This is a genomic window from Alteromonas sp. ABH4_456, assembly GCF_056160645.1.
This window is the reverse complement of the sequence record NZ_JBSWXO010000003.1, coordinates 115344-230686: the sequence shown is the minus strand read 5'-3', so window position 1 is coordinate 230686 and position 115343 is coordinate 115344. Positions and strand designations below refer to the sequence as shown.

Below are 115343 nucleotides of genomic sequence, written 5' to 3'. Positions count from 1 at the left end.
GATATTGAGTGCCCGGAACGTCCGCCTTGGAATCCGGTTTTTGTGCGTATTTACACCGATGAAGGTATTACCGGTGTTGGTGAAGCAGGCCTGGCTTACGACTGGGGACATTCTGCTGCTGCGCACATGATCAAAGAAATCGCAGAAGCTATGCTGATTGGCTGGAACCCTTTCAACACTGAAGGTCTGTGGTCGAAAATGCTCCGTGAGAGCTTCTGGGGCTTAGGTGGCGGTCCTGTCATTTACGCCGCCATGAGTGCGGTAGATACAGCCCTTTGGGATATCAAAGGTAAAGCACTTGGCTTGCCGGTTTATCAGCTGCTTGGCGGTAAGACTAACGGCAAGCTGCGTTCTTACGCCAGTCAGCTACAGTTCGACTGGGACACCACTATTACCAAACTGATCCAGCCTGAAGAATATGGCCGTGCCGCAGAAAAGGCGATGGCTGAAGGTTACACCGCGGTGAAAGTTGATCCAATCGTTTATGACATTAACGGCGATACCCATTATGACCGCACGAAAATCATTTCCAGAGGTGAAATGAAACTGTTCCGTGCACGTCTGCAGGCAATCCGTGATGCCATGGGTGACGAAAGCGATATTATTTTTGAATGCCACAGCTTACCGGGTGCGACTACGGCTATTCAACTGGGCGAACTGGTAGAAGAATTTGGCTGTATGTATTACGAAGAGCCGGTTAACTACCTGAACTCAAAACTGCATGACAAAGTTGCCCGCAACGTGAAAGCGCCGATTGCCGGCGGTGAACGTTTATATAACCGCTGGGGCATCCGTCCGTATCTGGAAGATCAGTCTCTGGACGTTTTACAGCCTGATATTGGTCTGTGCGGCGGCTTTACCGAAGCGAAAAAAGTGTGTGACTACGCAGACATTTACGATGTTCGCATTCAGGCTCACGTCTGCGGTGGTCCGGTGGCAACGGCAGCCAGCCTGCATCTGGAAACCGCCATTCCTAACTTCCTGATCCACGAGCATCACACCTACGCGACAAAATCCTGGAACCGTGAATTATGTATTCAGGATCCTCAACCGGTTAACGGATTTATCGAAGCGCCGGACACACCGGGAATTGGTATCGAGCTGAATGATGAAGTGGTTTACCGCTCACCCAACATGTCAGTGACTGAACTGAAATAAGTCTCAACGACGCATTTAAAATCTACGGAGCCGTTCATCCGTTGAACGGCTTTTTTCTGTCCGCAGGAAAACGACGGCTTACATAGCTGAAACCACTAACTATCACGTTCAGTAACCGCTCCTTTTTCCAGTCTCTCACGTATCATACGCCAGTTGCCGCAATCCTTGCGACGCCGTTTCCGTTTTCTGGAGCACTTATGGCGCATTTTACTGTCATCGGCCTTGGCCGGTTTGGCATTACCACCAGTTTAGAGCTGATCCATCTGGGTCACACTGTTACCGGTATCGACAGCGATGAAAAGCTGGCTGAACAATATTCTACCGAACTGACCCAAACCCTTATCTGTGACGCAACCGACGAAAGAGCCATGGCAGAACTGAGTCTTCACGACAGTGATGCCGTGCTTGTCGCCATCGGTGAAGATATGCAGGCCAGCTTGCTGTGTGTGCTGAACCTGAAAAATGAAGGTGTGCAGAATATCTGGGTGAAGGCTAACAGCAAGGCGCATCACACCATTCTTTCAAAACTGGATGTGAGCCGCATCATTCACCCTGAAGAAGAGATGGGCGTTCGCGTGGCTCAGGCATTGAATTACCCTATGGTCAGTGACTATCTGAGTTTGGGCCACGGCCATTACATTGTAGAAGTGGTGGTACCGCAGACTAAGTCCCCCATGACCCTGGATACAGTCATTAACGGCTACAAAGATGATATTCACTGCCTGATGGTTAAACGTAAGCATCAGATACACTGTACGCCTGACATGGCGTTTCAACTGAAACCAGAAGATCAGCTGGTGCTGAGTGGTCCCAGGGAAGTGCTGGTAAAAATTGCGCCGAGACTTAAACATTGAAACGCTGGTTACCGGCGAACCGCCCGCTGGAACGAAAGCCGAAAGGCGCGCGAAAAATTCAGGCGGCTCCGCCTCTTATCCTGTCGTTTAGCTTTCTGAGCTTTATCGTTCTTGGCACCCTGCTGCTTAAATTGCCCTTTGCCACCACAGCACCAATCACCTGGACGCAAAGCCTGTTCACCGCCACCTCAGCGGTGACAGTAACGGGGCTCGCCGTTGTGGATACCGGAACCGGCTTCACCCTTTTCGGACAAACCGTTATTGCCGGCCTCATTCAATTTGGCGGTCTCGGTTTAATGACCTTTGCGGTTGTAACACTGGTTGCGGTAGGCAGTAAGATAAGTTTTCTGCAACAAAGCGCGGTGAAAGAAGCGTTTAATGAAACCGACACGTCGTCACTGGTCAGTACCGCCAAAGCCGTTATTCTTTTTGCACTGGTAACAGAAGCCGCAGGCATGCTGATCCTGACCTGCTACTGGCAGGCGGAATCAGGCTGGTCAACGGCCGCATACGAAGCCTTCTTCTATACCATATCCGCGTTCAATAACGCCGGCTTTGCATTGCAGCCGGACAGCCTGTCCCGGTATGTCAGCGATCCTGTGGTTAATATTACGATTACCGCGTTGTTCATCACTGGCGGACTGGGCTTTTCTGTATGGATAGATCTGGTTAAAAAACGAAGCTGGCAAACACTGACGCCTTACAGTAAAACCATGATAGCCGGTACGGTCATCATCAACGTAGTCGCGTTATTGCTTATTTATGTCATTGAATACGATAACCCGGACACACTGGGCAAGCTGGACGCGGCGGGTAAATGGTGGGCCTCCTGGTTTCAGGCAGTCACACCAAGAACCGCGGGTTTTAACACCCTGGACATCGCTGCGTTGGAAGACGGCTCTGTCACCCTTATGTTGCTGCTGATGTTTATCGGCGGCGGGTCAATGAGTACCGCCAGCGGTATCAAAGTCGTAACCTTCGTGGTACTTCTGACTGCCACTTACAATTTTCTGCGCCGCGACCACGCGCCAACGCTTTTTCAGCGTACCATCCGGACAGAAACCGTGTCTAAGGCCCTGGCTCTCACGGTGATTTCAGGCGGGGTGACCTGGGTGGCGATTTTTCTGCTGACCATCACAGAGGATGCCCCTTTTCTGGATATCGTCTTTGAAGCCGTATCCGCGATGGGCACGGTGGGCCTGTCGAGAGGACTGACAGGAAGCTTATCCGCTGCCGGTGAAGGCATTATTATTGTGCTGATGTTCCTTGGCCGGCTGGGGCCGCTTACCCTCGCCTATTTGCTGGCAAGTCCGAGACAACGTCATGTTCGCTACCCTGACAGCCGAATTTCTATCGGATAAAAGTCTCAGACCTTATCTTTAAGCTTGCCGGTGTGGATTACCTGAATAGCCGGCAGGCTAACCAAAATACCAGTACAGACTATTTTCACTCAGCCATTTTTCTGCACACACGGCGGGTACTGCCTGCGTTATTGTGCGCCAGAAAGCACCGTAATCACTGTGCCAGGTACACAAGGGAAAGTTACTGCCTGTCATTACCCGGCTTTCGCCAAAATACTGATGCACGGTGTTCACCACCGGCGCAATATCATCAGCACGCCATTGACGGTTATGCATTTCCCAACCGGACAGTTTTACGGCAATATTATCAGCCCTGCTTAAGGCTTTCAGGTTGTCCTGCCACACCTTAATGTTTTTATCTGCCAACGGAAATCCGGCATGATTCAGAATGAACGGCATAGCAGGAAAATTCGCAGCCACGGCAGACAGCGCCTGAACACCGGCAGTGTCATACAAGGATAACTGGGCATCAAAACTCAATCCCGCCTCTGCCAGCAATGCCAGGCTCGCTTTGGCTTCAGAATCGTTCAGAACAGACGCGGCTTCGTCGTCCAGAATATGCCTGACACCGGTAATACAAGGGCGTTTGAGCAATTCTGAAATCACATGCTGATTATTACCTGCCAGCAAGTCAAAACCGGCAACTGCGCGAAAAGGCATATGGCAATGCTGCGCCAGGTAATCAGCCTCACGCCAGGGCTTTGCATTGTCGAATCCGGCTTCAATATGCACAAACCCGCTAAGCTGCTCCGGGGCTGACACAACTAAATCAGACTCAGAGAAATTTTTCGCAATAACCGGTTTATCCGGCCAGAATGGCGGGTTGTCAGGAGACAACCAGCGGTATTCACCGGCCTGTAAATCAAATAAGTGCAGATGGGCGTCGATGATTTTCATGGTTACTGTGTAGTATAGCCGCCGTCAATACTTTGCAGACTGCCGGTGATAAAAGCCGCATCATCACTGGCAAGGAAGAATGTTAGCGCAGCCACTTCTTCCGGTTGCCCCAGCCGTCCGAGGGGTTGTGCAGCAGCCTCTTCTGCGTGCACTTCTGCTTTATCCGCACCGCTGGCGGCCACATATTTATCGATGGCGTTATGGTACAAAGGCGTTTCGATTGTGCCCGGGCAAACCGCGTTTGCACGAATATTATAAGGCGCGTAATCCAGCGCGGTGGTTTTAGCCATGGATGCCAGCGCCGCTTTACTCAGGTTATAAGCAAAAGAATTACGCTTACCGATGATCGCCTGGTCTGACGCCATGATGATGATTGCGCCTTTGTTCGCCTGTTTCATTACCGGCAACACCGCGCGTACTGCATGATAGGCTCCTTTCACGTTTAAAGAGAACACCTTATCGAAGTCTTCCGGCGTAGTGTCTTCGATGGTGGCAGAGAAATGCATACCCGCATTGCTTACCAGGCAATCGATACGTCCGAAACGCGCTGCAATGTCACTGATACAGTCGCTGACCGCTGCAGCACTGGTGACATCACACTGCATCCATTGCGCGTGCTCAGGAGGGTTATCGAAATCACGAATATCTAAATTGATAACCTGATATCCCCCGGACGCAAACTTTTCGCAGACGGCCAGACCGATACCTAAACTGCCGCCGGTGACCACGCAAACAGGTGATGATTGTTGCATTACTTTTCCTATTTCAGCTTTCGCCTTCACAATGGCTAACAGGATGCCTGCAGTTGAAGGAAAAGTAAAAATGAACCGTGCCGGCAGCGTTCAGTTTCATAACTGACAATCTCAGGCGGTCAGGGCTTCTCCGTCGCCAGGCTGACATCAGCAGACGCCATCACCTGCATCAATTCCTGCCAGACTTTTCCTGCCCCGTGCACCGCAAGATGAGAGCGGTCTGAGTGAACCGGTTCCCCGTCATCAATGATGGTACAGGTTTCGCCTTCACAAAGGGCGGCATCAGGATCCACGTACCACACATTACTGTGCGCTTCAGCAAATTGCTTCAGGCGGCTATTAACGGAGTAGTCCTGCTTCGGCTGAGTACTGCTGCATACAGGAAAAAAGCCGGCAGCGGGAAGAGACTGCCTGGCCAGACATTCGTAAGCATTTACCCACGCCTTTTGTGGCACACCAACCAGAAAATACTTTCTGTCACCCAACCTTGAGATAAAGGTTTCCATTTCAGCGATGACTTTGTCGTTATATTCTTCTTCGGTAAGCTCCAGCTTATTACTGGCGTCTTTTTTCATAATTTTTTCCTGATAGCTGTCCCATGACTGGGCCAGAACCAGCGGCTTGTCGTTACCTTCTATCCGTTGTTTCACTTCCTCAAACTGATCTGAGCAAGCTTCAAGTTCACCGCCTTCTTCATATTTGGCCAGTGTGGGAAAGAAGGGACAGCCATGATAAAACCGTCCGAGCACCGGGATCCCGCTGTCACTCAGCGTACGGCCATATTGAAGAGAATAGCTGTCACCGATGAGAATAAACTTGTAGTCATTGTCCTTCGCATGAAAATAAATCCATTCATCGGCACTGTAGCCCGCCCCGCCATAATAGGTTTCATGGTAAGACAGAGCATCGTGACGGAATTTCTCCGGCACGCGTTCCGGCGCTCCCTGTTGCTGGTAAACCCATAAACTTCCCGCAAGGGTCAGGATGAACATCAACCAGTAACGCCGGGGCCGGTGGTGCTGCTCTATCAGCCGGTAGGATAACCAGCCTGCCAGAGTAGTCAGGGCAACAAAAAGCCAGAAAGACAGTTCAAGGTGGTAAATATTGTTCGCCACCACAATGATCCAGTGCCAGAGATAGATGGAGTAAGACCACAATCCCAGTTTCTGACTGACGACATTGGTGGTGATGACGCTCTTTTCGTCCCGCGCCTGAATAACCATAAACGTGCCGGCAACCGGAAAGAATGCGAGATAGCCGGGCCAGAGGTTATCTTCGCTGATAACAAAATAGGTTATTGCGATGAGCGCCAGTCCCGCCAGTGCAAGGTAACCCCGTGTTTTGTCTGAAACATTTAACGGATAGAAGAATGCCACTCCGCCGGCCAGCATTTCCCAGGCCCGTGCAGAAATTAAAAAATAGCTTGCTGAAGGATAAGCAAAAGACAGCCACACGTTAGCTAAGAAGGCCAGCAGGGTGAGAGCCAGCACAACATGCCGGAGAGATTTACTGCCGCACAGCTTACGCAACCCGATGAGTATCAGTGGATAAAGGAGATAAAACTGCCACTCCACAGACAGTGACCAGGTGTGCAGCAACCATTTTTGCGTCGATGCCGCATCAAAATAACCGGCCTCCTGCCAGTACACAATATTTGAAACAAAAGTCAGGCTGGACGCAATATGCTTACTCAGCGCTGCATAATCAACCGGCGTGACAGCAAACCAGCCGCACACCAGTAATATAAGACAAGCCGCTGTCAGAGCAGGAACGATACGTTTAGCTCTGGCGCAATAGAACCGCCAGGTACCGAAGGTGTTTTTATCCAGCCCCCTGCTGATAATGGAAGTCATCAGGAAACCGGATATCACAAAGAACACATCGACGCCGGCGAAACCGCCGGGCAGGTATTCCGGTTGATAATGAAAAAGCACCACGGCAATCACTGCCAGCGCGCGGAGTCCGTTTATATCTTTACGAAATTGCAATTCATTCCCTGTAAATCACATACCTGAACTCAGAGCGTCTGACCAGGCACTTTTTGTCATCACATAACTACGCTTAAAGGGATAATCAGGATTACCCCGCAACCGGTCTGCTTAATTCACGCTGGTACGGCTACCGCTGCCCTTTCTCAGCTCATAGACTATGCTTTCATTCAGATGACAAACACTAAATTTAAAACCTGCAGGCTATCTTGTCCGGTGAGTTTGTGCATATAATGTTAAAATTCAAACAAGCGTTTAACTTTGGAGTGAATCATGCCGCAATATCAGGCGCCACTGGCGGATTTTCAATTTCTGTTGCGGGACTGGCTGAACGTCAGTGACCATTATCAATCGACCGGACTGGAAGATTTCGATTTTGAGCTTGCCAGCGAAGTGCTCACTCAGGGAGCCAGATTTGCAGAAGACGTGGTGGCACCGCTAAACCGCAGCGGTGACGAAGCCGGCTGTACGTTTGCAAATGGTGCAGTAACCACGCCGCAAGGGTTTGCTGCGGCCTATGAAGAGTATGTTGCCAATGGCTGGAACGCCATGCTTGGTCCGGTGGACTACGAAGGTCAGGGATTACCCTACACCATGGCGGTGCCGGTGCATGAAATGCTGAACTCAGCCAACCTGAGCTGGCGCCTGACGACTATGCTGACAGAAAGCGCCGTTCTGGCTGTCAGCCGCCATGCAAGTGAGGATTTAAAAGCCACTTATCTGGCAAAGCTGGTGTCCGGAGAGTGGACCGGAACCATGAACCTGACAGAGCCACAGGCCGGTACCGATCTGGCTTTGCTGAACACTAAAGCTGAGCCGCAGGACGACGGCAGTTATCGCATTACCGGCAGCAAAATATTCATCACCGGCGGCGACCACGACTGGACGTCGAATATTATCCATATGGTGCTGGCACGTTTACCTGATGCGCCGAAAGGTGTGAAGGGGATCAGCCTGTTTCTGGTGCCGAAGTTTATGCCGGACAGTCAGGGAGAACCGGGTGAAGCTAACTCGCTGTCTGTGGGCAGTATTGAACACAAGATGGGGATCAAAGCCAGCCCCACCTGTGTAATGAATTTCGATGGTGCGACAGGCTGGCTGGTTGGCGGTGAAAACCAGGGCCTGGCCTGTATGTTTACCATGATGAATGATGCCCGTTTTCAGGTAGGTCTGCAGGGGCTTGGTGCTGCAGAAGCCTCTTTCCAGGGCGCGCTTACATATGCCAGAGAGAGACTGCAAAGCCGCGCGCCACAGGGCGTACAGCAACCGGACGCGAAAGCCGATCCTATTGTATTTCAGCCTGATGTGGCCCGTATGCTGCTCACCCAGAAAACGTTAACAGAAGGCTGCCGCGCTTTATCACTGTTGTATGCAAAGTATATGGATGCGGAGCACTACGGGACAGAGGACGAGAAACTGCACGCCGGTCAGGTTCTGCAATTTCTGACCCCGGTCTGCAAAGCATTCTTCACTGATATGGGGCTGGAAACCACCAGCCTGGGGATCCAGATATTCGGCGGACACGGCTACATCCGGGAATGGGGCATGGAGCAACTGATGCGGGATGTGCGTATAGCCCAGTTATATGAAGGTACCAATGGCATACAGGCGCTGGATTTAATTGGCCGAAAACTGACCCGCGATGGCGGCAACATGCTGAAAGCGACTTGCGATGTGTTTGCCGGACTTGTTGACGCTATGACAGATTCAGACGCCAGACAGAATGCGCAGACTCTCCTGAGCAGCTGGATGGATGCATCCACTGCCTGCCTGGACAAAGATCCGGTATTTGTAGCGGCTGCGGCCTGTGATTATCTGGCATACACAGCGTATTCATTAACTGGTCTTTGCTGGTACAGCATGGCAGATAAAGCCGCGCAGGGAGACAATCCCACCTTTGCCGCAGCGAAACAAAAGTGTGCAGATTTTTACGTTGCACGTATCTTGCCACGGCGGGACGCGCATTTGTCAGCCATGTTAAGCGGCGCTGAGAATGTACTTGCCGTCAGTGGCAGTGAGTTTGACTACCGCTGATTATCACTGGCAACGATAGCAACAGATAAAAAAGAAGGGCGCCTGCAATGCAAGGCGCCCTTCTCATTTATATCAAATCAGCAGTATTTATCTGCTGCGTAACAGCGCCCCAAGATTGCGGCGGGAACCGTTGTTCTGCGCGTCTTCCGTCGCACAGCGGCTGCGTGTACATAACGAACGCATTACTGCGATGTCACGGGTATTCACTTTGCCGTCATTATTTAAATCGAAAGCCATGTCGATAGCCTGACGGGCGATGATAGCAAACATGAAACTGCGGATATCATTGTTATCCACGTCTTCGTCGCCGTCCCAGTCACCTGTCACTGCCTGCACATCTGCGTCCAGCTGATAGGTACCGATAACCGGATCATGGTCAGACGCACGGAAGGGCAGCTCGTTCAGGAATGAAGCCGGCTTATATTCTTCGTTATAATCGAAGAACTCCGGTTCATCACTGTTGATGTGCCATTCAGTAACATCCACCAGCATATCGCGGGCAGCGGCGTTGTTGAACATGTAATCCAGCGTACCCACAAGGCCGTCATAGGTATAGCTGTAAGACGCACTGCCTTTCAATTCAGACACGGTGTCGGTAAAACCGGCTTCTGCCAGTACCTGCACAGGATCTTCCTGAGCATAAGCGTTGTAGTCTCCCAGCAGGATCATCGGCGTGTCCTGATAAGTGCTTTGCAACCATTGTGCAATGGCCATGGCGGCACGGGTACGCTTACGGTTACAGAAACCCTGTTCGGTATTACCGTCTTCCTGACAGCTGCTGCTTGAACCTTTCGATTTCAGATGGTTAACATCAACCACAAAGGTTTTACCGCTTTCAGTGTGTGTAAACAGTTGTGACAGCGACGGTCGGTTACCGTAGTCTGCAAACAACACGCCTTCCTCATCAGAAGGACTGTTCGCTTCCATCAGAATCTGCGGTGCACCTGAAGGTGTAACCACGGCAGGACGATACAGAATACCTGATGTAATCGCATCGGTGCCTAACTGTTCAACACCGGCATCTACATAGGCGTAAGTGCCTTCACCGAATTCCGCATTCAGCGCATCAACCAGATGAGCCACTGTACTGTCAGCACCGAAACCGTCATTTTCCAGTTCCAGCAGACCCAGTACGTCAGCATCAATGGCTACCAGCGCGTTGACAATTTTCGCCAGCTGGCGCTGATATTCTGCATAGGAATCTGCACCGCGCTCTGTTGGGAAACCACCTTCATTACCGTCACCGTTGAACAGGTTCAGTACGTTGAAGCTGGCAATTTTCAGGTTACCTTCAGATACCACTGGCGCATCTTCACGGTAGTTATCAGCCAGTAAAGACGGCACCTCAACCGGACGGATTCGGTATGCAGAATAGCCATAGTCCATCACGCCGGTTACACCGGTGATCAGGTCGCCGGAACGGATAGTGTTGTAAGGTGTGAAACCACCTGCAGGCAGCATCCACTCTGACGCATAACCGTCTGCATTGTCGTCAATGATCAGCTTGTTCAGCCCGTTGGCTGTCGCCAGGTCTGCCGCTTCCTGAGAACCCGGTGCATACAGTTGTGTAGGGTTGAACAGACGCTCTGTAGACACCCAGATTTCACCGAAGTCAGAATACGGATAGATATTGCTGATCACCCAGTTTTCGTTACTGGTTACCAGCATACCTTCATATTTTTCAAATCCGGAAGCATCTGTCACAGGCAGAGTAATCGCCACTGCAGATACAGAGCCGGAACCACAGGACAGGGCTTCTGAAGAGGCAGTGATCATTGTGCGGCCGTAGTCTTCACCAACCGTACCCGCTAAACGGACAATCTCACCTTCAGTGACAGAGCCGGCCAGAGAAGAGCTGGCAATGAACACACCTTCAGAGGTTGTCTCGTCGCCGTCACTGTCGCTGCTTTCTTCCTGAATCCAGAAACCGTCCAGAGCCGGTGTCACATGGGTCACAATGGCTTCAACAATCACGCTCTGACCTGAAAGTGGTGAGCTGTCACCGCTTCCCTGTACAGCACTGATGTATGTCGCTTCGTCACCGCAAATACCTAATGATGCGTTGCCGCCATCATCATTGCCGGTGCCGTAGAAACCGAGGTAATCGAAGGTATCCTGAGCGTACGCATCCCATTCAACACTGGGGTCGAACGCATCATAGGCATCACTGTCGCCTTCCGTAACAGAAGACTTGCGCACCAGCGTGCGGTTTTGTGTACGCACGTCACCACCAGACCAGTATGAACCGGGGTCTTCTCCGATAACACCAATACTGTCAATGATCACGCCATTGTTACGCAGCACAACAGCATCATCACCGTTGAACTGAACGCTGCCGCTGGTCATGTCTGCCACATTCAGGATTGGATCTTCCGAAGAAGTATGCGCCAGCACAAATACATCACCCGCAGCCAGTGTGCCGGTTAAAGTGAATGTCTGACCGGCAGAGGCCGACCCGTTAAAGTAAATCTGCACATCGTATGTACTCAGGTCGATGTCAGACAATGTCAGGTTAGCAATCTCAACCGCTTTATTATTAGAACCGCCTTCAATGTATTCAGAAAAGAAAAGCTCTGTGGCCGGAGCTACGTAAGAACCCAGCGGGAAAGGCATTGCCGCAGTGGCATTGCTGGTTTCACCGTCAAACACATTGGTACCGGCAACCTGCCAGTCTGCAATGTTAAACGTTGAAGAAGCACTGCCGCCGGTACGGTAAGCCCAGCTGTCCAGATAATCCCAGTCTGTGCCCGTGCCGTCAGTATCACGGTCACCGTAGTAATCTACCAGCGCGCCGTCACAAAAGACTTCAATGGCATCGTCACCGTTGATAGACATAGCACCACTGGTGTAATCCGGTGCAAAACCGAAGAAGTCTGCGAACCCTGTGGCCTCGCTGGCAACATAAATGAATTGGCCGGCCACAGCAGATACCGCAGGGAAAGTGAATTCCTGACCGTCAGAACCGCCACCATTATTCGCGCCGCCGACACCACACACACTGAGATCATCAATGTTCTGCGTTACCAGTAATTCGATACCTTTAGGTGTACCGCCGGATAACGGGCCGTCAAATACACCGGTAAGCATCAGTGCACCGCTGCCGGAAGGTTGTGGTTCCGGATCGGGCTCCGGTTCAGGATCGGGCGCGGTTACATCACCACAGCTGTCTGCATCGTAAAATAAGTCGATCCATTCAGGATGGTCGACAAACGGATTACGGTTGCCCTGATATTCATAGATGGCACTGTGGCGACGGGTTTCGTCTGCATCTACAGGATCAGCATTGCTCCAGGCAATCAGCGTACACAGTTTGCCCAGCGCCGCTTCACCATTTGAGGTGATACGGTCAACCAGTACCAGGTCAGGCGTAACATCGCTGCCGGCGCCTTCATAGCGCATATCCATGTACATCATCATCCGCGCGATGTCGCCTTTTACCTCATCCCGTGGCTCGAAAGAGTCACTGTCGATACGGTTGGCCGGCGCTTCAGAAAGGGCGTTGTCGGAATTATCGAAATCCAGGTTGCTGCGGCTGCTGTTTACAGTAATGTCAGACGGACGCAGGTGCTGAATATCGGTATAAGCTTCATTTGACGAGCTGCTGAAACCATGACTCTTTGGCCAGCTGTGCTCACGGTTCCAGTAGTCAGGCTGGCTGGAATACTCGCCGGAGCCGTTTTCTGACTTAGGAATCGATTTGCCGGAATAAATCAGAATGATGTTATCCGGATTTGCAGGATCTTCATCGGTTTCCGTTAATGCCGTCCAGACTTCAGAATAAGTCAGCACCCGTTGACCGGAAATGGTTTCACTGAGTACCTGACGGATAACAGAGGTGTCGGAACTGGCATCGATTTCAGCCTGAACCGCCGCGTAGTATGAAGCAGCATCAAATTCGCCGGCATCTGCAACTTTGTCCAGATCAGGACAGTTTGTGCAAACACCGCTTAAGTCTTCGTCACCGCCGCCGGTGCCACTGCCATCATCGCCGCCGTCATCACCACTGCCGGTGTAAGCGTGGCTGCCCAGGCCTGTGAAATCATCCTGAGCCAGACCTTCCCATTCCGACGTATCATAGGCATCAAACGGGTCAGTATCGCCACCGGCAACACTGCTTAAACGTATGAGTGTGTCGTTCGCTGTGGTCACACTGCCGCTACCCCAGGAAGAACCGGGGTCAACGCCAACCTGGCCAATACTGTCCAGTACGTTACCGCTGCTGTCAGTCAGAACAATGGCGTCATCACCATTAAACATGGACTGTGAAGTCAGCACGTCAGCCAATGCCTTCAAAGTGTCTCCGGCACTTGAACTGGCAATAACTTGTGTACTTTGCGCTGCGATTGAACCTGAAAGTTCAATGTTTGCGCCCGCTGCAGTTTTTCCGTTGAAATAAATGGACAGTGTATAACCAGTCAGTGATACCGCGCTGTCTGTCGGGTTATAGATTTCTATCGCTTTATTAGAGCTACTCCCTTCAACATACTGAGAAATAAGCAGTTCATCGCCAATGGCAGATGCTGATATCCCCAATACGAGAGGAAGCAGGATTGGTGCTTTCATTATTAGTGCTCCTGCTTGTAATTAGAAACTATCCCAAAGTGCAGTTGCAGAGTATAAAGAAATTACTACAAAGAAATGACAATTTTTTGGCCAGCAGCGGTACTTTTTTGACCACATGGTCTGTACTGCCTGACAGCAAAGGGATGCAGGAATATCAGAGAAAATTGATGTACAAGGAAGGGGTTGTGCCCTGAGAATTCAGGGCAATGAAGAAAGTTGCGGGATAACAGGTTAGTTTTGTACCAGCGCGCTGGCCATCTCTTCGTTAAACCATTCTTTTATCATGGCTTTTTCGTAACCCAGGTGCGTATTTTGGGTGAAGGTACGGGGGTTATCTAAAAATCCCATATCCTTTAAATCAACATCTGCACTCTTAACGACTTTGCCCGCTTCGTTAGTGAGGGTGTAGCTGAATTTAATACGCGGAATGTCCACCCGTTTCACAATGCGAACATCGGTGCCGGTGGCGTTGCCAAAGACAAAACTGCTTGGCCACACCTGGCCGGCAAGATCCAGATTTGTCACCGTGATCGCAAGCTTGTCTTTTTCAGGCAGCTTCTCTGCCAGTTTGGCGAAGTATTCGTCCAGCGCTTTAAATGTGCGTTCGCGGAATTTCACCCGGCTTTCATTAGCAGGACGCACATCAGTGTACTTCTCCGGCTTTTCCCAGGTAATTTCTGTGGTGGCAGACCATGCCTGTACAGACAGCAATAAACTGCCGGCGGTCAGAGAAACCAGTGCAGTTCTAATCAATGTGTTCATGCTTTGCATCTCCCCGATAATTTCGGCCGCGTTGCCCGCGGGCGGCGAAAACATTCTCCGGTTATCCGGTGCCTGCTTTGAGTGGATTTACCGCGCCTCTCATGCGAAATCCCGCACGGACACAATAAGCAGACACTTTGTTAGAGCAGTGATTAAGCAGATTGTTCCGCTAAATCACCATTATTAAAGCATGAAAAGATGAATGGAAGCTGAACCGCGTTCAGTAGTCCATCGCCAGCAGGCCGGTGGTCTCTATTGAGTGGCAAAACTGCGCCAGTTGCGCACCGTGGATATAAGGATTGATGTTGTCTGTACCGCAGAATTTCTTATGGAAGATTTGCACACTGTGGCGGCTCGCCATGATGCCGTCCACGTATTCCTGCTGGAAGGGACGAAGCTGGTCCCGTTGTGCTGCACTGATTGTGTGAAGCTCAGCGAGTTCATTTCTGTCCTGCCAGGTAGCTACATAGGCATACCACTGGCCGACCACATCCTGTGCATCTTTGAACATGTACTGGACGAAGGGTAACCGAAGTACAAAGACCAGTACTACAATCTCTGAAACTACCACAAAACTACGCCACATCTGCTTTACTTTTTCCTGTTGTTTTCTGACTACCCCGGCCTGTTCCCCGCCCGGTAATAAATCATTGGTGACAATTAGCCCTGTAGATAATTTAACCGCTTAACGTCAAGTGCAACAGATTTGTTTTCATACTTATTTATGAGGTTTTATAAGCCTGAGTAGTATGCACAGAAGGGGTTTATTTGATCTATATTAAGTGTGGCGGACATACACTTGTTATACTGCCCGCAGTACACTACACACCTGTGCCAGTTAAGGTTGCCTAATGAGCGAACAAATTCAGGTAAAACAAGTATCCACGGTAAAAGTACACCAGCCCGCCGGCGGCGTAAGTCATAAGCGTCAGTCTGCACGCAGTCAGATTTATGTGCGCGCGGTGAAGGGCCCCATCGAAACGTTCCGCCGTTTGTTCGGTTTTATCTTCCTGGGTTTGTTCGCCGTGATCCCCTGGATCCGCTATGACGGCCATCAGGCCATTCTTCTCGATATCATGGAGCAGCGGTTTACCATCTTCGGTCTGACTTTATGGCCTCAGGACCTTACCCTGCTCGCGTACATATTTATCGTCGGTGCTTTCGCCCTGTTTTTTGTTACCACATTTGCAGGCCGTGTGTGGTGTGGTTTTATGTGCCCGCAAACTACCTGGGTATACATGTATATCTGGTGCGAGGAGAAAATCGAAGGTCCCCGAAATAAGCGTATCAAGCTGGATGAAAGGGCCATGGACTTCGACAAGTTCTGGCGCAAAACACTCAAGCACAGCGCGTGGATTGCCATCGCCCTGCTGACCTCACTGACGTTTGTGGGATACTTCACGCCAATCGGACAGTTATTTATCGATTTTTTCACCTTCAATGCCGGCTTCTGGTCAGTATTTTCCATTCTGTTTTTTACCTTCTGCACCTATGGTAATGCCGGATGGATGCGTGAAATCATGTGCACCCACATGTGTCCGTATGCCCGTTTCCAGTCTGCCATGTTTGATAAAGACACCTTCACCGTGTCATACAATTACAACCGTGGTGAAAAACGCGGACCCCGCCCCCGCAAACTCAGTCATGAAGATCTGGCGACAAAACAGTTGGGAGACTGCATAGACTGCAACTTGTGTGTGCAGGTGTGTCCCACCGGTATCGATATCCGTAACGGTCTGCAATACGAATGCATTAACTGCGGCGCCTGCGTGGATGCCTGCAACGGCGTTATGGAGAAAATGAATTATCCGAAGGGACTCATCAGCTTTACCTCTGAGGAAAGGCTGACCGGCGGGACCACCCATATCGTCAGACCCAAACTGATAGGCTACCTGATTGTCCTGCTGCTGATGGTCGGGTTACTGATTGCCGACATTGCCACCCGCACGCCACTGGAAGTGGATTTAATCCGCGACCGTAATTCTCTTTATCGTGAAAACGGTAAAGGCAACGTGGAAAACGTCTATACCATTAAGATTCTGAATAAATCTCAGGACACCCACACCTATACCATTCAGGTTGAAGGCCTGCCCGATTACAACATTTTGGGTGACACAACCGTGACTGTGGGTGGCGGAGAAGTCTTCAGTATGCCAATATCTCTGGAAACCTCTCCGAAGAACCTCAGCGAGGCGGTAACGGAAATATCATTCCGTGTCCGTACTCAGGACGCTGAGGGCAATGTTGTGGAAGTCAATGAACCAACAAAATTCCTCTACCGGTGAAACTCCTCAGGGTGATTTCGCCTTTTCCGGGCTCAGCCCGGATACTGTTTTAGACGCGCTGGAAACCTGTGGCATTTATCCTGAGTCCGGTTTACTGGCGCTGAACAGTTACGAAAACCGCGTATATCAGTTTAAAGCCGAAGACGGTCAGCGCCTGGTGGTCAAATTTTACCGTCCCGGTCGCTGGACAGATGAACAGATCCTCGAAGAACATGCCTTTGCTCTGGAGCTGGCCGGTGCCGATATTCCTCTGGTAGCCCCGCTTGCCATCGATGGCAAAACTATGCAGCAGGCTTGCGGATTCCGCTTTGCGGTATTTCCGTCGGTAGGCGGCAGACAGTTTGAAGTCGACAACCTTGATCAGATTGAATGGATGGGCCGGTTCATTGGCCGTATTCACCGTGTGGCTCAGGCCAAACCTTTTGTTCACCGGCCAGAGCTGAATACTCAGAGCTTTCTGGATGCACCAAGAGATGTGCTTACCCGCAGCCGCTTGCTGCCGTCACATCTGGAAACCGCTTTTTTCGCTATTCTCGATCCACTGATCAAAGAAACCCGCCAGCGCTACCATAATTCAACCCTTATCCGCTTACATGGCGATTGTCACCCCGGCAATATTTTGTGGCGTGACGGCCCCATGTTTGTCGACCTGGACGACTGCCGCAGCGGGCCGGCCATTCAGGATTTGTGGATGATGCTTTGCGGTGACAGACAGCAGCAGATGTTGCAGCTTGATGTGCTGATTGAAGCCTATGAAGAATTCCATTCATTCGATAACAGCCAGCTTACCCTGATAGAACCTCTGCGGGCGATGCGTATGGTTCACTATATGGCATGGCTGTCACAGCGCTGGGAAGATCCCGCTTTCCCCCGTGCATTCCCCTGGTTTGCCGAAGACAAATACTGGGAAGAACAAATTCTGGCACTGAAGGAACAGCTGGCAGCCCTGCATGAACCGCCGTTAAAACTGGGTTACTAGCCCTGAGATGTGAGCGACTTGTCGCGTACGCTACCCGGACGGGAATTGCTGTGGTACTCTTTTTTTGTATTTTGGTTTTACGGATTGTTAAACAATGAAAAAAATAGGTTTATTTCTGCTGGCGGCACTGATGATCCCGTTGCAGGCCTGTGCAGATGACGTTAAATGGAAAGAAGGTACGCACTATAAAGTACTGGATGAACCGGCGACAGCCAAACCGGAAGTGTATGAATTCCATTCATTCTGGTGTGGTCACTGCTACCGCTTCGAGCCGGTTGTAGCTGAAATTAAGAAAGATCTGCCTGCCGGCACTAAGTTCACAAAAATTCACGTAAACTTTATGCCGGGCGCCTCAGAAGAAGCACAGAACGATGCTACCCGTGCCATGATGATTGGCCGTGCAATGAAAGAAGAAGACAAGCTGAACGGCGCAATCTTCAAATACATTCATGAGCAACGTGCACCGGTGACAAATCTGGCTGATCTGAAAAATCTGTTCGTAGTAAACGATGTTGATCCGGCTGAGTTCGATAAGCTGGCTGCCAGCTTCGGCGTAAACAACATGGTGAAAAAGAACATCAAGTTGCAGGATCAATACCGTGCCTATGTTCGTGGTACGCCATCTTTCATCGTGAATGGCCGTTATCAGGCAACGTTCACCCAGGGCATGACCATGGATGACGTGAAAGACCTGATCGTGTGGTTGTCTACACAGTAAGCTTTTTACAAATCACTTAAAACGCGCCGAACGGCGCGTTTTTTCTTTGCTACACAGGAACCCTTTTATGACAGATATTCAGGCTCAGGCCACTTTTATCCGTGAGCTCGATAATCTCAAAGCCGTGAAACGTCAGGTCCGCCTGCCCTGCGATGGTGACCGACAGGAGAACAGCGCCGAACACAGCTGGCACGTGGCGTTAATGGCATCGGTGCTGGCACCGTACGCAGAACAAAACGTGAATATTCACCGTGTCATACAGATGATTCTTATCCACGACCTGGTTGAAATCGATGCCGGCGATATGTTCGCTTTTGCTGGAGAGGCCGATCATGCTGAGCAGGAAGAAAAAGAATTTGCCGCCGCAGAGCGCATCTTCGGATTACTTCCCAAGGGCCAGGGGGAAACCTTGCTGGCGTTGTGGCACGAGTTTGAAGCTGCAGAAACACCCGACGCTAAATTTGCCAAAGCCATGGACAGAGTATTACCGGTGTTTCAGAACATGGCAGCAGAAGGCGGAAGCTGGGTGCGTCACGGGGTAGCGAAAGAGAAAATTCTTGCCCGCAACGCCCACTTACAACAAGCCGCCCCGGGCTTATGGCGCTATGTGAACGAACAGCTTGATGTGGCCGTTGAGAAGGGATGGCTGAAAAGCGGTGACAAGGCTTAGCCTGTTTGAGCTGAGGGATGTCTGCAAATCGCTCTCACACGATGAGACAAGCACTGTACTTTTCTCTTTACCTTTTTGTCTTCAGGTAAAAGCTCCAGTTTTATTTGGAACAACAAGAGGGTCGTTTTATGATGGAAGTATAGATACTCGTATGCTGTGCTGGATCCTTGTTAAATTTCTCTGCTGTCATTAAATGTTGTCTGCTGCTTCCACTGTGGTTATTGCTCTGGAGGCTGTCTGTATTTCTGGAGTATGCACCCCACGCGAGTCTCTGGTTTCCTCCTGCAGGACTTACCTTTGCAGCTTTCTTACTCATGGGAAGCAGATCTGCAACGCTTGCTGTATGGCTTGCCTGCATGCTCTCTACATTCTGGGAAAACAGCTTATTTAATACGGCCAGGGATACCGCTGAACTGTTAGCTTCCGGCAGTATCTTCGCTACCCTGCACACGTTCCTGTATGGTGGAGGCGCGTTACTGCTTAAGCGCCAGATGGCGCTTTCAGCGTCTTTTAACTTAGTCACTCTTGTGACCAGATTTTTGCTGATTGCCGCTGTCGGCAGTCTGATTCTGGCGGCAAGCGGGTTGGCTCTGATTTATTCTTACGATGGCGTTGACAGCCTGATTGCCTGGTGGATTGGGGATATGACGGGTGTTGTAGTTATGACCCCGATATTTGCCGGTATAGTCACCCGTTTATTTCCACGTTACTCATTCATGCCGGAAATTAATTTTTATGATCGCCCGAAAGCCCTTTCGACGTTTATCTGGAAACTGGTACTGACAGGTCTGCTATTAAGCATAATTTTAGTCACGGCAGAATGGCTTAACTCAGAGGAGATAGCATGCTTCATTTTCTTTCTCGCTATTCCTGTCACCTGGATTGTATTTACTGAGACGCCATTCAGAGCCAGTATCAGCCTGGCTGCAGTAAGTGTTTTAACTGCGGCAATAGTGGCGGTTATTGGTGTAGACACTCAGGCCTATATTTACCAGTTCGGCATCAATGTCATCGCCTGTAGTGCTTACTTTACTATGTGCGTCCCTGCACTGGCAGCGGACAACCGGGCACTGTTTGAAAAAGTACATATAGATTATCTGACGCAAGCCTTAAACCGTGAACACTTCACGGCTCTGGCTGAACAGCAGCTGAAATACGCAGCCCGTTACGACAAGCCGGTCAGCCTGATTGTTTTTGATGTGGACAAGTTCAAAGTGATTAACGACACCTACGGGCACTCTGTGGGTGACAATGTACTCAGAGAGATTGCTATTTGTGTGCGTCAAAAATTACGCAAAAGCGATGTGTTCGGGCGGTTTGGCGGAGACGAATTTGTTTTACTTTTACCCCAGACAAATGTACACAGGGCCAGACAGGTTGCCGCTACGTTAAGAGAAAACATCTCACAACTTTCGTTTGCTGGTTTTGAGTTTACTGCCACTTGTAGTTTCGGTGTCGCTGAAGCAACTACAGGTGCTCCATTTGAGCAGGCATTTGATGAGGCTGACAGAGCACTTTACGATGCAAAAAAAGCCGGCCGGAATCGCATCATATAAGGTTCCGCCGCACTCACCACTTTACGTAATTTTTCATTTTCGTTCAGACAAACCTACTCACTGCCTTTTCTGTCCAGCACCCGCTGCCAGTCGTCAGGGTTATTCACATTCATCAATTCGTTTGCAAATTGTGGCAGGGCTACCGCTTCGCAGCCGAAACAATTGAGTAATCTGCGCAGGGATAATGAGGACTGATCTTTAACGCATTGTTTGAGGTTATTCATGCCCTGCTGCGAGTAGCAGATCACCAGTGGCATGATAGCATCACTGGTATATACGCTGGTCTTACGCTGGCGGCTCTCCTGCAGAATTGCCTGCAGGCACGATACCGTACAAAGGGGCATGTCTACCGGCATAACCAGTAATCTGGCACCATCCTGAATACGGGCCTGGCCGAGCATGCTGAAAAGGGCCATAGCCGGCCCTTTATCTTCGTATAAATCGGTAAAATCGCAGTCTGTTTTGCCAAGGGTGTAAACCATCTCACAAACACCTGACAATGTTTGCCGGGTAGCATCCAGCAGCGTCAAACCATTCAGTGTCAGGCGGGATTTATCCCGCCCCATTCTGGATGACTTGCCGCCGCAGAGTACTAACCCTGCGGTTTCATGACTTAAAATTTCGCGCCGATCCAAACCCATACTTTGTCAGTGTCCACTTTAATATCACCGGCAGAATACGTACCGTATTTCAGACCCAGTGTGAAATGCTCAGCTACTTTTGTGACGTATTGTACATTGATTTCACTACCGAGATCACTGACCCCTTCAGTGGCTTCATTTGCATCAAACGCGTGGTAAGCTGCCAGCCATTTACCACCTGCCAGACCGCCACTGACGGTAAAGGCCAGGTCTTCCAAACCCTGTGCCGGTGTAGCAAGGAATTGATCCGTCCAGCCGTTAAACTTATGCAGGGTCGCCAGCGGTGTAGAGAAGCCGTACATGCCGTTGTCTGAACCCAGCACTTCATAAGTCACTTTAGCCGTGATGCCGGAAACCACTGCACCACCTTCTAACATGTAATAATCGGCATCATAGCTGGCCGCGGGGGTATCGCTGGTTTGCGTGGCATATTCAGCATTATAAATCCATTTCACGGAATCCGTTGCGGTGCTGCCGGCATAGCTGATGCCGTAGGTATCGAGTCCGTTATCAACACCGTTATCCACTTCCAGTAAGTACGCATACGCCGTGAACTTACCGATATCGCTGCTGTAAGACAGGTTCAGCAGGTGATCTTTACTGTCCAGGTCTGCCGCTTCAGCGAAAATACGGTTACGTTGGGTAACATACCCGTAAAATGCAGACATATTACCTGACGTGTACTTTGCGGTTACCCCGTCGAAGGTTTGCCAGTCCTGACGCCAGCCCACGTGGCCGACAAAGCGGTGACCGTCAAGTGCAATGATCTGACGACCGCCTTTAATGGTCAGGCCTTCATTTTTATATTGTACAAATCCCTGGTGCAACTCGGTGGTTTCAGGGTCTGCGATAACGGAATATTCACCCGCCTGGTAACCGGCCGGTGGCACTGAGTAATCGCCCTGCCCTAAAGCAATACGCACATCTTCCATTTCAGCAGTGAAAGAAAAGCCTTTATAGCTGCCGGATGTAATTCCCACCATCGTACGTAACGTCAGGGCATCGGCGTCAGCCAGCGCGTTATCCTGTTGCACACCTTCATACCGCAAATTAAACGCTGCCGTGGCAGTGGTTTCTTTCATTGCGTCATACCAGTCGGCTGCAATAGCCGGGGAAAAGACACCTGTGAGCGCAACAGCAAGCAGTGTGCGCGGGTACATTGCAGTTAGTTTCATCGTGTGTTCCTCTGATTTTGTGACAGAGATAGCCCGCCCGTGCCTTGCAGCTGAGCTATCCTATTGTTTTTATTAAATTGTGTGCTTTAGTCAGGCAGCATCAGACTTTTTTGCTGATGTAACCTTAGTGTTTTTTGAATCTTTTTGACGGCTGTTTACCGGCTCAACTTTTTTCTGTTTTTCGTACAGGAAGGTGAGTACTTCATGGCGGTAATGGTTGTATTCGGGGTTATCTGCCAGCACCAGACGATCCCGTGGTCTTGGCAAATTAATATCCAGAATTTCGCCAACCGTTGCAGCCGGACCGTTGGTCATCATGACGATGCGGTCAGACAACAAAACGGCTTCATCCACGTCATGGGTAATCATGATGACGGTATTGCCAAGGTCAGCATGAATGTCCATCAGTGAATCCTGCAAATGGGCACGGGTCAGTGCATCAAGGGCACCGAAGGGTTCGTCCATGAGCAGTACTTTGGGCTCCATAGCCAGTGCGCGGGCAATACCAACACGCTGTTTCATCCCGCCGGAAATTTCCGAAGGCAGCTTGTCGATCGCATGGGTCATATGCACCAGCTCAAGGTTGTGCATAACCCAGTCTTTGATTTCGGCTTTAGACTTACCACGCAGAGTTTGCTTAACAGCAAGCTCTACGTTTTTGTAAACGGTCAGCCAGGGCAGCAAAGAATGATTCTGGAATACTACCGCCCGCTCCGGACCGGGCTCTTTAACTTCTGCGTTGTCCAGAATGACACCGCCGGAAGTTGCCTGATGTAAACCGGCAACGATGTTCAGTACGGTGGACTTACCACACCCTGAGTGGCCGATTAATGATACGAATTCGCCTTTGCTGATTTTCAGGTTTACGTCCCGTAAAGCAGTGAACGGGCCTTTCGGGGTAGGAAAATCGATACCTACCTGCGTCAGTTCAAGATGTTTTGCAGTCATATCTGTTTCTCCTGATTAGCGTAATACGCTGTTTTTGTCCCAGCTCACCATGCGCTGAAACATCAGCATGATGCGGTCCAGTACGAAGCCGATGGCACCGATAGTCAGTACAGCAACCATAATACGGGCCAGTGATTCTGAGCTGCCGTTCTGGAACTCATCCCACACGAACTTACCCAGCCCCGGGTTTTGTGCCAGCATTTCTGCAGCAATCAATACCATCCAGCCAATACCCAGCGACAAGCGCAAACCGGTAAAGATCATCGGAATTGAGGCAGGTAAAACAATTTTAGTCAGGTGCGTAGGCGGCTTAAGACGCAGTACCCGGCTTACATTCACCAGGTCTTTGTCGATGTTAGATACACCCACAGCCGTATTGATCAGTGTTGGCCACAAACAGCACAGTGATACCGTGAATGCAGAAGTGACAAATGACTTGGAAAACATCGGGTCGTCTGACACATAAAGGGCACTGACTACCATCGTTACCAATGGCAGCCAGGCCAACGGAGACACGGGTTTGAAAAGCTGGATAAGTGGGTTAATCGCGGTATAAGCAGACTTGCTTAGTCCGCACATTATCCCTACCGGTACAGCGATGAGCGACGCAATAAAAAAGCCGACCATAACGGTGTACAAGCTTGTCCAGATTTGATTAAAGAAGGTTGGTGCGCCGGTAAAAGGACGAATTTTCGGTACATAGTCCGGGTCCTTTGCTGCCCGCGCTGCATTACGTTCTTCCTGACGCTCGTAGAATGCGTCAGCCTTTTCCCGTTGCGCATTGTGTTCGTCCATGAGAGTCAGCGCCTGTGTCCATACCTGTGCCGGACCAGGGAACTGGCCCAGTGACGTATCGATGGTTTTTGCTACCCCGTTCCAGACGGCGAGGAAAAGCAGTAAACCAATGACTGGCAACAACAATGCTTGCAGGTTTGATAATATGACCTTGCCCATATTGCCTTCTTTTAATCCAATGGATGTGACTAATGACGCTGACTTGCTCATGTTCGTCTCCCGTATGCGTAATTAAAGTACGGTGTCGCCTTTCAGGCCGATACCAAAGCTTTCCAGATAAGCATTGGGCTTAGTACCGTCGTACGTTACGCCGTCAATGAATTCTGATTGAGGTGGTTTAAAACCAGATTCTGAGTCGAAATCAGGGAAGTCTGCAGCTTTAGCTTTGCCTTCCGCGATTAGCGCTTTAGCAGCGACAGCGTAGATGTCAGGACGGTAAACTTTCTTCGCCATGTCCATATACCAGCTGTCAGGTTTCGCTTCAGAGATCTGACCCCAACGACGCATTTGTGTTAAATACCAGATTGCATCGCTGTAGTACGGGTAAGTAGCGTTGTAGCGGAAGAATACGTTGAAATCAGGTACCTCACGCTTATCGCCTTTTTCGTATTCAAATGTACCGGTCATGCTGTTTGCCAGTACCGCTTCGTCTGCACCGACATAAGAAGGTTTAGAGAGAATTTTTACCGCTTCAGGACGGTTAGCGTTGTTATTTTCATCCAGCCACATCGCAGCACGGATCATCGCTTTTACGACTCGAAGGTGCGTGTTCGGGTATTTTTCGGCCCATTCGTTGCTGACACCGAATACTTTTTCCGGGTTGTTTTTCCAGATTTCATAGTCGGTAATAACCGGTACACCAATGCCTTTAAACACAGCTTGCTGGTTCCACGGCTCACCTACGCAATAGCCGTAAATGGTGCCCGCTTCCATGGTAGCCGGCATTTGCGGCGGAGGTGTCACAGACAGCAGTGCCTGAGCATCAATCTGACCGGATGTGTCACCTTTGTGCGGTGCATAGAAGCCCGGGTGAATACCGCCGGCCGCCAGCCAGTAACGCAGCTCGTAGTTGTGGGTGGATACCGGGAATACCATGCCCATATTGAAAGGTTTGCCCGCTTCACGGTAACTGTCGACTACCGGCTTCAGATAATCCGCTTTAATCGGGTGAACAGGTTGACCGTTTTCCTGAGGGATGTGCTTTTCCATCTCCTTCCAGATGTCGTTGGAGACGGTGATACCGTTACCGTTTAAGTCCATGCTGAACGCAGTAATGATGTGCGCTTCAGTACCGAAACCGATGGTTGCCCCCAAAGGCTGTCCGGCCAGCATATGTGCACCGTCCAGCTGACCGTCAATGACACGGTCGAGCAGAACCTTCCAGTTTGCCTGCGCTTCCAGCGTGACATACAAACCTTCGTCTTCGAAGAAACCTTTCTCATAAGCAATAGCCAGAGGTGCCATATCAGTCAGTTTGATAAAGCCGAATTTAAGTTCTTCTTTCTCGGGCCAGTCAATTTCCTGTGCTGTAACAGCTGAGACGCTTGCGCCTGCCATTATCAACGACAGAGCCAGCGTAGATGCCAGCGCTTTTACTTTCTTTGTCAGACCAAATAACGGTTTTGACGCTTTCATGTGGGTTCCTCGTTGCCAAAAAAAAACCCACCACCTTAGCGAATGACCGCTAAGGTGGTGGGCTTCGTTGCCGCACTCCAAATCACTTTGAAGCATGAATAAGTTGTGAGCGCGTTACTATTAATGTTCTTTTAATAAGCAGTAACTTTCGCAAATTGGTATTGCATCAGGTATGCCAAAAATTAAAAGACATTAATATCAGTCACTTAGAAGAATCCAGCATTAGGAACAGTAAAGGCTGTTTCAAATTTGTGCACAAAAAGCGCGCATTGCGCTCAATTGGGATGCAAATAGAAACCCGCCGACGTGTATCATTAGGGTGCAAATAAACATTAAATTAACAAAAAAGGCAGTTAAACTGCCTGATTTGCGCCATAAAATGCAGAATATTGCCGGTAACGGCAAGATGAAGAATTTAGCCTTACAAAGACTGAGTGAAAGGTAAAGCTTGCTTGTCTCTGTTTTGCCAGAGAGTAACAGCCTGCTTCGCGGCTTCCTCTGATGATAAGGAATCTGTCAGCATCAGATAGCTCACAAGTGTCGCATGAACGGCCTGCTCACCATATTGATGCTGAATATCGCCGCGCCAGAAAGCCAGCATATCAGCAAAGTCCATATCCCTGTCTTTCATGGCCCACTTTTCCGTAAAAGCAGGTAACACCGCTGTTTCTGTTTCGCCTTTACGGATAATAAACAAATCCGTAGGCCTTTCACTATTCACTTCCGGATCGCCACCATCTCCCCGGAAACACAATGAATCCCACGCAGTGAAGGCTTCATTGACGTGCCGGTGTTTATGATCAAGATGCATATGATAAACACCCTGCACACAATACGGGGCTACCGTAGGATTCAGTAACCGCGCCAACGTATTCGCACAGGAACGCAGCGCAAAGACTTCGCGGAGCTTTATCAGAGTATTTAGCGGCGGCAGAACCACGCCTAAATCCAGATAGCTGGCATTGAAGCTGTCCAGTTGAGACTTCGCTTCGCTGATTGATGTCACAGCCTGCAAGCCCAGCGTTGGCAGCACGTGGCTGGCATATAAGCGACCGGAACCGGGTTCATGGGCACCGTGCAGAAAAACCCGTTTGCCTGTTTTTGCCAGCAAAGCTGCAGATAAAAGGTACCAGGGCAACTGGCGTCTTTTACCGGCATAACAACCAATGTCTACGTCAGGTTTGAGTGTGGCTAAATCTTGCGGGATAAGTTGATGGCATGCCTGAACAAAGCCAATGACTTCTTCGGGAGTTTCTTCACGGGTACGGAGCAACATTAAAAATGCGCCCCTTTGATCACCGGTCACTTCGCCGGCCAGCAGCATTCTCATCGCGGTGAATGCTTCTTCTCGGGTCAGACTACGGCTGCCTTTCTGACCCTTTCCTATTATTTTGATGTACTGACTAAATTCCTGCGACATGGGTTACCTGCTGAAGCAGTGCTGTGGAGACCTGTTGGCGAGACTTTACCACCTCTCCGAAGATCAACAAAGCAGGACCTTGCAGGTTCGCCGACGTTACCTGTTCAGCGATAGAAGAAACAGTGCCGGTGATCACTTGCTGGTTGGGAGTGCAAGCGTTTTCAATCACCGCCACCGGAAGGGTTTCACGAATACCGGCATCCACCAGCTCAGACGTGATTTTGCTCAACCGGGACAATCCCATGTACACCACAACAGTTTGACGCTGCATGGTATCTGCAAGCGTTGCCCAGTCGGGCATCTGGTTTTTATCTTTAAAACTGGCGGTGGTTAATGTTACCGACTGCGCGCAGTTGCGCTCTGTCAAAGGAATGCCGGTATAAGCCGAAGCCCCTGAAGCGGCAGTGATCCCGGGCACAATGGCAAACGGAATGTCAGCGGCTTCCAGCGCAGCGGTTTCTTCACAGGTACGGGCAAAAACTGCCGGATCCCCGCCTTTTAGCCGCACCACATTTAATCCTGACTGCGCCAGCTCAACCACCCGCTTGCAAATGTCATCCTGCACCATAGAGTGCTTGCCTGCCCGTTTGCCAACGAATTCTGTTTTCACATGACGGGGAATTTCTGCAATGACAGATTCATCCACCAGCCAGTCAAACAACACCACATCGGCCTGCTGCAGGCACTTCCATGCTTTGATGGTCAGCAACTCTGCATCGCCCGGGCCGGCGCCGACAATAAACACCCGTCCCTGTTTTTTCTCACCCGTCAGGTTTGCCGGCGTCACTGGTTGCATGACACGGTGACGTTGCTGACCGGTCATCAGCTTACGATAGAACATTTGCGGCAGTTTTGCGATGGCTGAATTAATCATGGAGAATCACCTCAGGTGTAACTGCTTTTGCAGTTTGAGTAGAAGAATAACTGTCGAGCATCTTTTGCAGTTCCGGTTTGCAGGAACCGCAGTTAGTACCGCATTTAAGTTCATTGCCCAGTCCGTCGACAGAGGAGCAACCTGCCTGTATGGCAGTTTCAATGGTTTTTTCACGAACGGAGAAACAACTACATACCAGTTTTCCGTTGAGGAACGCTTCATCAGGTGTACCGCGCAACAGATTAGCAAGCAACTCAGAAGAGATGTCGTCATGTTGCAGACAACTGTCCAGCCACTCATCAGATAACGCCCGGTAGCTCTGTTCCAGCCATAAACCGAAAACAAAACGATTCTCACTGGTTGCGATGACCGTCAGACCTTTTTCATGCTGACGGGTAACAAGCAACCAGTGCGCGGGAAGCACGCTTTTCAAATTGCTGAACAGACTCCCGGTGTCGTTGTTGCAGGCGATGCGGAAGGCCGTGCCGCCGTCGGTGGTGGTTTTAGCCCAGTAATCAAAAGCCGGAGACAGAGCCGCTGCCAAATCAGCGTCGCTGATAATCATTTGTCCGTGTAAATTAAAACTGACTGCAGCAACACTCACCGCGCCCTGTTTCAGTTCAGGCTGTCCGGATAAGGGGTCGTGGGCGCCATTAAATAACGCCCCAAGTGTCAGGTTAGAGCCCCAGGTAGCAGACCAGTGAATAGGCGCAAAACAATTGCCTTTACGCAGCTGTTTGTCTTCAATCACAGGTAAAATAACCGGCTCACCGGTATTGCAGGCGCTGTTCACAGCAACCAGTTCCTGTGCTGACAGTCCAAGCGTTTTTATGTCTTCAGGGTGCAAAGACAGTTGAGAATACGGTGCATGCTTGAGTAATTTCCCTGCTTTACCGGTACGGGTCATGGTATGCCACTGGTCACGACTGCGACCGGTATTAAGTACAAACGGAAATGCTGTTGTGGTTTGCTGTTCGGGCAACCGGGGGGAAATCGCGATAAAACGGGCTTTTTTATCTGCGGTAAAAAATGCGCCATCAGCAAACAAGCGCGTCGCGCCGGCTACTGTTTTTTCCGGCACCGGCCATTGCACAGGACGGAAGTTATCGTATTCCGCAATTGTTAAGCCGCTAAGACCGCCCAAATCCAAAGCGCGGTTGCCGTGATTCTCAAAAGCGGTCAGGCGGGCATGTTCATCGAAGATTTCAGCTGGGTGCTGGTAATCAAAATGTTCTGCAAACCCCATTTTTGCTGCCACAGCACATAAAGCCTGCCAGTCATGTCTGGAATCACCTGCCGGTTTCAGTAAACCGCGCTGGCGTGAAATACGTCTTTCTGAATTGGTTACTGTACCGTTTTTTTCTGACCAGCCGGATGCCGGCAGCGCAATATGAGCAAACTTCAGAGTATCGTTTTTGGTCACCATGTCTGATACCACAACCATATCGCATTTGCTCAGTGCCGCTTCGACTTCACAGCGGTTTGGCATGCTCACCACAGGGTTAGTGGCCATGATCCAGACAAACTTCACTTTGCCTTCATTAATCCGCTTAAACAGATCAACCGCTTTTAACCCCGGCTTTTCAGCCATACGGGGCGACTGCCAGAAACGTTGCACCCGATCACGGTGCTGCGCGTTATCAATATCCATGTGAGCAGCCAGCATATTCGCCAGTCCGCCAACTTCGCGGCCGCCCATGGCATTAGGTTGTCCGGTAATGGAGAACGGTCCGCTGCCTGTTTTGCCAATTTTGCCTGTCGCCAGATGGCAGTTGATAATGGCATTACCTTTATCTACACCACTGGTGGACTGATTGATACCCATAGAGAAAAAGGTAATGGCTCGTTGACGTTCGAGGAACAGCGTGAACAGTGCCAGTATATCGTGCTCCGGCACGTCACATTCTTCAGCCACACGGCTCAGCGAATATTCTGCCGCACTGGACAGTGCCGCCTCAAAACCACTGGTTGAAGCGGCAATAAAATCAGTATCCAGGCCACCGTTTTGTGCCAGAAAATGCAGCAGACCGTTAAACAGCACTGCATCAGTGCCTGGTTTTAACGGAATGTGTAAATCGGCCAGCGTGGATGTATCTGTTGCCCGCGGGTCAACCACAACCACTTTCATATCCGGATTTTGTCGTTTTGCCCGCTCCATACGCTGGAACAGCACCGGATGTGTCCAGGCAGCGTTGCTGCCTGTAAGGATGAGCAAATCCGTCTGCTCCAGGTCTTCGTAGTTGCACGGTACGATATCTTCCCCGAAAGCGCGTTTATACGCGGCAACCGCAGAAGACATACAAAGTCGTGAGTTGGTGTCGATGTTCGCGCTGCCAACATACCCCTTCATAAACTTATTGGCGACGTAGTAGTCTTCAGTGAGCAGTTGTCCTGAAACATACAGCGCCACAGCATCCGGGCCATGCTCATCAATCACATGTTGCATTTTTTCAGCAATGGCGCTGGTTGCAGTGTCCCAGGATACCGGCTTGCCGCCCATCTGAGGCTGAGTCAGGCGGCCATTAAGATCATTGGTTTCAAGCAGGTTGGTGCCTTTTACACATAATCTGCCGAAGTTGGCCGGATGTTCAGGCGTACCGGTAAGGGCTTTAAGCGTTGTTTTATTGCCTGCTGTTTCCAGCGTGATGTCCACACCACAACCAACGCCACAGTAAGGGCACGTTGTCTGCGCAAGCGTTGGTGTCCTGGCAACACTCTTAGGGGCAGACTGTACTGAAATTACTGTGGCGCGGGCGTGATTCATGGTAGTTACCTGTGCTTTTAATGTTGGTCAGCAGACCTTCTAAACCGGAGTCTTACAGTGCAACCTGTACGCGGCCGTCTTCAAGACGGACATCGTATACAGACAGGCTGACTGCTTCATTCTCGACACATTTCCCCGTCACCAGAGAGTAATGCTCTTTATACAAAGGAGAGGCAATCACAGCTTCACCTTTAACGGAACCGACAATGCCGCGGTACATCACATTGGCTTTACCTACAGGGTCCCAGTTTGAGACTGCATAAAGGTTGGTACCGCCGGCTGTGTTCAGGGCGAAGATCGCAACCTGTTGTTCGTCAATCAGGGCGCACACGCCACTGTTGGCAACCAGGTCACTTTGTTCACAGATGTCGTGCCAGCGCGGCATGATTTCTACAGATGCTTGCATGATATTGTCTCCTTAAACCAGCTCTACCGGAATACGCGATGTACCCGCAATTTTCTCTGCCTCTGTGGCAGGGCGGATCTGACCACGCTCGTCTACAAACTGAATGTTTGAATCGCTTTCTTTACTGTTCACAAACTGACGGAAACGCTTACGTGATTCAGGCGACTCCAGTGTGGTTTTCCATTCGCACTGATAAGCATCAACCACAGCCTGCATCTGATCTTCCAGCTCCTGACAAATACCCAGTGCATCATCAATCACGACAGATTTAAGATAATCGAGTCCGCCTTCCAGGTTTTCCATCCACACAGATGTACGCTGTAATCTGTCAGCAGTTTTTACATAGAACATCAGTACACGGTCGATATATTTCACCAGCGTTTCATCATCAATATCGGTGGCGAATAAATCTGCGTGACGGGGCTTCATACCGCCGTTACCGCACACATACAGGTTCCAGCCTTTTTCCGTTGCAATTACACCAATGTCTTTGCCCTGTGCTTCTGCACATTCACGGGTACAACCTGATACTGCAAACTTGATTTTGTGAGGTGCACGCAGGCCTTTGTAACGATTTTCCAGATCAATAGCCTGACCTACAGAGTCCTGTACACCGTACCGGCACCAGGTGCTGCCCACACAGGATTTAACCGTACGCAGTGCTTTGGCGTAGGCGTGACCGGTTTCAAAACCACCGTCGACCAGTTCCTGCCAGATATCAGGTAACTGCTCTACACGGGCACCGAATAAATCGATACGTTGTCCACCGGTAATTTTTGTATACAGACCATATTTCTTCGCCACTTCACCAATCAGGATAAGACCTTCCGGGGTGATTTCACCGCCGGGTACACGGGGTACAATGGAATAAGTCCCGTCTTTTTGCATGTTACCCAGGTAGGTATCGTTGGTGTCCTGCAGCGGCAAATTAGTTTGCGTAAGAATGTAGTCATTCCATACTGAAGCCAGAATAGAGCCCACTGCCGGCTTACATACGTCACAGCCCAAACCGGTACCGTGCTTTTCAAGCAGTGCATCGAAGCTTCGGATCCCTTCCACTTTTACCATGTGGTAAAGCTCCTGGCGGGTAAAGTTGAAGTGCTCACAAATAGCCTTCGACACTTCCACACCACGTTTCTCAAGCTCGCTGTCCACCACATTTTTAAGGAGTGCCGCACAACCACCGCACCCCGTTGCCGCTTTGGTCGCTGACTTCACGTCGCCAACACTGCAGCAACCGCCGTCGATGGCTGCCGAAATATCGCATTTCGCCACGTTGTGACAGGAACAGATAGTCGCCGTATCCGGCAGCGCATCAGCGCCCAGAGCAGGCTTGTCTGACGATGAAGGCAGAATAAGCGATTCAGCGTGCTCAGGCAGTTCAATGCCGTTTAACGCATATTGCAATAAGGTATCGTAATCACTGGTATCACCTACCAGCACAGCACCGATAACCTGCTTTTGAGCCGCATCAACCACCAGCTTTTTGTAAACACCGTCTGGCTGGTTGTGATAGGTATAGCTCAGTGCGCCCGGGGTTCTGGCATGTGCATCACCGATAGAACCAACTTCTACGCCCATAAGTTTAAGTTTGGTACTCATGTCAGCACCGGCAAACTCACCTTCTTTACCGGCGATGTTTGCTGCAACCGCACGGGCCATGGTGTAGCCCGGCGCAACCAGACCAAAAATACGGTTGTCCCATAACGCACATTCACCGATCGCATAGATGTCGGGGTCAGATGTCTGGCACTGATTGTTAATGACAATACCACCACGTTCGCCTACTGCCAGCTCCGCTGACCGGCCCAGAGCATCCGACGGGCGTATACCGGCAGAGAATAAAATCATGTCGGTTTCTAAGTGTGAGCCGTCGGCAAACACCATGCGGTAGCGGCTTTGTTCACCGGCCTCAATCACCTGGGTAGCTTTTTGTGTATGTACTGTTACGCCCAAATCTTCAATTTTAGTGCGCAGCAGATCACCGCCCTGCCCGTCCAGCTGAACGGCCATCAATTGAGGCGCAAACTCAACCACATGTGTTTCTACACCGGCTTGTTTCAGTGCGTTTGCTGCCTCAAGACCCAGCAATCCTCCGCCTACTACCACGCCAGTTTTACTGACGGCAGCAGAGGCTTCGATGGCCTGAAGATCTTCAATGGTTCGATAGACCAGACAATGAGGCTGGTCGTTACCCGGAATAGGTGGAACAAACGGAAATGAACCGGTTGCCATCACCAGCACATCATAATCAAAGGTGTCAGTTTTGGTGCTGACGGTTTTGTTCTTACGGTCAATGCTTTCGACCCGGGCATTCAGCTTAAAGTCAACGTCCCACTTGGTATAAGTTTCTTCATCTGTCATGGCCAGATCGGCTGCCGTTGCACCGGTAAACCACGAAGAGAGATAAACACGGTCATATGCCAGACGGTTTTCGCCACTTAACACTGTAATGTCACAGGGGTACTCACTGGCGACCAGTTGTTCAACAAAGTGGTGACCAACCATCCCGTTACCGATAACGAGTACTTTTGGATGTGTTGTTGATGTTGTCATTGTTTAACCCTTTCTTTGAGCCATAAAAAAAGCCCACACTCAGATAAACTGAACATGGGCTTCTTTGCCTGATACGCACTTAACGTGCACAAATTGTTTCCTTACACAGCATCAGGCTCTTGCCGGCCTTTAACTTCACGCTATGTGGATATCTACGTGATATCACTTACGGTTATGTATTGGATATAGCAGGTATGATGCCAGTTTGAGCAATGTCTACAGATCAATAAGTTAGCTTAAACTGCGCGATTCAGATGCGTATTCTGCTTCCGGAAACACGCACCTTAACACTGCAATTGCACTATTTTAGTGCCAGCCTTGTCCTGACCGGCAACCTCTGGCGCAACTAACCGGCTTAACCTAATTTATCCGTTGCTACCCGATAACGAGGGTCTTCATTGACATTAATTTCAACAAACTTATCGGCTTTTGTAAGCAGGCCACGACACTCAGAACTGATATGCCGGATGTGCAGCTTTTTACCCTGCTCTTCGTATTTACCGGCCAGACTGTCCAGCGCATCGATGCCGGAAGAGTCCCAGATGCGGCTGTTATTAAAATCGATCACCACGTCATTCGGGTCATTAGCTACATCAAACATCTCTTTAAAGTGATGAATCGAACCAAAGAAAACCGGTCCGCGCAGCTCATAAACCTTCCAGCCATCGTCATCGATGTGGGTTTTCGCTTCAATGTAGCGGGCTGCTTTCCAGGCAAATACCAGTGCCGACACAATCACACCAACAACAACAGCAATGGCGAGGTCAGAGATAACGGTTACCGCTGTTACCAGGAACAGCACGAATGCATCTTCCTTATTCACACCACGGATTATGCGGAACGATGCCCATTCGAAGGTACCGATTACTACCACGAACATAACGCCTACCAGTGCAGCAAGGGGAATCATTTCAATCAGCGGCGCTGCAAACAGGATAAAGCCCAGCAGCACTACCGCTGCAGTAATCCCTGACAAACGGCCACGGCCACCGGAGTTGATGTTGATCATCGACTGCCCAATCATGGCACAACCGCCCATACCACCAAAGAAACCGTTCACGGTGTTCGCCACACCCTGACCAATACATTCTTTGTTTCCGCGACCACGGGTATCCGTCATCTCATCGATAAGCGTGAGAGTTAACAGTGATTCAATTAAACCAACCAGGCATAAAATGACTGAAGTTGGCAGGATAATCATCAGCGTATCCCAGGTGAACGGCACCATAGGGATAGAGAATGTTGGCAGCTCACCGGCCAATGTGGCCGTGGCTTTTTGATCTGCCGGTAGTAAATCACGGACAAAATCGATAACGGTTCGGGCTTCTAAATCAAGACCATGTACCAGCAGCGTAATGGTGACGATAGCCACCAGCGAGGCTGGAACAGCCTTTGTCAGCTTAGGCAACAGATAGATGATTGCCATTGTCAGCCCGACCAGGCTCAGCATGATGTAAAGCATGGTGCCCTGCATCCATTCCAGTGAGCCCGGCGCATTTTGCACTTTAAACTGACCTAACTGGGCAAGGAATATAACGATAGCCAGGCCATTTACAAAGCCCAGCATCACCGGATAGGGTACCAGCCGGATGAACTTACCCAGACGGAATACCCCACACAAAATTTGCAGCAAACCTGCCAGCACCACAGCAGCAAAAAGATATTGCACGCCATGCTCAGCAACCAGTGCCACCATTACAACGGCCATTGCCCCTGTTGCGCCGGAAATCATGCCCGGACGACCACCGATGGCAGACGTAATGAGGCCCATCATAAAGGCCGCATACAAACCAATCATAGGTTCTACACCGGCAACAAAGGCAAATGCCACAGCTTCAGGTACTAAAGCCAGTGCGACAGTAATGCCAGACAGCACGTCGTTTTTAACATTGCTGTCTTTGCTATTAATCAAATCAAACATGGGTGTCCAATTATTCAGTACATGGTTAAAAAACGGTCGGCGATTCTATCACCATCGTCCTCCAAAGTCCTTTAACAGAATGTTAAAACCGGCTGTCACGTTGTCAGTGTGCGCTGCCAGAAAAAGGTACAGCGGCTCTGTAAGGGTTACAGTAACCTTCAATTAATGTAAGGCAGAGAATTTGCAGCCAAATTACATACAGCTCTTTCATGGCAAGGGCTGCAGCACAAAGTATAGCTGACGGCATAAGGACTGCATTCGGGATTAGTTCGGGGAAGCCGCGGACAGAGTGGGAATTCACATTTAAAACCGTCAGCCGCATGGATGCGGCTGCCGAGCGCCCAGGGATGGGTTTACCGCGAGTTTTAAATGTGAATTCCCTTTCTGGCCAGAAAGGCTTCCCGTCACTGTTCCCGAAAAAGGAGAAATTATGCCTATTGTAAAAACTGGTTCTGCGCACTATAAGCCGCTGGGTAAAGAAGGCAAAGGTCATGTGAGCACCGGAAGTGGTGCCTTGACAGATCAGCCTTACGGCTTTAATACACGTTTTGAAGACAAGAGCGGTACCAATCCTGAGGAACTGATCGCTGCTGCTCACAGCAGTTGCTATGCCATGGCGTTGTCGTTTGCGTTATCAGACGCAGGTTATCAAAACGGCGATTTGAAAGTCGATGCTGAGGTCACACTGGAAAAAGACGGTGATGGCTTTACCGTAACGAAATCTGCATTAACCCTTGAAGCCAAAGTAGACGGGATTGATGAAGACAAATTTGCAGATATCGCAAAGGGCGCAAAAGAAAACTGCCCGATCTCTAAATTGCTGAACGCCAAAATCACCCTCGATTACACCTTACAAAGCTAACCTGCCGGCAAGCAAATGAAACCACGGACGGTTTCAGCAATTGCATTTGGCGGGCGACCTGTCAAACTGTGCGTTTTTGCTAAGCTAATACGGAGCTCCCTTGATTGCATATCTTCTGGCAGGTGTAGCCATTGTTGTCGCCTTTATCGTGAACTGGTTCATGCCGAGGCCATTCTGGCGCGCCACGCTTACCTCAGCACTTTCCATTTTCATCGTTACATCTGTGGGGTTAATGTACCTGCCACTCGGCGTGGAAGCAGAGCCTGATGAAGTTCGCCGCTGGGTATTCTCGATTTTGCCCTTGCTTGGTTTTTTCGCAATTCTGATTTCAGTATTCGTAGGCTGGTTTCTTTACGTGGTACGTAAATAATTTAATTTCAAAATATCCTTTTAAAGGCATGACGCGGCACCATTCAGTTTCATGATGCCGTCTCGCCCTTAGTTACGACTTCGGTCAGTAGGTTTTATACGGCAGGAATTTACCTGACATCACCACTTTCACACGGTCGCCTTTAGGATCAGGTTCACGGGTTAAGTCCATTTCAAAATCAATGGCACTCATAATACCGTCGCCAAACTCTTCGTGAATAAGCTCTTTCAGTGTGGTGCCGTACACATTCACCAGTTCGTACCAGCGGTAAATTAACGGATCAGTCGGAACAGCCGTTGGCAGAGAGCCTTTATAAGGTGCAATCTGTAACCAGGCGACGGCTTCTTCTGATAACCCGAATAATTCACCGGTGGCTTCAGCCTGCGCTTTGGTCATTGCCATCTGGCCCAGGCATGCTGCAGTACTCCATTCTTTTGACTCGCCAATCACTTCTGCGGCCTGTGACCATTTAATGCCTTTAGTGACTTTTGCGCTCATAATCATTGCGGTGACTTGCTGTCTGTCAGTAATCATAGTGGGCTCCACGGGTTAGATAAGTGAAAATCGTTCCAGTAACAGAACAAGAATAAGACAAAGGAGTAAACCGCTGACTCCCTGCCAGAAAGCAACGGGATTACGCTCCAGTAAGGGCGGTCTCTCGCTGCTGAGAAATTTTGCATCGGGATGTCTCAGGGCATACACAAACTCTGAAAGTGCGTCATAGCGCTTGAGCGGATTGGGATGCAGTGCTTTTCTTAGCGTGTGATCAAGCCAGAAGGGAATGCTCCGGTTCGGATCTAACACGCTTTCATATTTCAATTTATGCTGTGATGTCACGCTTCTGCATTTGGCAACCTGCGTGCCATAGGGGAAGCGGCCACTAAGCAAATAGTAGGTCAGCACCGCCAGCGAAAACTGCTCAGACTGTTCACTGCCACCCTGACCAAGAAAATACTCCGGTGCTGCATAAATAGCTGTACCGGGAATATCATCATTATCACCGGTAAATTCATTGATACCGGCAACAGAAGCCCCACCTAAATCCACCAGTGTGATGTGATGGTTGATATCAATCATGATATTTTCAGGTCTGATATCACGGTGGAGAACATCTTTGCGATGCAATGCCATCAATCCCCTGGCGACCTGCTCAATGATCATGCGGACAGTTTCCAGATCCGGCTGCGGGTTATCATTCAGCCACTGGGCCAGTGTTTGTCCCGGCACAAAATCTGTCACGGTATACAATGCTGTTTTGGCAGCCTGCTGATCGGGGGCGCTCACCACATGCTGGCTGTGAATTCGCCTTGCTATCCACTCTTCCATCCTGAATGCTTCAAGATGTGCCAGTTCATGTGCCATTTCCACAGAAGGCACTTTCAGCACCACCTGGCTGCCATCTGCTGTGTTCTGAGCCAGGTAAACGTGGCTGCGGGCACTGTGATAGATGTTGCGAACAATTTTAAACTGATCGAGAAAATCCCCGCTTTGCAGGACACCGGGAATGGGTAATTCTTCCTCTTCAGACCCGGCGGCACTGGTATGGGCTGCTGGCAGGGTATTTACCCTGACTATCTGAGCTGTCAGGTTATCGTTACTGCCTCTGGCAAAGGCCATTTCCACCAGGCTCTTCGCTGCCTCATCCGGATCATGCTCATATTCAGTCACTACACTGCAGAGGCTGGCCTCATCGATAAACTCATACACACCGTCGGTGAGCAGAAGAAAGCAGTCCTGCTCTTTCAGAGAGCGGCTGTCTTTATCCAGTTGCAATGATTCATTAATGCCCATGGCATTGGACAAATAGTGCTTTTCACCATTTATCATCTGACGGTGGTCGCGGGTAAGTTGCTCCAGCACCCTGCCCCGCAGCCGGTACACTCTGGCGTCCCCCAGATGAAATATATGTACACGCTGGTGTTTAAAAATCAGTGCACTGAATGTGCAAACGTAACCTTTGTCCGGTTCGCCGGCATAGGGACTGTTGCGACTCTGGCCGAGTAACCAGCGGTTTATTGCTGTAATAACTTGCGTAGCCGCACGGGGGACCGTCCAGGTGTCTGAGGTACAAAAATAATCTTCGAGAAACTGTTTAACACATACCTGACTGGCAATGTGACTCACTGAACTGGTACTGATACCGTCTGCCAGTGCCACCGCAGCGCCTTTAAATGTGAGCAAATCACCTTCGGGAAGCCTGAAACCATAACTGTCCTGGTTCAGCGGCTTTTCCCCTGCACTGGAATATTGTCCGATGGATAAACTAAGCATATTGAAGCAGCTCAGTGAGAGGTTTGAATTGAGCCTGCCGGACATTGCCCGGCAAGCCCTGTGTGCCGGAGAATATCCGGCAAATCTTCATTAAACTGCAGCAGGTTTTGAATCTGTTGCTACCGGTGCAGATTGCGCAGCCAGCTTACGCTTGGGAGCAGTACGGAAGTGCGTGCTGTACAGCGTTAAACCTGTAAACGCCAGACCACCGACCAGGTTACCCAGAGCAGTCGGGATTTCATTCCAGAAGAAGTAATCCATTACAGAGAAATCACCGCCCATGATCAGGCCGAACGGGAACAGGAACATGTTCACCACAGAGTGTTCAAAACCCATGAAGAAGAACAGCATGATTGGCATCCACATGGCAAAGATTTTACCGCTCACGTGGGTTGAGATCATGGCACCTACAACACCCAGTGATACCATCCAGTTACATAACATGCCACGGATGAAAATGGTCAGCCAGCCTTCCATACCGTACTGAGCATAACCCAGGGTACGGGCTTCACCGATACCGGCTACTTTTGTTGCAATAGCACCACCATCAGTGTTGTAACCCATGGTAAAGATAAATGACATCATGAACGCCACTGTCAGTGCACCGGCAAAATTACCGCAGAATACCAGCCCCCAGTTACGGAGAATTTGAGACCATGTGACGCCGGGCCGTTTCGCCAGCCAGGCCAGTGGTGTCAGTACAAAAACACCGGTTAACAGATCGAATCCCATCAGATAAAGCATACAGAAGCCAACAGGAAACAGCACCGCACCAATTAAAAATACGCCGGTTTGTACAGCAATCGTAATTGCAAAAACCGCTGCCAGAGCAAGGATTGCGCCGGCCATATAACCGCGGATTAATGTATCACGGGTAGACATGTAAATTTTGGATTCACCCGCATCCACCATCTTGGTTACAAATTCATTCGGAAGTAAGTAAGCCATTGTGTATACCTTTTTGTTGTGTGTTGTTTAGTCGCTGACATGTGTTGCACACAACAAAATGCGGGCACAAAAAAACGCCCAACCATGCACTGTTTCCAGTGTGGTATTGGACGCCGTTATCCAAGTTTACATTGTGTTGTATGCAAAACCCCGTGTTGCAATTTTAAACAGCAAGGAAAAGGCCAGATTTAAATTGTCATTATTTTTCTGACAGTTATGAATATTCACGTGTGACTTGCCGAGCATTCATTTATTTATTGCACCAAAAAAGTTCATCCGCGCACAATGAAGATCCGCAATTTCATGTGAAACGGGGAAAATTCCGTCAAAGCCAAACGGATTGCGTATTAACAAGTTAGCCAAAGGAAACTAATCCCTTATTATCAACAGGTTAAAATGGTGGAACAGGCTTTGCTAAATCTTATAAACAGGCAACGTCGATTGCGACCACCACAGAAAGACACCAGCACCACCATGGCAGTATTCAGCGAAGCGACAAAACGGTTCCTACTGGCGGCAAAGCACGCCGAAATTCACGCACTTAATCAACTGGCATCCAACTGCAAACTGGTGACCTCAGTGAAAGACATGATCCATCAACTCCAGCGGGAGCGCGGTATCAGCAACGTATATCTTGCGTCGAAAGGGGAACGGTTTGGTCAGCAACGGGAAGATCAGATTGCAGACAGTAATTTTGCCGAACAAACCTTACGCAGCCAGCTAAAATCTCTATATCTCTCAGGTGATGAAAGTGCCGCTAACATGCGCTTACTGGTGAGCATCACCATGGCGCTACAAGGGCTGGATAACCTTTCTTCCCTGCGGGATCAGGTAGCTGAACAGGCACTGACATCCCTTGAGTCAACACAGGCATACTGCCGGCTGGTAACGGGTTTACTCTCGGTTATCTTTGAGGCCGCTGACGTAGCGAGCGATCCGGATATCACCCGGCTTCTGGTGGCGCTGTTCAATTTTTTACAGGGTAAAGAACTGGCCGGACAAGAGCGGGCCTGGGGTGCTATTGGCTTTGCTGAAACCCATTTTAATAAGTCATTGTGCGACCGCCTTGATCAACTGCAGCAGGATCAGCAACACAGCTTTGACATTTTTACGGCTTTTGCGGATCCGCAAACACTGCAACAGTGGGAGAACATCTGTCAGAGCGATGCCCAGGCCGACCTTACCCGCCTGCGAACAATGATAAAACAACTGGCTGATGGCAGTCCCATTGACGGACAAATCAGTGAAGTATGGTATGACATTGCCACCACCCGCATTGATGCCATGCAATCCATTGACGAAGCTCTGACCGCCAAACTCATTTCACTGGCTTCAGAGCTGGTCAGTCGTGCAGATGCCGAGCTGAAAAATCATCATCAACGGGTAAAAACGCTGGAACAACAACCTAATCCAACGGGCACACCACTGACAATGCTGTTTGATCCGCAAATGCCGGGCTTACGGGGTTCAGAAATGTCCGGTCCGGATACCATTTCCAATGCGGAAAATTTATCCGCACACCGGTCTTTTTACGACTTGTTATGCGATCAGACTGAACACATCAAAAACATGTCAGTAGCGTTGGAGGAAGCCCGCCAGGCGATTACCGATCAAAAATGTATCGACCGTGCCAAACTGCTTATTATGCAGCAATGGCAACTAACCGAAGATCAGGCTTACCGTCGCCTGCAAAAAACAGCGATGGATCAGAATTGTCGCCTGATTGATGTAGCGGAACGTGTGGTAAAAGCCACATCAGGCAGTAAATGATTCATCCAGTTCGCCGTACGTGTGCCGCCGTCATTAAAGCCAGTGACAGCCAGAGGACAGCCGCGCACCAGCCTGCCAGAATGTCAGTGGGCCAGTGAACCCCCAGAAACACACGGCTCATGCCGACCAGCAAAATAATTAACATGGCAATACCGGAAAACCAGCGGGTCAACGACGGGTTGCCACTTACTGATGCACCGGTGAACGCAAGACAAAGATACGTTAAACATGACATCATGGCATGGCCTGAAGGAAAACTGCTGGTGTATACCTTCGTAATATGAGGAACCAGATCTGGCCGTGGCCGGTGAAAACCATATTTTAGTGCAAAACTGACAACCATACCGGACAGTACTGTTGTTATCAGAAAAACAGCGTGACGGGTCTGCCCCTTTTTATGTAACACCAGAGCTGCCAGGCCGGTGATCACAATTAAAAACCAGTTACTGCCCAGGGTGGTCATGTCACGGAAATGTACCGCAAGCCATAACGGCCCTGCTGGCTGCCCCGGGTCTCCGGCACGGCGGAACATCAACATAATGCTTTTATCGATGGCGGGCACTGGGTCAAGATGTGCCCATGCAGCGAGCAGAAGTAAACCGGAAAGTCCGGCAAAAGCCATGAGTCGCAACACGGATGGCCTGATGTGATCGGATTGCATAGAAACGAAGGGTCACTGACAGATAGTCTTTATTCCTTTTGAGCGCAGCTTTGGATCGCTTTACCAGAAGAATCAATACGCTGAATACAACAGATTTTGCTGTTACACCCCCTTCAAGTATCGAAAATCTTGATATAATGGCCGCCATCATCTCCTGTATTGACTGCCCATGTTTTCCTTTATCACTGAAACCTTATTACCCGTGCTGATTTTATTGCTGATGGGCTGGTTATTTTTCCGCATAAAATGGCTGAACGAGAGTTTTGTTGAAGCCGGTTCTAAACTGGTTTTCAACGTCACATTACCTGCATTGCTGTTTTTATCTATCAGTCAGGCCGACTTTGCCCATGCCGCAAACTTTCCGCTGATTGGGGTGGGTATTGCCGGCACACTCATCATGTGTGCTCTGCTGGTGCTTACGGCAAGGATGACGGTGACGCCTTATCAGGCAAGAGGTGTTGTGGTTCAGGGTGGTTTCAGAGCCAATGTGGGTATTATCGGCCTGGCTTACTGCGCCAATACGTACGGGCCCGAAGGCCTGGCTGCCGCATCTGTATACCTGGGCTGTGTCACAATTTTATTTAATATTTTGTCTGTGATTGTGCTTAACTTTTATCAGACCGGCCACCGCTCGGTGAGCAAACAAATCAAGGGTATCACTAAAAATCCGCTGATCATTTCCATTGTCGTGGCGCTGCCCTTTTCCTATTACTCATGGACACTGCCTGACGCCATTCTTAAAACCGGCGAGTATGTTTCCCAGTTGACCTTACCGCTTGCGCTCATCTGTACCGGCGCCTCGCTGCAATTCCGATCATTTTCCGCCGACTGGTTTAACATCACGTTGAGTACAGCCAGCAAGTGCATTCTTTATCCCGCGCTGATGGTAGGGCTGGCGTATCTTGCCGGATTTACCGGAATGAGCCTGGGGATAGTGCTGCTCCTGTCGATTGCTCCGACAGCCGCTGCCAGCTATGTGATGGTAAGAAATATGGGCGGAGACCACCGGCTGGCTGCCAGTATTATTGCTGTATCCACACTAGTTTCATTACCAATAACAGCACTGGCATTCGGAACATTGACTGCTCTGAACCTGGTATAGTGGCCTGAAATAAAGCCTCTGCGTAATGAACAGATAATGAAAACAAAAAAGAGCGCATATTTATGCGCTCTTTTACGTTTAAATACCGCTGAAAACACGGTTAACGCATGGCTGCCTGAGCCGCTTCGGTTGAACGCTGAACCACATCCAGACGCTCTGTCCAGGGGTCTTCACCATGCACCGCCGTAGCGTCCATGGTGAAAGTCATGATGTTATGCGCCTCGTTGTCGTACGGCTTCCATTCCGGCAACCGGGCCACATTAGGATCACCATTTTCGATAAAGCTCACCACGTAGTCGAAAACCAGTTCAGAGGCAGTCAGATCCTGCTCAGTGGCATCCGGATACTTCACATCGGCCGTTTTAAAGAAAAACGGGATCTCACTGGCATGAGGTGCGCCCTTCCCGTTACGGACACTTTCTGCCACGTAACCATACCGGTACATATACACATTTTCGTCCAGATCCGTCATACGCTCAGCAACAAACCTTGCAGGCTCCTGCATCATACGGTCCTGAGCCACTTCCGCTCCGATATCCTGTAATTCACCGGTTCCTTCAAGGTCATAGGCATCTTTCGCTGCCTGCGCGTACTCACCGAATGAGGCGAACAATGCCTCTTTATCCGGGAACATGTTGAATCCGATATCCTGACTGGTCGTACCCACCATTACCGGCACTTTCGCGACTTTACCCTGCTCAAGCAATGACTGGGTGCTGCCCTGTACAATGTCACCATCAGCAATAGGGCCGCCAACATACGTCGGTACACCGCCGGGAGGCTGGAACAGTGCCATCAGATTCAGGCCATCTACCACTTTGTCTGCCGGCAATGCCCGCAAAGCAGCCAGCGCTTCTGCGCCATTACCGGAAATGCCATTCTTTTCAGCGAAATTAACGCCAATCTGCTCCGCAGAAGGCTGACCGTTTACTTCTTCCGTTAAGCTGCGTTCGCCGGTTAATGAACGGCCACCACCGGACATAATAATCGCCCGCTGGAAGGTACCCCGTGCACCCGGTGTCTGCATAAGATTGTGTACAGAACCGCCGCCGGCAGATTCGCCCATGATGGTGACATTATTCTTATCGCCACCGAAAGCTTCCACGTTATCTTTCACCCATTGCATGGCGGCTATCTGATCTTCAAAACCGTAGTTGCCTAACGGACCTTCTTCAGCGGCTGAAAGCGCCGGATGTGCGAAAAAACCAAACCGGCCAAGGCGGTAGTTAAAGCTGACAAAAATCACACCGGCACGGGCAAACTCGCTGCCGTCATAGGTAGCAGGCGATGCACCACCATTCACGTAGCCACCACCATGGATCCACACAACCACAGGACGCTTGATATCATCTTCCAGCGGTGTCCATACGTTAACGTACAAACAATCTTCCGCAGGCTCTTTCCCTAGCGGTGCAGCGTCACTTGGAAACGGCTTTTGCATACAGTCGTTACCGTAATCCAGCACTTCTTTCACACCGTTCCAGTCTGCAACGGGCTGAGGAGAACGCCAGCGATTTTCACCTACCGGAGGTTTTGCGTAAGGGATCCCTTTAAAAACGCGGATATCATCATCTTTAACGCCCTGCAGCGTACCATTTTTAACCGTTACCTGCGGTGATGCATCTTCAGCTACCGGCGCAGGAGTTTCAGCCACTTTCTCACCACAGGCACTTAACATTACTGCTGCAACAGCAGACAAAGCAAACAGCCGTTTTTTCATAACAAACGTTCCTTATTCTGATCCACGGTTAACCTAACGCACTCAGATGACAGAGTCCGCGCACAGCATCTTCAAACGGCGTATCTGTTACATCCACTTCTACGTAACGGTACTTCACGTCATTTTCGTTCAGGTGTTTAACGATGGCGGCAAAGTCTGATTTGCCGTCCCCCGGGGTTGAGATGCGTGACATTTCAGGAATGATCATACGCGGATCATCACTCAGTGGAACCGAGCCGTCGTAATCTTTCATATGACAGCCGATAACACGGCCTTTGTATTTATTCAGCATGGCAACAGGATCATGACCGGCTGCCGCAACCCAACCTAAATCCAGCTCAATTTTAACCAGCTCCGGGTCGGTGTTCTCCATCATGATGTCGAAAATCACCTGTCCGTCCACTTTATCGAACTCAAAGTTATGGTTGTGGTACGCGAACTTGAAACCAAGCTCTTTCATTGTCTGACCACGTTTGTTCAGACGTGCAGCAATAGCTTTAACTTCGTCAACAGAAGAAGGGGTGTTCAGGTTTACTTTACCATCTTTGAAATTCAGGAACTCGCCGGCCATGGGCTCGATGAAGTAATCGATATTCAGTTTGCTGCCCAGTTCCTTAATATATTCAATGTCTTCCAGGTCGGAATTAATATGTACAGACGGCACTGTCAGCTTATATTCTGCCATCAGATCTGCCATATCATCGATGCTTAAACCGAACAGCGGCGCGCCTTCTGCATTCACTGAGCCACCTACACCGAACATTTCAAGCTGCTTGAAACCGGCTGCAGCCAGTTTTTTAATTGTACCGGCGGGATCTTTTGCAAACATGTCTCGCAGCATGTACATCTGAACGCCGTAAGGTCTGCCAGAAGCTGCATTACAGCCTCCGGTCATCGCGTTGGCCATCAGTCCCGGCGCTGCCAGCACACCGGCTACGCCCAGACCGGCTTTAAGAAAATGTCGACGGGTAAGTGACGAAGTCATTATTGTTTCCTCTCTCCGGTAAGAAACAGGCTCAACATGTTGGTCCCGTTGAGCCTGCAAGAAGTTAATTATTTGTTACACCCACTTTAGAACCTTTACATTAATGACATCGATATCATTTTACAACTATTGTTTAACGTTTTTAGACAAGTGACAGAACCGGACGCCGGTTTGAAATCCTTCCTCTTCCCGGCGGGTCAAAAAACAAAAAAGAGCACGACCGGCGTGCTCTTTTTCTCTTTAAAAATTATGGAAAATTATCCCAACTTACTGCCACCCAGGCAATCCGGTGACGGGGTTACACTGCCGCCTCTGGCTTCCCATTCTTCAGGGGTATACGTGTGCAAAGCCAGTGCATGTACCGGCCCCTGTAAAGCTTCAGCCAGCAAACCGTTCACCTTCTGGTGACGGGACACCCGACGTACGTCAACAAACGCTTCAGACACCACCGTTACTTTGAAGTGACTCTGGGCACCGTCGGGCACATTGTGCATATGACTTTCATCCAGCACTTCAAGATACACAGGTGTGAGAGCATCATTAAGTTGCTGTTCGATAAACTGTTTTACATTTTGCATGGGTTCTGCTCCGGCACAGCGGGATAGATAAATCGGAAAGTTAGATTAATTCTACCATCAACGTGCCGGGTCGTCTTGTTGATGCCGTGCAGATAGTTGCGCTGAGTGTCACCCTGCATGATTAGCAGTGAGCCATGCTCAAGACTGATCTTCACTGACGGAGCACCACTGCGGTGACGTAATAAAAAGGGCCTCGCTTCACCGAGAGTCACAGATGCAATAACCGGCTGTACGCCTAGTTCCTTTTCATCATCAGCATGCATGCCCATGCTGTCCTGCCCGTGCCGGTACCAGTTCGCCAGCACACTATTAAACTTGCAACCGGCGGTGTTTTCGCAACGGGTTTTCAACGCCAGCAGATCAGCGGTCCAGGGGCGCGGTAACATCGTCAGGCCGGAGTAGGAATACTCGCTGACAGCATCCCCATACCAGGCTTGCAGACGCGGAATTTTAACCGGCTTACCAAACAGTTTAATGGTATCCTGTGACCAGTTTAACGATGAGGCCAGCGATGCGTACAACGCGTCAGCATCATCCGGCCCGATCCAGCCAGGTATGTAAGTAACATCCGCGCCGGGTAACGCCAGTTTCTGAAGCGCAGCGCCGGCGTTACAGCCATCATCGAACAGTGAAAATTGCATAAATCCGGAACCCGATTAACGTTACCATGAGCGACAACACAGCCTTTGTATTTCGCGACCGCGAACTGAACTTAATACGCCACCCGGCAAAACATCAGCATGTCAGTTTACAGGCCTGGGACAGCGCCGATGAGTTGATCATCGATTATCTTGCCACAGAAGCCCCTGAAGGCCCCGGCAAATGTATCATATTTAATGATGACTTCGGCACCCTGGGCTGCTGGTATGCCACTGATAATCCATGCTGGATTTCAGATTCATGGATTGCTCACCGCTCACTTGCTGACAACCTGGAAGGTAACAATATTGCCGCCACACAGGATGACAACGGACTGGTAGCCTCATCATTAAATGCTGCTGATTGCCTTGCTCCGTTGCCGGAAAAGCCGCAAACGGTGATTATCAAGATACCCCGCACTCTTGCGTTGCTGGAACATCAGTTGATTATGTTACAGGAAGTCATTACCCCTGAAACTCGTATTGTGGCCGGTGCGAAAGTGAAGGCCATTACGAAAAATGTGCTGGAGCTGTTTGAGAAATACACCGGTCACACCACCACTTCACTGGCAAAGAAAAAATCCCGCCTTATTTTTGCAAAGCCGGATGAAGCGATACTGAAAAAGCCCGTACAGTCTCCTTATCCGGTGCGCTGGACAGCGAAAAGCCAGAACGGCGTAACGCTGACACTTTCCAACCATGCCAATGTATTCTCCGGACGCTCTTTAGACATCGGGGCAAGGTTCATGATTGATCATATGAACGTGACCAACAACGAACGGGTTATTGATCTTGGTTGCGGCAACGGCATTTTAGGTCTGAACGCGCTGGCACTGGCACCACAGGCGCGGATCACCTTTGTTGATGAGTCATTCATGGCGCTGGCCTCAGCCAGACAAAACGTGGCAGAGAACTTTCCTGAACAACTGGCGCAATGTGAATTTGTGCCATCGAACTGCCTTGACGCCTTGAAAGAGGCTGAAGAGGGCGGATTCAGCAAAGTGTTCTGCAACCCCCCCTTTCATCAGCAGAACGCGATCACCGACCACATTGCCTGGCAAATGTTTTCAGATTCCAAAGCCAGTCTGGCCAGAGGCGGACATCTGGTGGTGGTGGGTAACCGCCATCTCGATTACCATGTTAAATTAAAGCGCCTGTTTGGTGGCGTAACGCAAGTTGCCAGCCATCAGAAGTTTGTTATTTTAAGTTGTGCAAAACGATAAAGGGAGAATGCTATGCTGCGTGCTTTGCTGCTGGCTTTAGTTGTAGTAACCACTCCGGTTATTGCAGCAAAACCAAAAGATGACGGCTCACAAATTCAGCCGGACAATTATTACCCGCGGGTGAAAATGGAAACCACAATGGGCGATTTTGTCGTCGAACTGTACCGCCGCCGTGCGCCTATCACCGTGAATAACTTCCTGCGTTACGTTGATAAGAAAAGCTATAACGGCACCATCTTCCACCGTGTTGTCCCCGGCTATATCGTCCAGGGTGGCGGTTATAATGCTGAGTTTGATGAAAAGCCGGATTACGGCACGATTTTCAACGAATCCGGCAGTGGCATGAGCAACAAGATGTACACGGTTTCCATGGCACGCCAGAACGACCCGCATTCAGCGACACGACAGTTCTTCTTTAACATGAATGACAATACCAACCTGGATCCCGGCAGAGACTGGGGTTACAGCGTGTTCGGTATGATTGTGGAAGGCGAAGCTGTTGTGGAAAAAATGATGGAAGTAGAACTGGACTATCAGCCGGCACTGGGTGAACCGAATTCCCCTAAAGAGCCCATCATTCTGAAATCTGTCACTTTACTTCCGGCGGTGTAAAAAAGCTGACGCTGTGGCAGCGCGTAAATTCAGCGCTGCCGCGTTTTTAAATCCAGCCAGAAAAAATGTTGCGCAAAGACACCTGACATAAACAGATTGCCCCGCTTCTTAAAGCCCAGTTTCATTAACAGTTTCTGAGAATCAGTATTATCAGCATGAGTCATCGCAGTGAGGTAAGTCACGCCAAGGGTGTCTCTGGCATAGCTGATAACCGCTTCACCGGCTTCGCCACCAATCCCCTGCCCGCGGGCTTGCGGAAGCAAGGCGAATCCTAAATCAGGCGCACTGAAAATACCACGGTTTATCAAACCACACATCCCCAACGGTTTACCGGTTAATTTATCTTCTACGGCAAACAAGCCATAGCCATGGTTTTCAAAATGCACCAGCGCACTATCAATATACCGGTTCGCATCTTTAAGTGTATGTACACCCCGGTTTCCAATAAAACGTAGCCACAGAGGGTCGTGATTTAACGCAAAAATCCAGTTGCGATCATCAGCCACCGGCTTGCGCAGATGCAGCCGCGATGTAGAAAGAATCAAAGATGTGCCTTTTAACAAAAAAACTCCCGCAATGGAAAACCATAACGGGAGTCAGTATAGCGTCTCGCCGGCCCGGCTTCACGCAGCAAACTGACAGATTCAGTTACTACACGAACACACACATCACCATGCCGGCATGCCAGGGACTTAAAACACGGCTTTTACACCCACCGAGAAGTTGCGGCCGGGCAGCGGCGCTAAATCTTTCAGGAACGACGTGTGCACGCGGGCCTCTTCGTCTGTGATGTTGTCTGCAGTAGCGAACAGCACCCAGTCCACCCCGGCAGATGCAATGTCGTATTCAACACTGGCATTCAGTAAGGTGTAACCATCGGTTGCGGTTTCATAGGGTGCAGTACGGGTTTGGTCGTCATACCATTCCACACCCAACTCACCGGAAAGTGATTGCCCCTGATAACGGATTGACGAGCCGATACGCAGAGGCGGAATGCGTGGCAAGTCTTCGTTATCCAGTTTGGCACGAATGTAGTCACCATATAAATCCACACGCCATTCACCGGTAATGTTGTAGAACACCTCGGCTTCCATACCGTATAAGTCAGCATCGGATTGCCGGAAGTAGTACACCGGTGTGCCCTCTTCCTCATGACCTTCCTCTTCTGCCCCTTCTTCCTCGTGTTCATGCTCTTCGGTTACAGCAATCAGGCCTGTACCACTTTCATAAATGTAGTTGTCTACCTGGTTGTAGAACAGTGACGCAGTGTAACCCCAGTTGCCGCTGAATTTACGGAATGTGAGATCCAGGTTGGTACTGACTTCTTCATCTACACTTCTGAGCGTGTCAGATAACTCACCTTCATCATCCAGCTGATACACCAACCCGACTTCATAAGTCCGGGTCGCAATGTGCTGACCACCGGAGAACAATTCCTGCTGACTTGGCGCACGTTCATTGCGGGATAATGTCAGTGCGGCAGAGTAACCCGGCTGATATTCCCAGTTTGCACCGGCAGATACCGAAACACTGGTGAAGTCATAGTCAGGGAAGTTGAAGACCATAGCCTCTTCTTCATGTTCTTCCTCTTCCTCATGCTCTTCTTCGTCAAGGTGCTCCACATGAAGTTCCACTTCAGCGTCATCCGCATCGTAGGAGGTTTGCTCAAGACGGCCACCCAACTCAAAAGTCACGTCGCCCACTTTCTTCTGTTCAATAAGAAAAACAGCTTGTGTATCTGTGCTGGTTGGCGGGGAAAATGCTTCTTCACCAATCGCTTCGTAATCGCTGTCCGTCAGCTGGAAACCAAATACACCATGCCATCCGGCAATACCGGTATGAGCAATCGTCAGCTTGGCATTCACGCCTTCATTATTAAATTGCGTACCAATTTCGCCATCTTCAATTTCAACGTGGGTGTAGTCTGTATAAGCAGCAGAGAACCGGATATTATCAATACCGGCAGTGGGCGAATGCCATTCGCCGGCCAGTTGATAGCGGGTCATATCCACATCAATTTTGGTACCTTCTTCTGCGCCTTCTTCCTCTGCCGCTTCCTCTTCTTCTTCGTGGTGATGATGATGACCGGGCACGCCATACAGGTTATCCAGTTTTTCTACAGAAAAGCCGAAGAAGCCTTCGTCCTTTACATAGCTGATACCGGCATTGAAGTCGGTTGTATCCATATCTGTACTGGCCAGTGTGCCGTAGGTGGCATCATCATCCGGCTCAGCCTCTGAGTAGCCTGGAATATCCACATCATCGGTTTTGCGTTTGAAACCATCAAAGTGAAATGCCACATTGCCGGTTCCGGTGGTCACGTCCACCTTACCGAACTTACCGTTGTCCACGGTGGAATAACGCATTTCTGCTTCCCCTTCTGTGCCGTATGGCATTTCCTGAGGAATACGTTTGTCGACCACGTTGACCACACCGCCGATCGCGCCGGAGCCATATTGTAATGTGGCAGGACCGCGCAGTACTTCCACCTGAGTGGCACTGGAAGTGCTGGCCGCTACGTTATGATCAGGACCAATTCGTGATACATCAGATACATCCAGACCGTTCTGCACGATTTTCACCCGCGGACCACCGGCACCACGAATGACCGGACTGCTTGAGACCGGTCCGAAGTAACTGGAATGCACACCCGGGACAGTTTTCAGTGTTTCACCCAAAGTCGGCTGTTGTTTTCTGCGCAGTTCTTCTGCGCCGATAACCGAGACCGGCGTCACGCTTTCCAGTACAGAGGTTTGCATTGCGGTAGCAGTTACCGTGATGTTCTCAATGGAAGCTGGCAGAAGCGTAAAGTTAACCTGCTGGTCTTCAGAAACGGGACCTAAATCTTTATCACCATGCAGATATTTCGGCGTTGCCACATGAATATGGACGTCTTGTGCGGTGACATTATCCATTGAATAAATGCCATTTTCGTCGGTATAGACTACGCGCCTTGAACCTTCTACTGAGACTTCTGCTCCTGCAACGGGAGCGCCGGCTTGATCAGTGACTTTACCTGTTATTGTCGTGGCCAGTGCGGCACTGCTGAATGCTGTCATCAAAGCAACAGCTATAAGAGAGGGAGTATGCATGGTGATTTCCGTTAACTACTGAGTTATCGCCTGTTTCGTAATGTTATAACATTCTCAAGCGAATTAGCGTTAACGTCAACGGCATTTTGTCGACAACATCAGCGTTTTATCGATGATATAACATATCATGCCATAAACTTTGCAAAATTATCACAGATTGATTTCAGGAATCGTTCAAAAAGCAGAAAATACTGTCAGGGTAGGATAAGGGAATTTATTCAGGCCCGCGATACGGGGAACGCAATGATGTCCTGAATATGTTCAGCACCTGTTTTCAGCATCAGCAATCGGTCGATACCCATTGCCACGCCGGCGCAGTCAGGTAATCCCTGCTCCAGCGCAGAGAGGAAATGCTCATCCACCGGCAGTTCCGGTAAGCCGGTTTGACGGCGTTGTGCATTATCGTTAAGAAAGCGCTGACGCTGTTCCGCGGGGTTAGCCAGTTCATTAAACCCGTTCGCCAGTTCCACGCCTTTAAAATACACTTCGAAACGATCAGCAGTACGGGGATCCTCTTCACTCACTTTTGCCAGTGCTGCCTGCGAGGCAGGAAAGCCGTAAACAAAACAGGGCACGGCAGCGCCAATACGGGGCTCGATGTAAAGGCTAAACAGCAGTTGCAGCAGTGTATCTGCGTCTTCCGGCATACCGGCATGCATATCCAGCCCGCGTTGCAAAGCGGTTTGCTGCAGTTGGTCAACTGTGGCGGTAAGAGGATCGACGTTTAATTCCCTGAGGAATACATCCTGATAACTGATTTTTTCCGCAGTTCCGGTCGACAATGTCAGTTGCAGCAGGGTGTCCATTTCTGCCATCAACTGATGATGGTCATAGCCGGTACGGTACCACTCCAGCATAGTAAATTCAGGGTTGTGAAAGCGCCCTGCCCCTTCATGGCGAAACGCTTTGCAAATCTGATAAATCGAACCGTAGCCTGCACACAATAACCGTTTCATGGCGTATTCCGGCGACGTTTGCAAATACAGGGTTTCCTTTCTGCCTGTCACGCTGTGATCAAACTCGCTGGAAAAGGCAGCCAGATGCACATCGGTAACGGTACCGTGACTCAGCAATGGTGTATCGACTTCAAGCACGCCTCTGCCGGCGAAGAAATCACGGATTTGGCGCAGCAGTTCTGCACGCTCAAGCAAATTATTCAGCGATGCGGTGGGTTGCCAGGGAGTATTTGATGACATGTGATCGGATAGGGGAATGATGAGGCCGGAGAGGCATAAGAATATATCCGGCCGGTGCACGTATGTGCGTACCGGCCGGCAGCGGGTTCAGATTACTTCTGCGCCCGTGATACGTATTCGCCGGAGCGGGTATCCACACGGATAACTTCACCGGTTTGAACGAATAAAGGTACACGAACAACAGCGCCGGTAGACAACGTAGCAGGCTTGCCGCCGGTTCCCGCTGTATCGCCTTTCAGGCCAGGGTCTGTTTCCGTGATTTCCAGCTCAACGAAATTAGGCGGAGTTACTGTGATAGGAGAGCCGTTCCACAGTGTGATGGTGCACACATCGTTTTCTTTCAGCCACTTCACATTCTCACCCACTGCTTTTTCGTCTGCAGCGATTTGTTCGAATGTATCGTTATTCATAAAGTGGTAGAATTCGCCGTCGGTGTACAGGTAGGCCAGTTCTGTATCCATCACGTCTGCGCCTTCTACGGTTTCACCGGAGCGGAACGTTTTTTCCAGAACTTTACCGGAGATCAGCTTACGGATTTTAACACGGTTAAAAGCCTGGCCCTTACCCGGTTTTACGTATTCGTTTTCCAGAATGTTACAAGGTTCGCCGTCAAGCATGATCTTGAGGCCGCCTTTGAATTCGTTAGTGCTGTAAAAAGCCATATTTTTCTCTGCCAATACATAAGGTGTAAATACGAAGTGGCGCAAATAATACCTAAAAATCGGCTGTCTGTAGAGACAAACTGGCAAAAAGATCTTGCAATGGCGTTTACCCGCCCGGAAGACCTGCTGGACTACCTGGATCTCGATGTAGATCAACTGGGTCATCACGGCGCTGCCCGACGGTTATTTCCCATGCGCGTCCCCCGCCACTTCGCCTCATTGATGGAAAAAAGTAACTGGCATGACCCGTTGCTCCGCCAGGTAATGCCTTTATCTCAGGAATTTGAAGCCGCCCCGGGCTACAGCACCGACCCACTGGATGAACATGACACTGCCGGTAAGGGTTTATTACATAAGTACCAGAGTCGGGTACTGCTGATTGTAAAAGGCGGATGCGCTGTAAACTGCCGCTACTGCTTCCGTCGCCACTTCCCCTACGCCGACAATGCGGTGAGCAAACAGGAATGGGAAAACGCCATTGCTTATATTGCTGCCGATCCGGCCATTAACGAAGTGATTTTCTCGGGCGGTGATCCGCTGATGGCAAAAGATACCCATCTGGCCTGGCTGGCCGGTGAAATATCACGGATCCCCCATATCCGCAGATTGCGAATTCATACACGCCTGCCGGTCGTGCTCCCCCAACGCCTGGACGCAGAGTTCAGTGACTGGTTAACGTCATTGCCGGTGAAAACGATTCTGGTATTACATGCTAACCACGCCAATGAATTCAGTCCGGCACTGAACGACCGTTTAGATGCATTACGCAGGCATGGCGTGACGCTGCTCAATCAGGCAGTATTATTGAAAGGCGTTAATGATACGGCTGATGCACTGGTCGATTTGCAGGAAGCGTCTTTTGAAGCAGGCGTGATGCCCTACTACCTGTATTTGCTGGACAAAGTTCAGGGCGCGGCCCACTTTGAAGTGTCTGACGATGAAGCCAGATCATTGATGGCGGAAGTAATAAAGCGCTTACCGGGTTTTCTGGTACCGAAACTCACCAGAGAAATCGGTGGCCAGCCCGGCAAAACGCCTGTCGACTTACATATTCACCCGTAATTACGCGTAGGTATCGACGTTGGCACCCAACGACGGATTACCGGATGACGGTTTTGGTACGTCAGCGGCTGATTCCAGCAGCTGAAGCGTTGCTTGTCCCTCTTGTTGTTGCTGGCTTTTCGCCATTTTAAGAGAGGCCAACTCAAGCGACGCACCGGATGTTGCAGATGCACCGGCACCTTGTATATCCATACCAGTTTCCTTTGTTGCTTGTAGCAAAGTAAAAAAGTAGGCAGAATTGCCCACCTTCATCAGCGTACTGCTTCAATCATTATCGATGCAGTACGGGTATATCGTTATCGACCATACACTCATAAACTTTAGCAGAAATCCGGAAAGTCATGCAGGCAATTAACGAACAACTTCAGGAAACCTTACAAACCCTCTACCGCAAAGCGATAGATGCCGATGCGGTGCTGGACCAGTTACAACAGGTTCAGAAAGGCAAGTTTCAGGCTGTATTCGCAGAAGACAGCGGGTTTGAAACACAGTCAAAACGCTTTTCACCCTACGTGGAAGAAATCGCCCGCGACTGGCAGGCCATCAAAGACGCTGACGAAGCGACCTTCAAAGCAGGCCTCGCTCCGCTGGTGAAAAAGATAGAACTGGCGCTGACGACCCTGTCACAGTTTCAGGCGGTAGGCAAAGCCTGACCCGCCCTCAGTTGTCTTCAAGTTGGTAAAGAGGCACGGTTGCAAGACGGGCCTTTATCTTTGCCACTTCCTGCAGGTAGGCGTCACTGTCTACCCGCTCAAACTGTTCAATAAACTGGTCTTTCGACAATCCTTCTGCCAGACCGTCAACCGGCGGCATGATCACATCGTCGTCATGCATTTCAGATAATAGTTGCTGCACCCGGACGGCATGAACCGGTGACGTTGCCACACGCGCAAACTCAATCCCGGCCATATCAGCAGTCAGATCCACGAAAGAATAACCGCTTCCGCCCATGGCACGGTCCATCAACTCTTTAAATTCGCCGATTGCCAGTGTGACACCCTGCTCACTTAATACTTTTAATGCAGCGGAAATCAGGAAGTGTCTGGCAAGGTCGTTGCGGCCCCGCAGTAGTGGTGGCGTTAGCGGTTTCAGGGCTTTATCCGCATCAGGCTGAACGTCTCCGACGAAGTTGGCAACCCGGTGATGGCCAATAAAAATTGCCAGCGCCAGAATGGCTGCACGGTTATGTTCCGCCGCGTTTTCCGGTGTGCTTCGCTGAGCTGCGCGCTTCATGGTCAGACGGATAAAATCCACTGCCGGTTGCGGGGTATCCGCCAGGGTAATATCCTGAAAAGAGATGTAGCGCAGGTAATAGGCCGTTAAGTCCCGCAGCTCGTCGTCCTGATCCACCGATAAACCATTTTTGACTTCGTTCAGATTGCGCAGGAAGCCGTCCATAGGACGCAGACTGACCATCATTTCCTGTTCAGTCATACTGACTTTTTCAATCTGTTCCCTTGCCTGAGTGGCGATATCACTTTTAGTCCAGCGGTTAACCAACCACTCGGCCAACCCTACCGCCAGATGCCCGGGTATATGTAAATCGCCAATTTTCACTTCATCCAGCAACAGAAAATTAGCCGGCAAAATCGTGGCATCAACGTTCAGGTAACTGTCAAATAAATCCACCGGAATAGCAATGCTGGCTTGTAAACGGGTAGCATCGGGATGCACAGTTACCTTACCGCGGAAGTCCGGCGTGGCACGCTGCAAGAAACCCACAATGGAGTCAAACTGTTGAGTTGTGATAGTAATAGTGTGGCCCTGATGGCGATCTGAAACACTGGATTCCAGCTGAGCCAGCAGTTCATGTACGGTATCGGCATCTGCCACCTGTTCCGCTGCTTTCACATCAACCACAGGTTCACTTTCTATCATCAGTACAATCAGTCCCGCCACCAGCAATACACTCACCAGCAACGCTATAATGACACCACGTAATATTCGCAAACGGATCCGCCTCTTAAACCGAAGGTTATTATTCTTTGTGAATTCCGGAATAAATTCAATCCCGGTTTGTCTTCAGACAATCAGGACTCTAACATCCACCATGCCTGAAGGGATGAATATCTGGATGTGGCATCGTTAAAATTATGTCCGGCTGAATGGACTGTGGGAATAACGACGCATGGCACACCGGCATTCACCGCAGCCCGCATACCATGTTCCGTGTCTTCGACGGCTACACATTCATGTGGTTGGCGTCCCAGTTTTTTCATGGCCAGCAGATAGCAATCCGGCGACGGCTTGCTGTCAGTCACATCTTCAACAGATACCGTTGCGGAAAACATATGACGAAGGTTCCTGGCCTCCAGCGTACGCTCTACTGAAATGCGGCTTCCACCGGTCACGATGGCCAGTTGATACCCGCTCTGGTAACACTTTTTAATGGTCTGTACTGCATGAGGCATCAATGGAAAAGGCTGCTCTGCAAGATACCGGCGGGTTTGCTCATGTTTTTCTACTGCCAGACTTTCTGCTGCAACGGGCAGCTCAAATGTTGTCACTGCATCAACCGCGTTTTGGGCAACAGGAATTCCGGCCATTACATCGCTGTAAAAAGCTTCAGTCAGGCTCACACCATGCTGGCGGAGCACTGTTCGCCAGATTTCATAATGCACCTGTTCAGAATCAATGAGGGTACCGTCATGATCAAACAAAATGGCGCGGGTTGACTGGCTGATTGCGCGGGGAGATGTCATCGGGTGTGAATGTCCTTGTTTAAGCGGGTATCTCATTAAAACTAACCTTACCCCGAATTCGGATCAATCTTAATCCGTTCATCGCATTAGTATTGAATTGCATCCGGTATTGCTGCAAATTACTTTTCCATATCACGGATTTCGATATTTCTTCCCTGACGTGGAACTCACATGGACTTTTTTACGCTTTCCCTCTGCACGGTTTTACTAAGTGCAATGATGGCCATTACGCTGTCAGCTCTCTTTCTGACCAACACCGCTGATAAAGCCATGCGTGACTGGTCCCTGGCCGGCGTCTGTTTTCTCGCCTGCAGCCTGTTAATCCTTGTTGCGTCTGTTCGCACCGTGCCCTGGCTTCTTACTCCTGTGTTATCTAACACACTGTATATCGCCGCCCATGGTTTTGTGCTCAGTGGGATTACATCGCAAACCCGCTCGGTGAACAGCCACCTTTCCATTGGTGTATTTTCAGCTTTTGTTTTGCTGATGCATTTTAACGATGCAATCAGCAGCAATGTGGAATTCCGCATGCTGGCCATTTACCCGGTTATGCTGACATTAAACCTGCTGAGCGTCTTCCACTTGTGGCGCTTCAGACACTCGGCCCATGGTAAGAGTTATTGGGCTGTCATGACGATTATTCTGCTTTTCATTGTTCACACCGCCGGCAGTGCTGTGGCAATTCTTCTTTTCCCTGACCACCTTGAGTTCCTTGGTAACGATCTTATTCAGACCACTAATTCACTGGTTGTGCTGTTGTACATTTCCGGCCTGACACTGGGATTAATATTTGTTCACGCCTGGAAACGGGAAGTCACCCTTAAAACCGTATCCAGAACCGACGCGCTTACCGGCTGGTTTAACCGTCATGCCCTGAATGAATCTGCCAGCAGAGAATTTACCCGCTGCCAGCGTAATCAGCTTTCCTTCGCGTTTGTCACTTTCGACATCGATTTTTTTAAAAATGTAAACGACCAGTACGGACACACAACCGGCGACAGAGCCATTCGTCATATTGCTAATGTCGCCAGGGAAGCCACCCGGGAGTACGACTATCACTTCCGTCTTGGCGGCGAGGAGTTTGTGATCATGCTGGCAGGGCTGAAAGTCAGCGATGTGAAAGCTATTGCTGAACGTGTGCGGTTCGCTATTCAGTCCACGCCCTTGTGTATGGGAACCGAATCCCTTCCCTTGTCTGTCAGTGTGGGAATGGCCACCATGGAACAGGGCGATCTGGGCTGGCATGTGGTGCTGGAAAGAGCTGATGACGCACTCTATGCGGCGAAAAAAGGCGGACGGAATAACACCCGCTTTCTTACAGCAAATGCGTTGTCACTGGTCAAGGGCTGAACATTACAATAGCCGGTCAGTCACTTTAAACTGAATGGTAAACTCTACGCCTTCGCCTTCTTTGCTTCTGCATTTAATGCTTCCGCCCAATGCATTCGTAATAATATTGTAAGTGATATTGAGCCCGAGTCCGGTGCCGCCGGTCCCCCGGCGCGTGGTAAAAAACGGGTCGAAGATTTTCGGTGCATTTTCCTCGCTGATCCCTTTCCCGTTATCTTTGTACACCAGCAAAAATTCGTGACTGTTCAGCTCACTGAGCGTCATGGCAATATGCCCGCTGTCACGCTCACTGAACCCATGATTTACCGAATTGACTATAAGATTGGTCAGTACCTGAGACAACAAACCCGGGTTAGTAATAACATTGAGATTATCAGGGCAATGAATATCCACCACGACACTGGCTTTTCGTAACACCGAGGCAAGACTGAACACCACTTCATCGAAGTATTGCTTAAGGTTCACCTCGCGGTCTTCCTCGCTGGTCTGGTCCACCGCAACTTGCTTGAAGCTTCTCACCAGATGAGCGGTTCTTACCAGATTCTTTTTCACGATATCAGCGATTTCATTGGCACTGTTAAGGAAGTCTTCGAAGTCGTTTTCTGTCAGGCTGCCTTTATCGTAACGCTGACGGATATCTGTGCACTCTTCCATCAATTGGGTTACCCCCGTCAGGCCAATCCCTACCGGCGTATTTATTTCGTGAGCCACCCCCGCCACCAGCGACCCTAAACTGGCCATTTTCTCAGACTCGATTAACTTATCCTGAGTTTGCTTCAAATCATTGATCATGGTTTCAAGGCTGGCATTGGAATCTTTCAGTGCCGCATTGCGCTCTACAATTTGTAATTCCAGTGCTTTCTTTTCAGATATATCCCTGGTGATGGCGTACAGCACATCATCTCCGCCAAGAGTAATTCGGGTGACAATAATTTCGCACCAGAATTCTGACCCGCAGGCTTTTTTGTGCACCCATTCGAACCGCACACTACCTTTATTAAACGCATTTTCGATGATCTCTACGGCAGCCTCTTCAGACGGCCGGCCATCCGGCTGATATTCGGGCGAAATATCCATGGGCGTCAGACCAATAATGTCTTCTTTTTTACTGAATCCCAGTTGATCGAGAAAGGCGCGGTTGCAATCCAGATAGTGCTCGCTGGTGAGCAGGCATAATCCGTCTACTGACTCATTGAATAGTGTTTCAAAGGCATCTTTCTGTGCAGCGATTTCCAGTTCAAGGTTTTTCTTTTCAGAAATATCCCGCCAGTTTGCGTGCACCACAACTTCGTCGTTCATCATCATTTTTGTGAAGATGACCTCCGCCCAAAATGGCTCCCCGTTGAATCTGGAGTGCAGCCATTCAAATCGTAAACTCCCCTCCTCCATACAACGCTCAATGAGCTTTGCGCCTTTCTCAGCCGACACCTGGCCGTCAGGCTGAAATTCAGGAGAAAAATCGAAAGGCGTCAGGCCGATGAACTGTTCTTTATCAGCGATGCCGACCAGATCCAGCATCGACTGATTACAATCGAAGAGTATACCTTCGCGGAAAATACCCAGACCATCTTTTGAGGCCCTGAAAACGGCCTCAAATCCGTTATCGTGCAAGCTGATGTCTTTCATTGAAAAATGTTCCGAAGCCGGATCGCTAAAAAAGAAAGCGGCCTGATTGCCGCCTCATACAAAAATTAGCAAAGATTGACCAGAGTGCCACCTGATATACAGGTGAAATAATGGACTATGCTTCCGGAATGCCGGTGCAATAATCCGATAAGCCTGATACATTCCCCTTATTCATTTTAAAAACAATGCTGATAATACTATGCTCAACTGGCAATGCCTGACTTTCGGTGAGCTCACAACCACCCAACTGTATGCCCTGGTTAAGGCACGAATAAATGTGTTTGTCGTAGAGCAAAAATGTCCCTATCCTGAATTGGATGATAAAGATACTCAGGCTGGTGTTCGTCATCTGCTTGGTTATGAGAACGGAGACGTTGTTGCCTATGCACGTTTGTTACCGCCCGGTCTCAGCTATCCGTCAGTCAGTATTGGCAGGGTGCTGACAACCAGCCAGTGTCGCGGTTCAGGTCAGGGATACACTCTGATCGAAAAGGCATTAGCGTACTGCGCTGAATACTGGCCTGAGCAGAATATTGAAATCGGCGCACAGGAACATCTGGCAGGTTTCTACGGAAAATTTGGCTTTACGCCAACATCCACTATGTATCTGGAAGACGGTATTCCCCATATTGATATGAAACTTACAAGACAAAAATAGCCACAGATGTGGCTATTTTTAATTTTAATAATGGCAGCGGGGCATTACACCACTTCGGCCATATTCCCTTTGCTTTCCAGCCAGGACTTTCTGTCGCCGGAGCGCTTTTTGGCCAGCAACATATCCATCATCTCTAACATTTCTGTGCTGTCATCAATGGTAAGCTGAACTAACCGGCGGGTATTAGGATCCATGGTGGTTTCACGTAACTGGATAGGGTTCATTTCACCCAAACCTTTGAAGCGTTGCACGTTCACTTTGCCCCGCTTCTTCTCAGCTTCAATACGGTCCAGAATGCCCTGTTTCTCGCTTTCATCCAGCGCATAAAACACTTCTTTGCCCACATCGATGCGGAACAGCGGCGGCATGGCAACATACACATGACCGGCATCTACCAGCGCACGGAAGTGACGGACGAACAAGGCACACAACAACGTGGCAATATGCAGTCCGTCGGAGTCAGCATCAGCCAGAATACAAATTTTCCCGTAACGCAAACCGGATAAATCCGAAGAATCCGGGTCAATACCCAGCGCAACGGAAATATCGTGAATTTCCTGTGAACCCAGTACCTGAGAAGACTCGACTTCCCAGCTGTTCAGAATTTTTCCCCGCAGCGGCATAATGGCCTGGAACTCACGATCCCGCGCTTGCTTGGCAGAACCACCCGCGGAATCCCCTTCCACCAGAAACAGTTCTGAACGGGTAATATCCTGGCCGGAACAATCTGTGAGCTTGCCGGGTAGTGCCGGGCCCTGTGTGACTTTCTTACGGGCTACTTTCTTGTTCTGGCGCAGACGGCGCTGGGCGTTGTTAATACACATTTCCGCCAGGGCTTCTGCCACGTCAGTATGCTGGTTCAGCCATAAGCTGAAAGCATCCTTAACCACGCCGGACACAAACGCTGATGCCTGACGGCTGGATAAACGTTCTTTTGTCTGACCGGCAAACTGAGGATCCTGCATCTTCGTCGACAGAATGTAAGCACAGCGGTCCCAGATATCATCAGGAGATAATTTAACACCGCGGGGCATCAGGTTACGGAATTCACAAAATTCCCGCATAGACTCCAGCAGGCCCTGACGAAGACCGTTAACATGGGTACCGCCCTGTGCAGTAGGAATAAGGTTTACGTAACTCTCGGTGACCAGTTCGCCACCTTCAGGCAGCCACATGACAGCCCAGTCCGCAGCTTCTGCATTGCCGGAGAAGTTTCCGATAAAAGGCGTGTCTGCCGGCAGCGTTTCAAACTCCTGCACCGCCTGATACAAATAGTCCCGCAAGCCGTCTTCAAAATACCACTCGGTGGTATCGCCGCTGACTTTATTGTCGAAGCGGATGCGCAGCCCGGGACAAAGCACCGCTTTAGCACGTAAGTTGTGCACTAAGCGGGAAACAGAGAATTTAGCAGAATCGAAATACTGAGGATCAGGCCAGAACCTTACACGGGTGCCGGTATTCCGGCGACCACAGGAGTCGATGACCCGTAACTCTTCCGCCTTTTCACCATTGGCAAAATCAATCTGATAGACGTTTGCGTCACGGCGGATAACTACCTCAACGCGGGTGGACAGAGCGTTAACAACAGAAATCCCTACCCCGTGCAAACCACCGGAAAAAGCATAGTTTTTATTGGAAAACTTACCGCCGGCATGAAGCTTGGTCATGATTAATTCCACACCGGACATTTTTTCTTCCGGGTGAATGTCTACCGGCATGCCCCGGCCATCGTCAATGACTTCCAGCGACTGATCTTCATGCAGGATCACTTTGATATTCGTCGCGTGTCCGGCCAGCGCCTCATCCACACTGTTATCGATAACTTCCTGACCGAGGTGATTGGGCCGCATCGTATCGGTATACATGCCCGGACGGCGTTTAACCGGGTCCAGACCATTGAGGACTTCTATCGCTTCGGAATTATATTGATTAGACATAGTGCTGCTTATTCCAGGACGCTGTTTATTATAGGCACGGGCGTGCCACAGTTTTAAACGATGTTAGCAGGCATCAGTTATGTGAGCAATTGCCCGTTTGCGTCCGGCGGGCATCTGACACAGGCTGTTCGGCTGACTTGCGGAAAAGCTGCAACACAGCCCCCTGCCGGATTTTAATCAAGAAAGCGGAAAATAGCCGGCAGGTGTTTTTCAAAACCGGTAAAACTGTGATCGCCGCCCTGCTCAATGATAAGGTCGCTGTCAGCGTACTTTTCTTCAGCCTGGCGGTAATCCAGGGTTTCATCACCGGTTTGCAGCAGTACCTTATAGTTTTCCGGTGCCGCTAAGCTGTCGCTGTCCATTGCCTTCAGTATCGCCATATCTTCCTGCACAATCTTAAAAGGCTCACCGGTATACGGGTTAACATGCTCGCCAACGTATTTAAGCAACAATTCGAATGGCTTTACCGCCGGATTGATCAATACCGCTTTGCCGCCGTACTGCTCCACCAGCCAGGTAGACAAATAGCCTCCTATTGAACTGCCTATGGCACGCAGACCCGCTTCTGTCAGTTGTGGATGGGCCTGAATATAGTCTGTCAGTTGCAGCCCCACCTGAGAAGGGTAATTCGACAGTTGCGGGATATGTAACGTGATATCCGGCCGGTGCTTTTCACACCAGGCAAGAGTTTGCTGCGCTTTTACTGATTTTGGTGAGCTTAGAAAGCCGTGCAGGTACAACACGTGAATCATTCAATTCTCCTGACTGAAGAGGTCCATTCGCCATCAGGCGACAACATAATTTCCCGGAATCCCGGGGGTAACGCAGCAGTGCCAAATTCAGGGTTTAGCTGCCATTGCCAACAGGTCGAGGGTACTGACAGCACGGAGATTCCGGCGGCTTCATAACATAATCCGGCATGCACATGACCATGTATTGCCAGAGCGATACCGGTAGCGGACTCAAGCCAGGCCAGCAGATCCTGAGGGTTTTCCAGGGCGTGTTTATCCATCCAGCTGCCGGTAGGCAAAACATGATGATGCAGTGCCAGTAAATGAAAACAATCAGCGGTACTGTTGATATCTGCACTCACCGCCTGCAATTCTGCCGGCAGAATTTGTCCCCGGGCGCCCTGAAAACGCGTATCGAGCCCGTGTACTTTCCAGTTATTGATGCACCAGGCGTTGCCGGCATGAAGAATGTGATCAGCGAATATAGCTTCAAAGTGAGCGTTACTGTCATGGTTTCCGGCTACGACCCGCCACTCACAGCCGGGCAGATACCGGTCCATCAGTGACAGAAAATGCCGGTAACTTTCTTTGCTGTTATCGCCGCTGACATCGCCAGTAATTATCACATTGTCCGGCGCTTCCCCGGCGGCACATTCAAGCACACGGTTCAATGACTGATAAGGATTTACACCGTATGCTGTCTGAGCAGGATCGGCGAACAGGTGACAATCGGAAAGTTGCAGCAGCCGCATTAAACCGGGGCCGATACCACAGGTTTATTTTTCAGACAAAACTGCAGCCATTCTGCCAGAAAGATATTAATCATCAGTTTCTCGTTGCGCTGGCGCATTTTGCTGTTGGGATAATCGTATGACGGGGCAAACGCGCCGGTGTTCTGGCTGGTGATGACTTCAGCCATTCTGGCATCGTGATACAACCTGACAGACATAGACGGTTTAAGATATTCCGGCGTGCCGGTACTGTTTTGAGAAACCGTCAGCGTGGTGGTGTAACGGGCAGCCTCATCAATGGTAATCTGATAAGTAAACTGTTCAGCCACAGAAAACCGGTAGACAAGCGATTCGGTATCACAGTCCGGCAGCAAACGCAGGAAACGGCTGTAGTTCAGTTCACACAGTGCCTGCATGCTGGGAAGATGTGGTACATATTTTCGCGTTGTCTGATTCAAACCTGACTCCAGTTTTTCAACAGTACTTCTTTATGCATGAAGAACCATTGTAGCGCAATTATGGTAGCAGCGTTGTCAATGCGGCCATTTTCCAGCCATTCAAGGGCGTCTTTTTCTGCCACACGGTGAACTCGGATATCTTCTGACTCATGATCAAGGCCATGAATACCGCTGGCGGTAGTGGCATCCGTGGTGGCCATAAAAATATGAATACGCTCCGTGGTGCCGCCCGGACTGGCGAGGTAACTGGTAGCTTTACTCAGTTGCCTGAGTACAATACCGGCTTCTTCTTCAGCTTCGCGGCAACACACATCCGCTTCGGTTTCACCTTCATCGATAATGCCGGCGATCACTTCAATTAACCAGGGATTATCACTGGTGGCCATTGCCCCTATCCGGATTTGCTCGATCAGTACGAATTCCTGCGTATCAGGATCGTAAGGCAGCACGGCAACGGCATGACCCCGTTCAAATATTTCACGGCGCACTGTATCGCTCCATCCTCCGGCAAACAGCTTGTGTTTGAAGTCATAACGCACCATTTTAAAAAAGCCCTGATACAGTGGCGTTTTTGCTTCAATCTTTATATCGTTTGAGTTAAACATCCCGATTTTTTTGCTCATTTACATTCACTCTCGCATGTAAAAGCCTTATGATACTGGTCAACTTGAAACCGGCTTTTAAATCACCATTTTGGTTTTCTGGTAAAAAGCCGTACTCAAGCTTACAGAGAAAAGCGGCGATAACATATTCTGTTACAGTTAAACACGCCCTGTTACCAGAACAGACTACCGGTTTACGGAGTGATTTCATACACTTCATAGCTTATGAGTCCAGTGGACCGTCAATAATTACAGGAAGGCACATTAATGAAACGAACACTCTTATCGTTGATGGTTGGATTAGGTATTACCGCAGGTGTTCCGGCAACGGCATTTGCAGACGACCTTTTGCAAGTATATCAGCAGTCACTGGCAAATGATCCGGTTGTAAATCAGGCCAAAGCGCAACGGGACGCTGCCTACTCAGGTATTACGATCAGCCGTGCCTCTTTGCTGCCACAAATTTCAGGAACCGTAGGTTATACCACGTCTTCTGCTGAACGTGCCCAGTTTTTAGGCGAAGGTATCACCATGATTGACTCCGACAATGATACCACCAGCTATGGCCTGAACCTTTCCATGTCATTATACGATCACGCTAACTGGGTAGGTCTGGACCGCGCGGAAAAAGTAGCAGAACAAAGCGACGCCACTCTGGCCTCTGCCATGCAGCAACTGATTGTACGGGTAACCACTGCGTATTTTGATGTGTTACGTGCGAAAGACAGCCTGGAATTTGTAAAAGCTCAGAAAAGTGCCATTGAACGTCAGCTTGAACAAACCAAGCAACGTTTTGAAGTGGGCTTAACGGCGATCACTGACGTTCACGAAGCGCAAGCTAACTACGACAATACCATTGCTCAGGAAATTCAGGCAGAAAATGCTGTCGAGCTGGCACTAGAAGCACTTCGTGTAATTTCCGGCAAGTACCACGACAGACTGTACGAACTGAACACAGAGAACTTCTCTGCAACCATGCCACAACCGGCCACCCCGGATGAATGGCTGGAAACCGCCGAAGAGAAGAACTTATCGTTGCTGGTTAACCGCCTGGCAATGGACATTGCGAAAGAAGACATTTCTTCTGCCCGTGCCGGCCACCTGCCAACACTGGATTTAACTGCATCTGCGGGTAAAGACAAAACTCACAGTACAACGACTGTAGGTAACGAAGTTATCGACAACACCACGCCTTACCTCGACAGCTACAGCGTTGGTGTGCAACTGAACGTACCTATCTTCCAGGGCCTGAGCGTATCGGGACAAACTGAGCAGGCGAAGTTTAACTACATTTCTGCCAGTCAGGATCTGGAACTGACCTATCGTCAGACTGTTCAGTCAGTACGCAGCTCGTTCAACGATGTGAAAGCATCGATGTCGACAATCCGCGCACTGGAACAGGCTGTGGTTTCTGCCCGCAGTGCACTTGAAGCCACTGAAGCCGGTTTCGATGTGGGTACCCGAACCATTGTTGACGTACTGGACAGCACGCAAAACCTGTTTGATGCCCGCCGTAACCTGGCTGGTGCCCGCTACGATTTCATTCAGGCGGTGGTTAATCTGAAACAGGCTGCCGGTACGCTGACAGCACAGGATATTGAAATGATTAACAAAGGTTTACGTCCGGCGGATACCGAAAACAGTTAATTGTGAAGAGAAAAGCAAAAGCCGTTTGCCTTAGCAGGCAAACGGCTTTTTCGTATGTGCATGAAATAAGATTACTGACCCGGGTCTGCTGAACGGGATTGCAACGCAGAAAGCATGGATAGCAAATCATGCAAGTCCTCTTTCAGCGAGGAAGCATGCTCTGAAGTGGGAATGAAATTCTCCAGTTTTTCACTGGTATCCAGCAATTTTCCTTGCAAGCCTGATAATGAGTCATCCATTATACATGCCTTCGATGATGTTAACGTTAATGACATTGTAGAAAAACCAACTGCATTTTTGAAACACTCTTGATTCTTAATATTTATACTTAAGTAGTAATTTTGCCAACATCATGAAAGCCACTGAACTCCAGAATCGCTTTGAACGGATCCGTTCTAATAAGACATTTGAGATTTTTGTCATCTCAGTCATCATCATCTCCGCCTTACTGGTAGGCGCCAAAACCTATGATATGCCAAGAGGTTTTGCCTCGGTCACCTTGATACTCGACTGGTTTATCAGTGCCTTTTTCCTGACGGAAATCACCATTCGCTTTCTGGGCGAGAAAAATAAAAAACAGTTCTTCAAAAGCTTCTGGAACTGGTTTGATACGTTGATTGTGATTGTCAGCCTTATCCCGGCTGAAAGCACCGATCTTGCTCTCGTAGGGCGGCTGGTCAGGGTGTTCAGGGTTTTAAGGATGATTTCCATTATACCGGAATTGCGGATTTTGCTGGTGTCACTGGTAAAAGCCTTGCCTCAGCTTGGCTATGTCATGCTGCTGATGTTTATCATCTTTTACATCTATGCCGCCGTTGGCAGCACCTTATTTGAGCAAATTAACAGTGAACTGTGGGGCGATATCACTATTTCTATGCTGACGCTGTTCAGGGTAATGACCTTTGAAGACTGGACGGATGTCATGTATGAAACCATGGCAGTGTACCCGCTCAGCTGGCTGTACTATCTCACTTTTATCTTCTTTACGGCGTTTGCGTTTCTCAATATGGTAATCGGTATTGTGGTAGGTGTCATGGAGCAGGAAAACGCTGCCGCCCGCCGTGAAGCCGCCGCTGAAAATAATGAGCCCACGCTGAATGATGTGATGGCCGAACTGAAATCACTCCGTGAGACAGTAAACAAGTTACAAAAATCACCGGACTGATCAGTTTAATCCATCACGGTGAAGCATAAAAAAATCCCCGCTGACGGCTCAGCGGGGATTTTTGTTTACCTTTGAATGCCGGGTAATCACAGACTGTAGCGAACGCGGATACGTTCCGCCCGCTTCTGCCCGTCGGTTGTCGTGAATTCCTGATTGCGCATTTTGCGACGTGCGACTTCCTTTTTGCCCATATCAAGCAACAGCTGAACGTAGTTCAGATATACAATATCGGCAACAGGCTGATCATTGACCACCGACTCATACAGAGACAGTGATTCCTCATACTTGTCCTGCTGAACGAGGATCTGCGCCAGTGTATCAACTGAATCCGCATTTTTAGGCTGCAGGCCAACGGCTTTACGGGCCAGCTCCATGGCCTTATTCAGTTCACCATCTTCGTAGTACAGGTAAGCCAGGTTATTCAGTACCACAAAGTTCTCCGGCATTTGCTCTAAAATACCGGCGTACACAGATTTCGCCCCTTCTTTATCGGAGCCGATCAACCGCTCGGCCTTTAACATGGCAATGCGGATATCAGCCGGATGTGCCTCAAGATGACTGTCTACAAACGGGTTCACCTTTGGTGCCTGACCAGACGTTTCGTATGCTGCAACCACCAGTAACGCATTCTGGCTGTTCGGATTGGCGTCATATGCCGTCATGGCATCTTTCACAGCATCGGCGCTCTTACCTTCCAAAATAGCAACACGGGCGTAAATACTGCGCACAAAGGGCAACGCTTTAACGTTTTCAGGCATATCATCCAGAATCGCCTTTGCAGGCTTGGGTTGGCGGGTCATAGCCAGAAAATGGGCTTTAAGTAATTTGACCTGACTGTCAGGTTGTTTCGCCAGAAATGAATTAGTGAGATTCAGCCCCTGCTGATATTGTTGCTGTGCATCTAACAGTAACAACATTCCCAGCACAGCAGTTTTGTCCTGAGGATAGAGTTTCAGCCACGCATCGTAATGTGCCGCAGCGCCTTTCACGTCGTTCTGACGGATAAGCGTCTGACCTTTGAGGTTCCAGTATAACTTAGGCGTCTTGACCGTAGCCTGTACCGGCGCCAGCAAACTCATCACTCTGTCATCTTCGTTATTGGCAAAGGCGGTACGGCCCGCTAATAAACGTAAATTCAGATCATCCGGCGTTTTCTGAAGCTGATCATAGACACCTTGTGCAACGGTGGCGGCATCAGCTTCATTAGTCTGTACAGCGACGGTGTATAACACATCTCTTGCCTGCACATTACCCGGTTCTTTTTTGAGAATATCATTTAACACCGCCACTGCTGCCGGCACGTCGCTTTCAGACAGAAGCAATCTGGCCTGTACCAGATCGATTTCAGTGGTACCGGGATTAAGCGCTTTGGCTTTTTCAATTTCAGCCAGGGCTCCCTCTTTGTCACCCTGCTTAAATGCAATTTCCGCCAAGAATAAGTGTGGCGTGTGGTTGTCCGGTTCTTTTTCAGCCCATTCCAGCGATGCGGCTTTCGCTTTATCGAGTTTGTTTGTGGTCATATAAGCCGTGATCAACGTACGTTGCGTCACTACAGACTCCGGCGCCATTTTGGCGGCAGCTTCCAGATTCACTAACCCGTCGATATCATTAACCGATAATTGCAGCACACCAAGTCTGGCAAGGTCTTCTGCGGTTTCACTCATGGTGCCGGATTTTTCAATCATGGCTTTGGCGTCTACCACGTTGCCCTGACGCAACAACTGATAACCGGCTTTTGAAAACAGTGATGCACCGGCTTCACCGTCAACTTCCACCCGGTTCAGGATCTGTGATGCGTCTTCTCCCTGCCCCATCTGCAACAAGCTGTCGGCCAGCATGCGTAACGCAGGATGATCGGCAGGTAAAGCAGGCGCCACTTCAGAAAGGTACTCATTGGCTGCAGCAAAATCCTGCATCTGATAGGCCACATAGCCGCCCAGTAATCTGATCGCCGGATTGTTATTGCCATTACGCATGGCAGTTTCAAGGAAACTCATGGCCTTTTCATAGTTGCCGGCATTGGCTTCGATGATACCTTTATACTGGTTCAGTAACGGATGCTGGGGGTTATTGTTCAGCAGTTCCGTGACCATCGGGTCGGCATCTTCAGTTTTTCCAGCTTCGATTAGCAGTGTGATGTAAGCAAATGTACTGGTTACATCAGTAGGGTTACCTTCTACGTAGTCTCCGAAGGCATCCATGGCAAGCGCTTTATCACCTGTCGCCAGCGCCAGTTTGCCTAACTGTTGCAACACATCTTTGTTTTGCGGTGCCTGCTCACGCAGGGCTTTTAATGATGAGAGCGCACCTTCTGCATTCTCATTGATAATATCGCGGTAAGTTAACGCCAGCCCCTTATACACCGAACTGGTATCGAGGGTTTCTAACTGATCAATCAGCGCCAGCGCATCTTCATTTTTGCCCAGTTGCGCCATGGCCTGCATTTTGTAGAAGCCAACTTCTGCAGATTCGACAGCCGTCATGCCTTCCATTTGAAAATCAACACCGGCCAGCGCATTTTCAGCCCCGGTTTTCTGGTAGGCCACAGAGAGATAAGGAATCACTTCCGAGGCAGACTGCCCCAGATCCAGTGCACGGTTAAGCTCTTTTTCAGCGCCGTCAAAGTCACCGGTTTGCAGATAATATTTACCCAGTTCGAAACGGGGTTCAGGTGCTTTAGGATTACTCTTTATCGCGTTTTTAAACTCGATAATGGCTGCATCACTGTTATTCGCATTGGCGAACTGTTTCGCAGCTTCGAGGTGTTCTTCTGTGGATTTTTTGCCGCAGCCGGTGAGACCCGCAGATAAACATGCAGCAATCGCCAGAGGCACTATTATCCGTTTTCCTGTTTTGTTATAATTCATCCTTTGTACCTTTACTTTCTTGTTTGGTATTCCACTCCTATCTGGAATATAATACCTCTTTAGTAAAACAGCCCGCGCCACCTCAAGATACATGATTCACAGAAGATACATGATTCAGGGGTACTCCGGGTAATCGTGCCGGCGTGTGCCGTGCCCACCTCTTTCATATAATCATTCAGGATCATTAATGACCAATACTGTCGAGCTGACATTTAAAGACCTTAACTTACCAGAAAGCATACTACAGGCTCTGGAGAAAGTTGGCTATGAAAAGCCATCCCCTATCCAGGCTGAAAGTATCCCGCTACTGCTTGAAGGCCATGACCTGTTAGGTCAGGCGCAAACAGGTACAGGTAAGACTGCGGCCTTTGCCCTTCCAATGCTCGCAAATATCGACCCGGAAGCAAAGTTACCGCAATTGCTGGTACTTGCTCCAACCCGCGAACTCGCTATTCAGGTGGCGGAAGCTTTTCAGGTTTATGCCAGCTTTTCGCAGAAAATTAAGGTACTGCCTGTATACGGTGGTCAGTCTTACGATAACCAAATTCGTCAGCTTAAACGTGGCGTACAGGTTGTTGTTGGTACCCCGGGCCGTATCATCGACCATATTAACCGCAAAACATTAAACTTAAGTGAACTGAAGTTTCTGGTTCTCGACGAAGCTGACGAAATGCTGCGCATGGGCTTCATCGATGACGTTGAAACCATCTTAAGTCATGCTCCGGAAGAAAAGCAGACTGCGCTGTTCTCGGCAACCATGCCCGGACCAATCAAAAAGATTACCCAGCGTTACCTGAAAAATCCGAAGCACGTTAAAATTGAATCGAAAGTTTCAACGGCCAGCACCATCCGTCAGCGTTACTGCCAGGTTGCACCACACCATAAGCTGGAAGCGTTAACCCGTATTATGGAAGTGGAACCGTTTGACGGCATGATCATTTTCGTACGTACGAAAACGGCGACTGTTGAATTATCTGACAAACTGTCTGCCCGTGGCTACGATGTTGAGCCACTGAACGGTGATATCCCGCAGAATGCCCGTGAACGCACAGTAGAAAAACTCAAGCAGGGTACTATCGACATTCTGGTTGCAACAGACGTTGTTGCCCGTGGTCTTGACGTTGAACGTGTAAGCCACGTTGTTAACTTTGATATTCCTTACGATACAGAGTCATACGTACACCGTATCGGTCGTACAGGCCGTGCAGGTCGTAGTGGTGAAGCAATTCTGTTCATTTCTCACCGTGAAAAGCGTTTACTTTTCGCCATTGAGAAAACCACACGTCAGCCCATTGAGCGTATGCCGATTCCTTCAATTAATGAATTGAACGAAACGCGCCTGAGCAAGTTCAAGCACGCGGTGAGCGAAGCAACCAGTGATGACAGCCTGGAATCTCTGATGCCTATCGTAGAATCTTTACAACAGGAAACAGAAGCTTCGCCTGAGCGTTTGATTGCCGCACTGATCAAACTGGCGCAAGGTGACGAACCACTGTTACTGAAAGAATCTGACCGTCCTGATTTGCACAGCAAACCACAACGGGAAGATCGTGGTGACCGCGGCCCCCGTGATCGTGGCCCCCGCGGTGACAGAGGAGACAGAGGCGACCGTCGTGGTAAGCGCGCTTCAAGCAAGCCTGAAGCCGGCATGCAGCGTTACCGTATTGATGTTGGTCATACTCACGGTGCCAAGCCCGGTAACATTGTTGGTGCAATTGCTAACGAAGGGAATATCAACAGTAAGAACATTGGTGCTATCGAAATTTATGATAAATTCAGCACCGTTGATTTGCCTCAGGGCATGCCCCGTGAAACCAAAGAGCTGCTGCAGAACACCCGCGTAGCCGGACAAAAGTTGTCTATCCGCGAGTGGTCCGATACGCCGCCAAAGCGCCGGGCTCCCCGCAAAAACTAAATGATCGAAGGCAAGCGTTATAGCTTGCCTTTTTTATATGCCATTTGGAAATAAGAAGGCACAAAACAACTCTTTTCTTTCCGCGGAATCCCGTCAAAATAGTCCTATCACCACTGCGTTATTATCAGCGTTACAGGATCCACAGGCACATGCGTTACTTCCCGTTATTTATCGACACTCAACAATCTCATTGCCTTATCGTAGGTGCCGGAGAAGTGGCAGCCCGAAAACTGGAGTTAATCCTGAAATCCGAAGCCAGCGTGACTGTTGTCGCGCCATGGATGTGCGACACCGTAAAATCCTACGCGGATAATCCCCGGGTCACACTGATTGAACGTGAATTTGCGAATACTGATCTGACCGATCAGCAAATGGTATTTGTGGCCACCAGCGAAACCGGCATTAATCGGCATGTACATGATATTGCCCGTGAAAAAGGCATTCTGGTTAATGTGGTAGATAACACACCACTTTGCCAGTTCATCACGCCCTCGATTATTGACCGTTCCCCCATTGTTATTGCAATGAGCAGCGGTGGTGTCGCACCGGTATTACTGCGTTATTTACGTCAGAAGCTGGAGTCAGTGATACCGGCAAATATTTCCCGTCTGGGCGCCTTTTCCGAAAAATTCCGTGAGAAAGTGAAATCCTCACTGAAAGGCGTAACGGCCAGACGGTATTTCTGGGAAGACGTACTGGATGGCGACATAGCCGAGCTGGTAGAAAAAGGCCAGCCAGAAAAAGCTGATGCACGTTTTCTCGAAGCCTTATCGGCAGCGCAAAGCGAACAAAAAATTGAAGGTCAGGTCTATCTGGTGGGTGCCGGCCCGGGTGATCCTGATCTGCTGACATTCCGCGCCTTGCGCCTGATGCAGAAAGCGGATGTCGTGGTTTACGACCGGCTGGTGTCTCCTGCCATTCTTGAACTGGTGCGCCGGGACGCCGAAAAGATCTATGTGGGCAAGGCGAAAAGTAACCATACTCTGCCTCAGGACCAAATTAATTCACTGATGGTCGAAGAAGCGAAAAAGGGTAACCGTGTTGTCCGTCTGAAGGGTGGCGACCCGTTTATCTTTGGCCGTGGCGGCGAAGAAATCGAAGAACTGATAGCCGCCGGTATCGATTTTCAGGTTGTGCCGGGTATTACCGCAGCCAGCGGTGCCAGCACTTACGCCGGTATTCCGTTAACTCACCGCGATCATGCCCAGTCTGTTACCTTTGCTACCGGCCATCTGAAAAACGGCACCATCGATTTGAACTGGCCGGCACTTGCCCATCAAAATCAGACTATCGTGTTTTACATGGGTCTCACCGGCCTGCCTGTTATTTGCAGCAAGCTGATTGAACACGGTTTGTCTGCTTCCACGCCCATTGCGCTGGTTCAGGAAGCAACCAGAGAGTCTCAGAAAGTCATTACCGGTACTCTGGATACCATTACCGCTCATCCGCAACTGGATGAAATGAAGCCCCCGACACTCATAATTGTGGGCAGCGTAGTCACACTGCATAAGAAGCTGGACTGGTTTACTGCTTAACCCTTTGTTAATTTCAGGTTTTGTTCCATACTCTGTGTAATTGCCGGGCAGGTTGTACCGGCGGATTTTGACGCATTGCGCCCGGGCGCAAATGGATACGATCTGAAATGAATATCTCTCCGCTCCGGTGTTGGTTGTTTTGTTGTATGTTTGCCGCTACCGGCGCCATAGCAGAACAAACGGCTTTTAAAAAAAGTACTGCCGGCGGCCAGACAACGTACCAGTACAAGTGGCTTGATGCACAGGACAGAACCCAGTCTGTCAGTTTTGCGCTGGATAATAAAAAGCTGGCAGCGGGACCACGGGAACAGAAAAATTACCGTCCTGAGCTTGCCATGCGATATGTAACGGTAGAGCTGCTGAATGTGGCCCGTCAGTTCAACCCAAAAGACGCCAATATTCAAATCAGGCAACAGGGCGACAAAGTATCAATAAAGGTAAAATCCCGTAATAAGGAAAAATTGGCAGTCATTCAGGGCCAGTTGGCGCAAGCGAAGGAAAAAGCATTCAACGATTACCTTCACCAGCACTACTACACACGCTACCGCACATCATTTAATCAGGAAGCCATCAAGCCGGATCATGTAAGGTACATTAATGAGATGACCGGCACACTGATCCCGCTCTCACAGGCATTTTACGAGAAAGTGGATGCACAGGCGGATGCCAGAGAATATTTCAATATACTCCTCAGTTGGGTGCAAAGCATTCCCTACGACGCATTGGATAACCGGGCACAAAGTAACGGTTCAGGCTTTGCGCCACCCGCCCAGTTGCTGGCTGAAAACCGTGGTGACTGTGACAGCAAATCCGTATTAACCGCTTCCATCGCCAGAGCCTTTCTGCCGGACACTGCCATGGTACTGGTGTTATTGCCCGACCACGCCCTGCTGGGCATAGCACTTACACCACGCAAAGGTGAGAGAACCATACAAGCCGACGGCAAGACATACGTGTTGATTGAACCCACCGGCCCGGCGTTATACGAAGTGGGTGAAATTGCGCCAACCTCTGAATTTGCCGTAGCACAGAAAAAATATACGTTGGAAGAAATTCAGTAAAAAAGGCCGCGCAGAGGCGGCCTGAAAGGAATCATTCAGCTCAGAGTTCCTGCTCGGCAAACTCTGCCAGACGGGAACGTACCACCCCGTCCAGATTAATCGTGGCGCTGCCGGAGAAATTCTTGAACCTTTCTACCAGATAGGTCAGCCCCGATGTTACCGCTGACAGATAATTGCTATCTATCTGTGCCAGGTTACCCGAACAAATCAGCTTAGTGCCCTCCCCGCACCGGGTAATAATGGTTTTTAGTTGGGCAGCCGTCAGGTTTTGCGATTCATCCAGAATAACTATGGAGTTCTGGATGCTTCGCCCGCGCATAAAGTTTACTGACTTAAACTGGATGTTCGCTTTCTCCATGATGTAGTTCATCGAACTTTTCGCGTTTTCATCGTGCTTATGCAAGACTTCCAGCGAATCGGTAATGGCTGCCAGCCAGGGGGCCATCTTCTCTTCCTCGGTGCCCGGCAGGAAACCGATGGACTCGGCGATTTCCGGCGTAGAACGGGTAACGATAATTTTATCGTACATGTTCTTCTCTACCACCATTTCAAGGGCGGCAGCCAGCGCCAGCAACGTTTTACCGCTACCGGCAGGCCCGGTAAGAATAACCAGGTCAATATGCGGGTCCAGCAGCGAGTGCAGTGCCATAGCCTGGCCAATATTCTTAGGTGAAATCCCCCATGCATGACGGCTCATTAACCGCTCGTAACCTAAATCGAGCACTTCCAGCGTGTCAGAAGTCATATCCTCAACAATACCGGCGAACTGCTGCGTATCGTCCAGCAGGTATTCGTTGATGTAGGGATCTTCCATGACATTACGGGGGATCGTGTGGATGGTGTCTCTGCCTTCCGAGCGACTTTCTACCGATTTCACCTTTTCCCAGAAATTGCCTTCAAATTTATGGAATCCCTTCGACAAGTATTTAATGTCTGTGATGAGCTGGTCGGTACGGTAGTCTTCTACGTGAGCAAGCCCTGCGCCTTTTGCTTTCAGGCGCATGTTCAGATCTTTCGTCACCAGCACAACTTGCTGGGGTGCATAGGTTTTCTGGAGATGCAGCGCCACATTAATAATACGGTTGTCATTTTCGTTGCTGGTAAATATTTGCTGGGATTCAGCCATATTCAAATCAGCGAAAATAGACAGTGCACCAGTGGGTTTATTTTCTCCTGCACCCAGCCCTTCAAGGGATACGCCTGCCAGCATGTCTTCCGGGGTGGCGTCATGGAGTAAGTCTTCCATTGAGCGGATAGACACTCTGGCATCACGGGCAACGTCTTTTTTACTGTCTTTGATGTAATCGAGTTCTTCAAGAACGGTCATCGGAACGACAACGTCATTTTCTTTGAATGAGAGAAATGCAAGGGGTTCGTGTAGCAGAATATTCGTATCTAAAACGTAGATCTTTGTTTCTGTGGATTTTTTTCTTGGCATCCTTCGCTCCGTCAAGAGTAAAACCTCGCCCGCCTGATTACTGACGTGCAATCAAGAGTCCCGCGAAGGAGAAGATGCCTGTGTCGAACCGGACGCTCAACTCCATGTCGCGTCGACCTTCAAATTAACCATAATCCAGTTTTCCCGGCTTGGCTATTAATTTCTTTTCTGATTGCGCGGGCGGCAAACCCGAACCCGATTTCATCAGCAGTCCGCCAGCCTTCGGCTACACTTCTGTGAAACTTACCCGGTATGGTGCTTCACGGCTTTATTCGTACAGCGGTGTTCAGTACAATACCGGCCGCTAAAATAAAGGGTGGTAATATGAGTTCTGTAAATACGTTTTCAGCCGGTCAGCGCTGGTTGAGTAACACTGAGTCTGAATTAGGTTTAGGGGCTGTGCTCAGCGTCGATTTTCGTTCTGTTGAGATACTTTTTCCTGCAACCGGTGACAGCCGTATTTACACGAAGGACAACGCCCCTCTCACACGTCTAATCTTTACTGAAGGCGACGTAATTACCAGCAAAGAAGGCTGGACTTTACAAATACAAAAGGTAGAAGAAAGCAATGGTGTACTGATTTATCACGGATTGCGTGAGGACACCAAAGAAACGGCGCGACTGCCGGAAACCTTTCTCGACCACCACATCCGGCTGAACCAGCCGGAACAGCGTTTATTTAACTTTCAAACCGATACCCCTAAGTGGTTCGAACTGCGCCAGAAAGCTCTGGAACATCAGCATGCGTACCTGAAATCAGGCACGATTGGCTTGTCCGGTGCGCGGATTGAATTAATCCCTCACCAGTTACATATTGCCTCTGAAGTGGGCAACCGTCATGCACCAAGGGTATTGCTTGCCGATGAAGTGGGATTGGGTAAAACCATTGAAGCCGCACTGGTTATTCACCGCCAGTTAAAAACCGGCCGGGCACAGCGGGTACTCATTGTGGTACCGGACTCTCTGGTCCATCAGTGGCTGGTTGAAATGCTGCGCCGGGTAAATCTGGCCTTCGCCATTTTTGATGAAAGCCGTTGCGATGCGCTGGACGAATCGGGCACGAACCCGTTTGAGAACGACCAGCTGGTACTGTGCAGTATCAGTTTCTTAAAAGACAATCCTAAACGCCACCAGCAAGCGCTGGATGCAGGCTGGGATTTACTGGTTGTCGACGAAGCCCATCACCTGGCATGGTCCACGGATGCCCCCTCTGAAGAATATCAGCGCATTGAGGCTCTGGCAGAAATCACCGCCGGCGTTCTGCTGTTAACAGCTACCCCTGATCAGCTGGGACATGAGAGCCACTTTGCCCGACTGCGACTGTTAGATCCTGCCAGGTTCCATGATTACAATCACTTCCTCGAAGAAGAAAGTCAGTACAGTGCACTGGCAGAAGCAGTGTCACCGTTACTTACAGACGAGCCATTATCTGCAGACGCGAGAGAAAAACTCACGTCTCTCGCTCCTGAGATAACCGGCCGCTACAGCGATATGGATGAACCGGCTACGCGTAAAGCCATTCTTAGTCAGCTGATTGATACACACGGCACAGGCCGGTTGTTATTCCGTAACCGTCGCGCCGGTATTGAAGGCTTCCCGGTAAGAATGCTGAACAGCTATCCGTTGCCTCTGCCGGAAATGTACGACAGTGCCGTCTGCGGCGGTGAACTCTTCGACGCGTTATATCCGGAACGACAGAGCGCGCTGGTTAACAGCTGGACCGATAACGATCCCCGTGTTGACTGGTTGCTGGAATTTTTACCCTCTGTCCGCCCTGCCAAAGTACTGCTGATTTGTGCCGACAAACGCACCGCACAGCAACTGGGTGAAGTGATCAGAACCCGCAGCGGTATTCGCCAGAGTGTATTTCATGAAGGCATGAGTATTGTAGAGCGGGATAAAGCGGCTCACTATTTCTCCGACCCGGAAGAAGGGGCGCAGATTTTACTGTGTAGTGAAATTGGCAGCGAAGGCCGTAACTTCCAGTTTGCCCATCATCTGGTACTGTTTGATTTACCGCTTACACCGGACTTACTGGAACAGCGTATCGGTCGTCTGGACCGCATAGGTCAAACAAAAGATATTCAAATTCACGTGCCTTACATCAGTCAGTCTGCCCAGGAAGTGCTGTTGAAATGGTATCGTGATGGTTTAGGCGCATTCTCACATACCTGCCCCACAGGCTCAGGTGTATTCGAAGAAGTGCAGGCGCAATTAGTGGAAGCCTGTCTTGACCCTGAAAACGATGCGCTGGTTTCTGAACTGGTTACCACCAGTAAAGCCCTGAATGACACACTAAAAGCCAGACTGGATGCCGGCCGCGATCGTCTGCTGGAATTAAATGCGTCAGGGGAAGGTAAGGTAGACGGGCTGCTCGAAGAAATTGTTGAGCAGGATGCATCTGTTGAGCTGTCCCGCTTCATGGGCCGCCTGTTTGATGCCCTTGGCGTTAATCAGGAAGAAAAAGGTAACGACTGTTTCATTCTGACCCCCTCAGAATCGATGGTTAACCATCTTCCGGGACTGGATCCTGAAGGTATGACAGTCACCTACCGCCGCCGCATTGCCACCACGCTTGAGCATGTGCACTTTTTAAGCTGGGATCATCCGCTGGTCCACAATGCCATCGATATGGTGTTAACGGATGTACTGGGTAAAGCCAGTGTCGGGTTTATCGCTGATAAAGGTTTGCCGAAAGGGGCATTCTGGCTTGAGTCACTGTTTGTACTTCAGGCAAATGCAGATCGCCAGTTGCAACCGGGCCGCTTCCTGCCGGCAACACCGCTGCGCATTTGTACCGACGGACACGGTAAACCGGTAGATCTTGTCTTTGATGCCCCCCGTAAAGCCGGCAGAAAAATTGTTCAGCAACTGATTCAGGCATTGCAACAACCGCTGACACTGCACATTGAAAAAGCCACCGCAGCGGCTCAGCAACAAGCGAACCAAATTCAGCATGATGCCATTGAAACCATGCAGGCAACCCTTAGCGCAGAAGCCCGCCGCTTACGGGATTTACAAGCACAGAATCCGTCAATACGGGACAGTGAAATCGAATTTATTGAGACCCAGCTGACGGGCTTAACCGCCGCGCTGCAGTCTGCAACAGTTCAACTGGAAGGCCTGCGTATCGTGGTGAATAATCCGTGAGTATGCCCGCCGGTAAAAAGCCGTTTATTTACGATCCGCCCATGTCACCTTTTTTGTCGCTGGTGTATTACGACAATGACATTGTGGTGGCAAATAAACAAAGTGGCCTGCTAAGTGTGACGGGTATCCAGCCCGCACACAAAGATGCACTTATCAGCCGCGTGCAAAAAGTGCTGCCTTCTGCCACCGTGGTTCACCGGCTGGATATGGCAACCTCCGGCATTATGGTAATGGCACTTAATAAAGAGGCTCACCGCCGGCTCTCGAAGCAGTTTCAGGACAGGCTGACGAAAAAGCGTTACTACGCCAGGGTTGATGGCACTGTGGCGGATGATGAGGGAAGTATAACCCTGCCACTGATTGTGGACTGGCCAAACCGCCCCAAACAGAAAGTAGACTTTGAGAATGGTAAGCCCTCACTAACACATTACCGTGTTATCAAACGTCTTGACGGGGAAACTTGGGTTGAGCTGTTGCCGGTCACCGGCCGCTCTCATCAATTACGGGTGCACATGCTGTCACTAGGTCATCCCATTCTGGGTGACAGGTTATATGCTCATGATGAAGCCAGAGCGAAGGCTCCCCGCCTTCAGCTCCATGCCGAAACGCTGATCCTGCAACATCCTTCTTCGGGAGAATGGAAACGGTTTACCAGCGATGTGCCATTCATGGACTATCAACCTGACACGCTGCCACTTCCGGGTTCAGACGACATCAACCCGGATTAAGTTTTGCTTCGCACTGCCGATAACCTGTTTAGCCAGATTTGTTAACCGGAGTCGCAGTGTTCCGCTCTATAGTGTGTTTTCTTTTATTGCTGACCGGCAGTACACGGGCCGGCATACTTGCAGACGATATTCGTCAGCAGTATTTGCCGTCTGAGTACGAAACCGTACTCGCCGGTGAAGAAGACATTCCGGTTTTCTCCGCGCAGCCCACCACTACCCTCAGTCGCGGTGTGGCGATTATTTTTATGGATACGGGCTACCAGGGCCTGACCTTACAAAATGCGCAACAACTGGCTGCCAGACTTAATCAATGGGGCTGGCACACCCGCATCGTTCCGTCTCCGGTAAGTTTAAATCCGTTGGCAACACCCCCTGTCGCAGAAACAGCTCCCCCTGCGGACGGCACCGGAAGTGATGAGTTGCAAAGCGACAGTGATACGCTGAGTGCACTGATGCATCCCCGTGCCTGGGCGGGTTCACCGGTAGCCGATGCCGGTACCAGTCAGACGATGATGGCGTTGATAGCCGGTGCAGTCTTTCGCAGTGTGGATGATGTACCCGGGTTCAGACTGGTGATCAGTCAGGGAATGGGCGCAGCGCAATTTCTCTCCCTGGCCGTTACCGATAATGTGCCCCCGCCCGATGGGCTGGTGGTGATAAGCCCCTACTGGCCCCAAAGTGGCCTTCAGCAAAATATATCAGAGCAACTTGCCAGTACATTATTTCCGGTACTTGATTTACAGTTGCCGGGTTCGACTCCCTGGACTGCCGGAGCCCCTGCTATCCGCCGGACAGACGCCACGAAAGCGCTAAAACTTCACTACCGGCAGAAGCAATTAGGTGCATCAGTAAATCTCGCCAGCACGTTCGGAAACTCGGCGTTCAGTAACAGCCTCAGCAAAGAAATTTATGGCTGGGTAAATTACCTCGGCTGGTAAAGCGCTTCAAAGCGGAAGTCAATGGTGATTTTTTACAAGGAAATCAAAAGCCTGTTTACTTTTGTTTACAAATCACACAAAATACCCTGTTAACGACTATACTAACTAATCATTTGGGTATCAGGCAGCGCCGACTATGCTTTTGTCATTTGTTGATACCAAGGCCGCGCAGCTATGCTTTTATCTTCGCGGTTTTTGGCAAGACGAAATCCCACATTCTGAGGTAGAAATATTCTTCTGGGACACTATGGAAGAATGGAGCCTGGTTCATTACGACCTCGATCAACCATACACTCAAAGAGAACGTGTATTCTGGCATGTACTGCATCAACTTCACTTCTGGTCTGAAGAAAAACTCAAGTACGACCCCTTTCTGGTGGAAGAACTGACCACCTGCACCGCTTTTCTGGAAGGCAAAGGTGCCTGTCCTCTCGACTGCGTAGGCATCCGTCCCTGAACGACCTTTCACAATTGCTAACGGCGGTTGTGTTTCCTCCCGTTACATGATCAAATACTCTTTTGGTTACTGACCGGTAAGTTTTCTTATGCGTTTTATCCAGTCCTTTGCTGACCGGCGACTTTTCAGTATTTTTGTGTTCGGTATTGCCAGCGGATTTCCCTGGGTCATGATCAGTTCTGTTATGACAGCCTGGTTAAAAGATGAAGGTTTATCCCGTACAGATATCAGCTTATTCGGCAGTATTTTTGCGGTTTATGCGATAAATTTTCTCTGGTCCCCCCTTCTGGATCGTATCCGTCTGCCCTGGCTAGATCAGCGCAAAGGCTGGATTTTTCTGATGCAGGGAATCATCGTAGCCTGCTGTGTAATGATGAGTATGCTGAACGCCACTCACTCATTATTCTACGTTGCCCTTTTTGGTCTCAGTATCGCTCTGTGTTCCGCTACTCAGGATATCGCGATTGATGCCTACCGGATCGATATTATTAACGATGATGAAAGAGAGAAACTGGCTGCAGGATCATCTATGGCTACCGCCGGTTGGTGGACCGGTTACGGCGGTCTGGGTGCACTGCCTTTCTTCATTGCCGACTGGACAGGCTGGGCCTGGAATGACATCTATTTGTTGATGGCCGGCGTAATGGGCACCATTATGATATTCACCCTGTTTGCACAGGAGCCGGTTACAGACCGTGCAGCACAGCTCAAAGCTGCAACAGAATATTACCAGAAAGCCCTGGGCGCTGATCCGCAAAGTGCAGGCTTTGTGCAAAAAGCCGGCGCGTGGTTTTTTGTTACTCTGGCAGAACCATTCCGCGAATTTTTTACCCGTAACGGAACAAGGCTGGCATTATCACTATTACTCTTCATCTTCCTGTTTAAAATCGGTGAAGCCTTTCTGGGACGCATGAGTCTTCAGTTCTATATTGAGCTGGGATTCAGTAAAAGTGAAATTGGCGGTTATTCCAAACTACTGAACTGGTGGGTGACCATATTGTTTTCCGTCATAGGCGGTATGGTAACCATCCGCTACGGCATTTATCGCGGGTTGTTTATTGCCGGTATTGCCATGGCAGCCAGCAATCTGATGTTTTCACTGATGGCCCGGGTGGGGCCGGATAAAACCTTATTTGCTCTGACGATTATCGTCGACGGTTTCACAGCCGCCTGGAGTACCGTTGCCATGGTCGCGTTCATCTCGCTGATGTGTAACCGCACCTTTTCAGCCTCCCAGTACGCATTAATGGCGTCGTTAAGTGTGGCAGGGAAAAACCTGCTGGCATCAGGCAGTGGTTACATAGTGGATAAGCTGGACGGCGACTGGTCGACCTTTTTCATCATTACCGCCTTGATGGTAATACCCAGTTTATTGTTTTTGCGGGCGATAAAACCCCACATTATGAAAGCAGAACAGCAGGCACAATAATGCCGGGTTTCTGGTAATTTGAAAATTAACAACTACGCTTTATAAACATCAACACGTACCTTCGTTCATGCTGACCATTGAAGATTTAAAAGGGAAAATCAGGCGAACTTATCTTGTTGCACTAAGTGCCATTGCACTGTTACTCACAGTGTACTTTGCATGGACTCAGCAGTATCTCGTTTCGACCCAAATACAACCTCAGATAATTAATATTGCAGGAAAGCAGCGCATGTTGTCTCAGCGCATTGCATTTCTGCAGAACCTGCTTGTGTCTGAAGATGACCGCGCCCGCAGAGTATCACTGAAGTCGGAGCTCGTTGACCGGACACGGGATTTTGCCAGAAGCCATGAAGTACTGGTTGCCAGACAATCTCTGAACGGCTTGTTCACCCCCTTATCCGGTGCCCTGGAAAAACTTTATTTTTCGAAAGAAAGTGATCTTGACTCCCACGCCCTTGAATATGCTGACAGGGCTCTGGAACTTGCAAGTATGCCGGATTCTGCTCTGACCTCTGCGTCTCCGGTAAGCCTCTCTGAAGCCACCGAGCTATTGGAAGACCTCGACCATGCAGTACTGCTTTTTGAACAGCAACTCACTGGTGAGCTGAGATTTAACCAGTGGATGTTGCTGGGAATCTGGTTCATCACTCTGGGCTTATCTTTGCTCACTGTGCTGTTGCTCTTCAGACCCTTAAAAAATCTGGTGCTGGAGCAATTTAATCTGGTTCAGGAAGCGAAGCGGGATGTGGAATTCGAACGTGAACAAACGGCTAAAGTGGTAACTACGAAGGAAGAGTTTCTGGCCAGTATGAGTCATGAATTCCGTTCGCCGATTTCAGCCATTATCGGGGCGTTGGAGCTCATACCAAACATGCAATCCAAACAGGGTCAGTTGATTCAGAAAGCAGAACAAAGCTGCTATCGCCTGCTTATGCTGACAAGCAACCTGGTGGATAGCATGCAGTCGAAACAAATTGATGAGGTGTTTGTAAACGAAGATTTTGACCTCATCCGGTTACTGGACGATGCGCTCAGCCAGTTTGCTTACAATTGCCAGCAAAAAAACCTGCATTATCAGGTAAAGAACGAGAGTACTCTGCCCCACTATGTGAACGGAAACTCATCCAGTCTGATTAAAGCACTCAAAAATATTCTGGATAATGCGGTTAAATTCACTCCTGAAGGCTCAGTATCAGTATACAACCGCATGTCTGTCAGTGACGGAAAGCTGTTGTTGACGATTCGTGTGGTTGATACCGGCATCGGTATCCCCGAAAGCGACCTGCATAATATATTTCAGCGCTTCTACAAGGCTCACGGCAATTCAAGATTATACAGCGGAGCAGGCGTCGGATTATATGCATCCCGCACTTTGGTGGAACAGGCGGGCGGCACTATCACGGTTACCAGCGCACTTCATAACGGGTCGGAGTTTACGTTGAATGTTCCGCTCAACGCAGCCAAAGGAGATACCCGCGAGGCGAAAAAGCCTGTATCGTCCTCAAAATTTGCTGTTGTTGATGATCAGGAAATCACCCGCATTCACTTATCTCACATGATTGAGAGTGAAGGCTATCACGTTGACACCTATCTCTCGGGCGCAGATCTACTGGCCAATCAGGATAAACTGAAAACCTATGACGGCATCATCACCGACTATTACATGCCAGGCATTAATGGCGCTGAATTAGCCAATTATCTGCAAGCTATGCTGGGTGAGCGGATGCCACCGGTCATTATGGTTTCGGCTGCGCCGCAAATTGCCAATATCATTGCCAACTCCAACATTCCGGCCTGGCAGGTGTTTGTTAAACCCATCGACAGGAACCGTTTTATCGACTCCATTCACCATCTGAGTCTCAATAAAGGCAAATCTTTCAGTCAGTCAGACAAAGTCAATGTGCTTATCGTCGAGGACGAGCCTATTAATGCTGAGATCCTGAGGGATATGGTGGAAAACCTTGGCTATGACGTTACCCTTGCAGAGGACGGTGAGAGCGCACTGTCGAGAGCCGGCGAGGAAGAGTTCAGTATTATTTTACTGGATCTCAATTTGCCGGATATGAGCGGCTTTGAAGTAGCAACAATACTCAAAGAACGTGGCTGCAAATCCCATCTGGTGGCCGTTACGGCCAGTGCTTATGAAAGCGATAAACAACGCTCAATGGAAGTAGGTATGCGTTACCATCTGGTAAAACCGGTAGCCTATCAGGAACTGAAAAATACCATGAAGCTGCTGCTGGCGGTGTCTTAACCCTGCAGCTGCCCTATTTGCTTTTCGTTTTCGTGGTGCCATACAGATACCCGGTTACGGCCACTATTCTTAGATATATATAACGCCTGGTCGGCTTCTTCCAGCCATGCCATAGAAGAATTGACCGGTTTGCGGAATTCACTGAGGCCGATACTGACTGTGAAGCGGATTTGATGTCCTTCATGATCAATCACCATGGCTTCCGCCAGTCGGCGGATGCGCTCAGCAACCTTAAGCGCGTTTGTTGCCGTTGAATCCACCAGGATCACCGCAAACTCCTCTCCGCCGTAACGACCGGCCAGATCGGTTTCACGGATGCTTTTTTGGATAACTCTGGCCAACGTTTTTATCACCAGATCACCGGCCTGATGCCCGTAGGTATCATTGATCTTTTTGAAGTGGTCAATATCCAGCATACAGGCAGTCGATACAGTTTCACGGCGCTGAGACAACTTAAACAGACTGTCAAACCGCTCCTGCCAGTAGCGACGGTTGAATAAGCCGGTCAACCCGTCCACTCTGCTCATATGCTGTAATTCGTCATTAAGACGCTCTACCCGAAGCTTACTCAATGCCTGATCGGTTACGTCATACACCAGCATACACAGCTTGTTTACCGTACCATCCGGTGAAGAAAGGGGAAACATGGTCACATTCTGGAACATGTAAAGGGCATCAGATGTAATAGGCCGGTTAGTGCTAAAGCGGAACAGATACGGACGCTGCTCCCAGATGATAAAAACAGGGGTCTTCAGATTGAAAACCGGGTCCGCCTTACTTCTCAGCCACTGTTCATCTATCTCATCAAACAAAGAAAAAAGCTTCTTACCGCTAACCTGGCCCGGCCGCAGACCGGCATGGTTCTCCATGAACTGATTCCACACTTCGATGGTGAAATCTTTGTCCATTACTACTATGCCTACCTCAACAGAGCTCAGAAGATCCTGTTGCCAGTGCATACTAATCAGTTCATCAGAAATCATGCTACATATTCCTCATCGACCAGGCGAGAATATATCTTAGCCATCGATTGCTCCGGAAACAGTAACAACAGATCAAAACGGATATCCCGGCTTTTGATGGCATAGGCAATTTCAATCGCCATGACTTTCCCCCAGCGACTCGCATTATTGTTCAACATGGTCTCAAATCCGCTGTGCTGTCCCAGTAATATAGGATGGCTGTGACTGAAAGTTACATTCAGTTGGGCTGATAATGCGTTAAGACAGGCACCGGTAAGAATATTGGATACGTCCATTAACGCTTCGAGTTGCTGATCTTCTGTGGCGACCTGGTCGTTGTAATTCAGCAGCCGGATAATATTTTCCATTTTGGTGTCACTGAAAATCACCAGTGCTTCACCCTTAATGCCCGCGCTGGTAAAACCTTTGGAAACGGCTGAAACCCGCTGATTCTGGTGTGCTTCAGCCAGCGCCATATGCAGTTCTGTGGCTTCAATGACGTTAACATTGGGAATAGGCAAATCGATAAATTCACCGAGCAACCGGGCAAGGCTCTCACCGGCCTGTCCCATGGCAACATTGACCAGTTCGCGGTAGGCATCCAGTTGCTCATCTGCGGTATTTTTTTGCGTGCCGGCCAGTTGCAACGTACGGTTCTGCGCACTGCTGTCACCACTGTAAATACCATACTGACGCAATAACGCGGTGAGTTTAAGGTTATCCATCGGCTTGCGGATAAAATCCAGCGCGCCCAAAGCTACCATGCGTTCCCGCGCTTCAGGCTGTACATCACCGGATACGACAATCACCAGACAGGGTAAATCCTGTTCGCGGATGGCTTTCATGGTTTCATAGCCATCCATCACCGGCATGTTTAAATCGAGGAACATCACATCGGCTTTACCTGCACGGATTGCCTCAAGGGCTTCCTGACCGTTACCGGCAAACGAAATACTCACATCCCAGCCATCAGGGATGGAACGGGCCATTTGTTTGCGTGCGAAGCCTGAGTCATCGCAAATCAGTACCGGAGTGGTCATTTCTGTCCCTTAAATAGCAACAGGCGCTTTAATGTGCGGATGAGCCTGGTAATTTACCAGTTCAAAATCATCAAACGTAAAACCGAACAAGTCTTTCACTGCCGGGTTTATGTTCATTTGCGGCGACGGAAACGGCTCTCTGGCTAACTGGATCTCAGTTTGTTCCAGATGGTTGGAGTACAGATGAGCATCACCCAGAGTATGAATAAATTCACCGGGTTCCAGTTCGCATACCTGCGCCACCATGAGAGTCAGTAACGCATAGCTGGCAATATTGAAGGGCACACCCAGGAACACATCACCGCTGCGCTGATATAACTGACAGGACAATTTACCGTTCAGCACATAAAACTGAAACATGGTATGACACGGCGGCAAAGCCTGCCTACCGTTGGCTGCATTTTCTTTGGGCGAAACAGACGTATCAGGTAATACGGCAGGATTCCATGCACTGACAATCAACCGGCGGGAATCGGGATTACTTTTGATTTGCTCTACTACGTCTTTAATCTGATCGATTGTGGTGCCGTCTCCGGCATCCCAGCTGCGCCACTGATGACCATAAACCGGTCCCAGCTCGCCCTCATCAGTTGCCCATTCATCCCAGATTGAAACACCGTTTTCCTTGAGATAACGAATGTTGGTTTCACCTTTAAGAAACCATAACAACTCATGAATGATAGACTTCAAATGACACTTTTTGGTTGTGACCAGCGGAAACCCTTTTGCAAGGTCGAAACGCATCTGATAGCCAAATACGCTTATCGTGCCGGTACCCGTACGGTCTTCTTTTTTTACGCCATGCTCTTTCACATGACGCATCAGTTTGAGGTATTCTTTCATACTTGCTTTTTCTTATGATTGTTCTGATTTTTGTACCGGCGTTTTACGCATGTAAGCCCATACCATCAGGCCGGCGCCGAGCAGGATCATGGGAACACAGAGTAGTTGCCCCTGGCTCAGACCCACGGAATACAAGCCGATGTGCTGATCCGGTTCACGGAAGTACTCAACGATGAAGCGGAAACAGCCGTAACCGAGCAGGAATAAACCGCCTACCGCCCCTGTAGGACGCGGCTTCGCAGAAAACAGCCAGAGAATGGTAAACAGTAACACACCTTCAAGCGCGAACTCATATAATTGAGACGGGTGACGGGGCTGCTCTCCCGCGCCCGGAAAAATAATCGCCCAGGGAACGTCGGCAGGACGCCCCCATAATTCGGCATTCAGGAAGTTACCTATTCTGCCTGCTCCAAGGCCAATGGGGACAAGCGGCGCAACAAAATCTCCGATTTGCAGGAATGTGGCGTTCATTCTCTTTGCCTGCCATGCCAGTGCAACCAGTACCCCCAGAAGCCCGCCATGGAAAGACATACCACCGGTCCATATTCTGAAAAGATAAGTAGGATCTTCCAGGAACATACCGAACTGATAAAACAGTACATAGCCGATACGACCACCTAAAATCACCCCCACAAATCCCCAGAACAGCAGGTCGCTCAACTGGTCACGGGTCCAGTTAGTTTGTGACAGGCGTTTTTGCGCCAGCATATAAGCAGCCACAAAACCCACAAGGTACATCATACCGTACCAGCGCACACTCAACGGGCCGATACTAAATATGACCGGGTCTATGTTGGGAAAGACCAGATAACTACTTTCTGCCATGGTTTATTCTATTCCTACAATCATTCTTATACTTACCAGCACCAGCAGGCAGGCGAGCATTTTCTTCAATAAAACAGTGTTCATCCGCTGACCCAGACGGGCGCCGATATTGGCGGTAAATACCGAGGTACACACAATACCTAAAGTTGCCGGCCAATACACGTAACCTATCGAGTTTTGCGGAAGTCCATCGACGGATGAACCGGTAAGTATAAAGCTGGCGGTACCAAACAGTGCGACGACCAGTCCGCTGAATGCTGCGCAGCCGATTGCCTGCCTTACATTCACCTGAAACCACACCAATGCCGGTACCAGCAGAGCGCCACCGCCAATGCCCATTAATGCACTGACACAACCGGTTCCCGCGCCCACAGAAACCAGTGCGGGTTTACCGGCTTTATGAGAAGAAGCCTGTCTGCGGCCAAATACCATCTGTGCAGCCACTGCTATTACCAGCACAGCAAAAATATTTTTCAATGTATGTCCCGATATGGCACTGGCAACGTGAGCACCGGCTATGGCTCCGAAGGCAATACCAATACTGCTCCAGATAACAATATGACGGTCGAGATTACCCAGTTTGTGATGGGCCAGCGCGGAGGATAAACCGGTAAAAATAATGGTCGATAACGAGGTGGCAACAGCCATAGGCATGACGGTATCGGTATTTACGCCAAGGAAGTGTACCAGCAGGTAGGAAAGACAGGGAACGATAATAAGACCGCCGCCGATGCCAAGCATCCCGGCGAGCAGGCCAACAACCAGGCCTAAGGCCATACAGCAAAAGAAAAGTATTAAAAAAGGGTCCATGCGGCGCATCCGGATTGACGAGGCGCGTAGCGTATCACAGAACCATGACGATTTGTGTTTCTTGATACCGGCTGCAACTATTCTCCCAGATCTGTCACTGCAGCTACCAGCTCCTGTAAACTCCTAGGAGCCTGCCCGTACCAGACCACCCAGCCCGCGCTGTTCCAGATATTGATTGATATAAACAAACACTTCTTCATGAGTACTTGCCGTCAGGGTTTTGATGAGTAGCTGTTTAGACTCTTCCAGCGATACATTGCGTACCACCCAGTTTATCTTGCGCAGGTTGTAGGCATTCATACTTAATTTGCGGTAACCCATTCCCATAAGCAGAATGGCACCGCCCGGTTCACCGGCAATCTCTCCGCAAACAGTAACCGGTACCTGATTGGCATCCGCCTGCTTAACGATATCATACAGAGCACTGAGCACCGCCGGGTGATAACTGTTATACAAACTGGCCACACGGGTATTGTTTCTGTCCACCGCCAGCAAATATTGCGTTAAGTCATTACTACCGACAGAGAAGAAATCTACCTGTCTGGCCAGCTGTGGCAACTGATAAAGTACCGAAGGCACCTCCAGCATAATACCCAGCTTCGGACGCTCAAGCAGTACATCCATGTCTTTGACTTCATCACTGATTTCAAAGAAAGCCTGATCGATAAGACGTCTTGCCTCCTGAACTTCCGCGACAGAGGAGATCATTGGCAGCATGATTTGCAGATTCGTTAAACCAATACTGGCCCGCAACATTGCCCGCACCTGTACCAGGAAAATCTCCGGATGGTCCAGCGTCAGTCTGATCCCCCGCCAGCCAAGAAACGGATTTTCTTCGTTAATCGGAAAGTAAGGCAAAGGTTTATCACCGCCAACATCCAGCGTACGCATGGTGATTGGCTGTTCCGGTGAAGCCATCAGGATTTGCCGGTACAGCTCTACCTGCTCCTGCTCAGACGGAAAACGCTCTCTGAGCATGAACGGAATTTCGGTACGGTAAAGGCCAATGCCGTCTGCATTAGCAAATTGCGTCGCTTCAATCTCCGCCGATAAACCCGCGTTCACGTAAAGCGCAATACGACAGCCATCCTGCGTTTTACATATCTGCCCTGCTTCAGCATCAATACGCTCAGACAGGGTCGCTTCTTCAGCAATCAGCTGGGTAAATTCATTACGGATGGTTTTTTCCGGCGAAATAATCACTTCGCCACCATAGCCGTCAAGCAGGATTTCTTTACCGTTCAGCAGTGCCGGGGAGACGTTCTGGCATCCCATAACCGCAGGAACACCCATGGCTCTGGCGAGTATTGCAGCGTGGGAGTTATTCGACCCGCGGATAGAAATGATGCCTTTAAGGTGAGCTCGCGGAAACTCTGCCAGCATAGAGGCGCTGACTTCTTCAGCAACCAGAATGCTGTCGCCTTTCACCTCGTTATTTACCGGCGTCTTGCCTTTGTTGTCGTACAGAATATTCAGCAGGATCCGGTTCGACAGGTCGACAATATCAATTGCCCGCTCCTGCATGTAGGGATCTTCCATATTCTGGAACTTAGCGGCGTAGTCTTCCACCACCATTTTCAGCGATGAGGCTGCATCCCACCCTTCACGAATTTTCGCTTCGACTTCGCGTCCCAGACTGTTGGCGTCAAGCAAATGATGATAAAGCTGAAAAATGGACTTTACGTCATCGGGAATTGCTTCATCCAGACGACCTGATAAATCATCAACGTGCTTACGGGTAAGTTCTACACCTCGCCGGTACAGACGGATTTCCAGATCTTTATCAGTACAGCGTTTTACCACCCAGTTACGGAGGGAAATTGAACTGTCTGTGGAATAACCGGTACCCACAGCCAGGCCGGGAGAGCCGGCAATGCCGCGCACATTTTTTTGTCTCGGAACAGATTCCACTGCCGCATTCGGCGTAAGTGCACCGCGGATGTCCGCATTGGTGATTTCCAGCGCAAGTTGGGTGGCCAGTGTGACGAGAAACGCTTCTTCGTCTTCGCCGAAACGGCGCATGGCTTTTTGTTGCATGGTGATCACGCCCAGCACTTTGCGCTGATGAATGATCGGCGTACCAAGGAAAGCGTTGTAGTTTTCTTCTTTTACTTCGGGATAATGCTTAAAGCGGGGATGTTGATGCGCATTTTCGATATTCAGCGGCTCTTCACGCTGTCCCACCAGACCAATCAAGCCTTCGGAGAATCCGATGCGGACCAGTTCCACCGCATCAGGGTGCAGACCATCTGTGGCTTTAAGCACGAAATCCTGCTTTTCATAATCAGCAAGATAAATAGAGCAGGAGTCCACCTGCATTGTATGCTTAACCCGGGACGCAAGACGAAACAAAGCCTGATCCAAATCCGGGATCTGGTTCATTTCCTGTACGATGCGTTTTAACGTGGTGAGTATATTCCCGGTTCCAGCCACGAAGATGCTCTCCTGTTTAACCGCTACGCCGGCGCTTGCGGTTACGTTTGTTGGGTTTCCCCGGCGGATTGTTTTGCACGCGCTGACCCGCGGGCATTGCAACACCGGCAAATTCTTTCATCACCTTACGGTATACATCCCGTTTGAAAGACACGACATTTCGGATGGGATACCAATAACTCACCCAGCGCCAGTCATCAAATTCAGGATGACCACTTTTGAGCACATTGACATCTTTTTCCTGGCAATCTAACTGAAGCAGAAACCACTTCTGTTTTTGCCCGATACATACCGGAGAACTGCCCTGGCGAATTAATCGCTTTGGCAATTTGTATCGCAACCAGTTGCGGGTAACACCTAAAACAGTAACGTCTTTTTGCGTTAACCCTACTTCTTCGTGCAACTCCCTGTACATAGCTTGTTCTGCAGTTTCCCCTTCATCAATTCCGCCTTGTGGAAACTGCCATGAATGCTGACCATAACGCCTTGCCCAAAACACCTGACCCATTTTGTTGCAAATCACTATGCCCACATTCGCACGGAATCCGTCGGCATCTATCACATAGACTCCCGGGCACGATAAACTTTTCTATTTCTGCATTCTTCCATAAACTATAGCCCTTTCAAAGCATTAATCCTAATTCAACAAATATTACCCGGAGAGTCTCTTGCAGCCACCCGATACCGCCCCCGCTACACCGGAAGAGTTACTGGCACGCAGCTACCGGATTGCCGGCTTGTCACTGGGCGAACTGGCAGAGCTGGCGCACGTGGCCATTCCGGAAAATCTGCAACGGCACAAGGGCTGGCCGGGTATGCTGATAGAAAAATGGCTGGGAGCCACAGCCGGCTCAAAACCTCAACAGGACTTCCCGGAACTAGGTGTAGAGCTGAAAACGATTCCTATTGACGGGAATTTTACTCCGCTGGAAACCACGTATGTTTGTTACGCGCCGCTGATAAGTAAACCCGGTACTACCTGGCAAACGTCTAATGTGCGCAATAAGCTTCAGCAGGTTTTATGGGTGCCGCTGGAAGGTGACCGCGCCATCCCCCTCGCACAGCGACGTGTTGCCACGGCATTTTTCTGGCAACCGGATGCCCGGGAAGACGCAATCTTGCAAAAGGACTGGGAAGAACTCACAGAAATGATTGTGCTGGGGGAAGTAGAAAAAATCACTGCGCGTCTTGGTCAGGCACTGCACATCCGTCCTAAAGCAGCCAGTGGCAATGTGCTGACAGATGCCTTTGATGCTGACGGACAGAAAATAAAAACCCGCCCCAGAGGATTTTACTTACGTACCTCGTTTACCGGCGCAGTATTGCACCGCCACTTCACCTGACATCAGCCTTTTCAGGCGTCAGGTGATAACGCGCAACAGACTACCTTTGCTTACGCATGTGGTTCATCATTACACCGCTCAGAAACTGTTCTGAATGCACACCAAGACGTTTCGCCTGCGCCGCCAGTGAGTCATCGCTACCGAGAAGCTCATTTTTGGCATAGGTCAGACGGTACTGGTAAACAAAGCTTCTGAAATCTCTTTTTTCCAGTAACCTCAGCGCAATCACCAGGGTAGTGGGATCCACATGGCACTGACCGGCAAAGGCTTTGAGCTGCAAGCCGGGGGATTTAAACGCTTCTGTATCCGTCATTGTCTGCTCAGCCTTAACCAGCGCCTCCCGCATGATGCACTGTTCGGCTTTTAAATCGTCAAGGCGGTGATAATCCAGCGGCGACGGAGACGTGTGTTGCGGACGAATAACAGCAATAAACGTTTGCAATAAGGCGATAGCAAACAGCAGGTTAAACAATGACTGCCAGAAGTGAATATCGAAAAAACCGAATGCACCGGCTGTGACCAGCAAAATACAGCAGAATGCCAGACCAACAGTAACTCCCATAGCACCGCCGAGCCACTGCACACGAAATTCCCGCACATCAGCCACCTGAGATGACAGGTAACGGTGGTAATTCTGTATCAGTTCGGTGATCAGGATCCCAAGTACCAGAATACCGAACCCGGTGACCATATAAACCAGATAGATATGCCAGTTGTCCAGCGGATGACCTGTGGGAGAAGAGACCAGCCACTGCGCTTTTTCATCAGCGCTGACAAACAGTAAGGGGATTTCTGCCAGCAGCGCCAGGGCGACCGGCAGCCACAGTAACAATTTAGAAGGTCTGGCATTATCAATAACCAGCAGTTTTACACTACGGTACAGTAAGGTTAGTGAGAGCAACGGGGTAAATACAGTAAGCACCGACAGTCCGGCGGCATCCTGTCCGAAGGCACGCAACCATTCATCAGTGAGAATGAACGGCCACACTATCATGGCTGCCAGCACCCATGGCGCACCGGAAACACGGTGCTTTTCCCTGAAGAACTGAACCAGTATCACCAGGTAGAGCAAAACCAGCACGAAAAGGGTGTAGCGATGCAACATATTGTATTTCTACCTCACTTCCTTCAAGAAACGTTGTGCGACCAGACGGCCTGCTTACCAGTATACGTCGCCCTGCATACCGGCTTGTCTGGTTCTCTCCATGACATGCATCAAATTAGCAATCTTATCATCCACCCAAGTGAATACATCTGACAGTTCGTCCAGCTCAGATTCAGTAGCAAGGGCCCGCAGCATCATTAACGCTTTTAATTCGTCAATTCCGGTAAGAATATCTAACCATGGCGCGCGGAAATGATGCCGTTCTTCATCAAATAAATCAGCCAGCAGAAAACCGTTCCATAAGGTTTGTCTCAGCAGCACACCAATGGCCAGATAATTTTCAGGTGTCATTGTTCTGCTGCCCGGCATGGTTTGTTGTACCGTTTGCCAGCCCTGAGATAACCACCCCTGCGCATGTTCCATTACCGGCAGGCTGTATGCAGTTGAATGCTGGCGCCAGGGTTTTTCCTGCAATAACTGAGCAACTAGTACTTTTAACGTATTAGTTTGTTTACTGTACAGTATTTCATCAGGTGTGTGTGCATGAATTAACCCAGCTTTTCTGCCCTGCAAATAACTGGTCAGTGCCGGATAACGACTCAGACACTTATTAAAAAGACTCTTTTTCGACAACAGATAGCGAAGGCTCTGCAGATCATCCTGCCATAACCAGACCTGCATATACTTCATCAGCAACTGATGCACTGACAATAATTGCGGGCACTGCAGAACAGGCAAATACAGAGATACGGTCTGCAACAACAGGCGTGCACTTTTAACGATTTCGCCGAGCATCTTCACAGAACCGGTTTCGAAATACAGATGCTCGTGTTTTTGCCAGTGAGACAACGCTTGCTGCACTGCCCGGCAGAAAGCCTCTTCAGTTGTTGTACCCTGCTCCAGCTTTAAATAAGGCTGCATTTGAGAAATAACCGGCGACAGCCCGTTAAGCAACTGGTAGCCCTGTGCAGCTTTAGACACATCGCTCAGGCGCACAGATGTGTTTTCTGTGATCAACTTTGCCAGTGTAAACAGATGAGAGACTTCGCCCTGTTTCAGCTCCAGCTCAATCTCGTGGATGGGAGAGCTGTTCTTACCCGTACTGGCTTCACCTTCGTCGATCACGACTTCTACACATGCGCCGTCCCATTCAACATCGAACGCGGTTCTTACGAAATGGGTACTGAACTGGCGCTGCAAGTTGTCGTTTACCTGCTCAATCAGCCAGCCTTCCGGCCAGACATCCCCGGGAAACAGGCGCAAGTCCGGCTCAGCACCGTCAAGGGCCACATTGTACTCGGCACGCTCATGCAAACCGCCGCTGACCTTGCCATGGGTTTTCATGGTCTGTTCAAAACGGCCATTGTTACCACGGACGCGGAAGCCCATCTTTTCCTGCTGGAAAAGGTGGTCTGCGGTATCGTAATAATCGTTCTGCAAGCGCATTTCCGGCTCACGGGAAATGCTGAAACCAGCCTGCTCAAAGGCAGGCAGCACTTTTTCGACAAATGCAGGTAAAGCATTGTCGCGGGTAACAAATTTTATTTCTATTTCCGACATAGAGAAAAGGCAGGTCGGTAAGTGTCAGTATTCCGACACAATACCTTCGTATAATATTTTTCGCAACGGATGATCACCTTACAAATGTGCAAACGTAGTGAACTGTCAGCCGGGTTGCCGGTCCAATGTGGCGGGTACGCTTGCCTTTCAGGTTTGCAGCCAATAACATCACACAGTTTCTTAAAACAACTACGGACGCACTATGTTACGAAAATGGCTGACCATCGCATTAATTGGTCTTTCAATCCAGGTTTTCGCACAGGAGGATTCCATTGAAGAATCTCTGCAGCTGGAAGCTTCTTCTTCTAATTATATCCGCGACGATCTTTTCGTATTTCTTCATACGGGTGCGGGCCGGAACTACCGGATTTTAGGCTCTGTGGCCGCCGGAACGCCCATTACTGTACTGGACAGAAATAACGAGACAGAGTTTACGCAGATAAAAGATAATGAAGGCCGCACTGGCTGGGTAGAAACCCGTTTTATCAGTAATGAAATGTCTTATGCCGAGAAAATTCCGTTGCTGACTCAGCGTCTGGCCGACAGCGAAGCCGGCGTACAGGGTTTACAGTCAGAGAATGAAAGGCTGAAACAGCAACTGAACGCGACCCGTCAGGAACTGAAACAACTTCAGGACGAAACCGGCGATCAGACAACTCAGATTACCCGTCTTACCAATAAGCTGGAACAGCAGAGTAAAGATGAAATGATCAAGTGGTTTACCTGGGGCGGTATTGTTGCCGGTGGTGGCGTACTGCTTGGCGTAATCCTTACCTTCCTGCCGAAGAAGCGCCGTCGTAACGACGAATGGATGTAAGCCGGACAAAACCAGCAACGCCATTTTATTTAAGATTAAAAAAACCGGTTCCGTTTTTTTAACGGGACCGGTTTTTTGTGGTGTTTACGACAGACCTTAAGGACTTACTCGTCGTCTTCCACCAGCGTCATCAGCGAAGTATTACCGCCGGATGCGGTGGTATCAATACTGATGGTTTTCTCAGTAAGCAAACGTTGGATCAGGTTATCGTTATATTCTGCGGTAATTACCGGCAGAATAGCGCCCTTGCGGGAAGATAACATGGCCGCAATCTGAGCAGTACGTTCAGTGTGAGAATCCACCACCACACCGGCCAGATGTTCATGCATAAGTAAGTCGTTTAAATGACTTAATCTTGCTACCTGGAATACCCCCTCAGCGGCACCGGTTTTATTAAAGTGTTTCTGGAATTCCAGCGCTTCTTCATAAAACAGATCAGATACTACTGATACCACAACGTTACCGGTTGCCAGTGCCGTAACGATAGACAACGTCCAGTATTCGAATGTCACGCCTTTATCGGCGAAACAAACCAGTACACCACGGGGTTCAAGATAAAGCTTATTAGACTCACCAGTCGGCCCCGGCAGCTGTGTGGGTTTGGACAATGTGCGTTCAACCGTTGTCAGTTGCTGACGGGCGGTTGCAAGGGTGCGGTTTAAGTCATCCGCCAGTTCATCAACAATGTCGACTCTGGCAAGTTTTGCCAGTAACTGACGCACCATAGAGATACGGTCGTTCAGCGGAGTATGTCGCCATTGCGCTTCAACATTAACCCCCTGGTTCATCAGGCGGGTTGCAGCTTCGGCGTCCTGTTTCTCACCGGACAATGCAGCATCCAGATTATCGATATCGTCGACCTGAGAAGGCTTCGGTGTAGCACGCTCCTGCATCAGACGGCGCAGATAGTTTGGACCGCCGGCTTTAGGACCAGTACCGGATAATCCCCGTCCACCGAATGGCTGTACGCCGACGATAGCACCGATCATGTTGCGGTTTACATAAACGTTACCGGCACGGCTGCGGGCAGCCAGTTCGTTTGCCCTTTCTTCAATGCGGGAGTGAATGCCCATTGTCAGGCCAAACCCGGTGCTGTTGATCTTATCCACCACTTCGCCGATCTCTTTACCTTTAAAGCGGACGATATGAATGACCGGACCGAAAACCTCACGCTCCAGCATATCAATGCTCTTGATCTCGTACAGAGTTGGCGGGAAGAAATAACCGTCAGTGCAACCTTCCGGGATCTCACACTGATAAAGCAGCTTACCTTTATCCTGCATCACTTCTTCGTGCTGTTTCAGGCTGTTGAAAGCTTTTTCGTCAATCACCGGACCTACGTCAGTACTGAGAAGGGCCGGATCGCCGATACTCAGTTCCTTCATCGCGCCGATGAGCATACCAGTTAAATCATCAGCAATGTCTTCCTGAACGTAGAGCACCCGCAATGCAGAACAGCGCTGTCCGGCACTCTGGAAGCCGGAATGAACCACATCATCCACCACCTGCTCAGGCAAGGCCGTTGAATCAACAATCATACAGTTCTGACCACCGGTTTCAGCAATCAGAGGAACCTGCTCACCGCCCCGCTCTGCCAGCAACTGGGAAATCAACGTGCCGGTTTGGGTTGAACCGGTGAACATTACCGCTTTAATGCGCTCATCAGGCAATACCGTACTGCCGACATGCTTGCCGGGCGCAATAATCAGTTGCAGAGCATCTTCCGGCAGACCTACTGTGTGCATAATTTCCAGCGCACGTTTAGCGATCATACTGGTTTGTTCAGCAGGCTTCGCCACCACCGTATTTCCGGTCGATAAAGCTGCCACCACCTGACCTAAGAAAATCGCCAACGGGAAGTTCCAGGGACTGATACACAGCACAACACCACGGGGAACAAAACGCTGATCGTCGTCCAGCTCACGGGCGCGGACGGCATAGTAACGACAGAAATCCACAGCTTCACGGACTTCGTCGATACTGTCCTGCGTAACTTTACCTGCTTCACGGATACAAATGGCAATAAGTTCGCCCATATGCCGCTCAAGAGCAAAAGCTGTGCGTTCAAGAATGTCCGCCCGTTCTTCCACAGAACGTTTTGACCAGGCCGCAAAACCGTTGTGGGCTTTGTCCAGCGCTTCTGTCATCTGTTTTTGTTCTGCATAATGATGGAAACCCACCACATCAGATTTGTTGGCAGGGTTCAGGACTGCCGTGGCCCCTTCCGGTAATTTACCGTCAGTTACCACATAATAATTTTTCCAGCGGGCCAGTTCATGCTGAAGCGCGTGCACGGCGTTAACATCAGTGAGGTCGAGACCGCGGGAGTTATCACGCTCCGGCGCGTACAGATCGCGGGGGGCACTGATTTGCTTGTTGTAACGGGTTTTAAGACGCTGGGTTTTCTCAACCGGGTCTTCCAGAAGTGATTCAACCGGCTTTTCATCATCAACAATTGCGTTAACGAAAGATGAGTTCGCCCCGTTTTCCAGCAGGCGGCGTACCAGGTAAGCCAGCAGATCTTCATGCTCACCCACCGGCGCATACACGCGGCACTGAATTTTTTCCTGCGTCACGACCTGATCGTAAAGGGTGTCGCCCATACCGTGAAGACACTGGAACTCAAACCCTTCTTTGTCATCACCGGCCAGCTCAATGATCACCGATGCGCTGTACGCATTATGGGTAGCAAACTGGGGGTAAATCGAATCACGGTAATCCAGCAAACGGTTAGCACAGGCATGATAAGACACATCAGTCGAGGATTTTCGTGTAAATACAGGGAAACCGTCCACACCGGCCTGCTGGGTCATCTTAATTTCTGTATCCCAGTAAGCGCCTTTAACCAGCCGCACCATCAAGCTGCGACCCACTTCCAGGGTCAGCGTGCGTAACCACTCAATGACATGAATAGCCCGTTTCTGATAAGCCTGAACTGCCAGACCAAATCCTGTCCAGCCCTCAAGGTCCGGGTCGCGGAATACGGTTTCGATGACGTCCAGAGAAATGTCCAGACGATCCGCTTCTTCAGCGTCAACAGTCAGGCCAATGTCGTACTCTTTCGCCATCATACACAGGGCTTTCAGCCTGGGCGGAATTTCCGCCATCACCCGTTCTGCATGTAAAAACTCATAGCGGGGATGGATCGCCGACAGCTTGACAGAAATCCCGGGAGAACGCTTGGGCCCGCGACCTGCTGCCGCTTTGCCGATTTCTTTAATGGCCTTAACGTAAGCGTCGTAGTAACGATCTGCATCTTTCATGGTGCGGGCACCTTCGCCCAGCATGTCGTAAGAATAGACGTAACCTTTCTTCTCTTTCTCTTTCGCCCGCTCAACCGCATCAGCAATGGTTTCACCCATAACAAACTGACGGCCCATCACCCGCATAGCAATGTTCATTGCACGGCGGATAACCGGTTCACCCAATCTGCCAAGGGTCTGTTTCAGTAAGCCGAACTGCTCTTTACGACGCTTGTCCGCATAGTTGACCATATTACCGGTTAACAGAAGACCCCATGCCGATGCGTTAACGAACATGGAATCTGAGTTCCCCAGGTGCGGAGTCCACTGACCTTTTGACAGTTTGTCACGGATAAGCTCGTCCTGAGTGGCTTTATCCGGCACACGAAGCAGCGCTTCGGCCAGACACATCAACACCACACCTTCAGCGGTAGACAACGAATATTCATTGAGTAAGGCATCAACGCCGCCATGACTCTCCTGCTGCCGGCGGATTTGCAGCACCATTTTTCGTGCTCGCTCCCAGGCACGGCTTCGTGCTCTCGGATTGACTTCGGCAACAGGCAGAATTTGATCTATCGCGGTGGATTCATCGATACGGTAGTGGTCGCGGATGCGCTGACGAATAGAAGGCAGCGTATTAAGATTGTCATTAGTGAGCATTGAAACCCTTCTTTATCTGTATGGTGTTGTCATCATTACCTGCTGATTGATTCTTGCACTCACGATGCCCTTCAGGGGCTGAAATAGCAAGTAAAATCGATTGTTGATCATTAGTATGTTCCCTGACCTGTAAAGATCACGACCGGCTTTCAGCGGCGGCATGCTATCACAAACCTCGTTAAAGAAAAGGGGCGCTCTGTCCTGACTTTTCTGTCGTCCGGCGCGAATTGTATAAAAGATGTACATCCCTGAGCGGGTCTGGAAAAGGGCCAGCGGAAAATACAACTTTCTTACTGATATTCACCGCTTTTCATATGGCGGAATGACGAAAGCTTTCCTACACTCCCTTCATAAACAAATGGATGAGATATCATGAAGCTACGAAATTTCAGCGTTGTTCAACGGTTAGCCTTTCTTGTACTGCTGGTAGCAGGCCTGCTGCTTTTGATGACAGTGGTAGTGTTGCAGCAACACTATGAAGCGCAGAAGGACAAGGCTTATGAGGAGACGAAGCACATCGTTGAGTCGGCTTACTCGGTGCTGGAACACTTTTCCACGTTGTCAGAAAACGGGGACATGACCATAGCTGAAGCTCAAATGCAGGCCAAAGGCGTCATAGCAGCAATACGCTATGACGACGGTAACTATTTGTGGATCCAGGATGATACGCCGGCCATGGTCATGCATCCTCTGAAGCCCGCGCTTGACGGTCAGGATTTAACGGATTTCAAAGATGCTAACGGCGATAAGTTCTTCGTCACCATGGCACGGCTGGTGAAGTCTGAGAATGAAGGCTTTGTCCCCTACATCTGGCCATTGCCCAATTCAGAAAAAGCCGTGGATAAAATATCCTACGTAAAACGTTTCGCCCCCTGGCAATGGACCGTTGGCACCGGCATTTATCTTACCCGTCTCGACGCAGCGTTTTCTCATATCCGCAATGTGTTTATCGGTCTGGGTGTTCTGTGTTTGATCCTGGTTATTCTGTTTGCATGGTTGATTGGTCAGAGCATTATTACCCCGCTACGGGCAACCACTGAGCGGATGAAAGACATTTCCCAGGGTCAGGGTGACTTAACCCGTGAACTGCCTGAGGACGGAAATGATGAGATAGCCAGACTCAGCCGCCATTACAATGCGTTTGTGGCGAAGGTGAGGGATTCACTGCAGTCTCTCCATGGTGCAATAGAAGAGGTAGCCCAGGAAGGTTCGCGGTTAGCCGATATCCGTCAGTCTAGCGAAAGTCAGGCACAAACGCAGAGTCACAATGCCATACAGGTTGCCTCTGCAATGGAAGAAATGACCGTGAATATTGGCGATGTCAGTCGTCATGCTACAGAGGCTGACCACTCGACGGAGTCGGCGGGGCAAAGTGCAAAAGCAGGGATTCAGGCTGTTACACAGTCGGTGACAGACATTCAGTCGCTGAACCAGAGTATTGAATCAGTGGTGAATACGGTGAGCCAGCTTGCCCAGCAGAGCGACAAGATTGGCAGCGTGCTTGATGTTATCCGGGGTATTTCTGAACAAACTAATTTACTGGCACTGAACGCGGCTATTGAGGCTGCCCGCGCCGGAGAACAGGGTCGCGGGTTTGCAGTGGTGGCCGATGAAGTACGTACGCTCGCCAGCAGAACCGGTCAGAGTACTGATGAAATTCAGCAGATGATTCAGGAGTTACAAAGTGGATCATCTGCCGCAGTGAACGCAGTTAAAACCAGCCAGTCCGCTGTAGACAGCACCGTTGCAAATATCAGGCAGGCAGATGAAACATTACGCACTTTATTGAGTATTATGTCTGACATCGCCGCTAAGAACCGGCATATTGCGGAGGCTACCGGCCAGCAAAGTGATGCGGCACAGGAAGTAAACCTGCGAATAAATGAACTTTCTGAGTCCGCAAGGCATACTGTGAGTAACGTAGAAGAAATGACACAAACCAGTATCGCACTGGCAGGTCATGTTGAGCAGGCGCGTCAGGCTATGCGAAAATTCCAGTACTGACTGCATCCAACCAGGAGTTATTCATGTCAGGTTTGAGGGTAAAGAAACGCTACTATCCCGCTTTCATTATCGTTCTGCTGGTGGTGGCGTACTGGCTGTTTGCCAATGCCCTCATCAAGTCCGTACTGGAATCTCAGTTGTCTGAATCTTACGGAGCTGAGGTAAACATCGGCAGTTTCGATCACTCGCTGTACCCCACTACCTTTACTCTTGAAAATGTGCAACTGACAGATGCCACGACTCCGGCAAGGAATCAGGTGGTGGTAGGCAAAGCCTCCGGCGATGTAGCATTGATGCCCTTGCTGTCAGATCAGGTCATTGTGAATAAACTGTCTGTGCTGGATGTGCAGTTCAATCAGCCCAGAAGTACGCCAGGCGCGGTATACCGTCAGCCAACTCAGAGTCTGACCTTTGATGAAATGAAACAAAAAGCCAAAGACGCTGTACCTACAGTGGATGAATTACTGGCCCGCTCGCCGCTGAAAACTACTGCGTCGGTGGAACAGGCGCAACAGGCCTACACCACTTACTCTGAAGATTTAAAAGCGAACTACAAGGCGCTGCCGGACAAATCCCGAATCGCATTCTATAAATCAGAAATTGAGGCTCTGAAAAATACAGATTATAAAGATCCTCAAACCCTGCTTTCCGCAAAGGAAAAGCTTGAGTCTCTGAAAGCGGAAATTACCTCAGACCGGACCAGGATCCGGGAATTCACTGACAAAGCGGACGATGCCAGAACCGCCCTGTCAGACAGCCTAAAAGCCCTGAGGAACGCCCCGCAGCAGGATTACCAGTTCATTACGAATGTTATCGCGGGGGACGATGCCGCCATGCAGCAGGTTACGCAAATGGTGTTCGGCGACAAAGCCGCGGAATATACACAGTACCTCATGTCTGCCGTCGAAATTCTGTTGCCTCTGATTAAGGGCGATACGCAACTTGCAGAAGAAGCCCCTGCTGATTTACCTTATATTCTGGTTAAAGACGCCGAAGTCTCAGTGAAATGGCAGGATGAAAGCATTGGCAGCGTATGGAAGAACATCACCAACATGCACGATGTGGCCGGCGATGCGACTACCTTCACCATTTCTGCTGCCGGAGCCTTACTTAAACAGTTTGAGTCGTCAGGCCATTTCCGCATAGACGACGGCGTGGTTGACGCCTTCCAGCAATGGTCGCTATCGGGCATTAATCTGACGGACATTCCCATGGTCAAAAGTGAGAAACTCTCTGCCGCTTTACAAAAAGCCCTGATGAGTGCCACCGGAAGTATGTCTGTAAAAGATAACCAGCTCAGTGGCGGCAGCGATATCGATCTTGCCGGGCTCGCGATGGAAGCCGCCGGCACTAATAAACTTACTACCGCCATTGCCAATGCGCTGAAACAGCTATCGTCGCTGGATTTGCAAATGGCGTTATCCGGTACGCTCAGCGATCCCGGCTTCAGTATCAAATCAGATCTCGATAATAAGCTGGCACAGGCTGCACTTACAGAGTTAACGGCATCTCAACAGGATAAGCTGGACGAAGTCATGAATAAACTCAACAGTAAGATCAGCGCCCTGCAGTCAGACACACAAACCGAACTGGTGAGTGTGGAGAGCATGCTGAAAGCAGCGCAGGGAGACAGCAGCGAACTGGAAGGGTTATTAAAAACACAGCTGAACAGCGTGATAGATAAGCAAAAGGATAAACTGCTGGACAAACTTAAAAGCAAGTTTGGTCAGTAGACCCGCCGGACCAGTACAGGCATAATAGTCATTTATTTAACGTTAAGGTGTTTGCCGTGTGGCAGGATAAGTGGGTTACCGTTGTACTGATAGTGTTGCTGGGATTACTCCAGTACCGCTTGTGGTCCGGTAAGAATTCACTGCCAGACTACCTTGCGCTTAAACAGGAAGTTCAGCAACAGTCTTTACAGAACGACAATCTTGCCCAGCGAAACAACCTGCTTAAGGCTGATATCAGCGATTTAAAAATCGGTCTTGAGTCTATTGAAGAGCGGGCCAGAAATGAACTGGGCCTGATTAAGCAGGGCGAAACCTTCTACCGGATCCTTCCCGCGGATAACGAATAGTCCATGTCTCATCCTTCTGTAGTTGCTGTGGTACCGGCAGCAGGTATCGGCAGTCGCATGCAAGCTGACAGACCTAAGCAATATCTCAGGCTCGGCGAAAAAACCATTCTTGAGCATACGCTTTCTGCGTTGCACGCCCATCCGAAAATTTCTCATATTGTAGTAGCGGTCAGTGCCGGCGACCCTTTCTTTCCGGAGTTACCGGTGGCTAGTGCCCCCTGGCTGACTGTAGTTGATGGGGGTGCAGAACGGGCAGACTCGGTATTCGCTGCCCTCTCACAACTGAACGACAATGACTGGGCCCTGGTACACGATGCTGCGCGGCCCTGCGTGTCACTGACTGATATAGACACACTTTTACAGGTCAGAGAACGGGATGACGTGGCAGGCGGCATTCTGGCAACGCCGGTAAAAGATACCATGAAGCGGGAAATGGCGAGTAAAAACAATATTGTTTCCCACACTGAATGCAGAGAACAACTATGGCATGCGCTGACGCCACAACTGTTTCGTGCCGGCGAACTCAGGCAGGCATTAATACAGGCACAGGAAAAAAATATTCCCGTTACCGATGAAGCCTCAGCCATGGAAGCAGCAGGTCATAAGGTAGCCCTTATTGACAGTAATCCGGCAAATATCAAAATTACACGCCCTGCCGATATGCCGCTGGCAGCATTTTATCTGCAACAAACCCAAACTTTATAATTTAAGAGGCACCTATGCGTATTGGTCATGGTTACGACGTTCATAAATTTGGTGGTGAAGGCCCCATTGTTATCGGCGGCGTCAGCATAGATTACGAGCAGGGCTTACTGGCCCATTCTGACGGCGATGTATTAATTCATGCATTGTGTGACGCACTTTTGGGTGCTGCAGCGATGGGAGATATTGGTAAACACTTCCCGGACACTGATGACGAGTGGTCTGGTGTGGACAGCCGTTTTCTGCTCCGGCATGTAGTCGGGTTACTGAAAGAAAGAGGGTATGAGCTGAACAATGCCGATATGACTATCATTGCGCAGGCCCCAAAAATGGCTCCTCACATACAAAAAATGCGGGAAGTTCTCGCCAGTGACTGCGGGTGCGTTGTTGACGATATAAACGTAAAAGCCACGACAACAGAAAAATTGGGCTTCACCGGCCGCAAAGAAGGCATTGCAGCCCACGCTGTTGTGCTGATCAGAGCTGAATAACATGAGCACGTTACGCACTCAGCACTGGCTGTACAGTGATACTCCTCCGGTCTGCACCGCCGCACTCAAGACGCATCCTGAAGACTTCGTTGTCACCGAAGATCTTGGCTACAGCTTCAGCGGTGACGGTGAACATCAATTTTTGTGGGTCGAAAAAAAGCTGGCCAATACTGCCTGGGTCGCTGAGCAACTGGCTAAATTTACCGGCTTGCCATTACGGAATGTGACCTACGCAGGACGAAAAGACAAATACGCGGTTACCCGCCAGTGGTTCGGATTACATGCTCCGGGAAAACCGGATTTCGACTTTTCAGGACTGGAACTTGAAGGCGTAAAGATCCTTAAGCATGAACGGCACAATAAGAAATTACGCACCGGGCAGCTCAAAGGGAACCATTTCACCATTACCCTGCGTGCCGTCAGCGACGTTACTGCGCTGACAGAGGCGCTGCAACAGGCTGCCAGAAACGGCGTGCCCAATTACTTCGGCGAGCAGCGTTTTGGCAGTGTCCGGATCGCTGAGACCGGCGAGCGTCAGGAAGGCGGTAACCTGCAACTGGCAGAAAAAATGATTGCCGGGGAAGCTATCCGCAACCGCAACAAACGCAATATGGCACTGTCCGCCCTACGTAGCTGGCTGTTTAATGAGGTCATCAGTGAGCGCATTCGTCTTGGCAAACTGAATGATGTAATAAGTGGTGACGCACTGATGCTCAGCGGGTCTCACAGCTATTTTATTGAAAACGGTGAAGATAGCGGGTTGCAAGCCCGTTACGAAGATAAAGATTTATCACCCACGGCGCCACTGTGGGGAAAAGGTGATGTACCGGTTACCGGTGAAGCGGCAGAGCTTGAACTGGCTGTAGCAGGTAAATACCCTGAGGTTACCGGTTATCTCAGTGAAGCCGGCCTGAAACAGGAACGCAGACCGGTAAAAATCTGGCCGGCTCAACTTGAATGGCAACATAACGGTGATACAGTAATTGTTTCTTTCAGCTTACCGTCCGGTTGTTATGCCACTACCGTGTTACGTGATTGTGTTGACACAAATGGTGAAACAGCCGGCAGTTAGTATAAGCGACTTACCGGACAACAAACGTCAGGAGCCTTCATGCGTATTCTTTTAAGTAACGACGACAGTGTATTCGCCAAAGGCATTGCTGTTTTATTCGAAACACTTGCCGCAGAGCACGATGTCACCGTGATCGCGCCGGACCGCAATTGCAGCGGTGCCAGCAACGCGCTGTCGCTGCACAGTCCGCTCCGCATTCAGCAACTGGATAACGGCTTTTATTCGGTGAATGGCACGCCCTCTGACTGTGTTCACCTGGGCGTAAATTGTTTCCTTGACGACGACCCGGAGCTGGTGGTGTCGGGTATTAACCATGGCGCAAATCTGGGTGACGACGTTATTTACTCCGGCACGGTAGCAGCAGCAACCGAAGGGCGGTACATGGGTCTGCCGGCCATTGCCGTTTCATTGGCCAGCCACGAAGGCAAACACTTTGAAACCGCAGCCCGTGTGGTGCTGGATATTATCCGCAAATTGCAGGCGCATCCTTTACCCCCCAATCAAATTTTGAACGTAAATGTGCCGGATGTGCCATACGATGCACTCGCCGGTATCAAAGTGACACGTCAGGGGCGCAGACACCGTGCCGAAGCCATGGTAAAAGCCAAAGATGCTTTCGGTCGGGAAATTTACTGGTACGGTCCGGCCGGAGCCGAACAGGATGCCGGCCCTGACACAGATTTTCATGCCATCGCTAACGGTTACTGCTCTGTGACACCATTAAGCGTGGACATGACAGCTCATCACAGCCTCACTAACATGGAAGACTGGCTGAATAAAAAACTCTGATAACAATAAATCCTGTGAAGGCAGCTAACCACAAACCGGCTGCCGGAAATAAGATACGGGAAAAACAGGAAATCATTTGCAGCAATGAGAACATTGAAAAAAGGTGAAATGCTCGCTGAGCTTTTGTTCAGCGAGGGCGTACGGGATCAAAAAGTACTGACCGCTATTGCATCCACGCCAAGGGAATTATTTTTACCCGATGCCCTCAAACACAAAGCTTATCAAAATACAGCGTTACCCATAGGACAGGGACAAACGATTTCTCAGCCCTATATTGTCGCCAAGATGACGGAGTTGCTGCTGAAAGCCTCTAACAGTCCAAGGAAGATTCTGGAAATTGGTACCGGCTCAGGCTACCAGACCGCAATCCTCGCACAACTTTTTGGTCACGTTTACAGTGTTGAACGTATCAAGTCGTTGCAGTTTCAGGCGAAGCGCCGGATGAATCAACTCAACCTGCACAATATTTCCATGAAACATGGCGATGGCTGGAAAGGCTGGCCCAGTAAAGGCCCGTATGATGCCATTCTGGTTACCGCCGCAGCGAGCAGCCTGCCACAGGATCTCTGCGACCAGCTTGAAGAAGGTGGCCGTTTGATTATTCCGGTAGGCAGCGAACAGCAAAATTTGTTATGTGTAGACAGAATTGATGGTGAGCTTAAAACAGAGACCATTGAAGCTGTGCGTTTTGTACCACTGGTTGCAGGAGAGCTTCAGTGAAAATTTTTCAACCATGCTATGACCTGGCGTTGCGATGGGCCCGTCACAAGCATGCTAATCGCTATCTTGCGGGACTGAGTTTCGCAGAATCTATGTTTTTCCCCATACCACCGGACGTAATGCTGGCGCCAATGTCCATGTCACAGCCCAACCGTGCATGGTTATTTGCTGCCCTGACCACTATTGCATCCGTGCTCGGCGGCATTGCCGGCTATGCACTGGGATTTTTCACTTTTGAGGCGTGGCTGGAACCACTTATTATCTCTGCGGGTTACGAAGAAAAACTGCAAACCACTATCGACTGGTTTGAAACCTATGGCGTATGGGTTGTCTTCCTCGCCGGCTTCTCTCCTATACCGTATAAAGTATTCACCATCAGTGCCGGTGTCCTTAATATGGCTCTGGTACCTTTTATTATAGCGTCTGCAATAGGTCGTGGAGCCCGCTTCTTTCTGGTTGCCGGTCTCATGAAATGGGGTGGTGCAGCCATGGAAGCTAAACTCCGTGAATACGTGGAAATACTCGGTTGGTTAACAATCGGACTGGCCGTTCTTGCGTACTTTTTACTCCACTAAGGTAGATTAATGGGCAAAATGCGAGCAACAAATGCTTCAATCGCCTGCATTTTCGCCATTTTTTTGACAGGTTGCAGTGGCAGAACAGCCCCTGCCCCGGTGACTTTACTCAATAGTCAGACTGAATATTCTGAAAAAGGGTCAAAAAGCAAAACTTATCTGGTAAAAAAGGGTGATACTTTGTTTGCTATCGCCTGGTTTACCGGTAATGACTATAGAGATCTCGCTAAATATAATTCTTTATCAGCACCTTACGATATTTACCCGGGTCAAACTTTACGCTTATACCCACAATCTGTGACAGCGTTGACAGGGAACACTTCTAAGCCAAAAGTTCAAGAAAAAACTGGTACGACCAGCCATATATACGACGAAAGGAGTGTTGACCGGGATAAACCACAGGCGTACAGTGGTCGTGAAATTAATGTTAACAACCAAGAAGTTACTAGTGTCAAACCTTTGACGAAAAGTGTCAAAGATTCAGCTAGAAGGGATTTCCCCGAAAGGGTGTCAAAATGGGTTTGGCCCAGCAAAGGTAACATAGCGTTAACATTCAGTAATGCGGAATCGGGCAACAAAGGGTTGGATTTCAGCGCACAAAGAGGCGCACCAGTTCTGGCCGCTGCGGAAGGCAAAGTGGTTTACGCAGGCAGTGCATTACGTGGGTACGGTAACCTGGTAATTATTAAACATACCGATGCCCTGTTGAGTGCTTATGCACACAACGACAAGCTCCTTGTAGAGGAGCAGCAATGGGTCGCCGCAGGGCAACAAATTGCGACAACGGGAGATAGTGGAACAGATTCGGTAAAGCTTCATTTTGAAGTGAGATACCGGGGCAAGTCGTTAGACCCCCAAAGGTATCTGCCAAAAAGATAATAATAACAATAAATAATAAGAAAATTTGAGGAGAACATCGCAGGGTAACCAACAACGCAGGAGATGCAGTCGTGGGTCAAACAAAAGCCGCTGTAATCGAATCAAAGTCTCGGGATGAGTTGAACGAGATGGACATGCCAGTTGATATGAAAGCTGGTGAAGCAATTAACAATGATCTGGATGATACTGAGGATGATGCAGTATTTGTTCAGGAGGACTTACCGAAAAACCTGGATGCCACCCAGTTGTACCTGGGAGAAATTGGCTTCTCACCCCTACTTACCGCAGAAGAAGAAGTTTATTTTGCACGTCGCGCACTGAAAGGCTGTGAGGCCTCCCGTAAGCGTATGATTGTATCTAATCTTCGTCTGGTTGTGAAAATTGCCCGTCGCTACAACAATCGCGGTCTGGCATTACTTGACCTGATTGAAGAAGGTAACCTGGGTCTTATCCGTGCAGTTGAGAAATTTGATCCTGAACGTGGTTTCCGTTTCTCTACGTATGCGACCTGGTGGATTCGTCAGACGATCGAACGGGCGATCATGAATCAAACCCGCACGATTCGTTTACCGATTCACGTAGTCAAAGAATTAAATGTTTATCTGCGTTGTGCACGTGAGCTCTCACAGAAGCTCGACCACGAGCCTACTGCAGAAGAAATAGCTACAGAGCTTGATAAGCCTGTTGACGAAGTCAGCCGTATGCTTCGCCTGAATGAGCGCATTACATCGGTGGACACACCTATCGGTGGTGAAAACGATAAGGCACTGCTGGATATTCTTGCCGACCATAATGAATTTGGTCCGGAAGATAACCTGCAGGACAGCGATATGAAGTCGAATATCGTGAAATGGCTCGGTGAGTTAAATCCGAAACAACGGGAAGTGTTAGCACGTCGTTTTGGTTTATTAGGGTACGAACCGTCTACCCTTGAAGATGTGGGTGCGGAAATTGGCCTTACACGGGAACGAGTCCGTCAGATCCAGGTAGAAGCACTGCGCAGACTGCGCGATATGCTGGGTCATCAGGGACTGTCTCTGGAAAGCCTGTTCGATCAGATGGGTGAGTAATTTCACCCATCTGACCCGACCATACAGTTTATGCCGTTCTGCCCGGTATGTTGCACCGGGCGGCACTATATAAAATCACGATTGATGTATCTTAAGATTATTGACGTGTTAATGTGAAGAAAGTGTAGTCGTAAGGATTATGCTCATCGGCACGGTTTTCCACCACATCTGAACGTACCCAATCGCCCTGAGAATCGTAATCAGGGAAACAGGTATCACCTTCGACGGTTAACGCTATTTGTGTCAGATAGAGAGTGGTTGCCTGAGGCAGAAAAGCCTCATAGACCTTACCGCCACCAATCACCATCACTTCATCATCTTCCGTGACCATCTCACTGGCAGCGCTGAGTGCCTCGTCGACGTTAGTAACCACAGTCACCGTGTCGGGAAAATCTGAAGCCGCCGCAGAAGTAATGACGATATTGGGTCTGCCCGGTAAAGGTCTGCCAATTGACTCCCAGGTTCTGCGTCCCATGATCACCGGCTTACCTAATGTTACCGCCTTGAAATGCTTCAAATCGGCCGGCAGGTGCCAGGGCATATCATTGTCAGCGCCGATAACTCTGTTATGTGCCATGGCGGCAATCATCGCAATCTTCATCACTACTCCTTAAGACGCGATATCAACGACGGTATTCTACTTCAACGTCGTAGTCGTCTTCATCCCAGTCATCATCGTCATCGAGATCGTCATCCAGATCGCCCTGCATGGTCTCGCGATCGTAACTATCCCACTTAAACTCTACCGTCTCTTTCTCATCGTCTTCGTCGATGCCGGCAGGCAGTGTTTCAATGTAATTCATGATTTCGCGGCAAAGATGTTGTGTGTTCATTTTCTGGAAAGCAGAAATTTGATAAACAGGACCATCCCAGTCCAGCTTTTCTTTAATTGATTCACACAACGCTTCCACTTCTTCCTCGAGAAGCAGATCAACTTTGTTGAACACTAACCAGCGTGGCTTGGCTGCCAACTTAGGACTGTACTTTTCAAGTTCTTCTATGATCTTCTTCGCGTTTTCCGCGGGATCGCTCTGATCTGCCGGCAACAGATCAACCATGTGTAACAATACGCGGCAGCGCTCTAAGTGCTTCAGGAAGCGGATACCTAGACCGGCACCGTCGGCCGCGCCCTCGATGAGTCCGGGAATATCAGCAATAACGAAACTACGTTGTGAATCCTGTCTGACAACCCCCAGGTTAGGTACCAGTGTGGTAAAGGGGTAATCGGCGACTTTAGGTTTAGCAGCAGACACAGAGCGGATGAAGGTAGATTTACCGGCATTCGGCATACCGAGCAGGCCCACATCGGCAAGCAGCATGAGCTCCAGCTTCAGATTGCGGATTTCACCTGGCGTACCGTTTGTTTTCTGTCTGGGTGCACGGTTTACGCTACTTTTAAAGCGGGCATTACCTAAACCGTGAAAACCGCCCTGCGCGACTTTCAGGCGCTGGCCGTGCTTAGTCAGATCGCCCAGCACTTCTGCCGTTTCCACATCTGTCGCACGGGTACCAACCGGTACCATTACCGTAAGATCTTCACCTGCACGGCCGGTACAGTTTCCGCCCTGGCCATTCTGACCACGCTCAGCACGGTGGAAACGCTCGAAGCGATAATCAATGAGGGTGTTCAGGTTCTCATCGGCCTGCAGATAAACAGAACCGCCATCACCACCATCACCGCCGTCAGGACCACCTTTCGGGATATATTTTTCACGTCTAAAGCCAACCGTGCCGTTACCACCGTCGCCGGCTTCAACACGAATTTCAGCTTCATCAACAAATTTCATTAGTCACTCCGAGTCGTTGTCGACTACCGTATTTGAAAGCTAAGTTTACACCATTGTGACAATCACTACATCGCCAATCTGGTGAAGGGCTGCGGGCCCCGGAAAAATCTTGTTATTAAAAACAAAAAACCCCGCTTACGCGGGGTTTTTTAAGCCTGTTCGGCGTAACGTCAATCCGCGATTACTCGCCGATGATGCTCACGAATTTACGGTTGTTCTTGCCTTTAACGTCAAATTGAACTTTACCGTCTTTCAGAGCAAACAACGTGTGATCTTTACCGATACCTACGTTGTCGCCAGCGTGGAAACGAGTACCACGTTGTCTTACGATGATGTTACCAGCAAGCACTGATTCGCCGCCAAAGCGCTTAACACCAAGGCGTTTACTTTCTGAATCACGACCGTTTTTGGTACTACCACCAGCTTTTTTGTGTGCCATGTGTTCGTGCTCCTATTATGCGTTGATACCAGTGATTTTCACTTCTGTGAACCACTGACGGTGACCCGCTTGTTTACGGTGATGTTTACGACGACGGAACTTAACGATTTTGATTTTATCGCCACGTCCGTGCTGAACTACTTCAGCAGTAATTTTGCCACCAGCAACTAAAGGGGTGCCGATCTTAACGTCGTCACCGTTGCTAACCATTAATACGTTATCGAATTCAACAGTCTCGCCCGGCGCGAC

The 115343-nt window shown here is 49.8% G+C and carries 98 protein-coding genes (2 of these 98 cut by a window edge); 43 read left to right on the top strand and 55 right to left on the bottom strand.

The features are described 5' to 3' along the window. The 3 genes from ACXAG2_RS06345 to ACXAG2_RS06335 all read left to right on the top strand — a co-directional run. A protein-coding gene (locus ACXAG2_RS06345) for a mandelate racemase/muconate lactonizing enzyme family protein (protein ID WP_474852324.1) crosses the window boundary here: on the top strand, nt 1-1158 show its 3' portion. The gene continues 27 nt to the left of window position 1, outside the view; 1158 of the gene's 1185 nt are visible here — the last part of the coding sequence; its start codon lies off the left edge, out of view; the stop codon is at nt 1156-1158. Nucleotides 1159-1355: 197 nt separating this feature from the next. After that, nucleotides 1356-2012, top strand: a complete 657-nt coding sequence (locus ACXAG2_RS06340; protein WP_303573770.1) for a potassium channel family protein — start codon at nt 1356-1358, stop codon at nt 2010-2012. Further along, on the top strand, nt 2009-3373 hold the full coding sequence (locus tag ACXAG2_RS06335) for a TrkH family potassium uptake protein (protein WP_474852322.1): 1365 nt from the start codon (nt 2009-2011) through the stop codon (nt 3371-3373). The genes ACXAG2_RS06340 and ACXAG2_RS06335 overlap by 4 nt, the downstream gene beginning before the upstream one ends. Nucleotides 3374-3430: 57 nt before the next feature. Here the strand turns inward: ACXAG2_RS06335 and ACXAG2_RS06330 are convergent, their stop codons facing one another. The 3 genes from ACXAG2_RS06330 to ACXAG2_RS06320 all read right to left on the bottom strand — a co-directional run bounded on the left by ACXAG2_RS06330 (nt 3431) and on the right by ACXAG2_RS06320 (nt 7010). Next, a complete protein-coding gene (locus tag ACXAG2_RS06330) occupies nt 3431-4270 on the bottom strand; it encodes an amidohydrolase family protein (protein ID WP_474865251.1) in 840 nt (279 codons plus the stop codon). Nucleotides 4271-4272: 2 nt separating this feature from the next. Next, nucleotides 4273-5022 (bottom strand): SDR family NAD(P)-dependent oxidoreductase, encoded by a 750-nt coding sequence (locus ACXAG2_RS06325; protein WP_474845062.1) that lies wholly within the window; start codon nt 5020-5022, stop codon nt 4273-4275. Nucleotides 5023-5141: 119 nt separating this feature from the next. Next, complete coding sequence (locus tag ACXAG2_RS06320; protein WP_474865249.1) at nt 5142-7010, bottom strand: acyltransferase family protein; 1869 nt, start codon at nt 7008-7010, stop codon at nt 5142-5144. A 273-nt stretch (nt 7011-7283) separates the two neighbouring features. Between ACXAG2_RS06320 and ACXAG2_RS06315 the strand changes: the two genes are divergently transcribed. Next, entirely contained in the window at nt 7284-9044 is a 1761-nt protein-coding gene (locus tag ACXAG2_RS06315; RefSeq protein WP_474865247.1) for an acyl-CoA dehydrogenase family protein, read from the top strand. 87 nt (nt 9045-9131) lie between these two features. Here the strand turns inward: ACXAG2_RS06315 and ACXAG2_RS06310 are convergent, their stop codons facing one another. From ACXAG2_RS06310 to ACXAG2_RS06300, 3 genes are all read right to left on the bottom strand, one after another. Next, on the bottom strand, nt 9132-13607 hold the full coding sequence (locus tag ACXAG2_RS06310; RefSeq protein ID WP_474865245.1) for an ExeM/NucH family extracellular endonuclease: 4476 nt from the start codon (nt 13605-13607) through the stop codon (nt 9132-9134). 231 nt (nt 13608-13838) lie between these two features. Then, on the bottom strand, nt 13839-14369 hold the full coding sequence (locus ACXAG2_RS06305; protein ID WP_474845070.1) for a DUF3016 domain-containing protein: 531 nt from the start codon (nt 14367-14369) through the stop codon (nt 13839-13841). 220 nt (nt 14370-14589) lie between these two features. Next, nucleotides 14590-14955 carry a hypothetical protein gene (locus ACXAG2_RS06300; RefSeq protein ID WP_474865243.1) on the bottom strand — a complete coding sequence of 122 codons (366 nt, stop codon included), beginning with the start codon at nt 14953-14955 and terminating at the stop codon, nt 14590-14592. Nucleotides 14956-15220: 265 nt separating this feature from the next. On the opposite strand from ACXAG2_RS06300, the gene ccoG reads away from it, so the two are divergent. From ccoG to ACXAG2_RS06275, 5 genes are all read left to right on the top strand, one after another. Then, complete coding sequence (ccoG, locus tag ACXAG2_RS06295; protein ID WP_119500071.1) at nt 15221-16654, top strand: cytochrome c oxidase accessory protein CcoG; 1434 nt, start codon at nt 15221-15223, stop codon at nt 16652-16654. Then, nucleotides 16626-17633: a serine/threonine protein kinase gene (locus ACXAG2_RS06290; protein ID WP_474865242.1), complete on the top strand. Its 1008-nt coding sequence runs from the start codon at nt 16626-16628 to the stop codon at nt 17631-17633. The genes ccoG and ACXAG2_RS06290 overlap by 29 nt, the downstream gene beginning before the upstream one ends. A gap of 94 nt (nt 17634-17727) precedes the next feature. Further along, nucleotides 17728-18351, top strand: coding sequence for a thiol:disulfide interchange protein DsbA/DsbL (locus ACXAG2_RS06285; protein ID WP_119500069.1), 624 nt, complete (start codon nt 17728-17730; stop codon nt 18349-18351). A gap of 67 nt (nt 18352-18418) precedes the next feature. Beyond that, complete coding sequence (locus ACXAG2_RS06280; RefSeq protein WP_474865240.1) at nt 18419-19021, top strand: HD domain-containing protein; 603 nt, start codon at nt 18419-18421, stop codon at nt 19019-19021. Nucleotides 19022-19188: 167 nt separating this feature from the next. Beyond that, nucleotides 19189-20577, top strand: a complete 1389-nt coding sequence (locus ACXAG2_RS06275) for a sensor domain-containing diguanylate cyclase (protein ID WP_474865238.1) — start codon at nt 19189-19191, stop codon at nt 20575-20577. Between the two features lie 53 nt (nt 20578-20630). Here the strand turns inward: ACXAG2_RS06275 and mobA are convergent, their stop codons facing one another. The 11 genes from mobA to ACXAG2_RS06220 form a co-directional block, all read right to left on the bottom strand. After that, on the bottom strand, nt 20631-21218 hold the full coding sequence (mobA, locus tag ACXAG2_RS06270; RefSeq protein WP_474865236.1) for a molybdenum cofactor guanylyltransferase: 588 nt from the start codon (nt 21216-21218) through the stop codon (nt 20631-20633). Next, the gene (locus tag ACXAG2_RS06265; RefSeq protein WP_474865234.1) at nt 21191-22393 is read right to left on the bottom strand and encodes an alginate export family protein; all 1203 of its coding nucleotides are present in this window, start codon (nt 22391-22393) and stop codon (nt 21191-21193) included. Before ACXAG2_RS06265 ends, mobA begins: the two co-directional genes overlap by 28 nt. 90 nt (nt 22394-22483) lie before the next feature. Beyond that, nucleotides 22484-23341, bottom strand: coding sequence for an ABC transporter ATP-binding protein (locus ACXAG2_RS06260; RefSeq protein ID WP_474865232.1), 858 nt, complete (start codon nt 23339-23341; stop codon nt 22484-22486). A gap of 15 nt (nt 23342-23356) precedes the next feature. Further along, nucleotides 23357-24346, bottom strand: coding sequence for an ABC transporter permease (locus ACXAG2_RS06255; protein ID WP_474865230.1), 990 nt, complete (start codon nt 24344-24346; stop codon nt 23357-23359). 21 nt (nt 24347-24367) lie between these two features. Beyond that, a complete protein-coding gene (locus ACXAG2_RS06250; RefSeq protein ID WP_442858449.1) occupies nt 24368-25693 on the bottom strand; it encodes a CmpA/NrtA family ABC transporter substrate-binding protein in 1326 nt (441 codons plus the stop codon). Between the two features lie 499 nt (nt 25694-26192). Continuing rightward, nucleotides 26193-27191 (bottom strand): glycosyl transferase family protein, encoded by a 999-nt coding sequence (locus ACXAG2_RS06245; protein ID WP_474865228.1) that lies wholly within the window; start codon nt 27189-27191, stop codon nt 26193-26195. After that, entirely contained in the window at nt 27175-28065 is an 891-nt protein-coding gene (gene cobA / locus ACXAG2_RS06240; RefSeq protein WP_474865226.1) for a uroporphyrinogen-III C-methyltransferase, read from the bottom strand. The genes ACXAG2_RS06245 and cobA overlap by 17 nt, the downstream gene beginning before the upstream one ends. Next, nucleotides 28058-30829, bottom strand: coding sequence for a nitrate reductase (locus tag ACXAG2_RS06235; protein WP_474865224.1), 2772 nt, complete (start codon nt 30827-30829; stop codon nt 28058-28060). The genes cobA and ACXAG2_RS06235 overlap by 8 nt, the downstream gene beginning before the upstream one ends. A 52-nt stretch (nt 30830-30881) precedes the next feature. Next, entirely contained in the window at nt 30882-31235 is a 354-nt protein-coding gene (gene nirD, locus ACXAG2_RS06230) for a nitrite reductase small subunit NirD (RefSeq protein ID WP_119500057.1), read from the bottom strand. A 12-nt stretch (nt 31236-31247) separates the two neighbouring features. After that, nucleotides 31248-33791, bottom strand: coding sequence for a nitrite reductase large subunit NirB (gene nirB / locus ACXAG2_RS06225; protein ID WP_474865222.1), 2544 nt, complete (start codon nt 33789-33791; stop codon nt 31248-31250). A gap of 355 nt (nt 33792-34146) precedes the next feature. Continuing rightward, nucleotides 34147-35712: a SulP family inorganic anion transporter gene (locus tag ACXAG2_RS06220; RefSeq protein WP_474865220.1), complete on the bottom strand. Its 1566-nt coding sequence runs from the start codon at nt 35710-35712 to the stop codon at nt 34147-34149. A 430-nt stretch (nt 35713-36142) separates the two neighbouring features. Between ACXAG2_RS06220 and ACXAG2_RS06215 the strand changes: the two genes are divergently transcribed. Both ACXAG2_RS06215 and ACXAG2_RS06210 read left to right on the top strand, forming a co-directional pair. Beyond that, nucleotides 36143-36574 (top strand): OsmC family protein, encoded by a 432-nt coding sequence (locus tag ACXAG2_RS06215; protein WP_474865218.1) that lies wholly within the window; start codon nt 36143-36145, stop codon nt 36572-36574. Nucleotides 36575-36674: 100 nt separating this feature from the next. Next, entirely contained in the window at nt 36675-36944 is a 270-nt protein-coding gene (locus tag ACXAG2_RS06210) for a hypothetical protein (RefSeq protein ID WP_474845103.1), read from the top strand. Between the two features lie 84 nt (nt 36945-37028). Here the strand turns inward: ACXAG2_RS06210 and cynS are convergent, their stop codons facing one another. The 3 genes from cynS to ACXAG2_RS06195 all read right to left on the bottom strand — a co-directional run bounded on the left by cynS (nt 37029) and on the right by ACXAG2_RS06195 (nt 40163). After that, nucleotides 37029-37478: a cyanase gene (gene cynS, locus ACXAG2_RS06205; RefSeq protein WP_474845105.1), complete on the bottom strand. Its 450-nt coding sequence runs from the start codon at nt 37476-37478 to the stop codon at nt 37029-37031. A 15-nt stretch (nt 37479-37493) separates the two neighbouring features. After that, a complete protein-coding gene (locus ACXAG2_RS06200; protein ID WP_474865216.1) occupies nt 37494-39215 on the bottom strand; it encodes a bifunctional protein-serine/threonine kinase/phosphatase in 1722 nt (573 codons plus the stop codon). A gap of 90 nt (nt 39216-39305) precedes the next feature. Next, nucleotides 39306-40163 (bottom strand): formate/nitrite transporter family protein, encoded by an 858-nt coding sequence (locus tag ACXAG2_RS06195; RefSeq protein ID WP_119500049.1) that lies wholly within the window; start codon nt 40161-40163, stop codon nt 39306-39308. Nucleotides 40164-40604: 441 nt separating this feature from the next. On the opposite strand from ACXAG2_RS06195, the gene ACXAG2_RS06190 reads away from it, so the two are divergent. After that, a complete protein-coding gene (locus ACXAG2_RS06190; protein WP_474865214.1) occupies nt 40605-41933 on the top strand; it encodes a nitrate- and nitrite sensing domain-containing protein in 1329 nt (442 codons plus the stop codon). 1 nt (nt 41934) lies between these two features. On the opposite strand, the gene ACXAG2_RS06185 is transcribed toward ACXAG2_RS06190, so the two are convergent. Beyond that, nucleotides 41935-42567 carry a phosphatase PAP2 family protein gene (locus ACXAG2_RS06185; RefSeq protein WP_474865212.1) on the bottom strand — a complete coding sequence of 211 codons (633 nt, stop codon included), beginning with the start codon at nt 42565-42567 and terminating at the stop codon, nt 41935-41937. A 196-nt stretch (nt 42568-42763) separates the two neighbouring features. Between ACXAG2_RS06185 and ACXAG2_RS06180 the strand changes: the two genes are divergently transcribed. After that, nucleotides 42764-43696, top strand: coding sequence for an AEC family transporter (locus tag ACXAG2_RS06180; protein WP_474865210.1), 933 nt, complete (start codon nt 42764-42766; stop codon nt 43694-43696). 100 nt (nt 43697-43796) lie between these two features. On the opposite strand, the gene ACXAG2_RS06175 is transcribed toward ACXAG2_RS06180, so the two are convergent. The 4 genes from ACXAG2_RS06175 to ACXAG2_RS06160 all read right to left on the bottom strand — a co-directional run bounded on the left by ACXAG2_RS06175 (nt 43797) and on the right by ACXAG2_RS06160 (nt 47620). After that, on the bottom strand, nt 43797-45416 hold the full coding sequence (locus ACXAG2_RS06175; protein ID WP_474865208.1) for a carboxylesterase/lipase family protein: 1620 nt from the start codon (nt 45414-45416) through the stop codon (nt 43797-43799). 28 nt (nt 45417-45444) lie between these two features. After that, nucleotides 45445-46401, bottom strand: coding sequence for a TIM barrel protein (locus ACXAG2_RS06170; RefSeq protein WP_474865206.1), 957 nt, complete (start codon nt 46399-46401; stop codon nt 45445-45447). A 257-nt stretch (nt 46402-46658) separates the two neighbouring features. After that, nucleotides 46659-46979, bottom strand: coding sequence for a BolA family protein (locus ACXAG2_RS06165; protein WP_474865204.1), 321 nt, complete (start codon nt 46977-46979; stop codon nt 46659-46661). Beyond that, on the bottom strand, nt 46967-47620 hold the full coding sequence (locus ACXAG2_RS06160) for an alpha-ketoglutarate-dependent dioxygenase AlkB family protein (RefSeq protein WP_474865202.1): 654 nt from the start codon (nt 47618-47620) through the stop codon (nt 46967-46969). The genes ACXAG2_RS06165 and ACXAG2_RS06160 overlap by 13 nt, the downstream gene beginning before the upstream one ends. A 26-nt stretch (nt 47621-47646) precedes the next feature. Between ACXAG2_RS06160 and ACXAG2_RS06155 the strand changes: the two genes are divergently transcribed. Together ACXAG2_RS06155 and ACXAG2_RS06150 are read left to right on the top strand one after the other, a co-directional pair. Further along, nucleotides 47647-48840 carry a methyltransferase gene (locus ACXAG2_RS06155; RefSeq protein ID WP_474865200.1) on the top strand — a complete coding sequence of 398 codons (1194 nt, stop codon included), beginning with the start codon at nt 47647-47649 and terminating at the stop codon, nt 48838-48840. Nucleotides 48841-48852: 12 nt separating this feature from the next. Further along, nucleotides 48853-49452 carry a peptidylprolyl isomerase gene (locus tag ACXAG2_RS06150; protein WP_119500043.1) on the top strand — a complete coding sequence of 200 codons (600 nt, stop codon included), beginning with the start codon at nt 48853-48855 and terminating at the stop codon, nt 49450-49452. Nucleotides 49453-49481: 29 nt separating this feature from the next. Here ACXAG2_RS06150 and ACXAG2_RS06145 read toward each other — a convergent pair whose 3' ends face one another. The 4 genes from ACXAG2_RS06145 to efp form a co-directional block, all read right to left on the bottom strand. Continuing rightward, nucleotides 49482-50015, bottom strand: coding sequence for a GNAT family N-acetyltransferase (locus ACXAG2_RS06145; protein ID WP_474865198.1), 534 nt, complete (start codon nt 50013-50015; stop codon nt 49482-49484). Between the two features lie 129 nt (nt 50016-50144). After that, nucleotides 50145-52544, bottom strand: a complete 2400-nt coding sequence (locus ACXAG2_RS06140; RefSeq protein ID WP_474865196.1) for a TonB-dependent receptor — start codon at nt 52542-52544, stop codon at nt 50145-50147. 218 nt (nt 52545-52762) lie between these two features. After that, complete coding sequence (gene epmA / locus ACXAG2_RS06135; protein WP_474865194.1) at nt 52763-53740, bottom strand: elongation factor P--(R)-beta-lysine ligase; 978 nt, start codon at nt 53738-53740, stop codon at nt 52763-52765. A gap of 92 nt (nt 53741-53832) precedes the next feature. Then, nucleotides 53833-54402 (bottom strand): elongation factor P, encoded by a 570-nt coding sequence (gene efp, locus ACXAG2_RS06130; protein WP_119500040.1) that lies wholly within the window; start codon nt 54400-54402, stop codon nt 53833-53835. 36 nt (nt 54403-54438) lie between these two features. Here efp and epmB point away from each other — a divergent pair, with 36 nt between their 5' ends. Further along, nucleotides 54439-55464: an EF-P beta-lysylation protein EpmB gene (gene epmB / locus ACXAG2_RS06125; protein ID WP_474865192.1), complete on the top strand. Its 1026-nt coding sequence runs from the start codon at nt 54439-54441 to the stop codon at nt 55462-55464. Here the strand turns inward: epmB and ACXAG2_RS06120 are convergent, their stop codons facing one another. Continuing rightward, nucleotides 55465-55656 carry a hypothetical protein gene (locus ACXAG2_RS06120; protein WP_119500038.1) on the bottom strand — a complete coding sequence of 64 codons (192 nt, stop codon included), beginning with the start codon at nt 55654-55656 and terminating at the stop codon, nt 55465-55467. Nucleotides 55657-55805: 149 nt separating this feature from the next. Between ACXAG2_RS06120 and ACXAG2_RS06115 the strand changes: the two genes are divergently transcribed. Then, on the top strand, nt 55806-56117 hold the full coding sequence (locus tag ACXAG2_RS06115) for a hypothetical protein (protein ID WP_303573810.1): 312 nt from the start codon (nt 55806-55808) through the stop codon (nt 56115-56117). Nucleotides 56118-56124: 7 nt separating this feature from the next. Here the strand turns inward: ACXAG2_RS06115 and ACXAG2_RS06110 are convergent, their stop codons facing one another. Together ACXAG2_RS06110 and ACXAG2_RS06105 are read right to left on the bottom strand one after the other, a co-directional pair. Beyond that, nucleotides 56125-57414: a hypothetical protein gene (locus tag ACXAG2_RS06110; protein ID WP_474865189.1), complete on the bottom strand. Its 1290-nt coding sequence runs from the start codon at nt 57412-57414 to the stop codon at nt 56125-56127. A gap of 80 nt (nt 57415-57494) precedes the next feature. Further along, complete coding sequence (locus tag ACXAG2_RS06105) at nt 57495-58166, bottom strand: HAD family hydrolase (protein WP_474865187.1); 672 nt, start codon at nt 58164-58166, stop codon at nt 57495-57497. A 171-nt stretch (nt 58167-58337) separates the two neighbouring features. Between ACXAG2_RS06105 and ACXAG2_RS06100 the strand changes: the two genes are divergently transcribed. Continuing rightward, complete coding sequence (locus ACXAG2_RS06100; protein WP_474865185.1) at nt 58338-59516, top strand: GGDEF domain-containing protein; 1179 nt, start codon at nt 58338-58340, stop codon at nt 59514-59516. A 3-nt stretch (nt 59517-59519) separates the two neighbouring features. Here the strand turns inward: ACXAG2_RS06100 and ACXAG2_RS06095 are convergent, their stop codons facing one another. Then, nucleotides 59520-61142: a PAS domain-containing sensor histidine kinase gene (locus tag ACXAG2_RS06095; protein WP_474865183.1), complete on the bottom strand. Its 1623-nt coding sequence runs from the start codon at nt 61140-61142 to the stop codon at nt 59520-59522. A 199-nt stretch (nt 61143-61341) separates the two neighbouring features. Between ACXAG2_RS06095 and ACXAG2_RS06090 the strand changes: the two genes are divergently transcribed. Continuing rightward, nucleotides 61342-61800 (top strand): GNAT family N-acetyltransferase, encoded by a 459-nt coding sequence (locus tag ACXAG2_RS06090; RefSeq protein ID WP_474865181.1) that lies wholly within the window; start codon nt 61342-61344, stop codon nt 61798-61800. A gap of 44 nt (nt 61801-61844) precedes the next feature. On the opposite strand, the gene parE is transcribed toward ACXAG2_RS06090, so the two are convergent. The 5 genes from parE to nudF form a co-directional block, all read right to left on the bottom strand. Beyond that, the gene (parE, locus tag ACXAG2_RS06085; RefSeq protein WP_119500030.1) at nt 61845-63737 is read right to left on the bottom strand and encodes a DNA topoisomerase IV subunit B; all 1893 of its coding nucleotides are present in this window, start codon (nt 63735-63737) and stop codon (nt 61845-61847) included. 173 nt (nt 63738-63910) lie between these two features. Next, a complete protein-coding gene (locus ACXAG2_RS06080) occupies nt 63911-64489 on the bottom strand; it encodes a YqiA/YcfP family alpha/beta fold hydrolase (protein ID WP_474865179.1) in 579 nt (192 codons plus the stop codon). After that, nucleotides 64486-65220, bottom strand: coding sequence for a metallophosphoesterase family protein (locus tag ACXAG2_RS06075; RefSeq protein WP_474865177.1), 735 nt, complete (start codon nt 65218-65220; stop codon nt 64486-64488). Before ACXAG2_RS06075 ends, ACXAG2_RS06080 begins: the two co-directional genes overlap by 4 nt. After that, on the bottom strand, nt 65220-65615 hold the full coding sequence (locus tag ACXAG2_RS06070; RefSeq protein ID WP_119500027.1) for a DUF1249 domain-containing protein: 396 nt from the start codon (nt 65613-65615) through the stop codon (nt 65220-65222). The genes ACXAG2_RS06075 and ACXAG2_RS06070 overlap by 1 nt, the downstream gene beginning before the upstream one ends. Nucleotides 65616-65653: 38 nt before the next feature. Beyond that, nucleotides 65654-66280 carry an ADP-ribose diphosphatase gene (gene nudF, locus ACXAG2_RS06065; RefSeq protein ID WP_474845146.1) on the bottom strand — a complete coding sequence of 209 codons (627 nt, stop codon included), beginning with the start codon at nt 66278-66280 and terminating at the stop codon, nt 65654-65656. A 246-nt stretch (nt 66281-66526) separates the two neighbouring features. Here nudF and tolC point away from each other — a divergent pair, with 246 nt between their 5' ends. After that, nucleotides 66527-67906 (top strand): outer membrane channel protein TolC, encoded by a 1380-nt coding sequence (gene tolC, locus ACXAG2_RS06060; RefSeq protein ID WP_474865175.1) that lies wholly within the window; start codon nt 66527-66529, stop codon nt 67904-67906. A 71-nt stretch (nt 67907-67977) separates the two neighbouring features. Here the strand turns inward: tolC and ACXAG2_RS06055 are convergent, their stop codons facing one another. Continuing rightward, complete coding sequence (locus ACXAG2_RS06055; RefSeq protein WP_474865173.1) at nt 67978-68145, bottom strand: hypothetical protein; 168 nt, start codon at nt 68143-68145, stop codon at nt 67978-67980. Between the two features lie 113 nt (nt 68146-68258). On the opposite strand from ACXAG2_RS06055, the gene ACXAG2_RS06050 reads away from it, so the two are divergent. After that, nucleotides 68259-69071 (top strand): ion transporter, encoded by an 813-nt coding sequence (locus ACXAG2_RS06050; RefSeq protein ID WP_303573822.1) that lies wholly within the window; start codon nt 68259-68261, stop codon nt 69069-69071. 86 nt (nt 69072-69157) lie between these two features. Here the strand turns inward: ACXAG2_RS06050 and prsT are convergent, their stop codons facing one another. After that, entirely contained in the window at nt 69158-71938 is a 2781-nt protein-coding gene (gene prsT / locus ACXAG2_RS06045) for an XrtA/PEP-CTERM system TPR-repeat protein PrsT (RefSeq protein ID WP_474865171.1), read from the bottom strand. A gap of 187 nt (nt 71939-72125) precedes the next feature. Between prsT and ACXAG2_RS06040 the strand changes: the two genes are divergently transcribed. From ACXAG2_RS06040 to ACXAG2_RS06030, 3 genes are all read left to right on the top strand, one after another. Continuing rightward, on the top strand, nt 72126-73853 hold the full coding sequence (locus tag ACXAG2_RS06040; RefSeq protein WP_474865169.1) for a DEAD/DEAH box helicase: 1728 nt from the start codon (nt 72126-72128) through the stop codon (nt 73851-73853). Nucleotides 73854-74002: 149 nt separating this feature from the next. Further along, a complete protein-coding gene (gene cysG, locus ACXAG2_RS06035) occupies nt 74003-75388 on the top strand; it encodes a siroheme synthase CysG (protein ID WP_474865167.1) in 1386 nt (461 codons plus the stop codon). Between the two features lie 146 nt (nt 75389-75534). Next, nucleotides 75535-76449, top strand: a complete 915-nt coding sequence (locus ACXAG2_RS06030; RefSeq protein WP_474865165.1) for a hypothetical protein — start codon at nt 75535-75537, stop codon at nt 76447-76449. Nucleotides 76450-76489: 40 nt separating this feature from the next. Here the strand turns inward: ACXAG2_RS06030 and ACXAG2_RS06025 are convergent, their stop codons facing one another. Next, on the bottom strand, nt 76490-77887 hold the full coding sequence (locus ACXAG2_RS06025; RefSeq protein ID WP_119500020.1) for a PhoH family protein: 1398 nt from the start codon (nt 77885-77887) through the stop codon (nt 76490-76492). 324 nt (nt 77888-78211) lie between these two features. On the opposite strand from ACXAG2_RS06025, the gene rapA reads away from it, so the two are divergent. The 6 genes from rapA to ACXAG2_RS05995 all read left to right on the top strand — a co-directional run bounded on the left by rapA (nt 78212) and on the right by ACXAG2_RS05995 (nt 86843). Next, on the top strand, nt 78212-81037 hold the full coding sequence (rapA, locus tag ACXAG2_RS06020; RefSeq protein WP_474865163.1) for an RNA polymerase-associated protein RapA: 2826 nt from the start codon (nt 78212-78214) through the stop codon (nt 81035-81037). A gap of 2 nt (nt 81038-81039) precedes the next feature. Further along, nucleotides 81040-81765, top strand: coding sequence for a pseudouridine synthase (locus tag ACXAG2_RS06015; RefSeq protein ID WP_474852521.1), 726 nt, complete (start codon nt 81040-81042; stop codon nt 81763-81765). A gap of 56 nt (nt 81766-81821) precedes the next feature. Further along, nucleotides 81822-82703 (top strand): DUF3530 family protein, encoded by an 882-nt coding sequence (locus tag ACXAG2_RS06010; RefSeq protein ID WP_474865161.1) that lies wholly within the window; start codon nt 81822-81824, stop codon nt 82701-82703. A gap of 136 nt (nt 82704-82839) precedes the next feature. Then, complete coding sequence (locus ACXAG2_RS06005) at nt 82840-83160, top strand: hypothetical protein (protein ID WP_474845164.1); 321 nt, start codon at nt 82840-82842, stop codon at nt 83158-83160. Nucleotides 83161-83248: 88 nt separating this feature from the next. Continuing rightward, nucleotides 83249-84589 (top strand): AmpG family muropeptide MFS transporter, encoded by a 1341-nt coding sequence (locus tag ACXAG2_RS06000; RefSeq protein ID WP_474865159.1) that lies wholly within the window; start codon nt 83249-83251, stop codon nt 84587-84589. A 67-nt stretch (nt 84590-84656) separates the two neighbouring features. Further along, nucleotides 84657-86843: a response regulator gene (locus ACXAG2_RS05995; RefSeq protein ID WP_474865157.1), complete on the top strand. Its 2187-nt coding sequence runs from the start codon at nt 84657-84659 to the stop codon at nt 86841-86843. On the opposite strand, the gene ACXAG2_RS05990 is transcribed toward ACXAG2_RS05995, so the two are convergent. From ACXAG2_RS05990 to rppH, 7 genes are all read right to left on the bottom strand, one after another. After that, nucleotides 86840-87826: a sensor domain-containing diguanylate cyclase gene (locus tag ACXAG2_RS05990; RefSeq protein ID WP_474845170.1), complete on the bottom strand. Its 987-nt coding sequence runs from the start codon at nt 87824-87826 to the stop codon at nt 86840-86842. The genes ACXAG2_RS05995 and ACXAG2_RS05990 overlap by 4 nt on opposite strands. Beyond that, on the bottom strand, nt 87823-88845 hold the full coding sequence (locus tag ACXAG2_RS05985; RefSeq protein WP_474865155.1) for a response regulator: 1023 nt from the start codon (nt 88843-88845) through the stop codon (nt 87823-87825). Before ACXAG2_RS05985 ends, ACXAG2_RS05990 begins: the two co-directional genes overlap by 4 nt. A 9-nt stretch (nt 88846-88854) precedes the next feature. Beyond that, complete coding sequence (locus ACXAG2_RS05980; protein WP_474865153.1) at nt 88855-89688, bottom strand: thymidylate synthase; 834 nt, start codon at nt 89686-89688, stop codon at nt 88855-88857. Nucleotides 89689-89700: 12 nt separating this feature from the next. Next, on the bottom strand, nt 89701-90513 hold the full coding sequence (gene lgt, locus ACXAG2_RS05975; protein WP_474865151.1) for a prolipoprotein diacylglyceryl transferase: 813 nt from the start codon (nt 90511-90513) through the stop codon (nt 89701-89703). Between the two features lie 3 nt (nt 90514-90516). Beyond that, the gene (locus tag ACXAG2_RS05970) at nt 90517-91323 is read right to left on the bottom strand and encodes a sulfite exporter TauE/SafE family protein (RefSeq protein ID WP_474845176.1); all 807 of its coding nucleotides are present in this window, start codon (nt 91321-91323) and stop codon (nt 90517-90519) included. A 123-nt stretch (nt 91324-91446) separates the two neighbouring features. Continuing rightward, complete coding sequence (gene ptsP / locus ACXAG2_RS05965; protein ID WP_474865615.1) at nt 91447-93738, bottom strand: phosphoenolpyruvate--protein phosphotransferase; 2292 nt, start codon at nt 93736-93738, stop codon at nt 91447-91449. A gap of 34 nt (nt 93739-93772) precedes the next feature. Beyond that, nucleotides 93773-94318 (bottom strand): RNA pyrophosphohydrolase, encoded by a 546-nt coding sequence (gene rppH, locus ACXAG2_RS05960; RefSeq protein ID WP_119500007.1) that lies wholly within the window; start codon nt 94316-94318, stop codon nt 93773-93775. A 106-nt stretch (nt 94319-94424) separates the two neighbouring features. Between rppH and mutH the strand changes: the two genes are divergently transcribed. Continuing rightward, a complete protein-coding gene (gene mutH / locus ACXAG2_RS05955; protein ID WP_474845178.1) occupies nt 94425-95099 on the top strand; it encodes a DNA mismatch repair endonuclease MutH in 675 nt (224 codons plus the stop codon). A gap of 40 nt (nt 95100-95139) precedes the next feature. On the opposite strand, the gene ACXAG2_RS05950 is transcribed toward mutH, so the two are convergent. Together ACXAG2_RS05950 and ACXAG2_RS05945 are read right to left on the bottom strand one after the other, a co-directional pair. Next, the gene (locus ACXAG2_RS05950; protein ID WP_474845180.1) at nt 95140-96204 is read right to left on the bottom strand and encodes a helix-turn-helix domain-containing protein; all 1065 of its coding nucleotides are present in this window, start codon (nt 96202-96204) and stop codon (nt 95140-95142) included. A gap of 54 nt (nt 96205-96258) precedes the next feature. Then, nucleotides 96259-97764: a CYTH domain-containing protein gene (locus tag ACXAG2_RS05945; RefSeq protein WP_474865149.1), complete on the bottom strand. Its 1506-nt coding sequence runs from the start codon at nt 97762-97764 to the stop codon at nt 96259-96261. Nucleotides 97765-97966: 202 nt separating this feature from the next. Here ACXAG2_RS05945 and ACXAG2_RS05940 point away from each other — a divergent pair, with 202 nt between their 5' ends. Beyond that, nucleotides 97967-98581 (top strand): TIGR04211 family SH3 domain-containing protein, encoded by a 615-nt coding sequence (locus tag ACXAG2_RS05940; RefSeq protein WP_474852265.1) that lies wholly within the window; start codon nt 97967-97969, stop codon nt 98579-98581. A gap of 104 nt (nt 98582-98685) precedes the next feature. On the opposite strand, the gene putA is transcribed toward ACXAG2_RS05940, so the two are convergent. Continuing rightward, a complete protein-coding gene (putA, locus tag ACXAG2_RS05935) occupies nt 98686-102486 on the bottom strand; it encodes a bifunctional proline dehydrogenase/L-glutamate gamma-semialdehyde dehydrogenase PutA (RefSeq protein WP_474865147.1) in 3801 nt (1266 codons plus the stop codon). Nucleotides 102487-102858: 372 nt separating this feature from the next. On the opposite strand from putA, the gene ACXAG2_RS05930 reads away from it, so the two are divergent. From ACXAG2_RS05930 to rpoS, 11 genes are all read left to right on the top strand, one after another. Next, nucleotides 102859-104490: a methyl-accepting chemotaxis protein gene (locus tag ACXAG2_RS05930; protein ID WP_474865145.1), complete on the top strand. Its 1632-nt coding sequence runs from the start codon at nt 102859-102861 to the stop codon at nt 104488-104490. Between the two features lie 23 nt (nt 104491-104513). Then, nucleotides 104514-106223: a TIGR03545 family protein gene (locus ACXAG2_RS05925; protein WP_474865143.1), complete on the top strand. Its 1710-nt coding sequence runs from the start codon at nt 104514-104516 to the stop codon at nt 106221-106223. 56 nt (nt 106224-106279) lie between these two features. Next, entirely contained in the window at nt 106280-106570 is a 291-nt protein-coding gene (gene ftsB, locus ACXAG2_RS05920) for a cell division protein FtsB (RefSeq protein WP_349583954.1), read from the top strand. 3 nt (nt 106571-106573) lie between these two features. Continuing rightward, nucleotides 106574-107275, top strand: a complete 702-nt coding sequence (gene ispD, locus ACXAG2_RS05915; RefSeq protein WP_474865140.1) for a 2-C-methyl-D-erythritol 4-phosphate cytidylyltransferase — start codon at nt 106574-106576, stop codon at nt 107273-107275. Between the two features lie 14 nt (nt 107276-107289). After that, on the top strand, nt 107290-107763 hold the full coding sequence (ispF, locus tag ACXAG2_RS05910; protein ID WP_474865138.1) for a 2-C-methyl-D-erythritol 2,4-cyclodiphosphate synthase: 474 nt from the start codon (nt 107290-107292) through the stop codon (nt 107761-107763). Nucleotide 107764: 1 nt separating this feature from the next. Next, nucleotides 107765-108835, top strand: coding sequence for a tRNA pseudouridine(13) synthase TruD (truD, locus tag ACXAG2_RS05905; RefSeq protein WP_474865136.1), 1071 nt, complete (start codon nt 107765-107767; stop codon nt 108833-108835). Nucleotides 108836-108874: 39 nt separating this feature from the next. Further along, nucleotides 108875-109624 carry a 5'/3'-nucleotidase SurE gene (gene surE, locus ACXAG2_RS05900; protein WP_474845198.1) on the top strand — a complete coding sequence of 250 codons (750 nt, stop codon included), beginning with the start codon at nt 108875-108877 and terminating at the stop codon, nt 109622-109624. Nucleotides 109625-109708: 84 nt separating this feature from the next. Next, complete coding sequence (locus ACXAG2_RS05895; protein ID WP_119499995.1) at nt 109709-110344, top strand: protein-L-isoaspartate(D-aspartate) O-methyltransferase; 636 nt, start codon at nt 109709-109711, stop codon at nt 110342-110344. After that, entirely contained in the window at nt 110341-110919 is a 579-nt protein-coding gene (locus tag ACXAG2_RS05890; RefSeq protein ID WP_119499994.1) for a YqaA family protein, read from the top strand. The genes ACXAG2_RS05895 and ACXAG2_RS05890 overlap by 4 nt, the downstream gene beginning before the upstream one ends. An 18-nt stretch (nt 110920-110937) precedes the next feature. Next, a complete protein-coding gene (locus tag ACXAG2_RS05885) occupies nt 110938-111798 on the top strand; it encodes a peptidoglycan DD-metalloendopeptidase family protein (RefSeq protein WP_474865613.1) in 861 nt (286 codons plus the stop codon). 119 nt (nt 111799-111917) lie between these two features. Beyond that, complete coding sequence (gene rpoS, locus ACXAG2_RS05880; protein ID WP_474845368.1) at nt 111918-112868, top strand: RNA polymerase sigma factor RpoS; 951 nt, start codon at nt 111918-111920, stop codon at nt 112866-112868. Between the two features lie 97 nt (nt 112869-112965). Here the strand turns inward: rpoS and folA are convergent, their stop codons facing one another. The 4 genes from folA to rplU form a co-directional block, all read right to left on the bottom strand. After that, entirely contained in the window at nt 112966-113469 is a 504-nt protein-coding gene (gene folA, locus ACXAG2_RS05875; RefSeq protein WP_474865134.1) for a type 3 dihydrofolate reductase, read from the bottom strand. A gap of 22 nt (nt 113470-113491) precedes the next feature. Next, nucleotides 113492-114655, bottom strand: coding sequence for an Obg family GTPase CgtA (gene cgtA, locus ACXAG2_RS05870; RefSeq protein WP_474865132.1), 1164 nt, complete (start codon nt 114653-114655; stop codon nt 113492-113494). Between the two features lie 181 nt (nt 114656-114836). After that, nucleotides 114837-115094: a 50S ribosomal protein L27 gene (gene rpmA, locus ACXAG2_RS05865; RefSeq protein WP_070125553.1), complete on the bottom strand. Its 258-nt coding sequence runs from the start codon at nt 115092-115094 to the stop codon at nt 114837-114839. 15 nt (nt 115095-115109) lie between these two features. Then, nucleotides 115110-115343: the 3' portion of a 50S ribosomal protein L21 gene (rplU, locus tag ACXAG2_RS05860; protein WP_119499992.1), read on the bottom strand. It continues 78 nt past the right edge of the window; only the last 234 of its 312 coding nucleotides appear in the window; its start codon lies beyond the right edge, outside the window; the stop codon is at nt 115110-115112.

What these genes read in the sequence shown, in the direction of transcription:
- ispF (WP_474865138.1), top strand. Translation starts at nt 107,290, where the DNA reads ATGCGTATTGGTCATGGTTACGACGTTCATAAATTTGGTGGTGAAGGC.
- ACXAG2_RS05945 (WP_474865149.1), bottom strand. Translation starts at nt 97,764, where the DNA reads ATGTCGGAAATAGAAATAAAATTTGTTACCCGCGACAATGCTTTACCT.
- ACXAG2_RS06315 (WP_474865247.1), top strand. Translation starts at nt 7,284, where the DNA reads ATGCCGCAATATCAGGCGCCACTGGCGGATTTTCAATTTCTGTTGCGG.
- ACXAG2_RS06330 (WP_474865251.1), bottom strand. Translation starts at nt 4,270, where the DNA reads ATGAAAATCATCGACGCCCATCTGCACTTATTTGATTTACAGGCCGGT.
- ACXAG2_RS06115 (WP_303573810.1), top strand. Translation starts at nt 55,806, where the DNA reads ATGCAGGCAATTAACGAACAACTTCAGGAAACCTTACAAACCCTCTAC.
- ACXAG2_RS05925 (WP_474865143.1), top strand. Translation starts at nt 104,514, where the DNA reads ATGTCAGGTTTGAGGGTAAAGAAACGCTACTATCCCGCTTTCATTATC.
- ACXAG2_RS06285 (WP_119500069.1), top strand. Translation starts at nt 17,728, where the DNA reads ATGAAAAAAATAGGTTTATTTCTGCTGGCGGCACTGATGATCCCGTTG.
- ACXAG2_RS06025 (WP_119500020.1), bottom strand. Translation starts at nt 77,887, where the DNA reads ATGCCAAGAAAAAAATCCACAGAAACAAAGATCTACGTTTTAGATACG.
- ACXAG2_RS06215 (WP_474865218.1), top strand. Translation starts at nt 36,143, where the DNA reads ATGCCTATTGTAAAAACTGGTTCTGCGCACTATAAGCCGCTGGGTAAA.
- ACXAG2_RS06325 (WP_474845062.1), bottom strand. Translation starts at nt 5,022, where the DNA reads ATGCAACAATCATCACCTGTTTGCGTGGTCACCGGCGGCAGTTTAGGT.
- parE (WP_119500030.1), bottom strand. Translation starts at nt 63,737, where the DNA reads ATGTCTAATCAATATAATTCCGAAGCGATAGAAGTCCTCAATGGTCTG.
- ACXAG2_RS05885 (WP_474865613.1), top strand. Translation starts at nt 110,938, where the DNA reads ATGCGAGCAACAAATGCTTCAATCGCCTGCATTTTCGCCATTTTTTTG.
- lgt (WP_474865151.1), bottom strand. Translation starts at nt 90,513, where the DNA reads ATGGCAGAAAGTAGTTATCTGGTCTTTCCCAACATAGACCCGGTCATA.
- ACXAG2_RS06120 (WP_119500038.1), bottom strand. Translation starts at nt 55,656, where the DNA reads ATGGATATACAAGGTGCCGGTGCATCTGCAACATCCGGTGCGTCGCTT.
- nirD (WP_119500057.1), bottom strand. Translation starts at nt 31,235, where the DNA reads ATGCAAGCATCTGTAGAAATCATGCCGCGCTGGCACGACATCTGTGAA.
- ACXAG2_RS06180 (WP_474865210.1), top strand. Translation starts at nt 42,764, where the DNA reads ATGTTTTCCTTTATCACTGAAACCTTATTACCCGTGCTGATTTTATTG.
- ACXAG2_RS05950 (WP_474845180.1), bottom strand. Translation starts at nt 96,204, where the DNA reads ATGTTGCATCGCTACACCCTTTTCGTGCTGGTTTTGCTCTACCTGGTG.
- ACXAG2_RS06040 (WP_474865169.1), top strand. Translation starts at nt 72,126, where the DNA reads ATGACCAATACTGTCGAGCTGACATTTAAAGACCTTAACTTACCAGAA.
- ACXAG2_RS06140 (WP_474865196.1), bottom strand. Translation starts at nt 52,544, where the DNA reads ATGCATACTCCCTCTCTTATAGCTGTTGCTTTGATGACAGCATTCAGC.
- ACXAG2_RS06000 (WP_474865159.1), top strand. Translation starts at nt 83,249, where the DNA reads ATGCGTTTTATCCAGTCCTTTGCTGACCGGCGACTTTTCAGTATTTTT.
- ACXAG2_RS05980 (WP_474865153.1), bottom strand. Translation starts at nt 89,688, where the DNA reads ATGAAAGAATACCTCAAACTGATGCGTCATGTGAAAGAGCATGGCGTA.
- ACXAG2_RS05930 (WP_474865145.1), top strand. Translation starts at nt 102,859, where the DNA reads ATGAAGCTACGAAATTTCAGCGTTGTTCAACGGTTAGCCTTTCTTGTA.
- epmA (WP_474865194.1), bottom strand. Translation starts at nt 53,740, where the DNA reads ATGTCATCAAATACTCCCTGGCAACCCACCGCATCGCTGAATAATTTG.
- ACXAG2_RS06175 (WP_474865208.1), bottom strand. Translation starts at nt 45,416, where the DNA reads ATGAAAAAACGGCTGTTTGCTTTGTCTGCTGTTGCAGCAGTAATGTTA.
- ACXAG2_RS06015 (WP_474852521.1), top strand. Translation starts at nt 81,040, where the DNA reads ATGCCCGCCGGTAAAAAGCCGTTTATTTACGATCCGCCCATGTCACCT.
- ACXAG2_RS06170 (WP_474865206.1), bottom strand. Translation starts at nt 46,401, where the DNA reads ATGACTTCGTCACTTACCCGTCGACATTTTCTTAAAGCCGGTCTGGGC.
- ccoG (WP_119500071.1), top strand. Translation starts at nt 15,221, where the DNA reads ATGAGCGAACAAATTCAGGTAAAACAAGTATCCACGGTAAAAGTACAC.
- ACXAG2_RS06150 (WP_119500043.1), top strand. Translation starts at nt 48,853, where the DNA reads ATGCTGCGTGCTTTGCTGCTGGCTTTAGTTGTAGTAACCACTCCGGTT.
- ACXAG2_RS06165 (WP_474865204.1), bottom strand. Translation starts at nt 46,979, where the DNA reads ATGCAAAATGTAAAACAGTTTATCGAACAGCAACTTAATGATGCTCTC.
- ACXAG2_RS06090 (WP_474865181.1), top strand. Translation starts at nt 61,342, where the DNA reads ATGCTCAACTGGCAATGCCTGACTTTCGGTGAGCTCACAACCACCCAA.
- ACXAG2_RS06265 (WP_474865234.1), bottom strand. Translation starts at nt 22,393, where the DNA reads ATGAAACTAACTGCAATGTACCCGCGCACACTGCTTGCTGTTGCGCTC.
- ACXAG2_RS06095 (WP_474865183.1), bottom strand. Translation starts at nt 61,142, where the DNA reads ATGAAAGACATCAGCTTGCACGATAACGGATTTGAGGCCGTTTTCAGG.
- ACXAG2_RS05985 (WP_474865155.1), bottom strand. Translation starts at nt 88,845, where the DNA reads ATGACCACTCCGGTACTGATTTGCGATGACTCAGGCTTCGCACGCAAA.
- cysG (WP_474865167.1), top strand. Translation starts at nt 74,003, where the DNA reads ATGCGTTACTTCCCGTTATTTATCGACACTCAACAATCTCATTGCCTT.
- ACXAG2_RS06305 (WP_474845070.1), bottom strand. Translation starts at nt 14,369, where the DNA reads ATGAACACATTGATTAGAACTGCACTGGTTTCTCTGACCGCCGGCAGT.
- rapA (WP_474865163.1), top strand. Translation starts at nt 78,212, where the DNA reads ATGAGTTCTGTAAATACGTTTTCAGCCGGTCAGCGCTGGTTGAGTAAC.
- cobA (WP_474865226.1), bottom strand. Translation starts at nt 28,065, where the DNA reads ATGATTAATTCAGCCATCGCAAAACTGCCGCAAATGTTCTATCGTAAG.
- ACXAG2_RS06310 (WP_474865245.1), bottom strand. Translation starts at nt 13,607, where the DNA reads ATGAAAGCACCAATCCTGCTTCCTCTCGTATTGGGGATATCAGCATCT.
- ACXAG2_RS06100 (WP_474865185.1), top strand. Translation starts at nt 58,338, where the DNA reads ATGGACTTTTTTACGCTTTCCCTCTGCACGGTTTTACTAAGTGCAATG.
- truD (WP_474865136.1), top strand. Translation starts at nt 107,765, where the DNA reads ATGAGCACGTTACGCACTCAGCACTGGCTGTACAGTGATACTCCTCCG.
- mobA (WP_474865236.1), bottom strand. Translation starts at nt 21,218, where the DNA reads ATGGGTTTGGATCGGCGCGAAATTTTAAGTCATGAAACCGCAGGGTTA.
- ACXAG2_RS05995 (WP_474865157.1), top strand. Translation starts at nt 84,657, where the DNA reads ATGCTGACCATTGAAGATTTAAAAGGGAAAATCAGGCGAACTTATCTT.
- folA (WP_474865134.1), bottom strand. Translation starts at nt 113,469, where the DNA reads ATGAAGATTGCGATGATTGCCGCCATGGCACATAACAGAGTTATCGGC.
- ACXAG2_RS06220 (WP_474865220.1), bottom strand. Translation starts at nt 35,712, where the DNA reads ATGTTTGATTTGATTAATAGCAAAGACAGCAATGTTAAAAACGACGTG.
- ACXAG2_RS06260 (WP_474865232.1), bottom strand. Translation starts at nt 23,341, where the DNA reads ATGACTGCAAAACATCTTGAACTGACGCAGGTAGGTATCGATTTTCCT.
- ACXAG2_RS05970 (WP_474845176.1), bottom strand. Translation starts at nt 91,323, where the DNA reads ATGGACCCTTTTTTAATACTTTTCTTTTGCTGTATGGCCTTAGGCCTG.
- ACXAG2_RS06055 (WP_474865173.1), bottom strand. Translation starts at nt 68,145, where the DNA reads ATGGATGACTCATTATCAGGCTTGCAAGGAAAATTGCTGGATACCAGT.
- ACXAG2_RS06160 (WP_474865202.1), bottom strand. Translation starts at nt 47,620, where the DNA reads ATGCAATTTTCACTGTTCGATGATGGCTGTAACGCCGGCGCTGCGCTT.
- rpmA (WP_070125553.1), bottom strand. Translation starts at nt 115,094, where the DNA reads ATGGCACACAAAAAAGCTGGTGGTAGTACCAAAAACGGTCGTGATTCA.
- ACXAG2_RS06200 (WP_474865216.1), bottom strand. Translation starts at nt 39,215, where the DNA reads ATGCTTAGTTTATCCATCGGACAATATTCCAGTGCAGGGGAAAAGCCG.
- nudF (WP_474845146.1), bottom strand. Translation starts at nt 66,280, where the DNA reads ATGAGCAAAAAAATCGGGATGTTTAACTCAAACGATATAAAGATTGAA.
- cgtA (WP_474865132.1), bottom strand. Translation starts at nt 114,655, where the DNA reads ATGAAATTTGTTGATGAAGCTGAAATTCGTGTTGAAGCCGGCGACGGT.
- ACXAG2_RS05990 (WP_474845170.1), bottom strand. Translation starts at nt 87,826, where the DNA reads ATGATTTCTGATGAACTGATTAGTATGCACTGGCAACAGGATCTTCTG.
- ACXAG2_RS06075 (WP_474865177.1), bottom strand. Translation starts at nt 65,220, where the DNA reads ATGCGGCTGCTGCAACTTTCCGATTGTCACCTGTTCGCCGATCCTGCT.
- ACXAG2_RS05940 (WP_474852265.1), top strand. Translation starts at nt 97,967, where the DNA reads ATGTTACGAAAATGGCTGACCATCGCATTAATTGGTCTTTCAATCCAG.
- ACXAG2_RS06290 (WP_474865242.1), top strand. Translation starts at nt 16,626, where the DNA reads ATGAACCAACAAAATTCCTCTACCGGTGAAACTCCTCAGGGTGATTTC.
- ACXAG2_RS06070 (WP_119500027.1), bottom strand. Translation starts at nt 65,615, where the DNA reads ATGCAGGCACTGTGTGAACTGAACTACAGCCGTTTCCTGCGTTTGCTG.
- ACXAG2_RS06235 (WP_474865224.1), bottom strand. Translation starts at nt 30,829, where the DNA reads ATGAATCACGCCCGCGCCACAGTAATTTCAGTACAGTCTGCCCCTAAG.
- ACXAG2_RS06080 (WP_474865179.1), bottom strand. Translation starts at nt 64,489, where the DNA reads ATGATTCACGTGTTGTACCTGCACGGCTTTCTAAGCTCACCAAAATCA.
- ispD (WP_474865140.1), top strand. Translation starts at nt 106,574, where the DNA reads ATGTCTCATCCTTCTGTAGTTGCTGTGGTACCGGCAGCAGGTATCGGC.
- surE (WP_474845198.1), top strand. Translation starts at nt 108,875, where the DNA reads ATGCGTATTCTTTTAAGTAACGACGACAGTGTATTCGCCAAAGGCATT.
- ACXAG2_RS06030 (WP_474865165.1), top strand. Translation starts at nt 75,535, where the DNA reads ATGTTTGCCGCTACCGGCGCCATAGCAGAACAAACGGCTTTTAAAAAA.
- efp (WP_119500040.1), bottom strand. Translation starts at nt 54,402, where the DNA reads ATGGCTTTTTACAGCACTAACGAATTCAAAGGCGGCCTCAAGATCATG.
- cynS (WP_474845105.1), bottom strand. Translation starts at nt 37,478, where the DNA reads ATGATTACTGACAGACAGCAAGTCACCGCAATGATTATGAGCGCAAAA.
- ACXAG2_RS06280 (WP_474865240.1), top strand. Translation starts at nt 18,419, where the DNA reads ATGACAGATATTCAGGCTCAGGCCACTTTTATCCGTGAGCTCGATAAT.
- tolC (WP_474865175.1), top strand. Translation starts at nt 66,527, where the DNA reads ATGAAACGAACACTCTTATCGTTGATGGTTGGATTAGGTATTACCGCA.
- ACXAG2_RS06300 (WP_474865243.1), bottom strand. Translation starts at nt 14,955, where the DNA reads ATGTGGCGTAGTTTTGTGGTAGTTTCAGAGATTGTAGTACTGGTCTTT.
- ACXAG2_RS05895 (WP_119499995.1), top strand. Translation starts at nt 109,709, where the DNA reads ATGAGAACATTGAAAAAAGGTGAAATGCTCGCTGAGCTTTTGTTCAGC.
- ACXAG2_RS06155 (WP_474865200.1), top strand. Translation starts at nt 47,647, where the DNA reads ATGAGCGACAACACAGCCTTTGTATTTCGCGACCGCGAACTGAACTTA.
- ACXAG2_RS06005 (WP_474845164.1), top strand. Translation starts at nt 82,840, where the DNA reads ATGCTTTTGTCATTTGTTGATACCAAGGCCGCGCAGCTATGCTTTTAT.
- prsT (WP_474865171.1), bottom strand. Translation starts at nt 71,938, where the DNA reads ATGAATTATAACAAAACAGGAAAACGGATAATAGTGCCTCTGGCGATT.
- nirB (WP_474865222.1), bottom strand. Translation starts at nt 33,791, where the DNA reads ATGACAACATCAACAACACATCCAAAAGTACTCGTTATCGGTAACGGG.
- ACXAG2_RS06340 (WP_303573770.1), top strand. Translation starts at nt 1,356, where the DNA reads ATGGCGCATTTTACTGTCATCGGCCTTGGCCGGTTTGGCATTACCACC.
- ACXAG2_RS06195 (WP_119500049.1), bottom strand. Translation starts at nt 40,163, where the DNA reads ATGGCTTACTTACTTCCGAATGAATTTGTAACCAAGATGGTGGATGCG.
- putA (WP_474865147.1), bottom strand. Translation starts at nt 102,486, where the DNA reads ATGCTCACTAATGACAATCTTAATACGCTGCCTTCTATTCGTCAGCGC.
- ACXAG2_RS06245 (WP_474865228.1), bottom strand. Translation starts at nt 27,191, where the DNA reads ATGTCGCAGGAATTTAGTCAGTACATCAAAATAATAGGAAAGGGTCAG.
- ACXAG2_RS06255 (WP_474865230.1), bottom strand. Translation starts at nt 24,346, where the DNA reads ATGAGCAAGTCAGCGTCATTAGTCACATCCATTGGATTAAAAGAAGGC.
- ACXAG2_RS06105 (WP_474865187.1), bottom strand. Translation starts at nt 58,166, where the DNA reads ATGACATCTCCCCGCGCAATCAGCCAGTCAACCCGCGCCATTTTGTTT.
- ACXAG2_RS06050 (WP_303573822.1), top strand. Translation starts at nt 68,259, where the DNA reads ATGAAAGCCACTGAACTCCAGAATCGCTTTGAACGGATCCGTTCTAAT.
- ACXAG2_RS06250 (WP_442858449.1), bottom strand. Translation starts at nt 25,693, where the DNA reads ATGGCAGGCGCAAGCGTCTCAGCTGTTACAGCACAGGAAATTGACTGG.